Source organism: Burkholderia sp. MSMB1498, from assembly GCF_001526245.1.
GTDB lineage: Bacteria > Pseudomonadota > Gammaproteobacteria > Burkholderiales > Burkholderiaceae > Burkholderia > Burkholderia savannae.
On the sequence record NZ_LOYJ01000128.1, the window covers coordinates 1 to 111760 of the forward strand.

The 111760-nt window shown below is 66.6% G+C and carries 117 protein-coding genes and 3 pseudogenes (1 of these 120 cut by a window edge); 60 read left to right on the forward strand and 60 right to left on the reverse strand.

Annotated elements, in window-relative coordinates; all coding sequences use genetic code 11:
• Nucleotides 1-48 precede the first annotated feature (48 nt).
• The 4 genes and pseudogenes from lysB to WS91_RS30115 all read left to right on the forward strand — a co-directional run.
• A pseudogene (gene lysB, locus WS91_RS30100) lies at nt 49-405 on the forward strand (Rz-like lysis system protein LysB); the annotation flags it as partial.
• Entirely contained in the window at nt 326-601 is a 276-nt protein-coding gene (lysC, locus tag WS91_RS37685) for an Rz1-like lysis system protein LysC (RefSeq protein WP_231752113.1), read from the forward strand. The pseudogene lysB and the gene lysC, both read left to right, overlap by 80 nt.
• Nucleotides 594-1010, forward strand: a complete 417-nt coding sequence (locus WS91_RS30110; protein WP_059671579.1) for a phage tail protein — start codon at nt 594-596, stop codon at nt 1008-1010. Before lysC ends, WS91_RS30110 begins: the two co-directional genes overlap by 8 nt.
• A complete protein-coding gene (locus WS91_RS30115; protein ID WP_082758431.1) occupies nt 1007-1474 on the forward strand; it encodes a phage virion morphogenesis protein in 468 nt (155 codons plus the stop codon). Before WS91_RS30110 ends, WS91_RS30115 begins: the two co-directional genes overlap by 4 nt.
• A 103-nt stretch (nt 1475-1577) precedes the next feature.
• Here the strand turns inward: WS91_RS30115 and WS91_RS35080 are convergent, their stop codons facing one another.
• Together WS91_RS35080 and WS91_RS30120 are read right to left on the reverse strand one after the other, a co-directional pair.
• On the reverse strand, nt 1578-2300 hold the full coding sequence (locus WS91_RS35080; protein WP_231752114.1) for a hypothetical protein: 723 nt from the start codon (nt 2298-2300) through the stop codon (nt 1578-1580).
• Nucleotides 2301-2559: 259 nt separating this feature from the next.
• Nucleotides 2560-3351 carry a DNA-methyltransferase gene (locus WS91_RS30120; RefSeq protein WP_059671647.1) on the reverse strand — a complete coding sequence of 264 codons (792 nt, stop codon included), beginning with the start codon at nt 3349-3351 and terminating at the stop codon, nt 2560-2562.
• An 18-nt stretch (nt 3352-3369) separates the two neighbouring features.
• Between WS91_RS30120 and WS91_RS37690 the strand changes: the two are divergent.
• The 14 genes and pseudogenes from WS91_RS37690 to WS91_RS30180 form a co-directional block, all read left to right on the forward strand.
• Nucleotides 3370-3600: pseudogene (locus tag WS91_RS37690) on the forward strand (hypothetical protein); the annotation flags it as partial.
• A complete protein-coding gene (locus tag WS91_RS30125) occupies nt 3525-4205 on the forward strand; it encodes a phage baseplate assembly protein V (RefSeq protein WP_059671580.1) in 681 nt (226 codons plus the stop codon). The pseudogene WS91_RS37690 and the gene WS91_RS30125, both read left to right, overlap by 76 nt.
• A complete protein-coding gene (locus WS91_RS30130; RefSeq protein WP_059641264.1) occupies nt 4202-4564 on the forward strand; it encodes a GPW/gp25 family protein in 363 nt (120 codons plus the stop codon). The genes WS91_RS30125 and WS91_RS30130 overlap by 4 nt, the downstream gene beginning before the upstream one ends.
• Nucleotides 4561-5466, forward strand: a complete 906-nt coding sequence (locus WS91_RS30135) for a baseplate assembly protein (protein ID WP_059671581.1) — start codon at nt 4561-4563, stop codon at nt 5464-5466. The genes WS91_RS30130 and WS91_RS30135 overlap by 4 nt, the downstream gene beginning before the upstream one ends.
• Complete coding sequence (locus WS91_RS30140) at nt 5459-6013, forward strand: phage tail protein I (RefSeq protein WP_059641269.1); 555 nt, start codon at nt 5459-5461, stop codon at nt 6011-6013. The genes WS91_RS30135 and WS91_RS30140 overlap by 8 nt, the downstream gene beginning before the upstream one ends.
• Nucleotides 6014-6023: 10 nt before the next feature.
• A complete protein-coding gene (locus WS91_RS30145; RefSeq protein ID WP_059671582.1) occupies nt 6024-8357 on the forward strand; it encodes a phage tail protein in 2334 nt (777 codons plus the stop codon).
• 16 nt (nt 8358-8373) lie between these two features.
• Entirely contained in the window at nt 8374-9042 is a 669-nt protein-coding gene (locus WS91_RS30150; protein WP_059671583.1) for a tail fiber assembly protein, read from the forward strand.
• A 56-nt stretch (nt 9043-9098) separates the two neighbouring features.
• A complete protein-coding gene (locus WS91_RS30155; RefSeq protein WP_059671584.1) occupies nt 9099-10271 on the forward strand; it encodes a phage tail sheath protein in 1173 nt (390 codons plus the stop codon).
• Between the two features lie 15 nt (nt 10272-10286).
• Nucleotides 10287-10796, forward strand: coding sequence for a phage major tail tube protein (locus WS91_RS30160; protein WP_059671585.1), 510 nt, complete (start codon nt 10287-10289; stop codon nt 10794-10796).
• 60 nt (nt 10797-10856) lie between these two features.
• The gene (locus WS91_RS30165; protein ID WP_059671586.1) at nt 10857-11201 is read left to right on the forward strand and encodes a phage tail assembly protein; all 345 of its coding nucleotides are present in this window, start codon (nt 10857-10859) and stop codon (nt 11199-11201) included.
• Nucleotides 11202-11209: 8 nt separating this feature from the next.
• Entirely contained in the window at nt 11210-11323 is a 114-nt protein-coding gene (locus WS91_RS35090) for a GpE family phage tail protein (protein ID WP_044368053.1), read from the forward strand.
• Between the two features lie 2 nt (nt 11324-11325).
• Nucleotides 11326-14337 carry a phage tail tape measure protein gene (locus WS91_RS30170; protein WP_059671587.1) on the forward strand — a complete coding sequence of 1004 codons (3012 nt, stop codon included), beginning with the start codon at nt 11326-11328 and terminating at the stop codon, nt 14335-14337.
• Nucleotides 14338-14354: 17 nt separating this feature from the next.
• Nucleotides 14355-14780, forward strand: coding sequence for a phage tail protein (locus tag WS91_RS30175; RefSeq protein ID WP_059671588.1), 426 nt, complete (start codon nt 14355-14357; stop codon nt 14778-14780).
• On the forward strand, nt 14780-15880 hold the full coding sequence (locus tag WS91_RS30180) for a phage late control D family protein (RefSeq protein WP_059671589.1): 1101 nt from the start codon (nt 14780-14782) through the stop codon (nt 15878-15880). The genes WS91_RS30175 and WS91_RS30180 overlap by 1 nt, the downstream gene beginning before the upstream one ends.
• 13 nt (nt 15881-15893) lie before the next feature.
• On the opposite strand, the gene WS91_RS37695 is transcribed toward WS91_RS30180, so the two are convergent.
• From WS91_RS37695 to WS91_RS30195, 3 genes are all read right to left on the reverse strand, one after another.
• Nucleotides 15894-16691 carry a hypothetical protein gene (locus tag WS91_RS37695; RefSeq protein ID WP_231752115.1) on the reverse strand — a complete coding sequence of 266 codons (798 nt, stop codon included), beginning with the start codon at nt 16689-16691 and terminating at the stop codon, nt 15894-15896.
• Between the two features lie 68 nt (nt 16692-16759).
• Nucleotides 16760-17482: a hypothetical protein gene (locus tag WS91_RS30190; RefSeq protein WP_059671591.1), complete on the reverse strand. Its 723-nt coding sequence runs from the start codon at nt 17480-17482 to the stop codon at nt 16760-16762.
• A gap of 51 nt (nt 17483-17533) precedes the next feature.
• The gene (locus WS91_RS30195) at nt 17534-17992 is read right to left on the reverse strand and encodes a helix-turn-helix domain-containing protein (protein WP_059671592.1); all 459 of its coding nucleotides are present in this window, start codon (nt 17990-17992) and stop codon (nt 17534-17536) included.
• Between the two features lie 83 nt (nt 17993-18075).
• Between WS91_RS30195 and WS91_RS35095 the strand changes: the two genes are divergently transcribed.
• From WS91_RS35095 to WS91_RS37700, 13 genes are all read left to right on the forward strand, one after another.
• Nucleotides 18076-18312 carry a hypothetical protein gene (locus WS91_RS35095; protein ID WP_004524462.1) on the forward strand — a complete coding sequence of 79 codons (237 nt, stop codon included), beginning with the start codon at nt 18076-18078 and terminating at the stop codon, nt 18310-18312.
• Nucleotides 18313-18315: 3 nt separating this feature from the next.
• Nucleotides 18316-18612, forward strand: a complete 297-nt coding sequence (locus WS91_RS35100) for a phage DNA-binding protein (protein ID WP_004549900.1) — start codon at nt 18316-18318, stop codon at nt 18610-18612.
• Nucleotides 18600-18848, forward strand: coding sequence for an ogr/Delta-like zinc finger family protein (locus tag WS91_RS30200; RefSeq protein ID WP_059671593.1), 249 nt, complete (start codon nt 18600-18602; stop codon nt 18846-18848). Before WS91_RS35100 ends, WS91_RS30200 begins: the two co-directional genes overlap by 13 nt.
• Nucleotides 18849-18933: 85 nt before the next feature.
• Nucleotides 18934-19152: a hypothetical protein gene (locus WS91_RS30205; protein ID WP_059671594.1), complete on the forward strand. Its 219-nt coding sequence runs from the start codon at nt 18934-18936 to the stop codon at nt 19150-19152.
• A 5-nt stretch (nt 19153-19157) separates the two neighbouring features.
• Nucleotides 19158-19355 (forward strand): hypothetical protein, encoded by a 198-nt coding sequence (locus WS91_RS30210; RefSeq protein WP_059671595.1) that lies wholly within the window; start codon nt 19158-19160, stop codon nt 19353-19355.
• Between the two features lie 43 nt (nt 19356-19398).
• Nucleotides 19399-19593, forward strand: coding sequence for a hypothetical protein (locus WS91_RS30215; RefSeq protein WP_059671648.1), 195 nt, complete (start codon nt 19399-19401; stop codon nt 19591-19593).
• 3 nt (nt 19594-19596) lie between these two features.
• Nucleotides 19597-19836, forward strand: a complete 240-nt coding sequence (locus WS91_RS30220; RefSeq protein ID WP_059671596.1) for a hypothetical protein — start codon at nt 19597-19599, stop codon at nt 19834-19836.
• A gap of 168 nt (nt 19837-20004) precedes the next feature.
• The gene (locus WS91_RS30225; protein WP_059671597.1) at nt 20005-20211 is read left to right on the forward strand and encodes a hypothetical protein; all 207 of its coding nucleotides are present in this window, start codon (nt 20005-20007) and stop codon (nt 20209-20211) included.
• A 2-nt stretch (nt 20212-20213) separates the two neighbouring features.
• Nucleotides 20214-20573: a hypothetical protein gene (locus WS91_RS30230; protein WP_059671598.1), complete on the forward strand. Its 360-nt coding sequence runs from the start codon at nt 20214-20216 to the stop codon at nt 20571-20573.
• Complete coding sequence (locus WS91_RS30235; RefSeq protein ID WP_059671599.1) at nt 20570-20824, forward strand: hypothetical protein; 255 nt, start codon at nt 20570-20572, stop codon at nt 20822-20824. Before WS91_RS30230 ends, WS91_RS30235 begins: the two co-directional genes overlap by 4 nt.
• A gap of 11 nt (nt 20825-20835) precedes the next feature.
• Nucleotides 20836-23628, forward strand: a complete 2793-nt coding sequence (locus tag WS91_RS30240; RefSeq protein ID WP_059671600.1) for a toprim domain-containing protein — start codon at nt 20836-20838, stop codon at nt 23626-23628.
• A 619-nt stretch (nt 23629-24247) separates the two neighbouring features.
• A complete protein-coding gene (locus WS91_RS35110; RefSeq protein WP_082758438.1) occupies nt 24248-24559 on the forward strand; it encodes a DUF4224 domain-containing protein in 312 nt (103 codons plus the stop codon).
• Entirely contained in the window at nt 24556-25662 is a 1107-nt protein-coding gene (locus WS91_RS37700; protein ID WP_231752116.1) for a tyrosine-type recombinase/integrase, read from the forward strand. Before WS91_RS35110 ends, WS91_RS37700 begins: the two co-directional genes overlap by 4 nt.
• A 69-nt stretch (nt 25663-25731) precedes the next feature.
• On the opposite strand, the gene WS91_RS30250 is transcribed toward WS91_RS37700, so the two are convergent.
• Nucleotides 25732-27258, reverse strand: a complete 1527-nt coding sequence (locus WS91_RS30250; RefSeq protein WP_059581271.1) for an AMP nucleosidase — start codon at nt 27256-27258, stop codon at nt 25732-25734.
• A 156-nt stretch (nt 27259-27414) separates the two neighbouring features.
• On the opposite strand from WS91_RS30250, the gene WS91_RS30255 reads away from it, so the two are divergent.
• The 5 genes from WS91_RS30255 to WS91_RS30280 all read left to right on the forward strand — a co-directional run bounded on the left by WS91_RS30255 (nt 27415) and on the right by WS91_RS30280 (nt 31233).
• A complete protein-coding gene (locus WS91_RS30255) occupies nt 27415-27813 on the forward strand; it encodes a hypothetical protein (RefSeq protein WP_038755411.1) in 399 nt (132 codons plus the stop codon).
• Between the two features lie 96 nt (nt 27814-27909).
• Nucleotides 27910-28905: a homoserine kinase gene (locus WS91_RS30260; protein ID WP_038755394.1), complete on the forward strand. Its 996-nt coding sequence runs from the start codon at nt 27910-27912 to the stop codon at nt 28903-28905.
• Nucleotides 28896-29705 carry a BPSS1780 family membrane protein gene (locus WS91_RS30265; protein WP_038755397.1) on the forward strand — a complete coding sequence of 270 codons (810 nt, stop codon included), beginning with the start codon at nt 28896-28898 and terminating at the stop codon, nt 29703-29705. Before WS91_RS30260 ends, WS91_RS30265 begins: the two co-directional genes overlap by 10 nt.
• A gap of 497 nt (nt 29706-30202) precedes the next feature.
• Nucleotides 30203-30655 (forward strand): MarR family winged helix-turn-helix transcriptional regulator, encoded by a 453-nt coding sequence (locus WS91_RS30275; RefSeq protein ID WP_038755401.1) that lies wholly within the window; start codon nt 30203-30205, stop codon nt 30653-30655.
• A gap of 158 nt (nt 30656-30813) precedes the next feature.
• Nucleotides 30814-31233: an organic hydroperoxide resistance protein gene (locus tag WS91_RS30280; RefSeq protein ID WP_038755403.1), complete on the forward strand. Its 420-nt coding sequence runs from the start codon at nt 30814-30816 to the stop codon at nt 31231-31233.
• Nucleotides 31234-31349: 116 nt separating this feature from the next.
• Here WS91_RS30280 and WS91_RS35115 read toward each other — a convergent pair whose 3' ends face one another.
• A complete protein-coding gene (locus tag WS91_RS35115) occupies nt 31350-31508 on the reverse strand; it encodes a DUF3563 family protein (RefSeq protein ID WP_038755405.1) in 159 nt (52 codons plus the stop codon).
• Between the two features lie 97 nt (nt 31509-31605).
• Complete coding sequence (locus WS91_RS30285) at nt 31606-32754, reverse strand: extracellular catalytic domain type 1 short-chain-length polyhydroxyalkanoate depolymerase (RefSeq protein WP_059581265.1); 1149 nt, start codon at nt 32752-32754, stop codon at nt 31606-31608.
• A gap of 250 nt (nt 32755-33004) precedes the next feature.
• Here WS91_RS30285 and WS91_RS30290 point away from each other — a divergent pair, with 250 nt between their 5' ends.
• The 4 genes from WS91_RS30290 to WS91_RS30305 all read left to right on the forward strand — a co-directional run bounded on the left by WS91_RS30290 (nt 33005) and on the right by WS91_RS30305 (nt 36385).
• Nucleotides 33005-33703, forward strand: coding sequence for a phosphatase PAP2 family protein (locus WS91_RS30290; protein WP_059581261.1), 699 nt, complete (start codon nt 33005-33007; stop codon nt 33701-33703).
• 482 nt (nt 33704-34185) lie between these two features.
• Nucleotides 34186-34995 (forward strand): molybdate ABC transporter substrate-binding protein, encoded by an 810-nt coding sequence (gene modA / locus WS91_RS30295; RefSeq protein WP_059671601.1) that lies wholly within the window; start codon nt 34186-34188, stop codon nt 34993-34995.
• Nucleotides 34996-35007: 12 nt separating this feature from the next.
• Nucleotides 35008-35682, forward strand: coding sequence for a molybdate ABC transporter permease subunit (modB, locus tag WS91_RS30300; protein WP_038748128.1), 675 nt, complete (start codon nt 35008-35010; stop codon nt 35680-35682).
• A gap of 1 nt (nt 35683) precedes the next feature.
• Entirely contained in the window at nt 35684-36385 is a 702-nt protein-coding gene (locus WS91_RS30305; protein ID WP_038748126.1) for an ATP-binding cassette domain-containing protein, read from the forward strand.
• A 325-nt stretch (nt 36386-36710) separates the two neighbouring features.
• On the opposite strand, the gene WS91_RS30310 is transcribed toward WS91_RS30305, so the two are convergent.
• The 3 genes from WS91_RS30310 to WS91_RS30320 all read right to left on the reverse strand — a co-directional run bounded on the left by WS91_RS30310 (nt 36711) and on the right by WS91_RS30320 (nt 40086).
• Complete coding sequence (locus tag WS91_RS30310) at nt 36711-37559, reverse strand: TOBE domain-containing protein (protein ID WP_038748124.1); 849 nt, start codon at nt 37557-37559, stop codon at nt 36711-36713.
• Nucleotides 37560-37593: 34 nt separating this feature from the next.
• A complete protein-coding gene (locus tag WS91_RS30315; protein WP_059671602.1) occupies nt 37594-39489 on the reverse strand; it encodes a CHAD domain-containing protein in 1896 nt (631 codons plus the stop codon).
• Nucleotides 39490-39702: 213 nt separating this feature from the next.
• Nucleotides 39703-40086: a tautomerase family protein gene (locus WS91_RS30320; RefSeq protein WP_038748120.1), complete on the reverse strand. Its 384-nt coding sequence runs from the start codon at nt 40084-40086 to the stop codon at nt 39703-39705.
• A gap of 97 nt (nt 40087-40183) precedes the next feature.
• On the opposite strand from WS91_RS30320, the gene WS91_RS30325 reads away from it, so the two are divergent.
• The 5 genes from WS91_RS30325 (at nt 40184) to WS91_RS30345 (ending at nt 45000) form a co-directional block, all read left to right on the forward strand.
• Complete coding sequence (locus tag WS91_RS30325; RefSeq protein WP_059581247.1) at nt 40184-41059, forward strand: LysR family transcriptional regulator; 876 nt, start codon at nt 40184-40186, stop codon at nt 41057-41059.
• Between the two features lie 66 nt (nt 41060-41125).
• Nucleotides 41126-42049 carry a DMT family transporter gene (locus WS91_RS30330; RefSeq protein WP_038748116.1) on the forward strand — a complete coding sequence of 308 codons (924 nt, stop codon included), beginning with the start codon at nt 41126-41128 and terminating at the stop codon, nt 42047-42049.
• An 84-nt stretch (nt 42050-42133) separates the two neighbouring features.
• A complete protein-coding gene (locus tag WS91_RS30335) occupies nt 42134-42913 on the forward strand; it encodes a sensor histidine kinase (protein ID WP_059671603.1) in 780 nt (259 codons plus the stop codon).
• 93 nt (nt 42914-43006) lie between these two features.
• The gene (locus WS91_RS30340) at nt 43007-44347 is read left to right on the forward strand and encodes a hemolysin family protein (protein ID WP_038748112.1); all 1341 of its coding nucleotides are present in this window, start codon (nt 43007-43009) and stop codon (nt 44345-44347) included.
• Nucleotides 44348-44409: 62 nt separating this feature from the next.
• Nucleotides 44410-45000, forward strand: a complete 591-nt coding sequence (locus WS91_RS30345; protein WP_059581240.1) for a thiamine phosphate synthase — start codon at nt 44410-44412, stop codon at nt 44998-45000.
• A 152-nt stretch (nt 45001-45152) separates the two neighbouring features.
• On the opposite strand, the gene WS91_RS30350 is transcribed toward WS91_RS30345, so the two are convergent.
• Nucleotides 45153-46796 (reverse strand): DUF3459 domain-containing protein, encoded by a 1644-nt coding sequence (locus WS91_RS30350; protein WP_059581237.1) that lies wholly within the window; start codon nt 46794-46796, stop codon nt 45153-45155.
• A gap of 273 nt (nt 46797-47069) precedes the next feature.
• Here WS91_RS30350 and WS91_RS30355 point away from each other — a divergent pair, with 273 nt between their 5' ends.
• Both WS91_RS30355 and WS91_RS30360 read left to right on the forward strand, forming a co-directional pair.
• Nucleotides 47070-47783, forward strand: a complete 714-nt coding sequence (locus tag WS91_RS30355) for a class I SAM-dependent methyltransferase (protein WP_038748105.1) — start codon at nt 47070-47072, stop codon at nt 47781-47783.
• Between the two features lie 262 nt (nt 47784-48045).
• Nucleotides 48046-48501: a YbaK/EbsC family protein gene (locus tag WS91_RS30360; RefSeq protein ID WP_059671604.1), complete on the forward strand. Its 456-nt coding sequence runs from the start codon at nt 48046-48048 to the stop codon at nt 48499-48501.
• Nucleotides 48502-48563: 62 nt separating this feature from the next.
• Here the strand turns inward: WS91_RS30360 and WS91_RS30365 are convergent, their stop codons facing one another.
• The gene (locus tag WS91_RS30365; RefSeq protein ID WP_059671605.1) at nt 48564-49802 is read right to left on the reverse strand and encodes an alpha-hydroxy acid oxidase; all 1239 of its coding nucleotides are present in this window, start codon (nt 49800-49802) and stop codon (nt 48564-48566) included.
• Between the two features lie 251 nt (nt 49803-50053).
• Here WS91_RS30365 and WS91_RS30370 point away from each other — a divergent pair, with 251 nt between their 5' ends.
• Nucleotides 50054-50464, forward strand: a complete 411-nt coding sequence (locus tag WS91_RS30370) for a winged helix-turn-helix domain-containing protein (RefSeq protein WP_059671606.1) — start codon at nt 50054-50056, stop codon at nt 50462-50464.
• Between the two features lie 240 nt (nt 50465-50704).
• Here the strand turns inward: WS91_RS30370 and WS91_RS30375 are convergent, their stop codons facing one another.
• Nucleotides 50705-51298 carry a LysE family translocator gene (locus WS91_RS30375; RefSeq protein ID WP_197422297.1) on the reverse strand — a complete coding sequence of 198 codons (594 nt, stop codon included), beginning with the start codon at nt 51296-51298 and terminating at the stop codon, nt 50705-50707.
• Nucleotides 51299-51391: 93 nt separating this feature from the next.
• Between WS91_RS30375 and WS91_RS30380 the strand changes: the two genes are divergently transcribed.
• On the forward strand, nt 51392-52246 hold the full coding sequence (locus tag WS91_RS30380; RefSeq protein WP_038748103.1) for an AraC family transcriptional regulator: 855 nt from the start codon (nt 51392-51394) through the stop codon (nt 52244-52246).
• 752 nt (nt 52247-52998) lie between these two features.
• Complete coding sequence (locus tag WS91_RS30385; RefSeq protein ID WP_038748101.1) at nt 52999-54030, forward strand: helix-turn-helix transcriptional regulator; 1032 nt, start codon at nt 52999-53001, stop codon at nt 54028-54030.
• Between the two features lie 76 nt (nt 54031-54106).
• Here the strand turns inward: WS91_RS30385 and WS91_RS30390 are convergent, their stop codons facing one another.
• From WS91_RS30390 to WS91_RS30460, 15 genes and pseudogenes are all read right to left on the reverse strand, one after another.
• On the reverse strand, nt 54107-54709 hold the full coding sequence (locus tag WS91_RS30390) for a LysE family translocator (protein WP_059581226.1): 603 nt from the start codon (nt 54707-54709) through the stop codon (nt 54107-54109).
• 37 nt (nt 54710-54746) lie between these two features.
• Nucleotides 54747-55154 (reverse strand): cupin domain-containing protein, encoded by a 408-nt coding sequence (locus WS91_RS30395; RefSeq protein WP_059644618.1) that lies wholly within the window; start codon nt 55152-55154, stop codon nt 54747-54749.
• Nucleotides 55155-55202: 48 nt separating this feature from the next.
• Nucleotides 55203-56246, reverse strand: a complete 1044-nt coding sequence (gene dmpG / locus WS91_RS30400) for a 4-hydroxy-2-oxovalerate aldolase (RefSeq protein WP_059671609.1) — start codon at nt 56244-56246, stop codon at nt 55203-55205.
• Complete coding sequence (locus WS91_RS30405) at nt 56243-57136, reverse strand: acetaldehyde dehydrogenase (acetylating) (protein WP_038748095.1); 894 nt, start codon at nt 57134-57136, stop codon at nt 56243-56245. The genes dmpG and WS91_RS30405 overlap by 4 nt, the downstream gene beginning before the upstream one ends.
• Nucleotides 57133-57975, reverse strand: coding sequence for a thioesterase II family protein (locus WS91_RS30410; RefSeq protein ID WP_059671610.1), 843 nt, complete (start codon nt 57973-57975; stop codon nt 57133-57135). Before WS91_RS30410 ends, WS91_RS30405 begins: the two co-directional genes overlap by 4 nt.
• A complete protein-coding gene (locus WS91_RS30415) occupies nt 57972-58916 on the reverse strand; it encodes a branched-chain amino acid transaminase (RefSeq protein WP_038748091.1) in 945 nt (314 codons plus the stop codon). Before WS91_RS30415 ends, WS91_RS30410 begins: the two co-directional genes overlap by 4 nt.
• A gap of 14 nt (nt 58917-58930) precedes the next feature.
• Complete coding sequence (locus WS91_RS30420; RefSeq protein ID WP_059671611.1) at nt 58931-59614, reverse strand: RraA family protein; 684 nt, start codon at nt 59612-59614, stop codon at nt 58931-58933.
• 7 nt (nt 59615-59621) lie between these two features.
• Nucleotides 59622-60404: a thioesterase II family protein gene (locus tag WS91_RS30425; protein ID WP_059671612.1), complete on the reverse strand. Its 783-nt coding sequence runs from the start codon at nt 60402-60404 to the stop codon at nt 59622-59624.
• Between the two features lie 18 nt (nt 60405-60422).
• Nucleotides 60423-61328, reverse strand: coding sequence for a chlorinating enzyme (locus WS91_RS30430; protein WP_059581219.1), 906 nt, complete (start codon nt 61326-61328; stop codon nt 60423-60425).
• 94 nt (nt 61329-61422) lie between these two features.
• On the reverse strand, nt 61423-61683 hold the full coding sequence (locus tag WS91_RS30435) for an acyl carrier protein (RefSeq protein WP_038748080.1): 261 nt from the start codon (nt 61681-61683) through the stop codon (nt 61423-61425).
• Nucleotides 61680-63269 carry an amino acid adenylation domain-containing protein gene (locus tag WS91_RS30440; RefSeq protein ID WP_059581216.1) on the reverse strand — a complete coding sequence of 530 codons (1590 nt, stop codon included), beginning with the start codon at nt 63267-63269 and terminating at the stop codon, nt 61680-61682. The genes WS91_RS30435 and WS91_RS30440 overlap by 4 nt, the downstream gene beginning before the upstream one ends.
• 673 nt (nt 63270-63942) lie before the next feature.
• Nucleotides 63943-64114, reverse strand: a pseudogene (locus WS91_RS35130) (LysR family transcriptional regulator); the annotation flags it as partial.
• Between the two features lie 255 nt (nt 64115-64369).
• Nucleotides 64370-64735, reverse strand: a complete 366-nt coding sequence (locus WS91_RS30450) for an ArsR/SmtB family transcription factor (RefSeq protein WP_059581213.1) — start codon at nt 64733-64735, stop codon at nt 64370-64372.
• Nucleotides 64719-65180 carry an SRPBCC family protein gene (locus tag WS91_RS30455; protein ID WP_038748068.1) on the reverse strand — a complete coding sequence of 154 codons (462 nt, stop codon included), beginning with the start codon at nt 65178-65180 and terminating at the stop codon, nt 64719-64721. The genes WS91_RS30450 and WS91_RS30455 overlap by 17 nt, the downstream gene beginning before the upstream one ends.
• Before the next feature lie 143 nt (nt 65181-65323).
• Nucleotides 65324-65977 (reverse strand): DUF1345 domain-containing protein, encoded by a 654-nt coding sequence (locus WS91_RS30460; protein WP_038748065.1) that lies wholly within the window; start codon nt 65975-65977, stop codon nt 65324-65326.
• A gap of 121 nt (nt 65978-66098) precedes the next feature.
• Between WS91_RS30460 and WS91_RS30465 the strand changes: the two genes are divergently transcribed.
• Nucleotides 66099-66833: a metallophosphoesterase gene (locus tag WS91_RS30465; RefSeq protein WP_059581210.1), complete on the forward strand. Its 735-nt coding sequence runs from the start codon at nt 66099-66101 to the stop codon at nt 66831-66833.
• An 87-nt stretch (nt 66834-66920) separates the two neighbouring features.
• On the opposite strand, the gene WS91_RS30470 is transcribed toward WS91_RS30465, so the two are convergent.
• The 3 genes from WS91_RS30470 to WS91_RS30485 form a co-directional block, all read right to left on the reverse strand.
• Nucleotides 66921-67628 (reverse strand): RES family NAD+ phosphorylase, encoded by a 708-nt coding sequence (locus WS91_RS30470; protein ID WP_059671613.1) that lies wholly within the window; start codon nt 67626-67628, stop codon nt 66921-66923.
• Nucleotides 67619-68038 carry an MbcA/ParS/Xre antitoxin family protein gene (locus tag WS91_RS30475; protein WP_038748057.1) on the reverse strand — a complete coding sequence of 140 codons (420 nt, stop codon included), beginning with the start codon at nt 68036-68038 and terminating at the stop codon, nt 67619-67621. The genes WS91_RS30470 and WS91_RS30475 overlap by 10 nt, the downstream gene beginning before the upstream one ends.
• A 597-nt stretch (nt 68039-68635) precedes the next feature.
• Nucleotides 68636-69544 (reverse strand): metal-dependent hydrolase, encoded by a 909-nt coding sequence (locus tag WS91_RS30485; RefSeq protein WP_059671615.1) that lies wholly within the window; start codon nt 69542-69544, stop codon nt 68636-68638.
• Nucleotides 69545-70041: 497 nt separating this feature from the next.
• Between WS91_RS30485 and WS91_RS30495 the strand changes: the two genes are divergently transcribed.
• Both WS91_RS30495 and WS91_RS30500 read left to right on the forward strand, forming a co-directional pair.
• Nucleotides 70042-70383: an FKBP-type peptidyl-prolyl cis-trans isomerase gene (locus WS91_RS30495; RefSeq protein WP_059671617.1), complete on the forward strand. Its 342-nt coding sequence runs from the start codon at nt 70042-70044 to the stop codon at nt 70381-70383.
• 46 nt (nt 70384-70429) lie between these two features.
• Entirely contained in the window at nt 70430-71182 is a 753-nt protein-coding gene (locus tag WS91_RS30500; protein ID WP_038748047.1) for a helix-turn-helix domain-containing protein, read from the forward strand.
• Nucleotides 71183-71509: 327 nt separating this feature from the next.
• On the opposite strand, the gene WS91_RS30505 is transcribed toward WS91_RS30500, so the two are convergent.
• From WS91_RS30505 to WS91_RS37835, 11 genes are all read right to left on the reverse strand, one after another.
• Nucleotides 71510-72676 carry a glycosyltransferase family 4 protein gene (locus WS91_RS30505; RefSeq protein ID WP_038748044.1) on the reverse strand — a complete coding sequence of 389 codons (1167 nt, stop codon included), beginning with the start codon at nt 72674-72676 and terminating at the stop codon, nt 71510-71512.
• Entirely contained in the window at nt 72676-73860 is a 1185-nt protein-coding gene (locus WS91_RS30510) for a glycosyltransferase family 4 protein (protein WP_038748041.1), read from the reverse strand. Before WS91_RS30510 ends, WS91_RS30505 begins: the two co-directional genes overlap by 1 nt.
• Nucleotides 73857-75332: a glucose-6-phosphate isomerase gene (locus WS91_RS30515; protein WP_082758441.1), complete on the reverse strand. Its 1476-nt coding sequence runs from the start codon at nt 75330-75332 to the stop codon at nt 73857-73859. Before WS91_RS30515 ends, WS91_RS30510 begins: the two co-directional genes overlap by 4 nt.
• Before the next feature lie 11 nt (nt 75333-75343).
• Nucleotides 75344-76483: a glycosyltransferase gene (locus WS91_RS30520; protein ID WP_038748038.1), complete on the reverse strand. Its 1140-nt coding sequence runs from the start codon at nt 76481-76483 to the stop codon at nt 75344-75346.
• Between the two features lie 43 nt (nt 76484-76526).
• Entirely contained in the window at nt 76527-77474 is a 948-nt protein-coding gene (locus tag WS91_RS30525; protein ID WP_059671618.1) for a glycosyltransferase family 2 protein, read from the reverse strand.
• 31 nt (nt 77475-77505) lie between these two features.
• Nucleotides 77506-79725 (reverse strand): polysaccharide biosynthesis tyrosine autokinase, encoded by a 2220-nt coding sequence (locus WS91_RS30530; RefSeq protein ID WP_059644599.1) that lies wholly within the window; start codon nt 79723-79725, stop codon nt 77506-77508.
• 50 nt (nt 79726-79775) lie between these two features.
• On the reverse strand, nt 79776-80951 hold the full coding sequence (locus tag WS91_RS30535; RefSeq protein ID WP_059581197.1) for a polysaccharide biosynthesis/export family protein: 1176 nt from the start codon (nt 80949-80951) through the stop codon (nt 79776-79778).
• Nucleotides 80945-81379 (reverse strand): low molecular weight protein-tyrosine-phosphatase, encoded by a 435-nt coding sequence (locus tag WS91_RS30540; RefSeq protein WP_059671619.1) that lies wholly within the window; start codon nt 81377-81379, stop codon nt 80945-80947. Before WS91_RS30540 ends, WS91_RS30535 begins: the two co-directional genes overlap by 7 nt.
• A gap of 20 nt (nt 81380-81399) precedes the next feature.
• Nucleotides 81400-82821, reverse strand: coding sequence for a UDP-glucose dehydrogenase family protein (locus WS91_RS30545; RefSeq protein WP_059671620.1), 1422 nt, complete (start codon nt 82819-82821; stop codon nt 81400-81402).
• 45 nt (nt 82822-82866) lie between these two features.
• The gene (locus WS91_RS30550; RefSeq protein ID WP_059581189.1) at nt 82867-84249 is read right to left on the reverse strand and encodes an undecaprenyl-phosphate glucose phosphotransferase; all 1383 of its coding nucleotides are present in this window, start codon (nt 84247-84249) and stop codon (nt 82867-82869) included.
• A 160-nt stretch (nt 84250-84409) separates the two neighbouring features.
• Nucleotides 84410-84538 (reverse strand): hypothetical protein, encoded by a 129-nt coding sequence (locus WS91_RS37835; protein WP_257790889.1) that lies wholly within the window; start codon nt 84536-84538, stop codon nt 84410-84412.
• A 139-nt stretch (nt 84539-84677) separates the two neighbouring features.
• Between WS91_RS37835 and WS91_RS30555 the strand changes: the two genes are divergently transcribed.
• Nucleotides 84678-86192, forward strand: coding sequence for a mannose-1-phosphate guanylyltransferase/mannose-6-phosphate isomerase (locus tag WS91_RS30555; protein WP_059671621.1), 1515 nt, complete (start codon nt 84678-84680; stop codon nt 86190-86192).
• Nucleotides 86193-86270: 78 nt separating this feature from the next.
• Here the strand turns inward: WS91_RS30555 and WS91_RS30560 are convergent, their stop codons facing one another.
• On the reverse strand, nt 86271-87275 hold the full coding sequence (locus WS91_RS30560; RefSeq protein WP_059581180.1) for a transposase: 1005 nt from the start codon (nt 87273-87275) through the stop codon (nt 86271-86273).
• A gap of 196 nt (nt 87276-87471) precedes the next feature.
• Here WS91_RS30560 and WS91_RS36550 point away from each other — a divergent pair, with 196 nt between their 5' ends.
• Nucleotides 87472-87735 (forward strand): hypothetical protein, encoded by a 264-nt coding sequence (locus WS91_RS36550; protein ID WP_156432569.1) that lies wholly within the window; start codon nt 87472-87474, stop codon nt 87733-87735.
• 123 nt (nt 87736-87858) lie between these two features.
• Here the strand turns inward: WS91_RS36550 and WS91_RS30565 are convergent, their stop codons facing one another.
• From WS91_RS30565 to WS91_RS30600, 8 genes are all read right to left on the reverse strand, one after another.
• Nucleotides 87859-88440: a DUF3501 family protein gene (locus WS91_RS30565; RefSeq protein WP_038748016.1), complete on the reverse strand. Its 582-nt coding sequence runs from the start codon at nt 88438-88440 to the stop codon at nt 87859-87861.
• A gap of 28 nt (nt 88441-88468) precedes the next feature.
• On the reverse strand, nt 88469-89806 hold the full coding sequence (locus WS91_RS30570; protein ID WP_038748014.1) for a heterodisulfide reductase-related iron-sulfur binding cluster: 1338 nt from the start codon (nt 89804-89806) through the stop codon (nt 88469-88471).
• 127 nt (nt 89807-89933) lie between these two features.
• Nucleotides 89934-90356 carry a rubrerythrin family protein gene (locus WS91_RS30575; RefSeq protein WP_038748009.1) on the reverse strand — a complete coding sequence of 141 codons (423 nt, stop codon included), beginning with the start codon at nt 90354-90356 and terminating at the stop codon, nt 89934-89936.
• Between the two features lie 281 nt (nt 90357-90637).
• The gene (locus WS91_RS30580) at nt 90638-91684 is read right to left on the reverse strand and encodes an N-acetylmuramoyl-L-alanine amidase (RefSeq protein ID WP_038748006.1); all 1047 of its coding nucleotides are present in this window, start codon (nt 91682-91684) and stop codon (nt 90638-90640) included.
• A gap of 694 nt (nt 91685-92378) precedes the next feature.
• On the reverse strand, nt 92379-93647 hold the full coding sequence (locus WS91_RS30585; RefSeq protein ID WP_038748004.1) for an RNA polymerase sigma factor: 1269 nt from the start codon (nt 93645-93647) through the stop codon (nt 92379-92381).
• A complete protein-coding gene (locus WS91_RS30590; protein WP_038748001.1) occupies nt 93644-94183 on the reverse strand; it encodes an SRPBCC family protein in 540 nt (179 codons plus the stop codon). The genes WS91_RS30585 and WS91_RS30590 overlap by 4 nt, the downstream gene beginning before the upstream one ends.
• A 21-nt stretch (nt 94184-94204) precedes the next feature.
• A complete protein-coding gene (locus tag WS91_RS30595) occupies nt 94205-94618 on the reverse strand; it encodes a YciI family protein (RefSeq protein ID WP_038747998.1) in 414 nt (137 codons plus the stop codon).
• 162 nt (nt 94619-94780) lie between these two features.
• Nucleotides 94781-95134, reverse strand: coding sequence for a YciI family protein (locus tag WS91_RS30600; protein ID WP_038748132.1), 354 nt, complete (start codon nt 95132-95134; stop codon nt 94781-94783).
• Between the two features lie 352 nt (nt 95135-95486).
• Here WS91_RS30600 and WS91_RS30605 point away from each other — a divergent pair, with 352 nt between their 5' ends.
• The 4 genes from WS91_RS30605 (at nt 95487) to WS91_RS30625 (ending at nt 100434) form a co-directional block, all read left to right on the forward strand.
• Nucleotides 95487-97361: an ExeM/NucH family extracellular endonuclease gene (locus WS91_RS30605; RefSeq protein WP_059671622.1), complete on the forward strand. Its 1875-nt coding sequence runs from the start codon at nt 95487-95489 to the stop codon at nt 97359-97361.
• Nucleotides 97362-98146: 785 nt separating this feature from the next.
• Complete coding sequence (locus tag WS91_RS30615) at nt 98147-98527, forward strand: DUF883 family protein (protein WP_038747989.1); 381 nt, start codon at nt 98147-98149, stop codon at nt 98525-98527.
• A 48-nt stretch (nt 98528-98575) separates the two neighbouring features.
• Nucleotides 98576-99160, forward strand: a complete 585-nt coding sequence (locus WS91_RS30620; protein WP_038747986.1) for a BPSL1445 family SYLF domain-containing lipoprotein — start codon at nt 98576-98578, stop codon at nt 99158-99160.
• A 215-nt stretch (nt 99161-99375) separates the two neighbouring features.
• A complete protein-coding gene (locus WS91_RS30625) occupies nt 99376-100434 on the forward strand; it encodes an AI-2E family transporter (protein WP_038747983.1) in 1059 nt (352 codons plus the stop codon).
• 244 nt (nt 100435-100678) lie between these two features.
• Here the strand turns inward: WS91_RS30625 and WS91_RS30630 are convergent, their stop codons facing one another.
• Both WS91_RS30630 and WS91_RS30635 read right to left on the reverse strand, forming a co-directional pair.
• Entirely contained in the window at nt 100679-101107 is a 429-nt protein-coding gene (locus WS91_RS30630; protein WP_059581162.1) for a hypothetical protein, read from the reverse strand.
• A 455-nt stretch (nt 101108-101562) separates the two neighbouring features.
• Nucleotides 101563-103608 carry a TonB-dependent receptor gene (locus WS91_RS30635; protein WP_059671624.1) on the reverse strand — a complete coding sequence of 682 codons (2046 nt, stop codon included), beginning with the start codon at nt 103606-103608 and terminating at the stop codon, nt 101563-101565.
• An 874-nt stretch (nt 103609-104482) separates the two neighbouring features.
• Here WS91_RS30635 and WS91_RS30640 point away from each other — a divergent pair.
• Nucleotides 104483-105688, forward strand: a complete 1206-nt coding sequence (locus WS91_RS30640; protein WP_038747975.1) for an MFS transporter — start codon at nt 104483-104485, stop codon at nt 105686-105688.
• Nucleotides 105689-106856: 1168 nt separating this feature from the next.
• On the opposite strand, the gene WS91_RS30655 is transcribed toward WS91_RS30640, so the two are convergent.
• From WS91_RS30655 to WS91_RS30685, 6 genes are all read right to left on the reverse strand, one after another.
• On the reverse strand, nt 106857-108116 hold the full coding sequence (locus WS91_RS30655) for an MDR family NADP-dependent oxidoreductase (protein ID WP_156432570.1): 1260 nt from the start codon (nt 108114-108116) through the stop codon (nt 106857-106859).
• Nucleotides 108104-108895 carry an SDR family oxidoreductase gene (locus tag WS91_RS30665; RefSeq protein WP_059671627.1) on the reverse strand — a complete coding sequence of 264 codons (792 nt, stop codon included), beginning with the start codon at nt 108893-108895 and terminating at the stop codon, nt 108104-108106. Before WS91_RS30665 ends, WS91_RS30655 begins: the two co-directional genes overlap by 13 nt.
• A 189-nt stretch (nt 108896-109084) precedes the next feature.
• Nucleotides 109085-109855, reverse strand: coding sequence for an SDR family oxidoreductase (locus WS91_RS30670; protein WP_038744322.1), 771 nt, complete (start codon nt 109853-109855; stop codon nt 109085-109087).
• A gap of 34 nt (nt 109856-109889) precedes the next feature.
• Entirely contained in the window at nt 109890-110579 is a 690-nt protein-coding gene (locus WS91_RS30675; RefSeq protein ID WP_038744337.1) for a histidine phosphatase family protein, read from the reverse strand.
• The gene (locus WS91_RS30680) at nt 110576-111655 is read right to left on the reverse strand and encodes a phosphotransferase family protein (RefSeq protein ID WP_059671628.1); all 1080 of its coding nucleotides are present in this window, start codon (nt 111653-111655) and stop codon (nt 110576-110578) included. Before WS91_RS30680 ends, WS91_RS30675 begins: the two co-directional genes overlap by 4 nt.
• On the reverse strand, nt 111652-111760 hold the 3' portion of the coding sequence (locus WS91_RS30685) for an acyl-CoA dehydrogenase family protein (RefSeq protein WP_038744327.1). It continues 1124 nt past the right edge of the window; 109 of the gene's 1233 nt are visible here — the last part of the coding sequence; its start codon lies off the right edge, out of view; the stop codon is at nt 111652-111654. Before WS91_RS30685 ends, WS91_RS30680 begins: the two co-directional genes overlap by 4 nt.

The following is a 111760-nucleotide window of genomic DNA, read 5'->3' on the forward strand; positions in this document are numbered from 1 at the left end:
GCTCGACCGCGCGTACGTGAAGTACGCCGGCACCGGCAAGGCGGCCGCATGAATTTCTCGCGCCTGACACCGTGGCTAGCGCTGCTCGCGCTGATTGCGTTGGTCGCGAGCTGCCAGCACAGCCGCGCGCTGCGCGCGCAGCTCGAGCGGGCGACCGACGACGCGCGCCGTGCGAATCACGACGCGCAAGCGAGCGCCGCCGTCATCGAGCGCCTGTTGGCCGACGCCAAGGCGAAGGATGCACAACGCGAGCAGCTCGACCGCGCGCGCGCCGGCGTCGACGCGACGCTCGCGACCTATCGAACCGAACTGCGGAGACTGATCGATGAAAACGCCGCCGTGCGCACCTGGGCTGCTGGCGCTCTGCCTGACGACGTTGTGCGCCTGCACGCAAGCCCCGCCCTCAATGGCGCCGACGATTACGCTCAACGAGTGCGTGGCGGTGACGCCCTGCACGATGCCGGCGATGGCGCCACGAACCAACGGTGAACTGAGCGATGCGCTGACCGTCGCGCGCGCGGCGTGGGCGCACTGCGCGTCCGAAGTCGACATGATCGCGACGTGTCAGGCGCGCGTGCGGCGGGCGGGCGGCCATGAATAAGCCGAACAGCCTGCGTGCGGCGCTCGTCGCCGCGTTGCCGCAGCTCAGCACCTCGCCCGATCAACTGCTCGTGTTCGTCAACGAAGGCAGGATCGAGGCGACGGGCACGCGCACGGCGTCGTTTGACTATGAATACGAGTGCGAGATCATCATTCGCGATTTCGTCGGCAGCGCGGACGACGTGATGGTCGCCGTTGTTGAGTGGGCGCGCGCGAATCAGCCGGACCTTGTGACGAACCGCGACGAGCGCCGCGACGGCATCACGTTTGTCGCGGACATCCTGTCGAACAACGCCGTCGACCTCGGGCTGAAAGTAAAGTTGTCGGAAAGCATCGTGGTCGGAACGGACGAAGCCGGCAACCGGACGGTCGAGCACATCGACGACGCGGCCGACGAGTGGCTCGCATGACGGACGATCTTCAGGCGCTCGAACGGTGGGCCGGCGGGCTGCTCGCGAAGCTGTCGCCGGCCGCTCGCCGTCAACTGCTGCGCGAGCTCGGCCGCGATCTGAGACGCGCGCAGCAGTCGCGCGTCGCTGCGCAGAGGAACCCGGATGGTTCCGCGTATGCGCCGCGGAAAGTGAAGCGCGGCGGCAAGCGCTTACGCGAGAAGGCCGGCCGCGTGAAGCGTGAGGCGATGTTTCGGAAGCTGCGCACGGCGCGGTATCTGCGCGTCAACGTTGACAACGCGGGGCTTGCGATCGGCTTCGACGATCGGCTCTCGCGCATCGCGCGCGTCCACCAGGAAGGACAGCAAGCGCCCGTCGAGCCGGGCGGCCCGCTTGCGCAGTATCCGGTTCGCGTCGTGCTCGGTTTCGCTGACGCCGATCGCGAGCTCGTGCGCGATCGGCTACTACGTCACCTGAACCGCTGAACCGTTCACCGCGGCCTTGAACCGCGTCGATGCGATCGCGCAAGAGGCCACATTCGATCGGCATCGTATGCGGCCCTCGGTTGTATGTAATGGAACTGGACAATCATTCCAAGGCTGCGCGAAAGTCGCCAACCTCGCCAAGCATGCTCCCCCTGTAGGCTTTCAAGGCCGACTTCCATTCATATTGCTTAGGATGCGCTGCAAACCAACTGTTGACAAAATTTTCTAGGCGATAAGTGCCACTCCAACCTTGGTTATCGCTTATCCAAAAGTCGTAAAGGTTGTTCGGGACGTTATCCGGCGAAAGCGTCTCCGCAAGCCATGACCAGAGATGATCACAGGGGATCATTGCGACGACGCCATAGATCGGCTCCATGAATTCGGCTACATAGTGTTCATGGGCAACATAAGCTTTTACTGCATCGTTTGGATTAATCGCCAGGATGTCTTTGATGTGCCACGACTTCATGATGGAGTCGGTGTAAGACAGATAACCTTCATAGCGAGCCTGTGCAAAAGCTGCCAGCATGTCTTCATGATGTTTTTTCGCGCGCGCCTCAACCAGACGATAATCTTGCTCTGCTCGAACGCAGTATGCTGCGTCCTGCACTGTGTATTGCCCGTAATTGCAGGGAGGCAAGGTACCGTTAGCAATGCCTTGAATGTAAGGCGAGTTAAGGGCATCTTGTGCCAAGCCATAGCATGCTTCCCAGAGTTGAGAAGTAATCGAGTTGGCTGGCGGTGGCGATGTGGAAACGTCTAACTTCGCCAGCGATGGATGGTCTAGTTGGATACGCCGCGGCGTCCTCGTCACGAGTGGCTTCATCATCATGCTCCGTCTATTTTATGGGGACACGTTATTTTTAGCGAAATAATTAATTAAATTTCGCATCGAGACCGATTAAATCGAGCTCGATCCGCAGCTTAAAATTTATATTTTTAATTACCCCGCCAGCAATGACCCCCATCCCGCGCATTAACGACCCTCAGGCACCGACGTTATTATAGGAGATAGGAATTAGTACTTTGCCCCCCCTATTTAAATTGAAGTTGAATCACATCATTCAATAGTCCGCCGAATCGTTTCATTTAACTGCCGCGCTGCCTGCCCTCCCTGAGTCATCCGTCGTAGCGTCGAGCCGAGCCGATGCGACCGCGTGATACGCCTGGTTCGTCTCACATCCGATCCAGTGCAAGCCGGCGTCGCGCGCCGCAGCGAGGAACGTACCTGAGCCCGCGAACAGATCGCACACGACGCCGCCGGCCGGCACGAGCCGCACGACCTCGCGCGCCACGTCGAGCGGCTTCTCGGTGACGTGTTGCTTTGGCAACGGCAAGCGGCACGGGAACACGCCCGGCAGATACACATCGCACTCGCGCATCGCGCCGCGGCTCGCCCACACGATGAATTCGGCCTGTTGCGCGAAGCCGCCGCGCCTCGGCCGCGTGCGGCCGGGCGTCTTGTCCCATACCGCGACGCCGCGCAGGATCAAGCCTGCGGCCTGCACGACATCGGTGAGCGTCGGAAGCTGCCGCCAGTCGATGAAGCTCACGAGCAGCCCGCCCGGCTTCAACGCGCGGCGGCATTCGCTCAGCCACGCGTGACACCAGAACGCCCACGCGCGCTGGTCCATGTTGTCGCTGTCGAAATTCTCGTACTCGACCTTCACGCCGCTGTTGATGTACTTCTCGCTCGGCGGCCGCGTGCGCGCTGACGTGTGCAGCCCGCCGGACGAATACGGCGGATCGGTGAACACCATATCGATTGACGCGTCGGGCAGCGTGCGCGCCAGCGTAAGCGCGTCCGTAGCGTGAAGTCGGTCAAGTAGCGGAGCAAGATCGGCCGCGGGCGCGGCATCGGTAGGTTGAATCGTCATCGTGTTGCGAACGTAAAAATGCGCGCGCGGCGCTCGCCGCACGCGTCGTCGTGTGTATCGAGCGGCCATTGTCGACGCCCATTCCGCCGCGTGGATCACGAGCACGCTGTACCCAGCGGCACGACAAAGGCGAACGCTCGCGCCCCGCGCGGGCGACCGGCACCATTGGCGGTATGGATGCGAACGAAATTCAACGGCAAGCACGCAACGCCGTGCGCAAAGGCTCGATTCTCGATGTCGATCACGCGGCCGGCCTCTGCCGCGTGTCGGTCGGCGAATCGGACGACGACGGCCTGCAAACAAACTGGATTCCCTGGCTCACGCCCGCGGCCGGCAAGACGCGCGAATGGTTGCCGCCGACGAAGGGCGAGCAAGTCGTCGTGCTCGGCGCGATGGGCGACCTTGCGCAAGGCGTCGTGCTGCGCGGTGTGTTCTCCGACGCGTTCCCCGCCCCCGACAACCGGCCGAACACCCACACCCGAATCTATGCGGACGGCGCGCGCGTGAGCTACGACCACGACGCACACGCGCTCACGGCCGAGCTGCCCGCCGGCGCGACGGTGCGCGTCGTCGCGCCCGTGTCGGTCACGGTCGAGACGGAATCGGCGACCGTGAAAGCTGCGTCAGTCACGCTCGACGCCGAACAGACCACCTGCACGGGCGCATTGCTCGTGAAAGGGGCGCTCACGTTCGAGTCCGGCATGACGGGCTCGGGCAGCGCCGGCGGCGGCAACGTGATGCGCATCGACGGCGCGGCCGATTTCACGGGCGAAGTGCGCTCGATGGGCAAGAGCGTGCCGCACCACACGCACCAGGCGCGCGGCGAATCGGCCGAAGTGAGCCCGCCGCTATGAGGGGCATGAACGCAGAAACGGGCCGCGCGATGTCCGGGCTCGATCACCTCGCGCAGTCCATCGGCCGCATCGTCTCGACGCCGCTCGGCTCGTGCATCCAGCGCCGCACGTTCGGCTCGGCGCTGCCCGACCTGATCGACGCGCCGGCGAACGGCGCGACCCGGATTCGCCTGTACGCGGCGATCGCAACCGCGTTGATGCGATGGGAACCCCGCATGACGGTCACGCGCGTTCAGATTTCGGCGGCGGCCGGCGACGCGTTCGCCGGGCGACAGTTCATCGACATCGAAGGCTGGACCGACGAGCGCGACGAGCTCGTCTCGCTGCGCGCGCCGATGACGAACGGAGGAACACCGTGAGAAGTACGCCCATCGACCTCTCGCAGCTCCCGGCGCCGGATATCGTCGAGCCGCTCGACTTCGAGACGCTGTTCGCCGAACGCAAAGCGCGGCTCGTGTCGCTGTATCCCGTCCAATTCCAGGCGGAAATCGCCGCGACGCTCGAACTTGAATCGGAGCCCATGACGCGCGTCCTCCAGGAGAACGCGTATCGCGAAGTGCTGCTGCGCCAGCTCATCAACGACAAGTCGCGCGGCGTGCTGCTCGCGTATGCGCGCGGCACGACGCTCGAACACATCGCCGCGCTGTTCGATGTCGAGCGGCTCGTGATCACCGCGGCCGATCCGGAGAACGGTATCGATGCGGTCTATGAGGATGACGACAGTCTGCGCGAACGCGTGCAGCTCGCGCCGCGCGGCTTCTCCGTCGCCGGCCCCGAAGAGGCGTATGTGTTCCACGCGCGCGCGGCGGACGGCCGCGTGCTGTCCGCGTCCGCGCGCAGTCCGGAGCCGTGCGTGATGGTGGTCACGGTCCTGTCGCGCGAAGGCGACGGCACGGCGAGCGACGAGCTCGTCGGCGTCGTGGGCGCGGCGCTCGAAGGCGTGCGCCCGCAAACCGACCAGGTAATCGTGCAGAGCGCGAAAGTCGTGCTGTACGCGATCCGCGCGACGCTGCGCTTCTTCTCCGGTCCGGATCGCGGCGTCGCGCTCGCGGAAGCCCGCAAGCGCACCGAGAAGTTCGCGGCGGACATGCGGCGCATCGGCATGGAAATCACGGTCGACGGCCTGCACGCGGCGATGCGCGTCGCCGGCGTGCAAAAGGTGCTGCTCGACTCGCCCGCCGGCGGCGTCCCCGTGACGCCCGAGCAGGCGCCGTTCTGCACCGGAATCGAACTGATCGACGGCGGGGTCGCGGATGACTAAGTTGGCAACCTCGCTGCTGCCCCCGAACGCGACCGCGCTCGAGCGACGGCTCGCGGAGGCGAACGCGCGTATCAGCGACATCCCGGTCGACATCGGCACGCTGATGAACCCCGACACGATCCCGCTGCGGTTTTTGCCGTGGCTCGCGTGGCACCTCGGCGTCGAGACGTGGAAGGACTACTGGCCCGAGCAGGTGAAGCGCGCGCGCGTGAAAGCGGCGATCCGGATCGCGCGCAAGAAGGGCACGGCCGCGGCCGTGCGCGACGTGTGCGCGTCGTTCGGCGCGAACGTCGTGATGCGCGAGTGGTTCGAGAAGACGCCGAAGGGCCGGCCGGGCACGTTCGAAATCCTGTTGACGGTCGGCGCGCGCGACGGCATCCCGGCGACCGCCGAATACGTCGCCGACATCATCGCCGAAGTCGACCGGGCGAAGCGCGGCACGGCGCACTACACGTTCACGCAGGGTTTCAGCGCGACCGGCACGCAGCGCATCGGCGCGGGCGCGCGCGCGGCGGTGTATCGCCGCCTGTCCCTCACGGATATTTGACATGGCTGGAATGCACATCCACATCACCGACGCCGGCCGCGCGGCGCTGGTCGCCGACGGCCACACCGGCACGGCCGCGCACCGCGTCGTCGAAATCGGGCTCGGCGCCGCGCCGTTCGCGTTCGATCGCGGCATGAAGGCCTTGCCGGGCGAGCGCAAGCGCGTGACGACGTTCGGCGGCGACAACGTAGCGCCGGATACGGTCCACGTCGTGATTCAGGACGATTCGGACGATCAATACTCGCTGTACGCGTTCGGGCTGTACCTGGACAACGGCGTGCTGTTCGCCGTCTACGTGCAGGACACGCCGATTCTCGAAAAGTCCCCCGCGGCAATGATGCTGCTCGCGGCCGATACGGTGTTCGAGACGATCGACGCCACGAAGCTCGAGTTCGGGCCGGCGACGTTCCTGAATCCGCCGGCGACGACCGAGCGCAAGGGCGTGGTCGAGCTCGCCTCGCAGGCGGAAGTCGACGCCGGCGACGACGACACGCGCGCCGTCACGCCGAAGACGGCGAAGCGGCGTTACGCCGCGCTGTCGGGCGCGACGTTCGACGGCCGCGTGCGCGTCGTCGCCGATGTCGACGATCGCGCCGCGCAGCTCGACGTGTCGCCGAAGACAGCGGCCCCCGGCCAGGTGAGCAAGGTTCGCCTGTTCGGCACGTTCGGCGACGCATCGCTACCCGATCTGAGCCCGCGGCTTGCCGCATCGCTTCGCGCCGGCTTCAACGCGGGCGCATGGGGCACCGAATACGTCGACGTTTGCGTGAACGACGGCGCGAACAACGACACGGGCAGCGACGCGAAGCAGAAGCGCGTGGCGCGCTTCACGTCGGGCGGCCGCGTGCTGATCGGCGATCGCGCGGACGACGGCAAGGCCGCGTTGCAGGTTCGCGGCGGCATCGACGCGACGGAAGGCGTCACGGCGCGCGCGATCGACGCCGGCGGCGCCGGCGGGCAGCTCCGCGCAGTCTGCGACGGCTACGGCGCGTTCATCCGCAACGACGGATGGAGCGTGTATCTGCTATCGACGCCGAAGGGCGCCCCGGACGGCGGCTTCAACGACTATCGGCCGTTCTCGTGGTCGCTGACGACGGGGCAGGTGATCGTCGACGGCAGCGGAGCGGGCGCGGTCTTCGGTGGCGCCGTGAACATCGCCGACGATCTCCAAGTCGGACGGCAGGCAAACGAAGGGCATATCAAGCTCGGTCCGGTCGACGGCTATCTCTACGCGAACCAGGTCAGCACCGGCTGGTGGTCGCCGTCGGGATCGTCATATCAATACATCTTTGCCGACCACACGTTCCGCATCGACGGGCGGATCGCGTGGCACGAAGGCAACCTCGACCCGCTCGACAAGAGCAAGGGCGGCACGCTGGCCGGCGATGTGTCGTTCGCGCCGGGCAAGCGGCTCGTGCTCGCCGAAGGCAGCCCGTCCGTGCCGTCGCTCACGTTCGCCAACGACGGCGTGCCGGATACCGGTCTCTATCACGCGGCGGACGGCGAGTTTGGCGTGACGTGCAACACGAGCGTCGTCGTGCGCTTCTCGCCGACGCTTGCCGTGTTCGAGCAGCCCGTCACCGGCCCGACGCCGCCGGCCGCCGATCGTTCGACGCGTCTCGCGACGACCGAATGGGTTCGGTCCGTCCTGTCGACGACGACCATTGGTCAGATCGTGTTCGAGCCGCGGACGACCGTGCGGCCGGGCTTTCTCAAGGCAAACGGCGTGCTCGTGAACCGGGCCGACTACCCGGAGCTGTGGGCATATGCGCAGGCGAGCGGCGCGCTCGTGTCCGACGCCGAGTGGGCACAAGATCGGTGGGGCTGCTTCTCGACGGGCGACGGCGCGACGACGTTCCGCTTGCCCGAGCTGCGCGGCGAGTTCATTCGATGCTGGTCCGACGCGCGCGGCGGCGTCGACGCGAGCCGCCAGATTGGCGCGTTCCAGGGCGACCAGAACCACTTTCACGCGCACGGCGCGAGCGCAAGCGCGGTCGGCGACCACGCGCACAACGCATGGACCGATGGGCAAGGCGGGCACGATCACGGGGGCTCAACCACGTGGGGCGGCGACCACAGTCACGACCTTGGCAACGATTACGCAGGGTCGACCGTCGGTTCGACTTACCCGATGGCAATCAGCGATTTCGCTACTGGCCGCCGATATCACACGGCGGTAGCAGGCGGGCACAACCACCAAATCCCCGGCGTTGGCAATCACGGCCACAACGTCGGAGTGGGCGCCGCCGGGGGCCACTCGCACGCGATTGCGATCAACGGCGACGGCGGCGACGAATCCCGCCCGCGCAACGTCGCGCTGCTCGCGATGATTCGCGCCTACTAACCACGAGAGATACGACATGCTGATTCACCACTACAACCCGGCAACAGGCGAATACCTGAGCAGCAGCCAGCCGGACGCCGATCCGCGCAACGACGGCCGCTGGCTGATCCCGGCGTCCGCGACGCTCGACGCCCCGCCCGCGCGCACGCCGACCACGTGGCCGTTTTACCGCGACGGCGCGTGGTTCCTGCTGCCCGACTACCGCGGCCGCGTCTGCTATCGGACGGACACGGGCGAGCCGGTCGAAATCGCGATCGCGGGCAAGACGCCCGCCGACCTCGGCCTCGCGACCGAGCCGCGCCCGTCCGAGCGTCACGCGTGGCTCGACGGCGCGTGGACCGTGCCGCCCGAGCTGATCGCGCGCGAGACGCGCGACGCGGCGATGGCCGAATTCGAGCGGCGATTGGCGATCGCGCGCCGGGAGAACCTCGGCAAAGCCGACGCGTACGCGGCGGGCCAGCTCGACGACGAGCAGGCGTACTACTTCAAAGCGTGGTCGGCCTACCAGATGGCGCTTGTCGCCGCGATCCAGAAAGACACGTTCCCGGATGCGATCGCGTGGCCCGACACGCCCGCGCCGTACGTGCCGCCGGCGCCCGAGCCGATCGCGCCCGAAGGCATGCCGCCCGCCGACGACGCAACGCAACCGGCGGCGCAGTTGTACACCGAACGCACCCCGGCGTGACGCCGCATCGATCACCGGGAATCCTCCCGATTTTTACGTAACAGGAGCTGCACACCATGCCGCAGGATTACCACCACGGCGTTCGCGTCATCGAAATCAACGAAGGCGGCCGCCCGATTCGCTCGGTGTCGACGGCCGTGCTCGGCGTCGTCTGCACGGCGGCCGACGCCGACGCGAGCGCCTTTCCGCTCAATACGCCCGTGCTGCTGACGAACGTCGTCGCCGCGCTCGGCAAGGCCGGCAAGAAAGGCACGCTGCGCCGCACGCTCGACGCGATCGGCAAGCAGACGAAGCCGCTCACCGTCGTCGTGCGCGTCGCCGAAGGCAAGGACGCGGACGAGACGACCTCGAACGTCATCGGCACCGTGACGCCGGAAGGCAAGTACACGGGCATCAAGGCGCTGCTCGCCGCGCAGGGCGCCCTCGGCGTGAAGCCGCGCATTCTCGCGGCGCCGGGGCTCGATACGCAGCCGGTCGCGGCCGCGCTCGCGTCGACCGCGCAGTCGCTGCGCGCGATGGCCTACGTCTCGGCGTCCGGCTGCAAGACGAAGGAAGAAGCCGCCGCGTACCGCAAGCAGTTCGGCCAACGCGAAATCATGGTGATCTGGCCGGACTGGCTCGGCTGGGACGACACGACGAATGCGACGGTCGTCATCCCCGCGCCGGCGATCGCGGCCGGCTTGCGCGCGAAGATCGACAACGACGTCGGCTGGCACAAGACGCTGTCGAACGTCGTCGTGAACGGCGTGTCCGGCATCAGCGCCGACGTGTCGTGGGATTTGCAGGACCCGGCGACGGACGCCGGCTATCTGAACGAGCACGAAGTGACGACGCTCGTGAACCGCAACGGTTTCCGGTTCTGGGGCGAGCGTACGTGCTCGGACGATCCGAAATTCGCATTCGAGAACTACACGCGCACCGCGCAGGTGGCCGCCGACTCGATCGCCGAAGCGCAGATGCCCGTCGTCGACGGTCCGCTGAATCCGTCGCTTGCGCGCGACATCGTGGAAAGCATCAACGGCTGGTTCCGGCAGCAGGTCGCGAACGGCTATCTGATCGGCGGTAGCGCGTGGATCGATCCGGAGCCGAACACGGCCGACGTGCTCGCGTCCGGCAAGGCGTACATCGACTACGACTTCACGCCGGTTCCGCCTCTCGAAAACCTGGTGCTGCGCCAGCGCATCACCGACCGCTACCTCGCCGATTTCCCGGCGCGTGTCGCGACCTAACAGGAGTCAAACGCAATGGGTATGCCTCGAAAACTGAAGGGCTTCAACGTCTTCCACAACGGCGCGAACTTCGTGGGCGAAGTCGACGAGCTCAACCTTCCGAAGCTCAAGCGAAAGATGGAAGCGTGGCAAGGCAGCGGCATGACCGGCCCCGTGAAGATCGACTTCGGTAACGAAGAGCTTCAGCTCGAATGGACGTGCGGCGGCTTCATGGTCGAAGTGCTCGAACAGTACGGCGCCGTGCAGCACGACGGCGTGCTGCTGCGATTCTCCGGCGGCTATCGGCGTGAGGACAGCAAGAAGCACGACCAGATCGAAGTGGTCGTGAAGGGCCGCCACGAGGAAATCGACATGGGCACCGCGAAGACGAAGGAAGACACGAAGTTCAAGATCACGACCAACGCCAGCTACTACAAGCTGACCGTGAACGGGCGCGACCTCATCGAGCTCGACTTCGTGAACGCGGTCGAGAAGATCAACGGCATCGACCTTGCGGCGGACCTTCGCCACGCGATGGGTCTGTAACCACACGCCCGCGGCGACCGCGGGCCATCCGTTCAATTTCACATCCAACCAGGAAACACCATGACGACCATCGATACCGCCAACATCGAAACGACGGGCCACGCCACGCTCGACGAGAACACGCACACGCTCGACACGCCGATCGAGCGCGAAGGGCAAACCATTACGCAGGTCACGCTGCGCAAGCCGACGTCGGGCGCGCTGCGCGGCACGTCGCTCGCCGCGCTCGTGAACCTCGATGTCGACGCGCTGCGTAAGGTGCTGCCGCGCATCAGCGCGCCGACGCTCACCGAGTTCGACGTGGCCAGCATGGACCCTGCCGACCTCGTTGCATTGGGGGGTATCTTCGCGGGTTTTTTGATGCCGAAGGCGCTGAAAGCGAGCATGGAATTCCCGAACGCGTAGAGGATGCCATGGCCGATATCGCGACCGTGTTTGGCTGGACGCCGCGCGATATGGACGGCTTTGCTCTGGCCGAATTGATGGACTGGCGCGAGCGCGCCCGGATACGTAGCGGAAACGAGTGACGATGGACAACGCCCTGAAACTGCGCGTCATGTTCGACATGATCGACAACTTCACGAAGCCCCTGAAGAACGTGCTGAACAGCAACAAGGGGCTTGCGCAGTCGCTCAAGCAGACGCGCGGCGAGCTTGCCGAGCTCGGCAAGCAGCAGAAGGCCGTCGCCTCGTTCCGCGAGATGCGAACCGGGCTCGTCGGTACCGCATCGAAGCTGGACAGGGCGCAAGCGCGCGTGAAGCGCTTGGCGGATTCGCTGCGTGCGTTCGGCCCGCCGTCGCGCGACATGATCGACAAATTCGAGAAGGCGAAGCAGTCCGCGGCGCGGCTGTCGATCGAGCACGAGAAGCAGTCAGCCCGCGTACGTGAGCTACGCGCGCAGCTCGCGAGCACGGGCCTCAACACGCGCCAGCTCGCCGAACACGAACGCACGTTGCGCTCGAACATCGCGCAGACGACGGCGACGATGCAGGCGCAGACGCGCCAGCTCGAAATCATGACCGAGCGTGAGAAGAAGCTCGGCGCGGCGCGCGGCAAGATGCAGGCGCTACAGGGCGTAGCCGGCGGCATGGCGATCGGCGGTTACGCGGCCAAGTCCGCCGGCGCCGGCGTCCTCGGCGGCTTGGGCGGCACGTTGGACGAAGCCAAGAAAGCGCAGAACGAAATCGCGCGCATTCAGGCTCTCGGCCTGGGCGAGCAGGCGACGCGGGACGCGGAGAAGTTCGCCCGTGGCATGAAGGTGCATGGTTCGAGCTACACCGACAATCTGACCATGATGCGCGACTCGATGACGATCTTCGCCGACGAGCATCACGCGCAGATGGCCGCGCCGATCCTGTCGCAGATGAAGTTCGCGAACGAGGCCATGTACGGCGCCGAGCATGGGGAAGAGAACGAACGCAAGTTCATGAACATGCTCAAGGTGATCGAGCTGCGCAACGGCACGAAAGACGAGGCGACGTTTCGTGACGAGGCGAACCGAGTCCAAAAGGTGATTTCGGCGACCGGCGGTCGCGTCGGGGGCGACCAGTGGATGGAGTTCATCCAACGCGGCGGCGTTGCCGCCAAGTCGCTGTCGAAGGACGCGTTCTTCTATCAGATGGAGCCGATCGTCCAGGAGATGCAGGGCGGCACAGCAGGTAACGCGCTGATGTCGGGCTATCAGAACTTGATCGAGGGGCGAACGACGGTGCGCGCCACGCGCAAGTTGATGAAGCTCGGCCTGCTGGACGCGAAGAAAGTCGAATACGACAAGAACGGCCACGTGAAGGCGTTCGCGGATGGCGCGCTGCTCAATGCAGAGCAATACAAGTCGTCCCCTTATGAATGGTTGCAGAAGACGTTGCTGCCGGCACTGGCAAAAAAGGGCATCAAGGGAGACAAGGCAATTCTCAGCGCGATTGGTTCGATCTTCACGAACCGATCCGCATCGAACCTGTTCGCGACGATGTACTTGCAGCGCGACCAAATCGCGAAGAACGAGCGCCTGAACAAAGGCGCGGCCGGCATTACCGAACTGAATGACATTGCGAAACTGCAAACGTCCGGAAAGGAAATCGCGGCGCTCGCGAAGTTGAAAGATCTGAAAGAAGAGATCGGCGAGCGCGTCATGCCGATGTACAACGCCGCGCTCGACAAAACCCGCGAACTGGCCGACAGGCTGTTGAATGCGATTAAGGAGCATCCCGAAGCGACCAAAGCGATTGTCGTTGTCGCCGCCGCGCTCGGCGGGCTGCTCGCCGTGATGGGAACGTTCACGATCGTCCTCGCCGGCGTGCTCGGCCCGCTCGCCGTCGTGCGGTTCAGCATGGCGACGCTCGGTATCCAAGGCGGCATCCTGTCGCGCGCGCTCGGCATCGGCGCGGCCGCGTGGCGAATGTTCGGCGCGGCCGCGATGGGGGCCGGGCGCCTGTTGCTCATGACACCGATTGGCCTGTACGCCGCGGCCTTCGCGGCCGCCGCGCTGCTGATCTACCGCTATTGGGGGCCAATCAAGGCATTCGTCGGGGGCGCGCTCGCGGCGATCGGCGATGCACTGGCACCGCTCGGCCGCGCACTTGCTGCGATCGGCGATACGCTGGCACCGCTCGGCCGCGCACTTGCGGCGATCGGCGATGCGCTGGCACCGCTCGACCGCGCACTTGCGGTTGCGCAACCAATGTGGGACTGGCTGGGCGGTGTGCTCTCGACCGTAGCAGGCTGGCTCGGCGAGCTCTTCGCGCCGGCACGCGCGAGCGCCGATGGCCTGTCCGCAGCGGCAGAGGCCGGCCGTGGGTTCGGTGCGGTGCTCGGTGCGGTGCTGCGCGCCGCGCTTGCGCCGCTCACGTGGCTCGGCCGCGCGCTCGGTGGGCTCGCCGGCCTATTCGTCGAAGCGATGGGCGACGCGCGCGTGGCGATGCACGGCGGGCTCGCGGCGCTCGGCGCGCTGATCCTGAACTGGTCGCCGCTCGGCATGTTCTACCGCGCGTTCGCGGGCGTGCTGTCGCTGTTCGGCGTCGAGCTGCCCGCGAAGTTCACCGAGTTCGGCGGCCACCTCGTCGACGGGCTCGTTGGCGGCATCAGCAGCGGGCTCGGCAAGGTGAAGGACGCGATTTCGAATATGGCGGACAGCACCGTGGGCTGGTTCAAAGAGAAGCTCGGCATTCACAGCCCGAGCCGCGTATTCGCCGCGCTCGGTGGCTTCGTGGGTGAGGGTGCGGCGCTCGGCATACAGGGCGAGCAGCAGCGCGTCGCGAAAGCGGCACTCGGCCTCGCAACCGCGGCTGTTGCGTCATTCGGCACGCCGGCGCTCGCGATGCCGACGCCGCCGCTCGTGCAGCCGACCGTGCCTATCGATCGCCGCGCGCCGCTTGCGGCGGCAACCGCCGCATCTTCGGCGGCCACCCCGGCGTCGCCGATCGTCATCAACATCTACCCGCAGGCCGGGCAGGACCCGCACGCGATCGCGCGCGCCGTCGAGGCCGCACTCGATCGCCGCGAGCGCGCGAAGCAGTCGCGCATCGGCTCGCGCCTGTCGGACTGACGCACACGGAGTCACGCATGCTCATGTCCCTCGACCAATTCGTTTTCAGTCTCACGAGCGCGCCGTTCCGCGAATTGCAGCGCCGGCGCACGTGGAAGCACCCGACGAGCTCGCGCGTCGGCGCGCGCGACGGCCGCCAGTTCGCCGGCGTCGGCGATGACACGATCACGCTGAACGGCCTGGTCGCGCCCGAGACGTTCGGCTCGATCGCGTCGATTCGTGAGCTCGCCGCGATGGCGGACACGGGCGAGGCGTACGTGCTCGTCGACGGCGCCGGCAACGTCTACGGCGCGTACGTCATCGCCGAGCTGAACGAGACGCAGAGCTACCACACGGTGGACGGCACGCCGCGGCGCATCGAGTTCCAGCTCACAATCGAGCGCGTCGACGACGACGTGCTGCGCACGGCGCGCGAGAAGAACACGCGGAAGGACAAGCGCTGATGGCTACGTCGACGAACGAACGCACTACGCGGCCGGAATCGCAGGACGCGCCGCGCGTCGCACGCCTGCATCCGCAGCCGGACTACCGCATATCGGTGGGTGGCCGCGATCTGTCGCGCCTGTTCGCGCCGCGGCTGGTGTCGCTGTCGATTTCGGAGTCGCGCTCCGACGAGGCGGATACGATTGACATCGTGCTCGACGATTCCAAGAACGACCTCGACATCCCAAAGCGCGGCGCGACGATCAAGGCGTCGATCGGATGGGCGGGCGAGCCGCTCGTCGACAAGGGCAGCTTCGTCGTGAACGAAGTCGAGCACAGCGGCGCGCCGGACATCATTACCGTGCACGCGCGCTCGGCCGCGATGACGAGCGGCATGCAGGAGCGCCGCGAAAAGAGCTGGCATCGGCAGACGATCGGCTCGATCGTGCATGCGATCGCCGGGCGCTACTCGCTCGCGCCGACCGTCGGCGATGCGCTCGCGAAAATCCTGATCGCACACATCGACCAGACGCACGAATCGGACATGTCGTTCCTGACGCGCCTGGCGAAGCGCTACGACGCCGTGATGAACGTGAAAGACCTACGCCTGTTGTTCATGCCGATCGGCACCGGCCAGACGGCGAGCGGCAAGCGGCTCGACGTGCTCGAACTGACGCGCGCGAGCGGCGACAGCCATCGTTACCACGTGTCGGAACGCGAGAACTACGCGGCCGTGCGCGCGCACTACCATTCGAACGGACGCGCGAAACGCAAGTCGGTCATCGTCGGGGGCGAGAACAACAAGAACGTGAAGGTGCTACCGGAAGACTACGCGACGGAGGCGGAAGCGCGCGCGGCCGCGCAAGCCGAATTCAAGCGGATGCAGCGCAGCCAGGCGACGATGAGCTACATGCTCGCGCGCGGCCGCGCTGAGCTGTTCCCTGAAATGCCCGTCGTCGTATCAGGCTTCAAACCGGAAATCGACGAGACGCCGTGGCTCGTGAAGAAGGCGACGCACACGATAGGCGACGTCGGCTTCACGACCGCGCTCGAGCTCGAAATGCGAGACGATCCGACGACGGACCGGCATCGGTCGCATTTCAGGAAAGCTGGAAAATGAAATTCCTTCCGGATCAGGTCGGCGTTGCTCCGAACCAATGCCCGATCCCTTCGCCTCTCAGGTAGTAGAGTTTTACGCCGTTAAGAACGCGTTCCTGATTGTCTCCACCCTCCTTATACTTCGTCACCATATCCATGATTTTGGGCGTCACGGATTTGACGGATACGTCAGGAATAGCCGCAGTTAGAGCAGCAGCAGCCACCAGCACGATGTTGGCGGCGGTGTCGGGAGTTCCGTCGCTACCGCCGATGAACGTGACTTCGAGAAGCTTCCCGGATTCTTTGCTCACACGAGCAATCAACCCCATGCGCTCGTCAAAGTCTGCGCGAACCGTATCTGCAACGCTTCCACGGTGCTTGTTGGAGAAACGAGCCCGAAACGGCAAATCCATCGTTTTCACGATCGCATCGAAACGAGCCGCATATTGCTTGGGGGTCATGCCCAAATCGCGATCCTCATTCGCATTGCTTTCTTTTTCGTCTTTATTTTCGGAACTGGACGATGCTGACTCGACTGCGGTGGCTACGACCGGCCGCGACGCTCGTTGCTCTGCGGATGAGCTGCTTGCGGATACATCACGAGTTGCCAAAGAAGCAGCCGCTGACGAGCTGGACGTTGATGCAACGCTCGCTGGCTCCTCCTTTGGAGCAAGCGTTCCAAAGAAGATCATCGACACGACAAAACCAGCAATGCCGGCACCCAAATGAGATGCGAACCCACCGTGCCCCTTGCCTCTCCAGAATTTCGCAAGAGCTCTCCAAACGATGCCCCAAATTAGGATCGTCGCAACAAACAGAAGTAACACGTTCATAAGTTCCCCGGAATGAATAGCGCAGTCGTGTGCGCCTGTTAGAAATTATTTTGCAAAAGCGTGACGAATTAGCGCCGGGCTGTGTCCGCTTTCTGCCATGCGGCACTATCACCAGTGGTCGCACACTGTCGGCGCACACCTGCTTGCATGACCACGCTACCGAGCGAATAGCGATTGCCGCCGTATTCGCAATGTGGTGATGTGACGACCGCTTGGTTCTGCGCGGACTCGTCTGGTCGGTGCATCACAACGTACATCGTCGCCGCAACGGCTATCGTCACCGTTACGGCGATCGATACAGCAAACCAAGGCAATTGCTTTTTCTGTTGTTGTGCCGGAGTGGATTCCGGTTCAATTGGCACCGTGGCGTCGGCTTGTCGAACCGCGTGTTCGGCCTGTGACTCAGCGGGCGCGACTGACTGCGGTGCGGCGTGTTTCCGCTCGTTAAGCTCCGATTGAACAGAGGCACGCGCGGGCTGATCCGCTGACCCGTTGCGTATCCACCCGTCGAGGTACCGCATCACGCGTTCGAACAGATCACGCGGCATCTCGTCCATGCTCGGGAACTTGAACACCGTTCTCAAGCGGCGGTACACCATGAGCTTCTCGACACCGGTCTTTGCCTCAAGCTCAAAGACTTTCGCTCCGATTGCGCGCCGTTGGCGTTCGCTGATGTACTGCTTCGACTCTGCCCCGCTATGCAGGTGGATATTGACGTTAGCTTGCGCATTACTGGCCTTCACATCTCCGCCAGCAACCTGCCCGACCTCTCCGCTGAATTTCTGATTCATTAACTTCTTTTTCTCCTACGGCTGGCCTGCCGTATGTTTCTCTCAGTTGCGTTAACTTTCCCGCTTCTTCTTTCGTCCTGCGCCCCCCATGTTGATTGTGAAGGGCGCCGTCACGTCGCCAACCACGTGATTCCCGATCTTCGCCCCTTCGAAATTCTGATGAACCGTTGTGGTTTTGGCGGCTTTCGGCGCTGCGGGAACCTGCTGCGTCATCCCCCCGATCAGGCCGAGCACGCCAGCTCGCCCCTTCGCGTCAAGCGACCGATACCCCGCCAGCAAGACTTCCTCGTCTGCCGACAACTCGGATGCATTGCGCTGCCCTGTCAGCAGGTACGCCACATCCACGCCCAGCGCAGCAACCGCTTCCAAATATGAGGAGTCGGGACGCCGCAAACCACTTTCATAGTTTTGCTGCGCATCTCGCTTAACCCCTCCAGACGCGGCGAAGTCCGTCTGATTCAATCCAAGGCGCTGACGTTCTTCTCGTAGGCGCTCCGCAAATGAATTCATTTGAATTTAAAATTCGTTGACATGAGGCCAAACGACCGCATACCATGTGTTTGTGCAAGGTTAACGAAGGGAAGTATACCGCCATGCTTCGCAAGAAAGCTCCCGTTACGCGCTCGCCGCGCGGCGTGTTGTCCAACAAGCCCGTATACATGCGGCTCATGCCGGACGAACGCCGCACACTCGAAGAACTGTCCGCATCCCAAAATCGCTCGACGTCCAGCGTCGCGCGACTAATCTACCTCGAAGGGGTTGAGCGGTATCAGGCCAAAGTTACCGATGCGAGCGCGCAAGCGCACGCAAATCCCGTTGTGGGGCATTGAGTCATGCGAAACCCTGCCCTTATCGAACCGGCGCTTCGTCATGCTCTGCACGGCCCCAAGCGTCAGGACGTGCAACAAGCTCTTGGATGGGATGACTCCCAGGTCAGCCGTTTCCTCAGCGGCGGGCAGGGAGTCGTGATCGACAAAATCGACACGCTCGTCGCCGCAGTCGGCTTCGTTCTCGTCACCCGCAAATACCTCGATGCCGTTGCCACACTAGGCGAAGTCGGTGTGCATTGCGAATGCGCCCGCCGCGGCTACGGCGAATGCCGCCCAGGGAGTTCGTCATGCGAATCCTGAACCGCTGCCCTCACTGCCGCACGCGTGCCACCGCACGCAGCAGCCGCGAAATGTCGCTGACCTTCCGTGAAGTCACGTATCAGTGCAACAACCCGGAATGCGGTCACACCTATGTCGTCAACATGGAATTCGCACGCACGCTGTCGCCGTCCGCAACGCCGAATCTCTCGCTGAATCTGCCGCTCTCGCCACACGTGCGCGAATGCCTCGCGCAGCAGCTCGAGCTGCCGGTCTAGCCGCCTAACCCGCTTCCCCGTTTCCCCTCGCATCGTGCCGTTGAGGCGCGAGGGGCTTTTTTTTCCTGAAGAAAAGGAGTACTGAATGGCCACTCTTGCTTCTACCCCTCTCGTCCTACCGTTCAACACCGTCGATCTTCCGCTCGAGAAGCGCCGCGAATACCTGCGCACCCTCTGGAACGCCGACGTCGACGCAGTCGTGTTTCTCGGCGCCGCGCGCAAGCTCGGTTATGCACTCGGCGGACGCTGGGATGCTGACGCCGACATGCCCGCCCTCGTGCCGACCGTCAGGCTCCTGCACTGACCACGATGCGCGCGCCCCTCTCCGAGCTCGAGCTGCGCGTGGCCTGGTCCCGCCTGCGCATGGTCGGCGACTTCGACACGGCTCCGCCGGCAGTTCGCCTTGCCGTGGAATCCGCGACGCGCGCAATGCGGGACCGCGAACAAGCCCGCTTGCGGCGCACCTTCGACGCGAAGCGCTGCGCGGCAAACGACACCGACGACTGACCCACCCGCGCCAGCCGCCGGCGCACACATGAGGAACCACACGATGAAACCCTACGTTTTCGGCATCGGCGTACTGCTGATGCTATCGACCTCGCTCACGGGCATTCACTGCCTGACCGCCGACGTATTGCGCCTGTTCGACATTCGCCACGCGCGCACCATCGCGTTCGCGGTCGGCGTCGTCGCACTGGTCGCGTTGATGGCCGCCTTGGCATGGTCCGTTCCGCCGCGGAGGTAAGCCATGACGCTCACGGAATTCTTCGCCGAGATCGGCAACGACCACCTGCGCTTCCAGCTCCTCGAACAGTCCATGACGGACATCCGCGCCATGCGGCGGGGAACGCTCGTCTCATTCGCCACCGACGCGATCACGTTGGCCGAAGCAGCGCTCGGCGCGGGCCGCGTGGGCCTGATCGTATGGGCCGATCGCGCCGCATACGAACGCGCGGCGACCAGAGCCAATCAAGCCAAGCCCACATAGCGCAACGCCGACCGCCGTCGACGAGCTCGAGGCGATCCGATCACGCGCTGTCGCGCTGCATCGCTCGATAGCGCATCCACTTTCACGCCGCGCGCACTCCCCGATGCCTCGGGGCGCGGCGCTTTTCCGGGGCGGTCCGCACGACGCCCCGGCTTTTTCGAGGGTGACATGAACCAGTTTTCTGAACCACTACCGGCGGACGACACAGACGTAAAGATCCGTTATCGGCATGCCGTCCGCTACTTGATGCTCCAGCGCATCGCAGAATTCCAAGCGCTGAAACATCACGGGTACTTTCCGTGTGCGCGCTCTCTTTTGCTGATCGACATCAGCTCGCGCCTGGGCGAGCTCGGCGGACTTGTCGGGGAGTGGTAAGCATGGCGAACACATTCATCCGCTATGAGCTCATGACGACGGCCGGCCTTCGCACTGTGAGCGGCGATCACGTCGTGATTCCGAACGACGCCGGCGCTACCTTCGGCATTCACATGGAGCGTCACGCGCCAGACGGCTACCCCGAAAAGTGGGCCGTGACGCATCTCGCATCCGGCTTGGCGGCCGGCGTCGGCCCGACGCGCGACGCCGCGATCGCGCACGCGGCCGCGAACCTCGAGCGCAACAAACGCCGGCTGCGCGACATGCTCGACGAAGCCATGACGGCGCGCGCCAATCTGCAAATCGCCGTCCATCGAATCCAACAGAACGAACACGCCATCCTCGGGAGGATTCCCGCATGAAACACGATCCGAACCGCGCGCCGCACGACGTCGCGCTCGCCTCCGCGATCGCCGCGGCCGCCGGCACGCTGCGCTTCGACAACAAGCCGGGCAGCCTTCAGCGGCAATGCATGCTCGGCCTGTTCGTCGCCGCGCTCAGCGACCGCCTCGCCCTCGCCTTCCCCGACTCCGCCGCCGCACTGAACGCCGTCGTGTTCAGCCCGGCCACGACCGGCAACCCCACCGACCGCACACCGCAGCAGCCCAAGTAGCAAACACAGACATGGCCACGATCGACGAACTGAAACAACGAATCGACCTGCACGACCTCGCCGACCGCCTCGGCCTCAAACGCGGCCGCGGCGGCGACAAGGCGCTCTACCACTCGCCGCAGCACGCGGATAAGAGCCCGTCCCTGTCGATCTACGTGAACCACCCGAAGCACGGCACGGGCTGGCGCGATCACAGCGCCGACGCCGGCGGCTCATGCATCGACCTGGTGATTCATGCGCGCGGCGGCACCGTCGCCGACGCCGTGCGTTACCTGCACGACGCCTACGGCATCCCGCTCGAGCGGTCGGCACCGATCGAGCGCCGCGAGAAGTCGACCGTCGAATACATCGCCGACCGCTGTCTCGCCGAGCGCGACCGCGTGCGCGAATACCTCGGCGGCCGCGGCATTTCCGCCGCAGCGATCGACGCCGCGATCACTTCACGCTCGCTCGGCTTCAACACGTGGACGAGCACGAAGGTCGCCGCCGGCGACGTCGGCCACGGCGGACCGGCCGCAGCCTTCATCGTGCGGGCACTCGAAGACAGCCGCGTCGTCGCCGTCGACATGCGGTATGTCGATCCAGCGCTCAACGGCGACACCAAGACCTCATGCCAAGGTGATCGATCCGGCTACGGCTGGACCGCTGACGTTCGCAAGCTGATGAACGCGAAGCGCGTCGTCATCGTCGAGAGCCCGATCAATGCCCTCTCGATCGATACCTGCGCCGCCCCCGGAACAGCCGCACTCGCATTGCGCGGCGTCGCGAACGTGGACGCTATCGACTTCACGTTTCTGCGCGGCAAACAAGTCGTCGTCTGCATGGACAACGACGAGCCGTTCCCTGACGGCCACCCGCGCGCCGGCCGTCGACCAGGACCGGAAGCCGCGTGGGCGCTCTACGAGCGCCTCGCGAGTCTCAACATCAGCGCGGTGCTCATCGATCAGGCCGGTTGGCTCGCCGACCTGGCGGACGGCGAGACGAAACAGCAGCCGATCAACGACGTGAACGACTACCTGCAACTGCGCGGCCCGGCCGAGCTCGCGCGCGCGCTCGAGCAGCTCGAGCCATGGCTCATCGCCGGCCTCGCCGGCGACGCCACGCGCCGCGGCCGACCGCGCATCTTTCTGCCGTCGCACGACTTCGCGCAGTATTGGCGCTTCCGCGTGCGGCCCGATTTCACGAGCTACATCACGAAGATGGACCGCAACGAGGAATCCGGCGTCGAGACGCCCGTGATGACGGACCTGTGCGGCTTTCGCATCGCCGGCATCAGCCGCGTATCAGTCGCGAGCGCGACATCGACGATGACGGGCGACGCCGACCAGGCACCTACCGTCTACTTCGCTGTGTCCGTGCAGACGCCGCGGCACGGCGCGCAGCTCGTCCGCCGCGTGATGCTCGACGACCAGCTCCACAACGTCGACCAGTGGGGCAAGTTCGGCCCCATCTGGACGCCTGCGCCGTTCAAGCGCATGGTGAACATCCTCGAGCGCGGCGCCGACCTCGGCGCGCGCCAGGCTGCAAATTTCGTCGGGCTCGCGTGGCGCGACGGCCGCCTGATCGTCAACGAGGGGCCGGACTGCTACTTCACCGAAGCCGACAAGCAGTGCCCGTATCACAACCTGACGTTCCCGAGCGGCCCGGCCGGCGACGCGCGTCGCGTGATCACCGCCTATCAGACGACGTTCAAGCAGAACGCGGCGACCATCCCGCTCGTGTGGGCGCTCGGCGGGCACCTGAAAGCGCTGCTCGGCTTCTGGCCGCACATCACGATCCAGGCGAACAAGGGCGCCGGCAAGTCGACGCTCATCAAGCGCCTTGAGCGCTCGCTCGCGTTCACGATGTTCTCCGGGCAGTCGCTGCAAACCGAATTCCGGCTGCTGACGAGCATCAGCCACACGAGCCACCCGGTCGGATGGGAAGAGCTTTCCGCACGTCGACAGGACGTGATCGACAAGGCGGTCGGGCTGTTGCAGGAGAATTACCAGTACACCGTCACGCGCCGCGGCACCGACATGACGGAATACCTGTTGTGCGCGCCCGTGATGCTGGCCGGCGAGGATGTGCCCGTACGAAGCCTGCTCGGCAAGCTCGTGCGCACGACGCTGACCGGCAAGCGCGGCCCGCTGCTGCCCGACGATCTGCCGCGCTTCCCGGTTCGGCAGTGGCTCGAGTACCTCGCGGGCCTCGACAAGCGCGCCGTGCTCGAGCAGTACGCGACGTTGCGCGACAAGGCGCTCGCGAAGTGCATCGCGAGCGGCGCCGACGACGGCGCGACTCGCATGGCCGCCAACTATGCGGCGGTCGCGCTCGCCTGGCGCTATCTCTGCGAATTCGCCGGCATGGACCCGAGCGAAGGCGGCTTTCCGCACGACCTGCTCGCGGAAATGAACAGCCACGTCGCGGAGACGAGCGCCGATCGCGAGCCGTGGGTCTGGATCATGGAAACCGTGCTGTCGGAGATCGACGGCGGCAACTACAAACACCCCTACACCTTCGATACGGTCGACGGCGAGTTCTGCCTGTTGCTGCGCACAGGCCACGTGATGGACCACCTCGCGCACACGAGCGCGCTGCGCGACAAATGGAACGGCCTGCCCGTGAAGTCCGACCGCGTGTTCAAGGCGCAGCTCAAGCACGCCGGCGTCGTCGTCGGCGAGAAGGAAGTCGAGCGCCGCATCTACACCCGCCGCGTGCCCTACCTCACGCCGGTTTCGCTCGAGCGCCTGGCCGTGTTCGGCCTGCACGTGTCGATCCGCGAGGACCTGGCGACCGATGCACTCGAACGGGGCCACGCATGACGCCTTCTCAGCCGTCGCGGCCGCCGTGCGGCCGTGCCCCTTCCCTCGTTCATTCCGGCCGCGTAGCGGCCCTGAAATCGGGTTTCCGCTGCGTGCGCCGATGCGCGCAGCAGTCGGCGCACACCAACCCGCGGCCGCCGCTTGGTTCACTTCCCCCCGTTCCCCCCGCGAGTCGAAACAGCCGGGCAACAGCGCGAACCGAGAGGAAGCGGGGCCGCGCGGGCGGATTTTTCCACAGCGACCGAGCAGGCAGCGCACGCGAATCGTGGATTTCGATGGTGTCCGCTCGTAAGTCATTGATTCTTGAAGCGAGTGCCGCCGCGAGTCCCCCCCGATTTGCCACTAGTCGAGCCGCTTTTGCCATGAGTCCGGTTTTCGCTCGGGCCGCCGCCGCCCTTCTCTCTTCTCTCTCTATTTCATTGAAAAAGAAAGAGAAAGAAAGCAAGGAAGGGCAAGGCATAGGCCGAAACGGACTGCCACGAGTCACAGGCGTTTTGCCATCAGTTACGGACGCTGCCTATTTTTTAGGCCACGAGTTTTCGGGCAGTGCCATGCCTGAATGATGGCAATTGATGGCCAAAAAATTACTTATAAATCAATACACTAAATGCAAAAACCAATGCAAACCACGTGTCCACGAGTTGTTCTGCGCCCGCTTCCCTCGCATCGCGAGCGTGAGACTCAGGATTCGCACGTCGTGCCGACGAACGCGTTGACGCTGACCGCCCGCGAAATCTATGAGGCGACGGGATACCGCCAACCGGCTCGGCAACTTCGGGCCCTGACGAACGCGGGAATCCCTGCGGACCGCCGACCTGACGGCAGCATCAGGGTCTGGCGGCACCACCTGTCCGGATTCACATTAAGAGAACCCAAGATCAGCCGGAAACGCCCGAAGCTAACCTCTGACATGAAGGAAATTACGAAATGATCGGACGCCGCCAAAGCCCCTCTTTCTTGCCCGCACGCGTCTACGAGAAACACGGATCGTGGTGGTTCGTCGACAGGAACCGCAAATGGCACAAGCTCTGCCGCGTCAGCGACGGTATCGTCTGCCTGTACGAATCGCTGGCTGAGTACACGCGTGCGTCCGACGGGAAGGCCGCGCTCGAGAACACGATGCCTGCCCTGATCGATGACTGGATGCGGAAAAAGCTGCCGGCATACGCGCCGAAGACTCGCAGCAACTACGTCAAGATGATCGGGCTCATCCGGAAGGAATTCGGCCCGCAGTGGCCGATCGAAGACGTCAGGCCCGTGGACGTTGCCCGATTTCTGGATAAGCACTTCCACGACAAGCCGAGCAGCAGCAATAAACACAAGGCGTTGCTGTCTTTGATCTTCACGCACGCTGTTCGGCGCGGGCTTCGCGATCGCAATCCCGCACGCGAGGTTGGCGCGGCCAAGGAAAAGAAGCGTGACCGCTACATCACGGACGACGAGTTGGACGCAGTGCGAGCGGCCGTCTTTGCTGGTGCCGACTACAAGACTTCTTCCGCGCGGTCGATCCTCTGCCTGATCGACTTGGCGTACCAGACCGCTCAACGTATCGGCGACCTTCTCGCGCTCAACTGGCAGAACGTGTCCGATGAGGGAATTTCGTTCCATCCGAGCAAGACGGTCAATAGCAGTGGCGTGCGCCTGTTGATCGAGATGACGCCCGATCTGCGAGAAACGCTGGATCGGGCACGCGGCGGCAAGATCACGTCCATCGGGCCAGTGATCTGCACGCACACCGGCGGCCGCTTCACCTATATCGGCGCGTACTCTGGATGGAAACGCGCTTGCCAACGAGCACGATCAGCATATGAGAAGGACTGCAAAGAGAAGGGAGTCACGCCGAACCCGAAATACCTGATCGGCATGCATTTCCATGATCTGCGGGCAAAAGCGCTGACCGATCTGAAGCGACAGCAAGGGGCGGCGGCAGCTCAATCACTGGCCGGCCACACGACCGAGAGTATGACCGCGCACTACACGAAGTCGCGTGAAGTGGAACGCGTCCGGCCAGTCCCATTGAAGCGCGCAAGTTAGACACTGACGCTCATGTTAGACAATAAGACTCTCCGAAGCAGCCGGAGAGCCTTATTCAGCAAGGGCTGATTACTGAAACGCCACTTCCGCAAAGCTGCGCAGCTTGCGGCTATGCAACCGGTCGAGCCCGTTCGTGCGAAGAATCTCCATCGCCTTCACGCCGATCTGCAAATGCTGATCGACCTGCGCGCGATAGAACTGATCGGCCATCCCAGGCAGCTTCAGCTCGCCGTGCAGCGGTTTGTCCGACACGCACAAGAGCGTCCCGTACGGCACGCGGAAGCGGAAGCCGTTCGCGGCGATCGTCGCGCTTTCCATGTCGAGCGCGATCGCGCGGCTCTGCGACAGCCGCTGCACCGGCTCGCGATGATCGCGCAATTCCCAGTTGCGGTTGTCGACGCTCGCGACGGTGCCCGTGCGCATCACGCGCTTGAGCTCGACGCCTTCGAGCTGCGTGACCTGCGCGACCGCGCGCTCGAGCGCGACCTGCACCTCGGCGAGCGCCGGGATCGGCACCCACAGCGGCAGATCGGCGTCGAGCACGTGATCCTCGCGGACGTAACCGTGCGCGAGCACGTAATCGCCGAGGCGCTGCGTGTTGCGCAGCCCCGCGCAGTGGCCGAGCATCACCCATGCGTGCGGACGCAGCACCGCGATGTGATCGGTGATCGTCTTCGCGTTCGACGGCCCCACGCCGATGTTGATCATCGTGATCCCGCTGCCGTCCGCGCGCTTCAGGTGATATGCGGGCATCTGCGGCCCGCGCGGCGGCGGCGTGCCTTCGGTCGCCTCGTCGCCGAGGTTCGCGTTGTACGTGATCATGTCGCCCGGCTCGACGAACGCCGTGTATTCGCTGCGGTACGCACGCACTTGCGGATCGTCGCTCTCCGACATCATCGCGCGGCCGAGCTTCACGAATTCGTCGATGTAGAACTGGTAGTTCGTGTAGAGCACGTAGTTCTGGAAATGCGTCGGCAGCGTCGCCGTGTAGTGGCGCAGCCGATGCAGCGAGAAATCGACGCGCGCGGCCGTGAAGAGCGCGAGCGGGTGCGGCTCACCCGGCGCGGGCTCGTACGTGCCGTTGACGATCCGGTCGTCGAGGTAAGTGAGATCCGGCGTATCGAACACGTCGCGCATCGCGACGAGGCGGTCGCGGTCGAGCTCGCCTTCGAGATGGATTCCTTCGGAAAACGCGAAGTGAACCGGAATCGGCTGCGTCGACACGCCCACTTCGATCCGCACATGATGGTTCTTCGCGAGCAGGCGCAGTTGCTCGCGGTAGTAGCTCGCGAACAGATCCGGGCGCGTGACGGTCGTCTCGAACACGCCCGGGCCCGCGACGAAGCCGTACGAGCGGCGCGAATCGACGTGCGTGTTGACGTCGGTGCGGATGCGCACGAACGGATAGCATGCGCGCACGCGCTCGTCGAACGAGTCGTTGCGGCGGTAGCGCGCAAACGCGTCTCGCAGGAACGCGGTGTTCGTCTCGTAGATCTCGGAGAGCCGCGCGACGGCGGCGATCGGGTCATCGAACGCTTCGACGGACGGACTGCCCGGCATGTGCATCCGGGAACGGCGATTGGGATCGTTCTTCATGTAGCAATGCCTCTTCAAGATCGCTTCGACATTACCACGGAACCCGCGCGCGCGGCCGATGCCCTTCGCGGCCGCAAGGCCGGCCGCGCATCGACGAACGGCATCGGCACGACGCCGGTATTTGCTAAAATCCAATGGTTCACTGGGAGAAACACGATGAAGCCGCTCCTTTTCGCCGCCGCCCTGACGGCACTCGCTCTCGGCGGCCCCGCCTACGCCGCCGACGCCGCTCAAGCGGCCGCCGACGCAAAGGCCCAGGCCGCGGCCAACGAGGCGGCCGGGCTGCCCGATCTCGCGCAGATCAACCGCCCGGGCGCCGAAGTGACGTCGAAGGTCGATTTCAACGACGTGCGACGCACGCCGAGCTTTCACGAAAAAAGCAAGAACGGCACCGAAGTCACCGAATACCGCGATCGCGGCAAGCCGGTCGAGATCAACGTGAAATCGAATTTCGGCACCCGATATCAGATGAGCGCGTCGCCCGACACGTCTCCGCGTCCGCACGACGCGGGCGTGCCGATCACGCGCCTGCCGTCGGTCAACTTGCACTACTGACGCCACCGCCGGCGCCCCGCGGCGCCGGCTCCTCTTCCGCCCTTTTTGCGACACCGGCGCGCCGCCGGCACGCCAACCCGATCCGACGTCTCTTGCATGGCCGTTTTCACCGCAGTTTCCGACGCTGACCTCGCACTCTGGATGCGCCACTACGATCTCGGCGACGTTGTCGCGTTCCGCGGCATCCCGTCCGGCATCGAGAACAGCAACTTCTTCCTGACGACGACGCGCGGCGAATACGTGCTCACGATCTTCGAGAATCTGACGGCCGCGCAGTTGCCGTTCTACATCGACTTGATGAGCCATCTCGCGAAGCACGGCGTGCCCGTGCCCGCTCCCGTCGCGCGCGACGACGGCGCGCTGTTCGGCGAGCTGCACGGCAAGCCGGCCGCGATCGTCACCAAGCTCGAGGGCGCGGCGGAGCTCGCGCCGAGCGTCGAGCACTGCGTCGAAGTCGGCCAGATGCTCGCGCGCATGCACCTCGCCGGCCGCGACTATCCGCGGCATCAGCCGAACCTGCGCAGCCTGTCGTGGTGGCGCGAGACGGTGCCCGAGATCGCGCCGCTCATCACCGGCGAGCAGCGCGCGCTGCTGGAAAGCGAGCTCGCGCACCAGGCCGCGTTCTTCGCATCGGACGACTACGCGGCGCTGCCCGAAGGCCCCTGCCATTGCGACCTGTTCCGCGACAACGCGCTCTTCGCGCACGCGGATGCGGACACCGGCCACACGGTGCGGCTCGGCGGCTTCTTCGATTTCTACTTCGCCGGCTGCGACAAGTGGCTGTTCGACGTCGCCGTGACGGTCAACGACTGGTGCGTCGACCTCTCGAGCGGCGCGCTCGACGCCGCACGCGCCGACGCGCTGCTGCGCGCATACCAGACGGTGCGTCCGTTCACGGCCGGCGAGCGCCGCCACTGGGGCGACATGCTGCGCGCGGGCGCGTACCGCTTCTGGGTGTCGCGCCTGTATGATTTCCATCTTCCCCGCGCCGCGCAGATGCTCAAGCCGCACGACCCGGGCCATTTCGAACGCATCCTGCGCGAGCGCATCGCGCACGCGGGCACGCTCCCCGAGACCCACGCATGCAACTGATCGAAGTCTCCGCCAAGACCGGCTACGTGTGGTTCCGCCAGGGCATCTGGCTGTTCCGGCGCAATCCGCTCGCGTTCGTCACGCTGTTCTTCACGTACCTGCTCGCGATGATGCTGGTGTCGCTCGTGCCGGTGATCGGCGCGGCGCTGCCGCTCCTGTTCATTCCCGGCATCGCGGTCGGCTTCATGGCGGCGTGCCGCGATACGATCGCCGGCAAGCAGGTGCTGCCGACGATCCTGATCGACGGCTTCCGCTCATACGGCCCCGTCGTCACGCAGCGGCTCCTCGCGCTCGGCGGAATCTATATCGTGTCGATGGCGCTCGTGTTCGCTTGCTCGTCGCTCGGCGACGGCGGCACGCTGCTGAAGATCATGTTCGGCCTAGGCGCCGAGAACCTCGAATCGGAAGCGCTCGCGTCGCCGGGCGTCGCCGTCGCGGTGCTGATCGCGGCCACGCTGTACGTGCCGGTCGCGATGATGTTCTGGTTCGCCCCGGTGCTGACCGCATGGCACGACGTTCCGCCGATGAAGGCGCTGTTTTTCAGCATCGTGAGCTGCTGGCGCAACAAGGGGGCGTTCACCGTCTACGGGCTGCTGTGGTTCGCGGTCGCGCTCGGCGTGTCGTTCGGGCTCGCCGCGCTGATGCAGGCGCTCGGCGCCAGCGCGTACGCGCTCACGGTAATGATGCCGGCATCGATCGTCATCACGGCGATGCTCTATTGCTCGTTCTACGCAACCTATCGCGGCTGCTACGGCGTGCAGGAGCCGGGCGCGCCGACACTGCCGGATTCTTCCCGGTAATCGCCGCAAGCGGGAGCGGCGCGGCCGCGCCGATGCACGCGCGTTTCGCGTGTCGTCGCGCGGTTCGGAATCGCCGGCGCACACGCGGCGGATGCTTCGACGGAGAAAGCGGCGTTCACGCAGCGCACGAGTGAAGATCGCTGCCTGCCTGGCGTCGGGCATCCGGTGCCGCTTCGCCGCCGAAGCGAGACACATAGGCGCCGCTAGCCATAGAGCACGCTCTCCGATTCTTCTTTCGACCTTTCGCCGCTACCTGGCACCCCTCGCGCGCCCCGCCGATTCGGCCTCCGGCGCCGGTGTCGCCGCGGCGCCTTGCCGGGCCGGCCTTATGCCAACGAAGTCGCGGCCAAGTTCGCCGCCCTCTTCGTCGTCGACCATCGATTCATCCCCTTTTCGATTCATCCCCTTCTTGAGCGCTCGGCGCCTCTCGCCAATCGTCGCAGTTAGGCGCAAAATCATTTGCATACAAATCTTTTGTGCTTTACCAAAACTCCATCATGAACGATTCGCCAACCTTCCCGCTCACGCTCGACGACCAGCTCTGCTTCGCGCTCTATTCGACGTCGCTCGCGATGACGAAGGCTTACAAACCGCTTCTCGACAAGCTCGCGCTCACGTATCCGCAGTACCTCGCGATGCTCGTGCTGTGGGAATCCGACGACATGGCCGTCAAGGACATCGCCGCCCGGCTCAGCCTCGATCCCGCGACGGTCACGCCCCTCCTCAAGCGCCTGGAGGCGCTCGGCTACATCGAGCGGGTGCGCGACACGAACGATGAGCGGATCGTCCACGCGCGGCTCACCGCAGAAGGCGCCGCGCTGAAGCAAAAGGCCCGATCCGTGCCCGCCGAGCTGTTTTGCGCGATGCGCCAGACGCCCGATTTCCTGATCCGGCTGCGCGAAGATCTGACGCGGCTGCGGCAAGCGCTGACGGACGCCAGCGACGCCTGATCGACTGTCGCTCTGCCCGCGCTCTGCCCGCGCTCTGCCCGGTAAGTCACGCCCAAAAAAAATAATTTGCGCACTAATGATTAGCGAACTATATTTATGCCGTGGCCCGCGCTTCCCGATTCGCCGAGGCCCTTTCTCTCACGACACAGGAGTCCAGCATGAACATTCTGTACAAGACGGCAGCAACCAGCACCGGCGGCCGTGACGGCCGCGCGACGTCCCAAGACCAGAAGCTCGACGTGAAGCTTGCCGCGCCGCGAGAACTCGGCGGCACGGGCGCGGACGGCACGAATCCCGAGCAGCTGTTCGCCGCCGGCTATTCCGCATGCTTCCTGAGCGCAATGAAGTATGTGGCGGGCCAAAGCAAGCAGACGTTGCCCGCGGATACGACCGTCACCGCGGAAGTGGGCATCGGCCCGAACGAGGAAGGCGGATTTGCGCTGGACGTCGAGCTGCGCGTCGCGCTGCCCGGCCTTGATGTGGCGACCGCGAAGGCAATCGTCGATCGCGCGCACCAGGTGTGCCCGTATTCGAACGCGACGCGCAACAACGTCGCGGTACGCCTCGTCGTCGCTTGACGCCGCGGTGCGCACGCGCCGAAATGACAAAGAGGGCGCGCCGGCCATCGAGCCGGCGCGCCCTCTTCGACTTTACAACTTTATGCGTATAAATTTAGTACGCGCTTAACGCGAAATCACGAGCGTTCGAGTGCGGCTTCGCGATCAAGCTTGCGCATACGGAATTCGAGGTCATACAGATCGGATGCGCCGGCGAGATACGCATCGGCGCGCTCCTTCGCGCGTTGTTCGGGCGACTTCGTCAGAAACAGGAACAGGCGGCTCAACAAGTACATGATCGGTCACTCCAATCCAAGGGCTTTCACTTAGGTATTTACCCGCATTATAGGGAAAACCCCGAGCCGACTCCAGCCGTTCTCGAATCGTGCGTCGTTACGACGCGACAACCGCCCGCGTGCGCGACGCAAAAAAGGACCAAATCAACTCGCTCGCGTCCGGGCCGGCCGCCGAGTGAAACGGCACGCTGTCGTCGCCGCCCGCCCACGCGTGCGCAAGGCCGTGGACCCGGCAGAGGCGCACGACGGACTCGCCGTCGCGACGATAATCGATCGTGCGGGCGTCCGCCGCGCTCGTCTCGACGCGCTCGACGGCGGCCGGTTCGCCTTCGGCGTTCGCGAGGCCATTCAGCCGCAGGAACTGGACCGCGAGTTCGTCTGCATTCTTCGGCGCGACGACGCGATCGTCGTCGCCGTGCACGATGAGGGCCGGCATCCCCGGATGCGAGCCCGGCGCGACGAGCGCGTCAGTGACGACGGCGGGATGGCGATGCAGGCCGCGGCGCATCACGTCCATCGCGGTGATCCCGGAATGCGCGTCGCCGAACGCGGGCCCCGAATGGAGCGCCACGGCGGCAAAACGCTGCGGAAAGTGCAGCGAGAGCAGCGACACGAGTCCAGCCCCCGCCGACAGGCCGGCCGCGTACACGCGCGACGCGTCGAAGCCCCGCTCGGTAACGAGCGTGTCGACGAGCGCGACGACCGCTTGCGCCTCGCCGCGCCCGCCGCGCGCGGTGTCGTCGTACCAGTGCCAGCAGCCGTGCGCGTGCGCGTTGAGCGACTGCTCCGGATAGATCACGGCGAAGCCGTGCCGATCCGCGAGCAGGTTCATCCGCGTGCCTTGCGCGAACTGATCCATGTCCTGCTTGCAGCCGTGCAGCATCACGAGGAGCGGCAGGCCGTCCGTATCCGCGCCGGGCGGCACGTACAGCCCATATTCGAGATGCTTGACGAAGCGCCCGAACGCGGGCGGCAGCGGGTGGTCGGCACGGGTCCATTCACCGGCCGCCCATGCGGCGGCGCGCGGCCGAACGCGCGATTCGCGCGCGACGGGCGGGGCCGGCTCGACGGGCATCGCGACGGCAGCCGCAGTGGAAATCGAATCGTCGAACGGCCAGTCGGCCGCCATCTTTTGGGCCGCCATCAATACGGACTCGGGCGCGGCGGACTTCGGCGTGCGCGCGTTCGGCAAGTGCAGCATGCGTTTCACACCGCCCAGCCAGAATTTCGTCAGACTTTTGGTCATCGGTCGGGGCTCGCAGTCAGAAATTAGGGACGCCGCAGTGGGCGCGACCATTCAGGATTGTGCAATGCACAATAGCACTATTTCTGGGATTTATCCTGACACCCGATAGTTCCCTGCCGGCGTCCGAACGGAGCGCGGCCCGCGACGACCGGTATACTGGGCGCTCGCGCTTGTCTTCGTTGTAGTCGCTATTCACGGCTCATGCGTTAAGCAAGTATCCCGCATTCCCCGTATCCGCCCGCAGCTTCCGATGTTCGATTTGCCGCCCCGTCTGTGGATCTCGATCACCGCCCTAGGCGGTGCCGGCCTGACACTGCCCCTCGCCGTCACGATCGCCGTCTGGCTCGCGCTCGGCTATTCGCTTCGTCGCGCCGCCGCATGGCTCGCCGTGCTCGGCGTCGCGATTGGCGTCGTCGCGCTCACGAAGATCGCGTTCCTCGGCTGGGGCATCGGCGTGCGCGCGTGGGATTTCACGGGCTTTAGCGGCCACGCGATGCTGTCGACGTCAGTCTATCCGGTCGCGATGTTCCTCGCGCTCGCCCGCGCGAAACCCGTCGTGCGCATCGGCGGGATCATCGTCGGGCTCGCGGCGGGCGTCGCCGTCGGACTGTCGCGCGTCGCGCTCGATGCGCATTCGCCGTCCGAGGCGGTGACGGGCTGCGTCATCGGCGCGGTCGCCGCGATGTCGTTCATCGCCGGCTCATGGCGCGCGATGCCGCACCGCTGGTCCGCGCCCGCCGTCGCGACGAGCCTCGTGGCCGTCACGATCGCGCTGCACGGCGTTACCGTGCCGTCGCATCGGTGGGTGACCGCGGTCGCGCTGCATCTTTCTGGCCATGAACGCCCGTACGTGCGGGCGCGCTGGAAGGCGAATCCGAACTACCGGCCCGCGTCGCGGCCGGCCCAGCAGCAGACGCTCGGCTTGCCCGCGATCGTCGAGCACGTGTAACGCGAGCGCGGGTTGCGCCGTGCGGGGCTGCCGGGCTGCCGGCTCGGTTCTTCGGTTCTTCGGTTCTTCGGTTCTTCGGTTCTTCGGTTCTTCGGTTCTTCGGTTCTTCGGTTCTTCGGTTCTTCGGTTCTTCGGTTCGCCGGTTCGCCGGTTCGCCGGTTCGCCGGTTTGCCGGTTTGCCGGTTTGCCGGTTTGCCGGCTTGTCGATCTATTGATCTGGCGACGGTTAATCGGTTTATCAGTCAACCGATCTACCACTCAACAGCCGACCACTTCTCAGCTTCTCAGCTTCTCAGCTTTTCCGCATCTGCGCTGCACCACCGTTCCACCGCGGATCGCACCATCCCCGCCTTTTCCCGCCCCAGCCGCGCCGCCCGCCGCACTGCGGCGTCATGCAGCACCGGCACAGTTCGGAAATCCAATCCGTTATAACCTCGCGTATATTACGATTACGGTTTCCGCCCACGTCAGTGTTTCCCGCCATGTCCGCTCCCGCCCGCTCCGCCCGCCGTCTGTTCCTGCGTCTCGTCACGCTGTCCGCGCTCGCCGCCGGTTTCGCCGCGCCGGCCGCGCATGCCGCCGACGAACTCGTCGTGTCGGCCGCGGCAAGCCTCACCAACGCGTTCAAGGCGGTCGGCGACGCATACGAAAAGCAGCATCCGGGTACGAAGATCCTGTTCAACTTCGGCGCGTCCGACGTGCTGATGCAGCAGATCGCGAAGGGCGCGCCGGCCGACGTGTTCGCATCGGCCGACCAGAAAGCGATGGATCGCGCGATCGCCGAACACGTGATCGCCGACGGCACGCGCCGCGATTTCGCCGCGAACTCGCTCGTGCTGATCGTGCCCGCCGACAGCCGCGCGACGTTCGGCTCGCTGCGCGACCTGACGTCGCCCGCCGTGAAGCGCGTCGCGTTCGGCGATCCGGCGTCGGTGCCCGTCGGCCGCTACACCGAGGGCGCGCTGAAGGCGGCCGGCGTCTGGAGCGACGTCAGCGCGAAGGGCGTGCTCGCCGCGAACGTGCGCCAAAGCCTCGACTACGTCGCGCGCGGCGAAGTCGACGCGGGCTTCGTGTTCGGCACCGATGCGGCCGTGATGCCCGAGCGCGTGAAAGTCGCGTTGACCGTCCCGACGCAAACGCCGATCACCTATCCGATCGCCGTCGTCAAGGACAGCCGGCACGCGGGCGCCGCGCAGGGCTTCGTCGCGTTCGTGCTGTCGCCCGCGGGCCAGGCGGTGCTCGCGAAATACGGCTTCAAGCCGGCCGCGAACGCGACGAACGCCGCGAACTGATCGGGACGCGCGATGCACGACGCCTGGGTTCCGCTGCTGTTGTCGCTGAAGGTGGCCGGCTGGGCGACGGCGCTCGATCTCGTGCTCGGCGTCGCGACCGGCTACGCGCTCGCGCGCTGGCGCTCGGGCGCGCGCGACGTGATCGATTCGCTGCTGACGCTGCCGCTCGTGCTCCCGCCGACGGTGCTCGGCTATTACCTGCTCGTGCTGCTCGGCCGGCGCGGCATGTTCGGCGCGTGGCTCGACGAGCTCGGCATCCAGCTCGTGTTCACGTGGCAAGGCGCGGTAATCGCGTCGATGGTGGTCGCGTTTCCGTTGATCCTGAAGTCCGCGCGCGCCGCTTTCGAAGCGGTCGATCCGCAGCTCGAACGCGCGGCGCGCACGCTCGGCATCAGCGAAGCCGGGATTTTCTTTCGCGTGACGCTGCCGCTCGCCGCGCGCGGCATTCTCGCGGGTGCGCTGCTCGCGTTCGCGCGCGCGCTCGGCGAATTCGGCGCGACGCTGATGATCGCGGGCAACCTGCCCGGACGCACGCAGACGCTGTCGGTCGCCGTCTACGCGGCCGTTCAGGCGGGCGACGACGCCACCGCGAACTTCCTTGTGCTCGTCACGTCGGCGACCTGCGTGCTGATCCTTCTCGTCGCGGGGCGGCTCGTGCCGCAGCGCGCGCTCGTCGGAGCACGGTGAGATGAGCCTCGTCGTCGACATCCGCAAGACGCTCGTCACGCCGGAGCGGCGTTTCACGCTCGATGTGTCGTTCGCGTCGACCGCGCAGCGCATCGTGCTGTTCGGGCCGTCCGGCGCAGGTAAGAGCCTCACGCTGCAAGCGATCGCCGGTCTGCTCGCGCCCGACCAAGGCACGATCTCGATCGGCGGCGACACCTTGTTCGATGATGCGCGCGGCATCGACGTGCCGACGCAGGCGCGCCGCGTAGCGTACCTGTTCCAGGACTACGCGCTCTTCCCGCATCTGAACGTCCGGCAGAATCTCGCGTTCGGCCTGAAACGCGGCTGGCGCAATCCGCGCGCGAAGGAGCTGCCCGACGACGCCGCGTACTGGCTGCGCGCGTTCGAGCTCGAAGCGCTCGCCGGGCACTATCCGGCGCAGTTGTCGGGCGGGCAGAAGCAGCGCGTCGCGCTCGCGCGCGCGCTGATCGCGCAGCCGCGGATACTGTTGCTCGACGAGCCGTTCTCGGCGCTCGACGTCGCGATGCGCCAGCGGATGCGCCGCGAACTGACCGACTTGCAGATGAGGCTCGACATTCCGATGGTGCTGATCACGCACGATCCCGACGACGTCGCCGCGTTCGGCGATCAGGTCGTGCGGCTTCAGGAGGGCCGCGTGCTGCCCGACACGCCGATCGCCGAATGGGTGACGAGCGTTCGGTGACGGGATCGGCTCGCACCTTCCGCGCGGGCGCCGTTCACCGTTCCCCACTTGCCGCTCGCCGAGCCCGGACGCGATTGCTCATCACGCGGTCCGACAACCCGGCTCACGCCCATCGTCAGCCGCCGCGATCTTTCAGCAACGCCAGCCATCCAACAGAATTTAGCGACGTTCTTGACGCCTTCTCTCACGAAAACTCAGGATCGCGCATTCGCTCGCCGATCGAACCGGCGGGCGGACGGACGCAAAAAAAGCCGGCACCACGCCGGCTTGGCTTCGTACCGCCGCCCGCGCCGCCGAGTCCCGCTCGGCAGGCGCGGCCGCGACATCATCCGTTGACCGCCAGAATCACGCTCGACGCCTTGAACGCCGCCACCGCGTTCACGCCCTTCGCGAGCCCGAGCGCATCGACGCTGTCGTTCGTGACGATCGCGGCGAGCGTCATGCCGCCGTCGAGCGCAAGCGCCACTTCGCTATTTACAGCACCGCGCGTGACCGCCTCGACGACGCCGCGCAACTGGTTGCGCGCCGACAACTTGAGCGGCGCGCCGTCTTCGACCGCGAGCACGATCCACGACGCCTTCACGAGCGCGCACGCGTCGACGCCCGGCTCGAGCCCCAGTTCCTGCGTGCTCTCGTGCGTCACCACCGCCGCGATCGTGTGCTCGCCCGGCAGCGCGAGCACCACTTCGTCGTTCACCGCGCCATGCTTGACCGCCAGCACCTTGCCGAACAGTTGGTTGCGTGCGCTCGTCTTCATGCCGATTCTCCCGATAAGTTCCCAATTGACCTCGAAGCCTTCGACCGCCGCGCTCGCCGCGTCGATGAAGCGTCGATGCTCGCGCTCGATCGCGCGAAACGCCGCGATCAGCGCCGTTGCGCGCGGCGTGAGCGTCGTGCCGCCGCCGCCCTTGCCGCCTGTCGAGCGCAGCACGAGCGGCTCGCCCGCAAGGTTGTTCATCGTGTCGATCGCGTCCCACGCGCCCTTGTAGCTCAGGCCGACCGCCTTCGCCGCGCGCGTGATCGAGCCGGTTTCGCCGATCGCGGCGAGCAGCGCGATGCGCGCCGCGCCGCCGAGCGTCTCGGCGCCCGCACGCAGCCACAGCTCGCCGCGCAGCGCGAGCGGCTCGCGCGCGGCGCGCGCATCGAAACGGGAAGAGGACGAATCGGCGGTCATCGACGCAGCCAAACAGGACGAACGGCCATTATAGTCACGCCTTTCTGCCGCCGATCCTCGGCGGCCGCAATCCGCGCAGCATCTGCTCGGCCGCCTCCGCCGTGTAGCGCTGCGCCGCCGCGCCGTAGCCGCGCGCGAAACCGAGCTGATACGGCGGCGCGGAAAGTTGCTCGAGACAGCGCAGCGCGACGGCCGCGTCGTTCGCGTCGCCGAGCGCGTTCTGCACGCGCGCGAGCAGCCGCACCGTGTCCACGCGCGTGCGGCGCGACGCGAGCGACGAAAAGAATTCCAATGCGTAGCGCAGCCGCTTCGCGTCGATCCGCACGCGGTGGCGCGCGGCGGCGTCGAGCGTCGTCAGCCGCCCCGAGCCGTAAAGATGGCCGAACAGCCGGCTCACGCGCTTCGCCGCGTGCCGCTTGAGCGACGGGGCCTTGCCGTGCGCCGGATCGTCCCGCGTGAGCGGCAGCAGGCTCAGCCATTCGAGCCACGCGAACACGAGCCGCGCATAGCGCGCGGTGCCGAGCGCCTGCCGCAGCTCGACGTGCGCCGCGTCGCGCTGCGCGCGGGCCGCATCGAGCGTGCCCGCCCACGTCGCGTCCTCGCCGTGCGCTGCGGCGAGCGCGGGCAGCGTCGACGTCATGCAGACGTCCCAGTCGCGCACCGCGCCGAGCATCGCGGCGATCCAGCGAAGGTCGCCCGAGAACGCGTCCTTCCAGGCGGTGTCCGCGTAGCGCGGGAAGAGTCGCGCGAGCGTGCGCAGCCGGCGCAGCGCGACGCGCATCTGATGTACGTATTCCGGATCGGCTCCGCCGCGCACGCCGGCCTCGTTGCCGAGCCACTGCCCGGTCACGCTGCAGCCGAGCGTGAAAAACGCCGCGCGCTGCGTGCGCGTGTTCGACAAATCGGCCGATTGCGCCTTCATCGGCGCCCCGATTGCGTCCGGCGCCTCGCCCGCGCACGCGCGATCGAGGACGCTCGTCAGCGACAGCGACGCCGGCCACGCGCCGCTCAGCTCGCGGGCCGCGCGAAAAAGCGCGCGCAGCGCGGCGGCGCGCGCGTCGGGTTCGTCCGCATCGGCGGCGGCGAGACGCAATTCGCACACACGCAGCGGCGCGGCGCGGGTGGCGGCGGACGACGCGGCAGCCGACGAAGCGGCGGCGGCCGGCGCGAACGTGACGTCGTCGAGCGTCAGTTCGACTTCGATGCCGTCGGTGTCGAGCCATCGTCCGCGCCGGCGTTCGGCGACGAAACCATAGGCCGGCTGGCCGGCAGCCTGCGATTCGGGACCCGCCGCGCCGGCGGCGGCAGGAGCGGCAGGCGAGGCGGAATCGGCCGACGGAAGCGCGGAGCCGGTCGGCGCGGAGGCGGCGGATAGAACGCGTGCGCTCGCATCGGTTGCGACTGAGGAATCGGAAGAAGCGCGCGTGCTTGTCAAAGCTTGCGCCGCCGCCCGCGCGACAGCCGTCTTCGACGTCCGGCCGTGCGAACGCCGTGCGTCGCTCGCCGCGGCCATCGAATCGGGCAAATCGGGTAAATGGGGCGAATCGGATGCGGACGCAGCCGCCGTCGCCGGGCGCTCCGCCACGATCGCCATCGCGACGCGCACGCCGCCGCGATCGCCGTCGAAGCGCTCGCGCACCATCACGCCGGGCACGAACGGGTGACTGCGCGACGCGAGCGCGCGCCGCGCCTGCGCGGTCGTCTCGATCCAGGCCTGCCAGCGGCCGCCGTCGTCGGGCTCCGCTTCGGCGAATCGGCACGGCTCGATCGTCACGCGCTCGTGCCCGCGACGCATCTTCACCGGCGGACAGATCCGCCATGCCCGCGCGAGTTCCGCGCCGAGGTCGCGCGACGCGCGCGCCCGCGATCCGCGCCCGGCCTGCCAGCCCTGCAACGGAAAGTCCAACACGATTTCCAGAACGCGCGCCATGGAAGCTCCGGCGTAGGTCGGGCCGCCCGCTGCCGCCGCGCACGCGTCGACGGACCCGACGTTCTCCATAGTACACGGCCCTTTTTACGGCCAGTGAGGCGGAACGCCGCGCGCAAGCTCCGCGCATCGTGCGCGCGCCGGCGCACCGCGCCTCGGCTTGCGATGCCGGCCGCTCGGCCTTCAGCCGTCCGACCGGCGCGGCTGCGCCGAGTTTCAGCTCACGTACTGCGCAATGCCGTTGCCGAACGACCAATCCTCCTTCAGCACCTCGACGAGACTAATGAACACGTCTTCGCGGCGCAAGCCCGGACGTTCGGCGAGATGCTCGGCGATCAACCGGTACAGTTCGCGCTTCTGCTCGAGCGTGCGCGTGTTGTTCGCGGTGATCTGGATCATCACCAGATCGTCGCTGCGCGCGATCCCGAGATAGTCGCGGCCATAAAAGAAATTATCGGCGCTGTATTCGGTCACGGTCATGAAAATATCGTCGGCGGGCACGTCGAACGCGCGCTGCAACGCACGGTGAATGCCCTCCGACAGCGCCCGTCGGTATTCGGCGGGCTTGCCTTCGCGCAATGCGATACGGGTGAACGGCATCGTGTTTCTCCTCACGGGTTGGGACACGCATGCAGCTTAGGGCCCGCCATCTATAATGAACAGATATCGATGAATATTTTATCTATTTTCATTTGAAATGAAACCGCTCGATCTGGACGCCGTTCGCGCATTCGTCCTCGTCGCCGACTTGGCGAGCTTCACGCGCGCCGCCGACGCGCTCGGCACCACGCAATCGGCCGTCAGCCTGAAGCTCAAGCGGCTCGAGGCGCAGCTCGGCACGCCGCTTCTCGAACGCACGCCGCGGCGCGTGACGCTCGGCGCCGTCGGCGCCGCGTTCCTGCCCGCCGCGCGCGAGCTGCTCGACGCGCACGAGCGCGCGCTCGCATCGCTTGCGCCCGAGCGACGCAGGCTCTCGATCGGCGTCAGCGAGCACGTCGCGGTGCCGGATCTGCCGGCCGTCCTCACGGGCCTGAGCCGGCACGACCCCGGCCTCGTGCTCGAAATGCACGTCGGGATGTCGACCGGGCTGCTCGCGCAGTACGACGAGCGGCGTCTCGACGCGGCGTTCGTGCGCCACGAGCCGGGCGAAGATCCGCCGCGCGACGACGCGACGCCGCTCTTCACCGAGCCGCTCGCATGGCTCGCCGCGCCGGGCTGGACGCCGCGCGCGGGCGAGCCGCTGCCGCTCGCGGTGCTGGCGGGCCCGTGCGGCGTGCGCGCGGCCGCGCTGCGCGCGCTCGACCGTGCCGGCGTGCCGTGGCGCGAGCGCTTCACGGGCGGCGGCGTGGCGGCCGTGGCGGCGGCCGCCGCCGCGGGTCTCGCGGTATGTCCGCTTGCGCGCCGCGTCGCGCCGCACGCGCTCGTCGACGTCGGCGCGCGCTTCGGCCTGCCCGCGCTGCCCGACTCGCAAGTCGCGCTGTATTCGCGGGTGCGCGACGCCCGCTCGAAGGACACGCTGCGGCGCTTCGCCGACAGCCTGGCGGGGCCGACGCAATCGGCCGGACGCGAGTAGACTGTCGGATTTCGTCTGTCGATTTCTCGCCTTTCGCGCGACTTTCGCCCGCCCTTCCGCCGCCGCATGACCCACGACGCCCGCAAACACCTCCGCGCCAACCTGCTGATGCTCGCCGCCGCCGCGATCTGGGGATCGGCGTTCGTCGCGCAGCGGCTGAGCCTCGCCGTGATCGGCCCGTTCCTGTTCACCGGGCTGCGCTTCCTGCTCGGCGCGGCGGTGCTCGTGCCGCTGTTGCGCATCAACGGCGCGGCGCGCGCGCACTGCGCGGCGCTCACGCGCGATCGGACGCTATTGCTGCCGGGGCTCGTGCTGGGCGTGCTGCTCGCGGTGTCGATCTCGCTGCAGCAGATCGGGCTGCAATACACGAAGATCGCGAACGCGGGCTTCATCAGCTCGCTCTACGTCGTGCTCGTGCCGATCATCGGCGTGTTCTTTCGGCATCGCACCGGCATGGGCACTTGGCTCGGCGCGCTGCTCGCGGCGATCGGCCTGTACTTCCTGAGCGTCGACGAGCATTTCTCGATGCTGTACGGCGACTGGTTCCAGCTCGCGGGCGCGATCGTGATCGCGTTCCACGTGATCGCGGTCGGACACCTCGCGCGCCGGCACGATCCGCTCGTGCTGTCGTTCATGCAGTTCGCCGTCTGCGGCGCGCTGTGCGTCACCATCGGGCTCGCGATCGAGCCCGTCGACCGCGCGACGCTCGTGCGCGCGCTGCCGACGCTGCTGTACGGCGGGCTGCTGTCGGTCGGCGTCGGCTACACGCTGCAGGTCGTCGCGCAACGCGACGCCGCGCCCGCGCACGCGGCCGTGATCTTCAGCATGGAAGGCGTGTTCGCCGCGATCGCCGGCTGGGCCGCGCTCGGCGAGACGCTGTCGCTGCGCGCGCTGATGGGCTGCGCGCTGATGCTCGCCGGGCTCCTCGTCTGCCAGTTGCTGCCGGGCCACGCGCGGCGCGCCGACGACAACGACGCGCTCCCCGCGTGACGACGCGCGCCGGCCGCCGCGCGCGTGTCCGGTCCCTATAATGTCGATTCGCCCTTCATCACGATTTCACACAAGGGAAACACTGTGATTCCGTCCGCCGCCGATCCGGCCGTCGCGCTGCTGCGCGAACGCGCCGCACGCTACGCCGCCGAGGTGGCGCTGTTCGTCCGCGACCACGCGCTGTCGATCGCGTCGCACGATCTGCGCGGCCCGCTCAACGCGATGCACAGCTGGGCGTACGTGCTCGAGCGCCGGCTCGCGCCGAGCGACGACAGCGTGCGGCGCGCGCTCGACGGCATCCGGACCGGAATCGAACAGCAGACGAAATTGCTGGAAACGATCGTCGACGCGCCGCGCGCCGAGACGCGCGCGCTCTCGATCACACGCGCTGACGTCTCGCTCGACGCGCTCGTCGGCGAATGCGCGGCGCTCGCGCGCGCCGCGCTCGGCGATGCGCGCGGCGCGGCCGTGACGGTCGCGCCTCCCGCGCTGCCCGGCGGCTCGCTCGATTGCGATCGCGAGCGCGTCGCGCAAGCGTTGTGGTCGATGCTCACGTTCGCGATCGAAGCGAGCGCGCCGGGTGGCGAAATCGCGCTCGGCTGCGACGTCGCGGCCGACGCGACGCGTTTCGGCGTGACGTTCCGCGCGCAGCCGTCGGCGCTGACCGACGCCGCGCTGCCGCACGTGTTCGAGACATTCGCGCGGCGCGACGCGCTGGCCGAGCGCCACGGCGAGCGTCCGGCGGCGGTGTTCGCGCTCGCGCAGCGCGTCGCGCGCGCGCACGGCGGCACGTTCGCGCAGACGCCGCTCGAAGCCGGCGCGCCGGCCACGCTCGCGCTGACGATCGCCGCCGCCCGCGCGTAATGGGCGGCCGCGCATGTCGCACTGCGCGACAATAAATTACGTTTTCCTTTCCAACCTTATACTGTCGCTTCGTTCATTCCCGGAGTCCCTTCGTTGATACAGATCTTCGCGCTCGTCGGCGCGTTGTTCCTCGTGGCCCTCAACGGCTTCTTCGTCGCCGCCGAATTCGGTCTCGTCAAGCTGCGCGCGACGCGCGTCAAAACCCTCGCCCGCCAGCACGGTTTGCGCGGGCGCATCCTGCGCGTCGTCCATGCGCGGCTCGACGCGTATCTGTCCGCATGCCAGCTCGGCATCACGCTCGCGTCGCTCGGCCTCGGCTGGATCGGCGAGCCGGCGTTCGCCGCGCTGCTGTCGCCCGTTCTCGCGCTCGTCGGCGTCGAGTCCGAGAAGCTCGTGCACCTGATCTCGCTCGTGTTCGCGTTCTCGGTGATCTCGTTCCTGCACATCGTCGTCGGCGAGCTCGCGCCGAAATCGATGGCGATCCGGCAAGCCGAGAAGACGGGCCTGTGGGTCGCGATCCCGCTCTACGCGTTCTACTGGGCGATGTATCCGGCGATCTGGGTGCTCAACACGAGCGCGAACGCCGTGCTGCGGCTCGCTGGGCTGTCCGCCGAGCACGGCGGCGACGCGCACTACTCGACCGACGAGCTGAAGCTGATCCTGCGCAGCCGGCGCAACACGGCCAGCTCCGCGAAGACGTCGAAGGACGCGTACAGCACCGACGAATGGAACACGCTCGCGCATTCGCTCGATTTTTCGTCGATGACCGTATCCGACCTGATGCGGCCCGCGCACGAGATGGTCGGCCTGCGCCGCGACGTGCCGCTCGCGGACAACATGGAAGTCGTCGCGCGCCACCGCTTCAGCCGCTACCCGCTCTTCGACGACCACTCGCGCGAGCGCGTGAACGGCCTCATCCACCTGAAGGATCTGCTGCTCGCGCGGCACGCGGGCGCGGCGCTCGCCGATCTTTCCGACTACGTACGCCCGGTGCAGTACGTGAAGCCCGACACGCCCGCTCTCGACCTGTTCCGCCGTTTCCGCAAGGGCGCGCCGCACTTCGCGCTCGTCGGCAAGAAGGGCGAGAAGCCGATCGGCTTCCTGACGCTCGACAACCTGCTCGGCGCGCTCGTCGGCCAGATCCACGACGAATTCCGGCAGGGCGATTCCGATTGGAACCGCCTCGACGACGGCACGCTGATCGGCAAGGGCAGCCTGCCCGTCGTGTCGCTCGAGCAGGCGCTCGGGATCGACATCGACGAAGGCCGCGCGGAATCGGTCGGCGGCCTCGTGATCCAGGCGCTCAACGATCTGCCGACCGAAGGCCAGCGCGTGTCGTTCGAGCGCTTCGACGTCGTCGTGAAGAAGATGATCGGCCCGCGGATCGTGCTCGTGCGCGTGTATCCGAAGGCGTTCAAGGAGGCGGACGAATGAGCGGGAATACGGCGCTCGACGCGGCAAACGCGGCCGCGCGCGCAAGTGCGTAGGATGACGAAATGCCCGAAGATCTCGCGCTGCCGCCGTACTACCTGATCACGCCGGAACCGGACTCGGATTCCGACGCGGATCTCGCGGCGTTTCTCGATCGGCTGTCGGCCGCGCTCTCGACCGGGCTCGCGCTCGTTCAATTGCGCGTGAAGACGCTCGATGCCGCCGCGTATGCGGCGCTCGCCGCCGACGCGATCGCGCGCTGCCGCGCGCAACGCGCGCGCCTGATCGTCAACGGGCCGATCGATGCCGGAACCGCGCTCGCGCTCGGCGCGAGCGGCGTGCACCTCGGCAGCGCGGCGCTGCGCGTCGCGACCGCCCGCCCGCTCACGTCGGACTGCCTGCTGTCGGCCGCGTGCCACTCGCTCGACGAGCTGCTGCACGCGGAGCGCATCGGCGCGGATTTCGCGACGCTGTCGCCGGTCCTGCCGACACTCACGCATCCCGGCGCGCCGACGCTCGGCTGGACCCGCTTCGCCGACTACGCGGCGCAAGCGCGCATGCCCGTCTACGCGCTCGGCGGGATGACGCGCGAGCATCTGGCGACGGCGCGCGAGCATCGCGCGCACGGCATCGCCAGCATTCGGGGGCTCTGGTAGGAAGCGATCCGGCAACGGACGCCACGCGCCTGTCGCCTCGTCACGCGCACGCCGCCTTCGGCCCGCGTTCGTTCAGGCGTCCTGATCGGAAGAAACGGCGCAGGCGCCGCCGGCTCGGCCGGCGCGACGCCACGCCGGGCGCTTTCACCCGTTCAAACACCGCCCAACGGGCGCGGCGCGACATCCGCGTAGCGACGCGCATCGTGCGTCAGCGCGTACTGATTGACGTCGCCCGTCAGCCACGCTACGAGCGCGTACGGCGGCAGCTCGCCTTCGTCGACGCGATCCCGCGCGCGCGCCGGCGTCTCGAACACGATCATTCCGTCCGGCGCGCCATAGAACGGCAACGGCTGCGGCGACAGGTTCAGCGCGATGCTGAGCGTCTCGCCGTCGCCAAGCCGCCATGCGGCAACGAGCGCATCGGCTTCGACGCCGTCGTTGGTCCTCAGCATGTCGGCACTGCGCGGGCGCACGTCGAGCAGGCGCGGCGCGATCAGCTTCGCGCGCACCGCGAGCGCCGACTGCAGGAAATGCCGACGCGACGGATCGCCCGCGGCTTCGTCGAAGATCAGCGGAATCTGCGGCGTCAGCAACGACAGCGCGAGCGCCGCGAGATCCGCCTCGCGCGCATCGCGCACCACGCCGTCGGACAGCACGAGCGACGTCAGCGACAGCCCGACGTCGGCCATCCCGCCGTCGCCGATCGGTTGCGCGCGCTGGAACACCGCGCCGTCCGCGGTCAATGCGCGCGCGAGCGCGTGAATCGACTGATGGGTCGACACGCCGTCGCCGCGCGCGCGGTCGCGGCGGCCCGTGAGCCGGTACAGCGCGCGTTCGCCGCAGCCGTTCCATTGCGCGTCGAAATGCGTGTCGGCGAGATGCGACGGATGCCGCTCGCTGCCGAGCACGAGATGCACGATCCGATCGGTCGGCATCACCGCGTGCACGCGATCCGCGATCTCGCGCAACCACGTGCTGTCGATGCGGTCCGCCTCGCGAATCCGCAACCCGTCGCATCGGTACTCTTCGAGCCAGTACAGCGCGTTGTCGCAGAAGAACTCGCAGACCTGCGGATGATCGAGCGCGAGCGGCGGCGCTTGCAGCGGATCGTCGCGCGTGTGGAAGAACGGTTGCGCGTAGCGCCGCATCTCGTCCGTGCCGCAGCCGAAGCGCGCGTAGTCGAGATCGAGCAGCACCGCGAGGCCGAAGCCGTGCGCTTCGTCGATCAGTTGCTTCAGCGCGTCGGGGCCGCCGTAGTCGGCGAGCGGCACAAACGGCAGGCTGTCGTCGCGCGCATGCGGCGCCGCGAGCAATTCGAGCGCCGTAATGCCGAGCTGCGCAAGTTGCGGCAAGCGCCGGCGAATGCCGTCGTAGCCGCCCGCCGCGCCGGGCTGGATCGCGTAAAGCGCGATCTCCTCCCACGGCCGGCCCCGCCAGAACGTATGGCGCCAGGTGAACGCACGCGGGTCGACCACTTCGCTCGGCCCTTCGATGCCTTCCGGCTGCGAGCGCGATGCGGGATCGGGAATCGTCAGCGCATCGTCGAGCCGGTAGCGATAGCGTGTGTGCGCGCCGCAATCGGCAAAAGCCTCGAACCAGCCGTCGCCCGCGGGCGCCATCTGAAGTTCATGCGGGCCGCCCGCGGTTTCGAGCGCGAGCGTCGCGCTCGCATGCGCGGGCGCCCAGACGCGGAAGTGCGTGCGCGTGGTCGCGCCCGCGGCGCCGCACGGCTGTGCGCCGAAAGGCAGGCAGTGCGAATAGTGCCGCGCATATGGATCGTGAGGACATTCGGACATGATGCGATCCTCCTGCGTTCAGAGGCATGACGATGCGCCGCTTGCGGCGTGCATGCATGACACGCGTGGCCCGACGAAGAGGGGCAATCAGTATGCGCCGATTCGCGTTGCGATGCGAGCGTCGACGCGGGGTTTTAAACGTGAAGCGACCCCGAAAATGGCCGGTAGCCGCGATACCATGATCGCCGCTTGTCTTGTTGCGCACAGCGTCGGCGCCTACGCTGCGGTTTCGCGTACGATCCCGCGCGCGCGATTCTTCAGGAGTCCGACGTCATGTCCACGCCATCCGGCGCAGCCAAATTCGATCCGTCGCGCGCCGCCGAATACGCGGAGCAAAGCCGCATCGCGCTCGCGGGCTACGACGCGTGCCACGATCTCGCCGCATGCATGCTCGCATCGTCGGTCGCATCGGAAGCGGGCGCCGCGCAGATCCTCGTCGCGGGCGCGGGCGGCACCGCGCGCGAAATCGTCGCGCTCGCGGCCCTGGAGCCCGCCTGGCGCTTCACCGCTGTCGATCCGTCGCGGCCGATGCTCGAGCTCGCGAGCGCGAACCTCGCGGCGGCCGGCCTCGACGCGCGCGCGCGGCTACATCACGGCTACGTCGACGATCTGCCCGCCGACGCGCGCTTCGACGGCGCGACGCTGATCGGCGTGCTGCACCACGTGCCCGGCGACGACGCTAAGGCCGCGCTGCTCGGCTCGATCGCGCGGCGCCTGAAGCCCGGCGCGCCGCTCGTCGTCGCGGGCAACTACCGTCGCTATGCCGAGCATCCGCGCCTGCTGTGCGCGTGGGCGCAGCGCTGGCGGATGCATGGGGCATCGCCCGACGAAGTCACGCAAAAGCTCGCGACGATCCTGCGCGGCGCCGATCCGCCCGCGTCCGAGGACGCCGTGCATGCGCTGCTCGACGCTGCGGGGTTCCGCGAGCCGGTACGTTTTTTCGCGAGCCTGTTCTGGGGTGCGTGGGTCGCGACACGCGACGCGTGACGCATGAGCGCGAGCTTGCCGGCGGCGCGCTCCACAGCGCCAGTTGCGTTTTCGCGCGTCGTGCGATGCATGACCGCTCGGCCGGCTCGGCGAACGGCCGCAACGGTCACTGCACAATCGTTCAATACATTCTGCCCCACGGGCGATAGCTTATCCGTTCCGAGCGTTCACCAACAATGCGAGCGCAAAGGCTGCCGAGCCAGCCTTTTCTCCCGCCGATCATGCGAAGACAGACAAGTCGGCCGCAAGGAGTGCAAAGAATATGAGTGTTGAATCGGTTCGCCGGTTTCTGGCGGAAAAGGCGCCGGACATCGACGTCATTCCCTTGAACGAAAGCAGTTCCACGTTGACGTTGTCGGCAGCCTGGGACATCAAGCCCGCGCAGATCGCCAAGACGCTCGCGATGAAGGTCGGCGACACCCATTTGCTGCTCGTATCCTGCGGCGATTCCCGTCTCGACAACCAGAAAGTCAAAACCGCGCTGGGCGGCAAGGCGAAAATGCTCTCCGCGGACGAAACGGTCGCCGTCACCGGCCATCCGGTGGGCGGCGTATGTCCGTTCGGACTCTCGACGCCGTTGCCCGTTTATTGCGACGTGATGTTGAAATCGTACGATTTCGTCGTGCCGGCCGCCGGCTCGACGCACGCCGCGCTGCGCATCGATCCGGTCCGGCTGGCCGACCTCGTCGAAGCAGAGTGGGTCGACGTCTGCAAATAGCCGGCGCGCCGCGCGCCGTCGGTTACCGGTTGCGGCGGCGTGCGTCAATGACTGTCGGCGCCTTACAGCGCACGCTCCATCAGCTTGCGCGATGCTTCCTCCGGTTTTGCAACCGCCGTCACCGCACGATGGACCGCCCCCGCCATCCGCAACGCCGACTTGCCCGCCGCCCTGAGTTCCGCAATCGATTCGAAGCCCATCATGTTGAGCGCGGGCAGCATCTCGCTCTTCAACAGTTCGAGGCACCGCTCGACGCCCTTCCCGCCCGCCGCGCCGAGGCCGTAGACATACGCGCGCCCGATCGAGACCGCGCTCGCCCCGAGCGCCAGCGCCTTGATCACGTCCGCGCCGCGGCGCACGCCGCCGTCCATCAGAATCTCGGTCCGCTTGCCGACCGCGTCGGCGATCTCCGGCAGCACATCCATCGCCGAGGGCGCCGGATCGAGTTGCCGTCCGCCGTGATTCGAAATCAGAATGCCGTCGACGCCTTCGTCGACCGCGCGCCGCGCGTCGTCGGGATCGAGAATGCCCTTGATGACGATCTTGCCGGGCCAGCGCGCGCGCAACCACTTGACGTCGGCCCAAGACAAACGCGAGTCGATCATCCGGCCGACCGCCGCGGACTGCTCGAGCAACGATGCGCCGAGATCCGGATAGCGCAAGACGTTGCCGATTTTCGGCATTCCGTTGGACAGCGCGCCGACGCACCAGCCTGGGTGCTTGAGCATCGACCACACACCTCGCGCCGACAAACGCGTATCGGCGCGAAAACCGTTGCGCGCATCACGTTCGCGAATCGGGATGTAGCACGTGTCGACCGTCAGGAAGACAACGTCTACGTTCGTCTGCCGGCAACGCACGAGAATGTCCTCGGTCAGATCGCGATTGCGGAACATGTAGAGCTGGAAATACAGCGGACCGAACCGCGCCGCGGCGACATCTTCGAGCGAACAGATCGAAAACGTCGACAAGCACTGACCAATGCCCGCCTCGTCGGCCGCACGCCCCGCCGCGATTTCCCCTTGCGGCCAATACATGCCTGCGAATCCCACCGGCCCGAGCAGGATCGGAAGCCGATGTTCGGCGCCGAGGTACGTCGCGTTCAAACCCGCCGCACTGCTCTGCGCCCCGGTCAACACCTTCTGACGCAACCGCCAGCGTGCGAAATCGCTTTCATTCGCGCGCATCGTGGTTTCGCTGTTCGCACCGCCGTCCAGATAATCGAAGAAATACTTCGGCACCCGTTTTTGCGCCATTTTTCTCAAATCATCGATGTTCCATGCCTTTCCGACGTCGCTCATCTTGACCCTCTCCATTCGCCGCCGCAACGCGGGCGTTCGCCTCTTCCATGCACGGGCGCCGTAGCGGGCATGCATCTCACTCGCACCGAGGCATTACGGCCATGTTTTCATGGCAGCGGCTCGGATTCGGCAGGATTTTTTCCCTAGCTGTCTCATCGACATTCTAATGTTATTTTCATCGACCTTTCACTGATTTTTTAATTATTTAGCACTCCATTTCATCAACGATGACTTTTAAATGGTGAAAGCATATGGGCACGAAGCAAGATAGAGGATCGTCGATCGCCGAACGGCGCATGAAGGGTCTCAACTTGCTCGAGATGGGCATGTCTCAGGCCGACGTTGCGCGAACGCTGGTCGTGTCGCGGCAGTCGGTGTGCAGATGGGCGAGACGGCTTGCGCAACGCGAGTTGCATGTCGCAAAGCCGCTGGGACGGCCAAGGCGATTGACTTCCGCAAAATGCGCGGTACTTCGCGCCATGCTCGACGACGGCGCGCTCGCGGCGGGTTTCACGAGCCCGCAGTGGACGGTCGCGCGAGTATGCATGTTGATCGAGCGAGAATTCGGCGTCGCATATAGCAAAACCGGTGGATGGGAATTGTTGCGCACGCTAGGCATCTCGTTGCAACGAATGGAAAAACACCCGCGCGCCGCACGCTGATGCACGGCCGAAGACGCTCCGCACCGATGCCCAAGCCGACGGGCATCGGCATCGCATCGCGATAGCGCCCGCACCCTTCCGATGCCAACGGGCCGCCTGATCGAATGCGCGCGCCGACGGCGCAAATCTCATACCGCCGACGGCGAACAGCGGATCGGCTCCAACGCCGAATCGGCCGCTCCAACCGAGCCGAGACGAAAACGAAGAGCCGCAATCAATAACGCCCCCAAGGCAATTACTTCATTCGAATAGCGCAATCAGCGAAACAAGCACCAATATCGCCGCCAAGGAAACATTGATGATGCGGGACGCAACCGGATCGTGCAGGAAACGGGACAACGACACGCCTGCCAGCAGCCAGCCGAGATGGATAACGATGATCATCACGCTCAGCAGGGCAATTTTGGCGGCAGCATCCAGGCCATAGTTGCTGGCAACGAGCGTCGTCCCTGCAAACACCGCGCCGATCGCGATGTACGCCTTCGGATTGGCGACGGCCAAAAGGAAGCCGCCCTTGAACGCGGGAGACGAGACGTCTCCTTTGCGCGCGTCGAGCGGTGGCGCAGTCGCAATCTTGTACGCAAGATAGAGAATGTAGACAGCGGAAATGATGTTGAGCATCCTCGCGCCGTTCGGCATCGACATCACGAAAGCCGTCACGCCCGTCGACACGAGAAGCAGCACGGCGACCGTGCCGGAAATGAGGCCCCAAGCATATTTGAGCGACCTGCGCACCCCGTAGGACGCGCCCATCGCCGTCGCACTGACCGTCGACGGCCCGGGGCTGCCCATCACCACGGTCGCCGCAAGGAGCAGGGCCAGAAGTGAGCGCAACATATCCGAAACTAGATCGACTTGGTTTACCATCGTGGCTCCAATGCACCATTTTTTGAACAGGTAGCTTATGGAAGCGCCACGGAGGCTGTCTTGAACGATTGTGCACGCGACACCGCGCCCGACAGGAACCACATTCGGATCGGATCCGGCGCCACGGGCATCGAGCGCGCAGAGGCGCACTTCCTCGATCACGCGTTCACGCCCCATCGTCACGACACGTACGCGATCGGCATCACGCTCTCGGGCGTGCAGACCTTCCGCTATCTCGGCGAAACCCACCACTGCCTGCCGGGGCAGTGCCATATCCTTCACCCGGACGAACTGCACGACGGCCGCGCGGGAACCGACGAAGGCTTCGGCTACCGGATCGTCTACGTTGACCCCGCGCTCGTCCAGGAAGCCCTTGGCGGACGCATGCTTCCGTTCGTCCGCTCACCGATCGTTCAGGCGCCCGCCGTCGCCGAAGGACTCGCAGCCGGCGTCTGGAACCTGGACGAGGAAATCGACAACCTGTCCCGCTTCGACATCGCCGTCGCCGTCGCGAACCTGCTGACGGCCGCCGCCGCGAACAGCGGCGCGCCCAAGACCGGCACGCTCGCCGTGGCCGAATTGACGCGCATACGCGATATCATCGCGTCCCGCCCGCACACGGCGATCTCGATGGACGCGCTCGAACACGCCTCGGGGCTCGACCGCTGGACAATCGCCCGCCAGTTCCGCACGCTGTTCGGCACGAGCCCGAGCCGCTTTCGCACTCAACGGCAGCTCAATCTCGTGCGCAAACTGTTGATGGAAGGCGAATCGCTGTCGACCTCGTCCACCGACGCGGGCTTCTCCGATCAAAGCCATATGTCGCGGCACTTCAAGAGCACTTACGGCATCACGCCGGGTTCGTGGATTTCCGCGGTCCGCGGCCGGCGCTCGCAGCACCAGGCAGACCACTAAAGACATTCGACCACCCGGCGGCGGCCGAACACCCCTCGCCCCGCCTCTTCCGACCGCCGCATCCGCCCACCAGGTGGATGCGGACGTCCTCGTCCGAGCGCTTGCGCGCACGCGCGGCCCATCCGGCCGCGCTCGACATTCGGCGCGCCGTCGGCGGCATATCCGCCTGGCTTCGCATAAACCAACCAGCGAGACAAACGTTGCGAACCGCTCGTTACTCGACATCCATCGCGCTGGCGCATCTCGATGACGGCAGCCAACGCCGTTCGAGCTCACGCCATCGGAACGCATGGCCGGCGAAATCGCGTGCCGGCACATATGGGGATCGTGTCGCCAGAGAGACGATAGGGACTCGTCCGTCGATGATTGAGTGCACAACCATCCATTCACGTCGAGACGGGAACCGCACGCATCGCCGGAAGAATCGCCTCGTCGAATCTCGATGTGCATCTGCGGATCGAATGGTCATCTAGGAATTTTCCGATTCGATTTCCATCGATTTTATTGGCCACCAAAAAAACTAAATTTACAAATCTCAAATTACTCATTCAGAGCGATACAAGTAATTAAAAGTTTGTATTGCCAACCAATCTATAGTCGCAGTAAGTTAAAGGACATAATTCGGCATATGCCTCCGACCCCGCACACCGCGAGCAATTTCCCGTCGCGCCCGTCGCCATCAGCTCGGCGCTCCGGTAGGTCGCGGCGAATCGTCATGAAGTTCGGAATCCTCGAAGCACGGCCTGGCGCGTATGGCTCGAAATCGCACCGTATTTCCTATCGAACACGCGCGAATGGACGTCACCCAGGAACGCAACGGCGTTGTCGGCGACAAACAGATATCGCTCAGGATATGTGGCGACGCGGCCCAAGGATACTTGCTCGAGCGACATCACGCGGCGCCGCGCCAGCCATCGTTCGTGCAACGTCTGGATTTATTCGACGGCGCGACCGTTACGTCGTTCATCGAACACGATCCTTATTCGGTGGAGCTCGAAAGTCTATATCGAGCAGTCGTTGGCGTTCCCGAAAACACCGTGGAATCCACCGAATACAAGGCGATTCAACCCGAATTCGCGTCTGAATGCGTCAGCGAAAGCGGTTTACTGACTGTAATGCGCAACACAGCCGCCGAATGTGGCGCAACAAACTGTTTTTACCATTACTTCAGAATCGACGAGAAAACCGGAAACTTGAAGAACCATGAATTATTAATCGGCGGAACGCCCGTTTGGGCACACCGTTATGTGCATCGCCATTGGTATCTGAACGATCCCGCCATCGCGCATGCACGCAACGACACGCGCCCGCTGCGTGCGTCAACGCTCGCAACGCTGCCGTCCGATCATTGGCTGAATCAGCAGACGCAATTGCTCGGCCTGGCCAGCAACGTGTTCTTTCCTGCACACCGCCGCGACGACGACACGATCGGTTTGTTGCACGTCAGTTCGTCGCTGCCGCCCGCGCAAGGCGAAGAAATCATCTGGCGCAACCGGCGAACGCTGCGCGGACTAGCGACCGAGATGCTCGAATGGAAAGTCACGGCGCAGCGCCAGATGCTTGCCCGAGAAATGTCGCTGAGCCGTCGCGAACTCGTCGCGTTGCGGCTCGTCGGCCGGGGCGGCAACGCGCGCCACGTCGCCGAGGAACTACAGCTCGACGAACATGCGGTCTATCAGCTGTTCACGTCGATCAACAAGAAGATGAATAGCAGCCACATCAAGACGAGCGCGAACAAGGCGAAGCAGCTCGGTTTCCTGGCGGAGGGCTACATCTCCGAATGAACGGGGCGCGGCGCACGGCCCGCCCGTCTCTCCCATCGTCGATGGCCGCTCGCGGGCCGCCCGCCCGCGAGCGGATTCAGCGCCCCAACACCGAATACGCGAGCGATCCAGAAAACGTCGCGAGCACGAGCGACGCGCAGCGCATGAACGTCGACGTATGCGCGGCCCACGAGCGCTGCGACGTCAGCAGCCCGCCCAGGCTCGACCAGCCGACGCCGATCGGCGCGAGCACGATCAGGAACACGACGACCGCCCATCCGAAGTAGCTGAGCGACCGGAACGCTTCTAGCGGAAACATCGTGCTCGCGAACAGCAGTGCCTTCGGGTTCATCAGCGTCGCGACGAACAGGTCCGCGAAACTGATCGGCCCCGCGGTCAGCTCGTGCAGCGCGCGGCTCTTCGTCCACATCTTGACCGCGAGCCACAGGATGTACGCGGCGCTCAGCAGCTTGATCGCGCCGAAGAGCCAGGGCCGGCTCGCCGCCACCGACAGCAGGAAGAACCCCCATAGCGAGATCGCGACGACATAGCCCAGCGCCTCCGCGATCACGAGGTGCCAGGTGCCGCGCAGGCCGGCCTTCAGGCCCGACGACAGCAGCAGCGTGTTCGTCGGCCCCGGCACGATCAGCACGAGCGACACGTATAACGACATCTTGAGCAATGCATCCTGGATGAGCACGGCGCCTCCTCGGTTCGTCGGCTTCGATGGTGGTCGTTCATCGGCCGGCCGCCGGCGCGGACGAAGCCGCGGCCGGTGCGCCGGCGAAGTAGCGATTGCCGTCCGGCGCGAGCCAGTCGGCCCGCGGCGGCGTAAACACGTCGAGATCGACCGCGTCCTCGAGACACAACGCGTTGTGCGGCACGTTCGCCGGAAGATGCAGGATCTCGCCGGGCCCCACCTCGACCTCGTGCTCGAGGCGCTCGCCGTAACGGAACAGCAGGCGTCCTTCGAGGATGTAGGTGAACTGCTCGTTCGGATGCGAATGCGTTCCGACGAACGCGCCTTTCTTCAGGAACAGCTTCGCCAGCGTCAGCGCGTCGCCCGAGACGACCTGACGCTCGATCCGATCGGTCAGCACTTCGCGCTCGACTCGATCCCATGCACCGAAACCTCGTTCGTTCAAACCTGTCACGATTCCCTCCTCGTCCGATCGTGTGAAATGCGTCCGCGCTCACGCGGACAGCTCGCGAATCCGCACGCCGTCGCTCGCGCGCTGCACGTCCCGCTCGCGCGCGAGACGGCTCGCCTCCTCGACGATGATGTCTTCCTGGCCAGCGACGAGCTTGCGTTCCGCGAGCCGCTTGTACAGATCGAACTCGTTGACGCCGAACTCCTGCGCCGCCTTCTGGATGTGCGGCACATAGCCGGAAAAGAGGCCGTACAGGCCGCTCGCGATGTTCGCCGGCTGGATGTGCGGCGTCTTCGGATTCAGGAAAGCCTCGGTGCTGCGCGCGAGCGTCATCACGCGCTCGAACGTCGTTCGCGCGCCGTGCCCTTCGCGTTCCATCGCGGCGACGAGCGTCTCGAGCTGCGTGTTGCCCGCGCCCGCGCCGAAGCCTTTCACGCAGGCATCGACGATGCGCGCGCCTGCCTCGAGCGCGACGAGGCTGTTCGCGACCGCGAGCCCGAGATTGTTGTGCGCGTGAAAGCCGACGTCGATATCGAGGCCGTCGACGAGGCGCTCGACCTTCGCGCGCACGAGCGACGGCGTCGAGTAGCCGGCGCTGTCCATCAGCACGACCGCCTGCGCGCCGTAACGCTCCATCAGCCTCGCTTGCGCGAGCAGCACGTCGGGCGGCGCCATGTGCGACATCATCAGCACACCGAACGCTGTGCGGCCCGCGTGTCGCGTCTGCTCGATGAAGCGCGCGGACACGTTCGCTTCGGTGCAATGCGTCGCGACGCGCACGACGTCGACGCCGATCTCGAGCGCGAGCGCGATGTCCGCCGCCTTGCCGAGCCCGGGAATGAAATGCACGCCGAGCCGGCTCGTGCGCAGCGCGGCGCGCGCGGTCTCGAGCATCAGGCGATCGCCGATGGGCGTCTGTCCGAGCAGGCACGACGAACCGCCGAGACCGTTGCCGTGCCCGACTTCGACGACGTCGATGCCGGCCTCGTCGGCCGCGCGCGCATACGCATGAATCTGCGCAGCGCTCAGTTGATGGCGAATCGCGTGATTGCCGTCGCGCAAGGTCGCATCGCTGATCAGTATCATTGTGTGGCTCCTTGTCTGGCGGTTGCATGTCGATGCGAGGCGACCGCGAGCGCCGCGCAATTGATGATGTCCAGATTGCCCGCGTACTCGGGCAGGTAGTCGCCGCGCCCGCGCACCGTCAGGCCGATCGTGATCCTGCCCTGGCTTTCGAGCGGTTCGACGACAAGCCGATAGCCGGGCACGTATTCGCGAACCTTCTCGACCATGCCGGCGACGCACGCACGCACCCGATCGAAATCGCGATAGCGCGCGTACGCATAGAGCGTGGTCTGCATCCGCACGCCGGGCTCGGCGGGATTGATGTTGAGGATCGCCTTCGTCTTCTTCGCACCGCTGAATTTCGCGAGCGCGTATTCGGTCGTCGTCATGTATTCGTCGATGTTCTCGCGCGTCGCGATGCCGGCGCTGCGCGACGCGATCGCCGACACCACCTCCAGGTATTCGATCTCGTCGACCGCCTGCTTCAGTGCGTACGCAAGCGGCAGGCTCGCCTGCCCGCCGCAGGTGATGAGGTTCACGTTCTGCTCGGCGCCCATGTCGTCCAGATTGATGCACGGCACGCACAGGCGGCCGAGCTTCGCGGGCGTCAGGTCGATCACGAACTTGCCCGCGTCCGAGAAGAAGCGATTGTTGATTTTGTGCGCGGCGGCCGACGTCGCGTCGAACACGAGGTCGTACGCCCCCTCGTTCTCCTTCAGGAAGTCGAGACCGTCGCTCGACGTCTCGACGTTGCAGCTGCGCGCGAGCTTGAGTCCGTCGCTCTGCGCATTACGCCCGACGACGAACCTCAGATCGAATTGTTCGGATGCCTTCACTTTGAACATCAGATCGAGCCCGATGCTGCCCGACCCGAGGATCGCCACGCGCGTGCGAGATGATTTGTTCTTCATATGCCGCTCTCCTCCGTCAAATGACGCATGCGCGCCGCAGAACCGCGCATGCCGCTTTGCACACCCGCCGCTTCGCGTGCGAGCAAACGCTCCAGCTCGCGGCCGATTTCGCCGAGCACGCCCTCTTCTTCGCCGTGCATGAAGAAATGGCCGCCCGAAAAACCGACATAGCGCGCGGCTCCGCTCGTCTCGGCGAGCCAGCCCGACAGCCCGGCGTCGCTCACGAGGCCGTCGTTCGAGCCGTGCAGCACGAGCAGCGGGCAATCGAGCGGCGGCGCTTCGACGTATCGGTACGTCGCGGAGATCGTCAGATCCGCCCGCAGCCGGGGCAGCCACAGGTCGCGCAGCGCCGGATCGGCGATCAGCGCGTCGGGCGTGCCGTTGTAGTCGCGCACCGCGGCGATGAACGCATCGTCGGGCAGCGTCTGAATGCCCGCGTCCCGCCAGCGAAAACGCGGCGCGCTGCGGCCCGACGCGACGAACAGCGAAGGCTTGGCGAAGCCACGCGTGCGCAGCAGGCGTGCGAGGTCGAATGCGATCAGCGCGCCCATGCTGTGGCCGAAGAACGCGTACGGCAGATCGAGCAGCGGCGGCACGACCTCCGCGAGCGCCGCGACGATCGGCTCGGCGTCCTCGATCAGCGGCTCGCCCAGGCGATACTCGCGGCCGGGCAGTTGCACCGCGACCACTTCGACCCAGTCGGGCAAGCCGCGCGGCCAGGTCCGAAAGATCGACGCGGTCGCGCCCGCGTAGTGAAAGCAGAAGAGCCGTACGCGCGCATCCCGCGCCGCGTGGACGATCAGCCACGGCGAAGCGGCCGCCGATTCGCGCGCGCTCATGACCGCGCTCCGTCGCGCGCCGGCACCGGCACGGGCGTAAGCCAGTTCCATTTGTCCGCGTGCGTGCCACGCACGATGCCGAAGTACTGATCCTGGATCGCCTTCGTCACGGGGCCGCGCTTGCCACCGCCGACGAACATCCTGTCGACCGAGCGCACCGGACAGATCTCGACCGCGGTGCCGGTGAAGAAGATCTCGTCGGCGAGATAAAGCATCTCGCGCGGGATGCTCGTCTCGGTCACGGTGTAGCCGAGGTCGCGCGCGATCCGAATCACGCAATTGCGCGTGATGCCGCTCAGGATGCTGCTGCCGATCGACGGCGTGAAGATCTCGTTCTTGTAGACGAGGAACACGTTCTCGCCGCTGCCTTCGCTCACGAAACCGTTCGCGTCGAGCGCGATGCCCTCGCTCATCCCGTTCTCGTGCGCCTCCATCACGATCGCCTGGCCGTTGACGTACTGGCCGCCGATCTTCGCGAGCGTGCTCGCCGCGCCCGCGCCGTTGCGCCGCCAGCTGCTGACCTGCACGTCGACACCCTGCTCCAGCGCCTCGTCGCCGAGATACGCGCCCCACGGCATCGTCACGAGCAGCGCTTCGGCCGGGCATTGCCGCGCGTCGAGCCCGAGCGACTCGCCCGCGCCGCGATAGACGAGCGGCCGGATGTACGCGCTGCGCTGACCGTTCGCGCGCAGCGTCTCGACCGTCGCCTCCATCCACTGCCCGACGCTCATCGGCGATGGAATCCGCGCGACCTTGCAGCTGAACAGCAAGCGCTCGAAGTGCTCGCGGCCGCAGAGAATCGCCGCCTTCTCGCCGATCTCGTAGGCGCGCACGCCCTCGAACACGCTGGTTCCGTAATGCAGCGCATGGCTCATCACGTGCACCTGCGCACGCTCCCACGGCACCAGTTCGCCGTTCTTCCACACGTAGCTCGCTTTCATCGCTGTTGCGCTCCTCACATGACGTTGTATTGATTGAATGCGTCGACGACGCTGCGGCCTTCGACGATCGCGTCGCGAACCTTGCGTTCGAGCCGGTTCTTCGCGATCGCGCGGTTGATCACTTCCTGCTCCGCTTCGCGCGGAATCACGCAGACGCCGTCACCGTCGCCGAAGATCAGGTCGCCCGGCCGGATTCGCACGTGGCCAACGGTGATCGAACAGCGATAGTCGACGACGTTGTGGCGCCCCTGCAGCCCGTATGCGTACGTGCCGTGCGCGAACGCCGGCAGGTTCAGATCGGCAATCGCGTTCGCGTCGCGCACGTGCGCGTTCAACACGACACCCGCCGCACCGAGATTGCGCGCTCGCGTGACAAGCAGATCGCCGAGCCGCGCGACGGCCGTCGGGCCGCCGCTCGCGACGTAGACCTCGCCCTGACGCAACGCCTCGACCGATTCGAACAGCAGTCCAAACGGTTTCGCGTCATAACGCTTGAGACCGCCGTGCGGCACGGGCGGCTCGTCCTGCACGGGCATCGCGCGGCCGATCATCACCATGTCCCGCCGCAGCGGGCGGATCTCCGGCGGCAGCATCGGGTACGCGAACCCGAGCTGCTCCATCACGTCGCTGACGGGGCAGGTCGAGAGCTCGGCGCGCATCAGCGCGAACAGCTCGTCATCTGAATTCCACTGCGCCATTTGTCTGTCATCCGAGTAGAGTGGAGCTCGCATCGCTCAAGAGCGGCTCGAGCTCGCGGTTGATGTGGTCGAGTACCGACGCCTCTTCGTCGTGAATGAAGAAGTGGTCGCCGGCAAACCGGTAGCGTGCGAAGCTTTGCCGCGTCTCGCTCGCCCAGCGTGCGAGCCCGTCTTCGCGCACGAGGCCGTCGTGAACGCCGTGAAAGACGACGATCCGGCAATCGAGCGGCGCTTGTGGCTCGTAGCGGTACGTCTCGAACACGGCGCCGTCCGCGCGAATCCGCGGCAGCAGCAGCTCGAGCAGCGCCGGGTCCTGCAGAATCGCGTCGGGCGTGCCGTTGCAGCCGCGTAGCACTTCGACGAACTCGGCATCCGACAACCGATGCCGAATCACTTCCGGCTTCACGTCGGGCGCGTTCTGCGCGGACGCGATCAGAAGCCTCGGCTGCGGATATCCGCGAGCGCGCAGCACCCGCGCGACCTCGAAGCCGATCAGCGCACCCGTGCTGTGCCCGAAGAACGCAAACGGCCGGTCGAGCAGCGGAGCGAGCGCGTCGACGAGCGGAGACGCGACTTCGTCCATCGAGTGCAACAGCGGCTCGTTCAGCCGGTTCTCGCGGCCGGGCATCTGCACCGCGACAAGCTCGACGCCGTCCGGCAGCGACTCGACCCAGTTCCTGAAGATCGAGCCGCCGCTGCCCGCGTAGTGAAAGCAGAACAGCCGGATTCGTACATCGGGTTTCCGTTCGTCGGCGCCGAACAGGAACCAGCGGGCCTCGCATGCATTCATGTCGGCGCCTTCCTTCGCTTACGCGATCGCCGCAACTGCGGCGAGCGGCTTCGTCACGCGGTTATGGCCATAGCGGTCCTCGCCCGCCACCAGCACCGTCGAGTAGCGGTCGAGCGGCAGCACTTCGCCGAAGTGGTGGAACGACTCCTGGCCCGAATACACCTTCACGTGCGTCGGCACGAAGCGCGTCGCCCAGCCGAAACGCACCGAATCCTTGCTCGTGTTCGGATTCGAGCCATGCATGCAGCGCGACGTGAAGATGAAGAACTGGCCCGGCTTCACTTCCATGTGCACCGCGCGCGACTCGTCCGGCTTCCAGCTCGGATCGAGCTTCAGCTTCTCGTAGTCGTAGCCGTAGAAGCCTGATTTCTGGCCGTCGTCGAGCACGCGCTTGTTGAAGTTCTCCGGCTCGAACGGGATGTTGCGCTTCTCGTCGAAGAACCAGGTGCGGTGGCTGCCCGGCATCAGCTTCAGGCAGCCGTTCTCCTTCGTCGCCTCGCTCATCGCGATCCACGCGGTCAGCTCCCACGGCCGCCCTTCTTCCGCCGCCGTCGGCTCGAGCTTCTCGGTGCCTTCGAACTCCACGAAGCTCTCGGCCTGGTGCCAGTCGGTACCTTCGTCGCCCGGGTATTTCGGAAACCACTCGGTTCGCCAGCTCAGCACGTCCGGGCCGAGGATGCTCGAGATCCGATCGACGATCTTCGGATGACTAATGATCTGGTTCAGATCGGGCATGTCGAGATGACGGTCATAGTTGAGCCGGCTGTTCGGGAACGCCGCCTTCGTCGCATCGAGCAGGTCCATCCGCACTTCGTTCCAGACGCGGGTCATCTCCTCCGGTTCGTACAGCGTGAACGGGCCGGCGAAGCCGTTCTCGTAAAAAGATTTCTTTTCGGCTTCCGACATGTGAAAACGCTTTTGCATCTCAGTTCTCCTAAATATGGCGTAAAGAGCCATGTCTTGAAAAATCCGCTTGTCGCGGCCGCCGCTTTCGCGGCTCGTGAAACGCCCTCCGGAATCAGCCCGCGACCGGGGCCTCGGCGCCGCTGAGCTCGCGCAGTGCGTCGATTTCGCCGCTCAACGCCGCCACCGTCGAGCGCGTCTTGTCGAAAAACAGCCTCGGCGACGGCGCGACGCCCGTTTTCGCCTTGATCTGCTTCAGCACTTCGACGAGATTGAGCGAATTGCCGCCGATATCCAGAAAACGGGTATCGCCCGTCACCTTCTTGACGCCGATCACGCTCTCCAGAATCTGAATCAACATCGTTTCGGTCTTCATGGATTCACTTCCTCCTGGTTACTTTCATTGACGCGGTGTTGCAATATCGACAGAAGCGCTTTGCGATCCGTCTTTCCCGATGACAACTGCGGAAACTGCTCGAGAACCATGACGTGGCGAGGCACCATGTAGGCGGGAAGCTCCGCCGCGAGGCGCCGCCTGATTTCGTCGACCTTCGAATCGGCGTCGAGCGACGCGCCGCGCTCGAGCAGCACGCCCGCGGCAAGCAGCGTCTCGCCGTAGCGCGATTCGAGCAGCACGACCTCCGATCCATGCACGTGCGGCACGCCGTTGACGACCCGCTGGATTTCGCTCAGATGAATCCGGTAACCGCCGATCTTCACTTCGTTATCCTTGCGGCCCATGTAATACAGGCTGCCGTCGGCGAGATACGTGCAGACGTCGCCCGTTCGATAAAACGGCACGCCGTTCATGCGAACGAGCCGCGCCGCCGTCTCCTCGGGCAAGTTCCAATAGCCCTGCATGACCTGCGTGCCGCCGATCATCAGCTCGCCCGGCACACCCGGCGCCGTGATCCGCTCGCCGCGCTCGTCGGCGAGCAACGCCCTCACGTGCTCGAGCGGCTTGCCGATCGGATAGAGCGCGCGCCGCTCGGGCTCGACCTCTCGGATCACGTGCGCGACCGCCGCGCATGTGGCCTCGGTCGGACCGTACGCGTTGATCACCTGCACGCCCGCGTTTTTCTTCAGCCAGCGCTGGATCGTCTTCACGTCGGGCACGTCGGTGCCTGTAAGGATCGTCTTCAGGTGCGGCAGCGGCGCGGCTTCGAACGCGTCCGCCTGCGCGATCAGGCCGAGCATCATGCCCCACGCGGAGAAATGCGTGACGTCGTGCGCGCGGATCGCGTCGAACAGCAAGTCAGGCGCGTTCACGTCGTCGTGCACGTACAGCGACGCGCCCTGCGCGAGCGGAAACATCATGTCCATCAGATACACGTCGAAATGCAGCGGCGAAAAGCTCGCGCATCTCGATTGCGACGTGACGTCGTAGACGGCGCGCGTACCTTCGAAGAAATCCGCGATGCTGCGGTGGTTGATCAGCACGCCCTTCGGGCGGCCTGTCGAGCCGGAGGTGTAGATGCAATATGCGATCGCGGTTTCGTCGAACGGCGGCAGCGGCAACGGCTGCACGAGCGCGTCGAGCCGCGCCGAATCTGCGTCGGCGAGGAGCCGCTCGAGCTCGCTCAGCGGCAGGATCGGCGCGGCCGACGGCAACGCGTGCTCGAGCGCTTCGGTCAGATCTTCGTCGGCGATCACGAGCGCCGGCGCGACGTCGTGCAGGATGTATCGCAGGCGGTCCGTCGGCATGCGCGGATCGAGCGGCACGTGCACGCAGCCGGCCTTGAACACGCCGACGATCGCCGCGACGAGCAACGCGCGGCGGCTCGCGAGCATCACGACGCGATCTCCCGGGCGGCAGCCCAGATCCTGCAGGCGCATCGCGAAACGGGTGCTGAAGCTGTCGAGATCGGCGTAGCCGAGATCGCCGCGAGAATCGGACAACGCGCATTTATACGGCGTGGCGAACGCATGAGACTGGATTGCTTGAACGATGTGTCTGGCCATCTGAATGAATCCTCTTTGCGATGTCTCTTTACGGGCACCTTCGAGATTCAGGCGGCATTGCGCACCGGCTAACGGGCGAACGACCCTGCATGCGCGCTTGCGATGCACGTTCGTTCGCCGTCGACTACCGGCCCCTCGTCATTTGACTGCGTGCTGCTTTCTCTCAGACTGCTGGCTGCTTGTTCGAATCGTTCTGCCGCTGCACCGCCGATCCGCCGATGAAGCGGACGCGCCCGCACCCGGATGCAATGCTGGCGAGCGCACGTCGAACAGGCGGAATGCGCGTTGCTCGACGTCGGCTCGAATGCGTGTCGTTCGTCGCCGCATTCGTTGATTGATAGGCTAGATGAAATTCCCTGCGGAAATACTTAGATCACTTCCAGAATATGTCCGCACGATTTCAGCGCGATTCAAGAATAAGCTCCGAACCTGATATTTAAGCGTTTGTTGATGTATTTTTGGCTGCCTAAATAAATGGATGATTCAAAGCATGCCGCTGCGCGCGCGGTTGAATTCTTTAGCAAGAGCGGAAAAGCGCGGTTTCGCGTTGAATGCGATCGTAAAAGAGGAGGCAAGCGCGTGTCGCTGCAGGCCCGACGCATTCGCCGATTAGGCGCCCGGCACTTCCGCGCCGAGCGCGTTGCGATCCGATGCGTTTCATCTCGTCAGATGTCAGACAATCGACGAACGATGCGATGCGCGACGAGATCGCCGTATTGCGGCGATAGACTGCGTGAACCGGCTGCAGCACGTCGTGCGTCTGGCGCGTGAGCAGTTGCACGAGCCGCCCTTCATCGATCGCGATTCCGTGCGGTCATGAAATCGGACAGGCAAGCGATGCCCGCGCGTCTCGCCACTCGATTCGGCGTCTGCCGCCGAGCGCGCCGGATGAGCGCGGCGAGCGGGACTGTCTCCATGCGCCAGGCGGAGCGCGCACGACGGCAAGTAGCCGCGTGGCGAGATATTTCGCGAGACGTTCGCGACCGCTTCGAAACGGCACTCGCATCGGCCGTGCGCGAAACGGTTCGTCCATCGACGATCGTTCGTTTAACTGACCGTTCCCGCCGCGAAAGCGAAGCGGCGCGCCGCAAGCGCAGCCATCATGCCTGAACTGCGTGCTCGAGCCGCAGCAACGCCTGATCCCACCGCCGGCCGATCGCGTCGAGCGCCGCCCGCGCGATATCGATCTGCGCGGGCTCGAAGCTCCACAGCCGCTCGCGCCCGAGCTTCGCGTCACGCACGAGCCCCGCGTCCGCCAGCACCTGCAGATGCTGCGTGACCGACTGGCGCGTGATGTCGGTGCCCGCGGTGATCCGCGCGATCGACAGCGCCGTGCCCGCGCACAGCGCGGCGACGATGCGCAAGCGGGTCTCGTCGCCGAGCGCGGCGAACACCGTCGCGCAATCGCGCAACTGCGCGCGCTTGAGCGGCGCGCGCGGCGGCCGGCCGTCAGCGCGCGTCGACATGTACGGCGATGTTCTTCATCTGCTCGTCCCAGCCGCCGCCGTTCATCCGGAACGCATCCGCGCGGCGCTCGATGGGCAGCTTGTCGAAGCCCGATTCGATGATGGTGAGCAACGTGCCGGCTTCGACGTCGGCGAGCTCGAACGCGACGAGCGTCGGCGTCTCTTGCGAGTAGTCGAGCGCGGGATCGACCGCGGCCGGATGCCAGCGGTACGAGAAATGATGCTCCGGCTCGATCCGCTCGATCCGCATCTGCAACACTACATGCTCGTAACCGGGATACGTGATGCGGCCTTCGACGTGGCGTCCCGCCTCGAAGGTCTGCCCTGCGAGATCGACGCGAAACCACGCGCCGAACTCGTCGGCGTTCGTCAGCGCGCGCCACACGCGCGAGCGCGGCGCGCTCAGCACGATCCGCCTTTCGATACGATCGGTCGATGTGTTCATATGCAGCCTCCTGGCTGCACATTAGGCCGCGCACTCGTGAAATGCAAGGAAACGGCTGCCTGTCCGGAAATCGCATGCGCCGCCTCGCCGCGCCGGCGCGAATGCGCCGGCTGACGCGGCATGCGACGTCGGCGCAATCGAATTCAGCTCAGGAGCCCCGCCGCGACGTTGACCGACAGCCCGAGCACCGCCATGTTGAAATAGAACGACAGAATCGACTGCGCGAGCGCCGCGCGCCGGATCGATCGCCCGCGCAGCGATACGTCGGACGTCTGCGACGCGACCGCGATCGTGAACGAGAAATACAGGAAATCCCAATAATCGGGCTCGAGATCGCGATCGGGAAACGACAGCGCGCGCGCGTCCTTCGGCGACAGATAGTAGAGCCGCGCGTAGTGCAGCGTGAAGATCGTCGGAATCAGGAACCATGCGCCGAACATCGTCGCGCCCGTCACCGCGTAATGACCGAGGCCGTAGCGGAATCCGACGCTCTTCGCGCTGACGAGCTCGAGCACGATCGCGGCGATGCTCGCGACCGTTGCGAAACAGATGATGGTCAGCACGATCGTCGCGTTCTCGTCCTCGCGCATCGCGATCTCGCGCACCCTGTGATGTTGCGCGCGCACCATCCGCACCCACATCAGCACGAGATACAGCCAGATCGTGCAATCCCAGCCGATCAGCACACGCGCGAACGGCCGCAGCGGATACGGGAACAGCAGGCCGAACGCGACGCCGGCGGCGGCCGCGATCATCATGCGCGGACGATTGCGCAGCACTTGCGGATAAAGCGTCATGATTCCTCGTCGAGACGATCGAAAGTCGAGTGAAAGACCGCGCCGCTGCTGCGGCGCGTCGCAGCGATTATCGTCATGTTGTCCCGCTGCGCCAAGGGCGGCTGTGTCCTAAGATGGGCGAATGGACACCGCTCCCCTGATCCGTCGCCATACCGCGAACCATGCCGGCCGCGATTTCGTCGTCGGCGATCTGCACGGCTGCGTCGAACCGCTGCGCGTGCTGCTGCACACCGTGCGCTTCGATCCGGCGCGCGACCGGCTGTTCTCCGTCGGCGATCTCGTCGACCGCGGCGCGCAGTCGGAAGCGGCGCTCGCGCTGCTCGAGCGCCCGTGGTTCCACTGTGTGCTCGGCAATCACGAGGACGTGCTGTGCTCGGTCGCGGACGGCAGGCTGCCGATGAGCGTCTGGAAGCGCATCGGCGGCGACTGGGCGTCCGACCTGCCCGTCGCGACGCTCGAATGCTATGCGCGACGGCTGCGCGAACTGCCGCTCGTGCGCGTCGTCGGCGAAGGCGACGAGCGCTTCAACGTGCTGCACGCGGAATTCTTCGGCAGCGACGCCGACCTCGATCGCGGCGACTACGCACCCGACGTGATCACACGCCTGCTGTGGGGCCGCGAGCTCGCGTACGGTCGCACCGACCCGGCCGCACGCCAGATCGGCATGTCGACCACGTATTGCGGCCACACGCCGATGCACGACGTCGTGAGAATCGGCGCGCAGACGTTCATCGACACCGGCGCGTTCGATCCGTCGGGCCGGCTCACGCTGCTCGACACGCGCAGCGGCGAAAGCTGGTCGCTGTCGGTCGCGGCCGCGCGCCAACAGGGCGCGGCGGACGTGCCGCTGCCTTGATGCGCGGGCCGCGGCGCCACCGTGGAGCCGCGACGGCGCAACGATGCTGCCTTGCGCCGGGCGTCCCGCCGCGCGCCGCCCGCATCGTCAGCCGATCTGACTCAGCTCGAACACCGCGTCGATCGCCGCGCCGTTCCAGTTGTATTCGAGATACGCGGCGTGGTGACAATCGCGCAGCAGCAGCGTCCTGAACGCCGCGAGACATTCGCCTCCCGGGTCCCGCACCGACGGATACGCGACGCCCGCGCCGCCCGCCTCGCGCACCGCACGGCCGAACGCCTGCCCGGCTGCATAGTCGGCGGGATCGAGAAGCGCCGGATCGCGCTCGCGCCACGCGCGCAGGTCGGCGACCTCGCCGTGCGCGGCCACCGTGTAGAGACGCATCTGCTGACGCATCGGCGGCTCCTTCGTCGCCGCGAGGAACAGCGACGCGTGATAGCGCGTCTCCGCAATCGCCGTGTTGCGCGTGTGCGCGCAATAAAACACGCCGTAGCTGCCGTCGGAGAAACGGCTGCCGTTCGGATTCAGGTGCGTGAACGCGGCCATGATCGGCCCGTAGCCCGGCCCGAAGCGCCGCTCGTCGGGCGGCACGAGACCGAGCACGCCCACCTCGGTACGCACGCGATCGTTGGTCAACGCCTCGAGCGCGTACAGCGCGTCGAAATCCTCGGCCGACGCGACGCGGTCGAACAGATTGATCGCGGGAAAGCGCGTGGGGATCACGCGGTAGGCGGGTGCCCAGTCGAGCGCCGCGACGGGCCAGTTCGTCTGCCGTTCGGGAAAGATCACGCCCATCCGCCTCGCGTCGCGTCGAGATATTGGCGCACCGCGACGAGATCGCTGACGTTCCCCGCGAGCATCCGGTCGAGCGCGCGCCTGCCGTTGAACGGCGCGGCGTCGTTCGGCCGCTTGACCCACGCGTCCGCCGCGGCGGGCTGCGGCAGCAGGATCTGCAGCGCCTTGTAGATGCCGAGCACGAGCGACAGGCGCTCGAGCGTATCGTGCGTGAGGCGCGCGGTTTGCGGCGACGCCTTCCATTTGAAGAACGTCGAGCGGCCGGGCGAGCCCAGCAGGACGATCTGCTCGTCGGTCGACAGCTCCCAGTCGCGCGCGATGTTGAAGAACGCGCGCAGGCCGGCCGCCGACATTTGCGCGACCGTCGCCTCCGGCGGATTCGGCAGCGGCTTCAAAGCAGGACGGGACATGGCAGTTAGTCTCAAAATGAATCTACTAACAAGATTAGTCCATTTTGGGATCTTTACAAGGAAAATAATGGCTGATCCCAATAAGCTGCGGATTGGGTGAATTAGTGGGGTCGGAATTCATATGCGGCCTTCCGCGCCGCCGCCCTCGCCGGCTTGCGCGCCCGTGCGCGCGGCACTCGCAGCGAATCGCGCGTGCCGCCCATTCGACGCCGGCACGCGAGACGGCAACGCGCCTGGCGTTCAAGCGTCGGCCTCCGCTCGGGCGACGAAAAATGCGGATCTCACGCGCGCGAAATGTCCGGATGCGTTCGCGCGTGCGCGGGATGAGCTGAAGCTGCCGGAAGAGCAGCCGGCGAGAAACGGAATCGGGATGAACAGAGGCCGATGCAGCGCGCTCGCGGATATGTTTCCCGGCGCGCCGTGGAGCGCTTGGAGCGCTTGGAGCACGTGGAGCACGTGGAGCGCGCGTGGAGCGTAAAAAATAGGCCGGAGCGCGCGCGAGTGCGAACGAAAAGCGCATGAAGAACGCACGCCGCGCGCCGCGATGCCGCACCGGACAAGCCGCCAGTGCGACGGCCCGCCCGCGAGCTCACCGGCTCACGCCGGCTCCGCGCTGTCGAACTCGATCGGCGGCAGCGTTAGCGCCGCGCGCGCCTGCGTCGCCGCGACGATGCCGTCGACGCGCGCGAGATGATGACGGTTGTCGTAGTCCCATGGATGGAAGCCCGGCCGGAGGAAACTCAGCCACTCGCGCGCGATCTTCGGAAACAGTCCACGACGCGGCCCGTACAGCAGGCCGACCACGCGCCAAAGGCCGCGCACGCTCTTGTCCGACGTGCGGTCCCAACGGATCAACTGCGAATGGATCAGGAACACGTTCGGCCAGAACGTCATCGTCGTCAGCAAATACACGCCGATGCGGATCAGGTATCGCTTCGGCCCTGGCTTCATCACCGCATTCCAGACGTCGAACGACACCGCCTTGTGCTCGGTCTCCTCGAGCGCGTGCCACTGCCACATCTGCTTGTAGCCTTCATGCGAGCCGGCCAGCGCGGACGGCTCGGTCAGCAGCCAGTTGGCCAGCATCGCCGTGTAGTGCTCGGCCGCGACCGTGTGCGCGAGCTGCACCGAATGCGGCAGCACCTTCTTCATCCAGCCCGTCACTTTCCACACGCGCCTGTCGATCGTGCGTGCCGGCAACCGGTGCGCCTGCATCAGATCGTTGTACTCGACGTGCTCGCGCGTATGCATCGCCTCCTGGCCGATGAAGCCGAGCACCTGTTTCTTCAGCACCGGATCGTCGATTCGGTCGCGGTAGTTGCGCACCGAATCCATGAAGAAACGCTCGCCCGCCGGAAACAGCAGCGACAGCGCATTGAAGAAGTGCGAGACTTGCGAGCCCTGCCCATGCCAATCCGTCGCGCGCTCGACCGGCAGATTGAAGCGCAGGTCGCGGCGCACGGGCATGACGAACACGGGGTCCGTCGACTTCGCGGGTTGATTCATCGATGTCTCCTGTCTGGGCGGCCGAGGACGGCGTCGATGCGAGCCATGCCCGGCATCCGGCCGGCGTCGCGCTCGTCGCGTTCGTCGGCGAACGCTCGCGCGGCCGACGGATCGACGTCGATCGCGCGCTTCCGGCTCCGCACGCCGGGGCCGCCGCATCGAGCGGCCCGGCCTCGCGCGCCCGCCGTGCGGCCGCCGACCTTTACATTAATAACTGAAACAATATGGCGAGGAGCCGCGGATAGGCAAGGCGCGAGTTAGTGGCGGCCTTCCAAACGCCGGCCGCGCGAGAAGCGCCGTGCGGCCGGCCCGTGAGCCCCGTGCGGCGGGGGTTTCGGCGCGACGGCGCGGGCCGCCGCCCGGGCTTGCAAACGCGATCGCCGGGCGCATTTTTGCCGCATCGCGCGAAGCGGCGAACGCGGCGCGCCGCGAAATCCGGCCGAGTTCGCGCGGCTCCCCTACAATAGCGGTCATTTCGTTTCAATCAGGAGCATTTCATGACAGCCGTCACTACCGAATCCGGCCTCAAATACGAAGACTTGACCGAAGGCACGGGCGCACAAGCGCAAGCGGGCCAGACTGTGAGCGTCCATTACACCGGCTGGCTCACCGACGGCCAGAAGTTCGATTCGAGCAAGGACCGCAACGACCCGTTCGCGTTCGTGCTCGGCGGCGGCATGGTCATCAAGGGCTGGGACGAAGGCGTGCAGGGGATGAAGGTGGGCGGCGTGCGCCGCCTCACGATCCCGCCGCAGCTCGGCTACGGCGCGCGCGGCGCGGGCGGCGTGATTCCGCCGAACGCGACGCTCGTGTTCGAAGTCGAACTGCTCGACATCTGACGCAGGCGCCGCCCGTCGCCCCCGTTTCGCCGACCGTCGCCGCATCATGGCCCGCTTCGCTTCGCCGACTCTCTCGCTGCGCCGCTACGGCGCCGTGCAGGAATCGGACGTGCACGACTTCCATCAGATCGTGCTCGGCGTCGACGGCGCGATGACGATGATGGTCGACGGCGTCGACGAGCGGATCGACCGCCGCTCCGCATGGCTGATTCCGGCCGGCTCGCGGCACGAATACGCGGGGCTCGCCGACAACAGCCAACTGGTGCTCGACCTGCCGCTCGGCTCGCTCGCCGTGCCCGAGCGGCTGTTCGAGCGCGCGAAGACGATCGCGATCGATCCGGGCCTCACGGCGCTCGTCGGCGAACTCGCGGCGCGCGTCGACGCGCTGTCGGCCCGGCGCCTCCATTGGCAGGCGGCCGCACGGCTATGCGGCGCGCTCGTCGGCGAATTGGGCGGCGCTTCGTCGATGCAGCCCGCCGCCGGGCTCGACTTCGCGCGGATCGATCGCTGGCTGCGCGCGCATCTCGCCGAGCCGCTGCGCATCGCCGATCTCGCCGCACACTGCGGCTTCGGCATGCGCCGCTTCCATCAGCTCTTCTGCGACGCGTTCGGCGAGACGCCGCATCGCTATCTGCAGCGGTTGCGGCTCGACGCCGCCGTCGTATTGCTCGGTGATCCGAAGCGTTCGCTCGCCGACATCGCCGGCGAAATCGGATTCGCCGATCAGAGCGCGTTCACGCACGCATTCACGAAACGGTTCGGGCTCGCGCCCGGCCGGTGGCGCGGCGGCCGGCACTGAGCCTTCCGGCGCGAGCGTTCTTGCTCGTGCCGCGTGCCGAGCGGCGAGCGCGCGCGATGAGCAGGCTCCTGCTCGCGTCCAAGCGCTCGCCCATTTCGTCGTCGATCATTCGAGCGGCCAGCGGAGCGGCATTGCACCGCGAGGCACACCGCGCCTCCATCCGGCGTTCTCATCCGGCGATTGCGGAGCACCGCGACAAAGCCGCGCGGCCCGTTCGCCCGCGACGCGCATCGACCCCGGATGCGCGAACGCTCGGGCGCCACTCAAGGAACCCGGATGCGCGAACGCGCCCAGGCACCACTTCCGCGCCCTGCTACCGCGCACCGATCAGTCACCCGCTCGAATCGCCTCCTCGTAGACCTGCGCAACGCGCCGCGCGATCACCGCGTTGTCGAAATGCTCGCGCGCGTATCGCCGGCAAGCGTCCGCATCCGGCAGCACGAGCGAGCCCGACAGCGCGGCCGTCAGCCCGTCCGCGATCGCGTGCGCGCCGATTTCGGGCAGCACGAGCGCATCCGACAAGCCGGCAACCGCCTCCGGCAGCCCGCCGACGGGCGTCACGAGCACCGGCGTGCCGGACGCGAGCGATTCGACGGTGATGAGCCCGAATCCTTCGAGCGCGACGGTCGGCACGACACTCACCGTCGCCGCGCGATACAGCGCGGCCAGATGGTTGTCGGGCACGAAGCCGAGCAGCTTCACGTTGTCGCCGAGTTCGGCGTCGTCGATCCGCTTCTGCAATTCGCTTTCGAGCCGCCCCTTGCCCGCGATCAGCAGCAGCACGTCCGGATGCCGACGGCGCACGATCTTCACCGCGTCGATCAGATCCTCGAGCCCCATGCGCCGCACGAGCCGCCGCACCGCGAGCACGATCGGCCGGTCCTGCGGCAGTTGCAGCTTGCGGCGCGCGTCGGCGGGCATCATCGGCAGATCGAACTGCGCGGTGTCGACGCAGCCCGGCACGACGCGCACGCGGGCCGGATCGATGTTGTAGCGCGACGTGAGAATCTGCCCGAACGCGCGCGACAGCACGATGAACCGCGACGAGCGCGAGTAGACCGCCTGCTCGAGCCGGTGCTTGACCTTCTGCCCGAGCGAATCCGCGCCCTCGACGTGGCTCTCGTCCGCCCACGGCCCCTGAAAATGCGACACCTGCGGAATGCCGCGCGTCACGTCGAGCCCGGGAAACGTGTACAGCGCGAAGTGCGACGACACCACGTCGGGCCGCTCGGCGCGGATCACGTCGCGCAGCGCGTGGCGCGCGGCGATCATCCGGCGCGGCAGCGACGACGTCGCCGGCCCGAAGCCGCGAATCGCGCCGCCCGTGTCGGCCGCGACGCGCTCGGAGCCCGCGACCACGCCGCGCACCGCGACGCCCGCGCCCGGCAGCGCGCCGACGAGTGCGTAATACATGCGATCGAGCCCGCCCGCCCGCTCGGGAAACCAGTGCATGCCGATTTGCAGCGACTTGATCGACGTTCCTGTGTGATTCATTACGATGGCTCCTGCGTCACGGCATGCTCGGCGCCGACGAGCGACGGCGACTGCGACGACTGGCGCAGCCGGCGATACAGCGCAATGTATTGCGCGCCCATGCGCGCCCAACCGAATCCGTCCATCAGCTTGCGTGCCGCATCGCCCATCGCGCGACACGCGTCGCGCGAGCGCGCGAGACGGCCGATCGCCTGCGCGAGCGCGGCCGGATCGTCGGGGTCCTCGAGCACGATCCCGCAATCCGGCGTGATGATCTCCGCCCCGCCCGCGGTGCGCGCGGTCACGACGGGCAGCCCCGCCGCCATCGCCTCGAGCAGCGACAGGCTCATCGCTTCGTAGCGCGAAGGAAACACATACGCGTCGACCGACGACATCAGCGTCGGCATGTTCTTCACGAGCCCGAGAAAGTGCACGCGCGAATCGATCTTCAGCGCACGCGCCTCGTCCGGATACGGACTGCCCGGCAAAGATCCCGCGACCGCCAAGTGCACGTCGGGCGGCAACTGCGTCAGCGCCTTCAGCACGGTGCCGAGGTTCTTGCGCGGCGTGCGCAGATCGCCGACGAACAGCAGCATGAACGGTTCGGACGGCAAACCGAATGCGCGGCGATCGGGCGTCGCGCTCGCAAACGCCTGCGCGTCGACGCCGTTGTAGATCACGCCGATCCGGTCGCCGTCGATGCCGATCCGGCGGATCTCGTCGGCCACCTTCTGCGACACGGCCGTGATCGCGCGCGAGCGGCGATACGCCCAGCGTTCGAGCAGCGTGTTGGTTCGCGTATAGACGTACTGATACGCGGACCACACTCCCTTCGTGAGGCCGAACGGGTAATAACGGCTCGCGAACCAGCCGCCGTGGACGAAATGCGCGGTGTTCACGTCGGCGCGCACCCAAGCGATGAAGCCGTTGACGTGAAGCACGTCGTACGCATCGCGATGGCGGCGCAGCCACCATGCGCTCTTGATCGCGAACACCTGCTGCTTGACGAGGGTCGACGGCCAGAAGCGGCCGGATTTCACCGGAATCCAGCGCACGCGCGCATCGGCGAGCAGCTCCGGCGCGACGTGCGACGCGACGAGCGTCACTTGATAGTTCTCCGCGAGCGCGGCTCGCGCGATCTCGTAATTGACGCGTCCCTGGCCGTCGTTATGCCGCACGACGTGCGTGACGATAGCGATTCTCATTGTTCGGCTCCCGGAAAACGCGCGGCGCTCGCGCGCTGTAGCTTTTGCCAGTGCGCCGCGGACAAGATCGAAAATATGCTCATGAACAGCAACAGCCCTCCTGTGCCGATGAACGAATTGGTAAAGACGAGCATCGCGAAGACAGACAAACTGAGACTCAGGCACGCGGCGACGAACTTGTCGCTGCGCAGCCTGAACGACACGCGCAGCGCACGGGCGAGCAGCCAAACGAGCCCGAGCAGGTAGAGCAGCGTGCCGGGCCAGCCGAGCACGAACGGCACGTTCATCACGCCGCTGTCGAAGCTGCCGTACTTGCCGAGGTTGCCGCTGTCGCTCGACAGTTTCGTCGACGCGCCGGTCGCGCCGAGCCCTTCGCCCGCGACGTCGGTAAACGCGGTCTGCGCGAACGTCGCGTAGAACTTGTTGCGATCGTCGTAGCTGCGATCGTCCTTCAGGTTCGTGATCGTCTGCAGACGCTGGCCGAGGCGGTCCGCGACGGGGCCGACGGTCAAAAGCGGCACGCACAGCGCGGCCAGCACGATCGCGCTGCCGATGATCCGCACGCGCACGCGATTGCTCGATTTCGCGAGCTGGATAGCGAGCGCGATCACCCAGCCGCCCCACGTCGAACGCACGAGGCACAGGCAGAACGAGATGACGCCCGCCGCCCCCGCGAGCCAGCGCACGCGCTCGGTCGCGGCGATCATGAACACGAGCGCGCCCATCATCGCGAACGCGAACGGGCCCGACGAATTCATCGTGCTGAACACGCGCACGCCGTACGGCACCGGATCGCCCTGCGAATTCATCTGCGAGCCGATCATCCACAGCGCATCCCATTTCGGCATCGCGAAGAACTGCACGATCCCGTAGATGCCCATCACGAACATCCCCCAGACGAACGTCGACAGGATCACCTTGCGGTACTCGGGGTAATCGCGCGAATGCACGACGATGTGAAAGCCGATCACCACCGGGTAGAGCCAGTTCGCGAGGTCGTAGGTCGCGGCGAGCGGGCCGCTCGACACGACGCCGACGAGGAACGCGTACATCAGGCCGAACAGGATCAGCAGCACCGGCAGTCCGCGCCGTTCCGCGAGCACCCGGTAGTGGCGCAGCAGGCCGAGCCCCGCGATCATCGTGACCGCGAGCGGCGCGATCTGGATCAGGCTCGTGGGCGTGTACGCGCCCTTCGACCAGTCGGCGAGACGCCGCACTTCCGGACTCAGGAACCACATCCACCATATGAAGCCGACGTAGCGCGCCGGGTTCACGAAATACAGCCACAAGCCGGTTGCCACCGCGAGGCACGGAAAACCGTACGTCAGAAGCGTGCCCTGATGCGCGGCGATCAGCAGCCCCGTGACGGTCCACAATCCCGCCTGCGCGACCCAATGCTTCGGATCGCCAAGCAGCTTTCGCCGGCTCGCGCCGCCGCCGGATGCGGGAACGGGCAGGGTCGTCACGCTCACCGTCGCGGCCCTCACCCGTTCGAGCGCGAACGCGAATCCGCGAACGACAGCGCCGCCGCGGCCGTCGCGTGCGCGCGCCGGCGCTTGAGCAGATCGCGCGTGATCCGAACGTGCTGCTCGGCGAACTGCTGCGTCGTCAGATCGCGCGCCTTCAGCCGGCGCGCGGCCGCCCGCGCGCGCGCGAGCGCCTGCTCGGGCCGCGCGGCGAGCGCATCGGCCGCGCGCCGCAACGCGCCAGCGTCGAACGGCTGCACGTATGTCGCCGTACCGTGCGGGAAATAGTCGCGTAGCCCGCCGACGTCGCTCACGATCATCGGTTTCCCGACGGCCGCCGCCTCGAGCATCACCGTAATGCCCGACGCATGATGATTGGGCCGCAGCGGCACGACGATCAGATCCGCCCAGTCATATAGTTCGCGCTGCTTGACGATGCCCGAAGCAGGCGCGATCTCGACGTTCGGCGCGTGCAGCGCGCGCGAAATCCGGCGGCGCGTGGCGAGCCGCACGTCATAGCGCGAATCGCCGCCGAACGCGGTGACGAACGTCTTCCAGTCGCGATCGCGATCATTGCCGATCGCGGCGATCCGCAACGGCCGATGCGGCGACCATGCGTCCGGCACGCGCACCGGAAAATCCTGCGTGTTCAGCCCGTAGTACACGTGCAGTGCATCGCGCCGCAGGTAGCGGCGGCACAGCTCGGCGTTGTTGCGCGCGAGCGTCGTCAGCACGTCCGCGCGGCCGATCAGCATCCGATACGCCCAACGGCGCACGCCGCCGTAGTCGGGCCATTTGTCGAACAGCCACACGCTTTGCGCGAGCAGCAGCGGCTTCGCGCCGCGCGCGCCGGACAGCTTCAGCACGAGCGCCACCGCAAGATGCTCCTGTTCGGTGTGCGTCCAGATCACGTCGGAACCCAGCAGCTCGGCGCGGTTGCGCCACGCATGCATCAGATCGAAGCCGAGCACGTACTTCAGCGCACGACGGCCGACGCTGATGAGCCTGTTCTCGCGCGCATCGCGCGAATACGTCAGTGCGAACTCTTCGGACTCCGCATGGTGATAGCCGTACAGGCAGCCGATGTCGTCGCCCTTGCGATAGGTGCGCGGATCGGCGCCGTAAAAGAGATGAACGTGAACCTTCGTGGCGATCATGCGGTAACTCCAGCCCGAAACAAGTGAATCCGAAACGTGTCGCTCATCGCGCGACGCCGGCGTGCGGCGCGGGCGTCACGCGCCGCGCGTCGTGCGCACCTCGCCGCACGGCACGCCATCGCGCGCGCATGCTCGCGCCGTTCTTCGCCGCGACGGTCAGCGCGACGTGCGCGAGCCCCGGATACACGCGGGTGCCGACGAACGTCCACCACCACCACGCGATCATGCGCCGCGCGGGCGGCAAATGCTCGCGCAAGGTCAGATGCAGGTTGTATGCAGCGTTCGACAGCGCGGCCATCGATGCGGCGTCGCGGCGGTCGTCATCGAAGCGCTCGGCCGGATAGTGATCGACCGCGACAGCCGGGTCGTAGACGAGCTTCCACCCCGCGCGCTTCACGCACATGCTGAACGACGTGTCGTTGTGCGTCTGCGCGCCCGCGCCGCGAAGGCGCGTGTCGAAACGCAGGCCCTCGATCGCCGCGCGGCGATAGCTCATGTTCGCGCCTTTCAGCGTATCGACTTCGCGCGCGCCGCCTACGCCGAGATGATGATTGCCGATGATCTTGCCCGACACGGTGAGCCGGCCGACGAGCGGACGTTCGCCGTCGAGCAGGCAGCCTTTTTCGTACACCCAGTCGCGGCCGCCTACCGCGCCGACGCGCGGATCGGCGGCGAATATCGCGCCGATCCGTTCGAGCCAGTCGGCGCGCGGCGCGGCGTCGTCGTCGGTGATCGCGATCACGTCGCCGCGCGCCGCGTCGAGCCCACGATTGAGCGCCGCCACCTGCCCCGGCACGTCGACCGCGACCACGCGCAGCGCAAGCGCGCCGCGCACGCCCGGATCGGCGAGCCGCTCGTGGGTCGCGTCGTCGTCGGCGCGCGCGACGACGATCACCTCGTCGGGCGCGACGCGCTGCCGCTGCAACGCGATCAGGCAGCGCGCGAGATCCGCCGGACGCCGGTAGGTCGGCACGAGTACGGAAATTTTCATCGTCACCTCGTCGATCGGAGAATGGCCCGCGTCACGCGCTCAGGTATTCGTGCACGGCGGCATAGCCTCGGCCGTAGCCGCGCGTGCGCGCCGGCACGCCGTTGAAGATCCCGCCTTGCAGCTGCACGCCCGCGGTACGCAGCCGCTTGATCGCGTCGCCGATCTCGCCCTCGGTGTGCATGCCGGAGCGCAGCACGAGGAACGTCGATCCGGCGAGCTCGCCGAAGATCGTCGCGTCGGTGACGGCGAGAATCGGCGGCGAATCGACGATCACCATGTCGTAGCGCTTCGCGAGGCCGTCGAGGTATTGCGACAGACGCGGCGACATCAGCAGCTCCGACGGGTTCGGCGGACGCGAGCCGGACGGGATGAACGACAGCCCCGGCACCGACGTTTCGCGAATCGACTCTTCGAGCGCGACCTGATCGCTCAGCAACTCCGACAAGCCGTTCTTCTCGCCCATGCCGAAGTAGCGGTCGAGCGTGCCGCGCCGCATGTCCGCATCGATCAGCAGCACGCGCTTGCCCGAATGCGCGACGAGCGCGGCGAGATTCACGGCGAGGAAGCTCTTGCCGATGCCGGGCGTCGGGCCCGTCAGCACGATCACGCGGTTCTTCGCGTCCATCAGCGCGAACTGCATCGCGGTGCGCAGGCTGCGCAGGCTTTCGACGCTCATGTCCTTCGGGCGCGCGCACGCGAGAATCGGCCGCACGCGGCTGCCCTTGTCGGCGGCGTCGAAGCGCGCCTGCTCGGCGCTCATCGGCACGAGGCCGTACAGCGGAAGATTGAACGCGCGCTCGACGCGATCCGGGTCCTCGATGCCATGGAACAGGTTGCGGCGCAGGAACACGACGCTCGTGCCGAGAATCAGGCCGAGCAGCGCCGCCGCCGACAGGATCAGCACCTTCTTCGGCTTGACCGGCACGCCCGGGCGCAGCGCCGCGTCGACGAGCCGGATGTTGCCGCCCGTGCCGGCCTTCTGCACCGACAGCTCCTGCACGCGGTTGAGCAGCAGCACGTAGATGTCTTCCGCAACCTTCGCGTTGCGCTGCAATGCAACCGCCTTCACCTCGGTCGCCGGCAGCCCGCGGAACTTGCCGTCGTACTTCGCACGCTCCCCTTCGAGCTGCGCGAGCTGCTGCTTTGCCGCGACGACGAGCGGATGCTCGTCCGTGTAGCGCTGCGCGAGCGCCGCGAGTTGCAGCCGCTGCGCGGCGATCTGCTGCTCGTACTGGACGCTGCCTTCAAGGTAGACCTTCGCTTCGTCGCTCGCGTTGATCGAGCCGGACGTGCGCTGATATTGGGTGAGCTCCGCCTCCGCACGCTCGAGGTCCGATTTCAGACGCGGCTCTTCGTTCTTCAGGAACTCGAGCATCTTCGTCGCTTCCGCCTGCTTGCTCGTCACGTGCTGATGCAGGTACGACTGCGCGAGCGCGTTCGCGATCTGCGCGGTTTGTTCGGGGTCCTTGCCTTCGAGCGAGATCTGGATCACGCCCGTCTGCTTGCCCTGCTCGGCCACCTGAATCGCCGACTGGAACGCGGTGATCGCATCGAGATCGTTCTGCCGGACCACCGTGAAGCGGGTGCCGGGACGCGCGACGAGCTTCGATACGTTGATGGTCACGCCGCCGCCCTGCTCGCTCTCGCCGACCTTGCCGCGCACGAGCAGATTGCCGTCCGGATCGGCCAGCGTGTAGCCGCCGTCCGCGCCGGCCGTCAGCGTCAGCTTCTTGCCCTCGAGCGCGGGCGACACGTCGATCGAATCGACGTTCGCGTCCTCGCCGCCCCACGCGTACGACGACAACCCGAGCCACGGCTTCGCCGGATGGTCTGGTGCCGCGAGCCGCGCGGCGATCGCGCCGAGAATCGGGAACGTGTCCGGCGTGACCGACGCGTTCAGCTTGAACTGCTCGACGACGGGCGCGACGACGCCGCGACTCTTGATGATCTCGATCTCCGCATCGGTCGGCGGCGTGGGCGGCCCGCTGTTGATCATCGCGCCTGTCTGCGTTTGCGTGAGGGCCTGAGACGTGTTGTCGCCCACCTCGACGCGCACCTGCGCATCGGCCGAATAAACCGGCTTCGCGACGTAGCAGTAGAGCCCGGCGAGCGCGATCACGACAAACGCGATGCCGAGAAGCAGCCAGATATCGTCGAGAATCACCTGGATCATCTGTCCCAGGACGACGTCTTCCTCGTCGGTCTTCACCGCGAGGTCGGCATAAGGATGTTTCGCTTGCGTATTCACCATGCATTCCCGCTTGAGGTTGAGGCGGGCCGCGCGCGACGGCCCGGGACCGATCAGCGCGTGATCTGCTTCATGTAGTAAATCGACTGGATCGTCGGGAAAATCTGCTGCAGCAGGCGGTTGAAGCGCACCGATCCCGACGTGCCGACGTACACGACGTCGAGCGGCTTCAGCTGGAAGCGGCTCGACAGCATCAGCGCGTCGGGCTGCGTCATGTCGAGACGGAAGATGTCGGGCGTGTTCGGCTTGTCCTGCAAATCGCGCAGCACGTACACCTGGCGCGGATTCGCGTCGGTGTCGAGGATGCCGCCGCCCGCCGTCAGCGCGTCGGCAATGGTCAGGCGTCCCTTGAGCATCTGCACTGTCGCGGGCGTTTTCACTTCGCCCATCACGAACACGCGGCTGTCGCTGCGGTCCGGCACGTTGACGATGTCACCCGGCTGCAGCATCACGTTCTGCGTGACGTCGCCGCGATCGAGCATCCCGTTTGCGTCGAGCTGATAGAACTTGCCCTCGCGCGTGAGGCGCACGCGCTGCAGGTCCGCCTCGTTCGTCGAGCCGCCCGAGCGCGTGATCGCGTCGACGAGCGTGAGCGGCACGTCGGTGATCGCGAGCGGGCCGGGCGTCTTCACTTCGCCCGTCACCTGCACCTTCTGGCTGCGGTACGACAGCACGCGCACGTCGACCTGCGGATTCTTCACGTAGCGCGCGAGCCGCGCGGCGAGCTCGTCACGCACCTGGCCCACCGTCTTGCCCGCCGCGTGCAGGCGGCCGACGAACGGAAAGTAGATCGTGCCGTCGGACATCACCGTCTGCCCGTACGGATCGGCCTGGCCGGGCAGCGCATTCGCATACGGCTGCTGCAGCGCGCCCGCGACCGTCTGCGTCGTGTTGCCGCCGCTCGAGAACGATTGGCCTTGCGGCGTCGTCAGCTCCGGGTGATCCCAGACGGTGACGCCGAGAATGTCCTGCGGCGCGACCCGGTACACGTACTGCATCGGATCGACGAAGCGCGACGGCGGCAGCGGCCGCTCCTTATGCTGCGCGTCGGCCTGCGACACGATCATCTGCGCGGTGATGAGCTGCACGTTGTAGTGCTCGGTCGGCTGCGCATCCTTGTCGTCGAGACGCGACGTGTCGAGGTAGTTGCCGGGCGCCATCGCGCACGCCTGCAACAGCACGGCGGCGGCTACGGCAAGCGCCAGAGGTCTAAGCGAACGATTCAGCATATCTTTTGCAGCCATCCTTGAACCAGACGTTCGATCAATGTGTAGCTATCCCGATAATCGGCTTCGGGACCGCCGTGGGGATCGGCGATCTCCGCGCCCTCCCATTTGCCGAGCAGATGCACCTTGCCGCGCGCGATCGGATCGATCGCCTCGACTTCGGAAATCTGCCCGCGCTCGGTGACGAGGACGAGATCCGCGGCGCGCACGAGCACGCGGCTCAGTCGCCGCGAACGATGCGGCGCCGCGTCGACACCGCGCGCCGCGAGCAGGCGCGACATCGTCGGATCGATGCCGTCGCCGTCGTTCGCGTCGATGCCCGCCGAATGGAACGAGAGCGACGCGCGCGGCGCCATCGACTTGAACAGCAGCTCCGCGGCCGGGCTCCGGCACACGTTCGCGCGGCATACGATCAGAATATTGCGGAACATGGTCGAACTCGCGTCGTTGCTCACGCGCCGGCGCGCGCCGCGCGCGCGCGGCGCCCGTCGCTCTTCGCCGCGTGCGGCGCGGCGCCCGGCCGCCCGATCGGGTAATACTCGATGCCGAGCTCGCGCATCGCGATCGGCTCGTACAGATTGCGTCCGTCGAAAATCACGGGCGTCTTCCAGCGCTTGCCGAGCGCCTCGAAATCCGGGCTCTTGAACGCCTTCCATTCGGTGACGATCACGAGCGCGTCCGCGTCCTGCGCGACTTGTGCTTCGTCGTCGGCGAACGCGAGCCGCGCGAGCGCATCCGGTCGATCGTGCAAGTCGAGCGCGAGCACGCGTTGCGCTTCGGCCTGCGCGACCGGGTCGTACGCCGTGACGTGCGCGCCGCGCGACAGCAGCTCCGCGATCAGCGCGCGGCTCGGCGCCTCGCGCATGTCGTCGGTGTTCGGCTTGAACGCGAGCCCCCACACGCCGAAGCGGCGGCCCGTGAGGTCCTCTCCGAAACGCGAAACGACCTTCCGCGCGAGCACATGCTTCTGCTCGTCGTTGACGGCCGACACCGCCTGCAGCACACGCAGCGCCTGCCCGTGCTCGGACGCAGTGCGAATCAATGCTTCGACGTCCTTCGGAAAGCACGAGCCGCCGAAGCCGCAGCCCGCGTACAGAAAGTGATAGCCGATGCGGGGATCGGAGCCGATCCCGCGGCGCACAGCCTCGATGTCGGCACCGAATCGGTCCGCGAGATTCGCCAGCTCGTTCATGAACGAAATGCGCGTAGCGAGCATCGCGTTCGCCGCGTATTTCGTGAACTCGGCCGAGCGCACGTCCATGTAGAGCGTGCGCTCGTGATTGCGATTGAACGGCGCATAGAGCTTCTTCATCAGCTCGCGCGCGCGTTCGCCGGGCACGTCGTCGTCGCAGCCGATCACGATCCGGTCCGGCCGCGTGAAGTCCTCGACCGCCGCGCCTTCCTTCAGGAACTCCGGATTCGACACGACCGAGAACATCGAATCGTCGCCGCGCGCTTCCAGTTCCTCGGCGACCACCGCGCGCACGCGCTCGGCCGTGCCGACGGGCACCGTCGACTTGTCGACGATCACCTTGAAGCCCTTCATGTGCCGGCCGATGTTGCGCGCGGCCGCGAGCACGTACTGGAGATCCGCGGAGCCGTCCTCGTCGGGCGGCGTGCCGACCGCGATGAACTGCACGTCGCCGTGCGCGGCGGCCGCCTCGACGTCGGTCGAGAATTGCAGGCGGCCCGCCGAACGGTTGCGTGCGATGATCTCCTTGAGGCCCGGCTCGTGAATCGGCACGCCGCCGCCGTTCAGGATGTCGATTTTCTTCCGGTCGACGTCGAGACAAAACACGTCGTGGCCGATGTCGGCGAGACAGGCGCCCGTGACGAGCCCCACGTAACCGCTGCCGATGATAGTCAGATTCATCTGTCGAACCTCTTACCCAGTGAGTCGAAAAACGCGTTGCCGCGCTCAGTACGCGTTGCTGCCCGTGAAGCCTTTCCACAGCGTCAGCGCGACGATCTTGATGTCGAGCCAGAACGACCAGTTCTGCATGTAGTACAGATCGAGCTTCACGCGGCCCATCATCTTCTCGACGCGATCGGTCTCGCCGCGAAAGCCGTTGATCTGCGCCCAGCCGGTGATGCCCGGCTTGATCCGGTAACGGAACATGTAGCCCTTGACGAGATCCTTGTAGATGTCGTCGTGCTCGAGCGCATGCGGACGCGGGCCGACCACCGACATCTCGCCCTTCAGCACGTTGATGAACTGCGGCAGCTCGTCGAGGCTCGTGCGGCGCAGGAAGCGGCCGACGGGCGTCACGCGCGCGTCGTTCTTCTTCGCCTGCGTGATCCTCCCCGCCGCCTCGTGATGCACCTTCATCGAGCGGAACTTGTAGATCTCGAACTCGTTGCCGTCGATGCCCTTGCGCTTTTGCCGGAAGAACACGGGGCCGGGCGACGTCAGCTTCACGAGCGCAGCGATCGCGAGCATCGCGGGCGACAGCATCATGAGCGCGGCGAGCGCGAACAGCCGGTCGAACACGAACTTCGGCAGGATGCGCACGTCGGTGATCGGCGACGCGGCGAGATTGATCGCGGGCACGCCGAGCAGTTCGATGACTTCCTGATTGAAGAACGACAGGCTGCGCACGTCCGGCACGAAGCGAATGTTGACGAAATCGTTTCGGAACTCGGTCACGATCCGGTGAATCTGCGGCTCCTCGGACAGCGGCAGCACGAGCCACAGCTCGCGGATCTCGCGGCCGCGCACGAGGCGCACGAGATCGCCGAAGCGGCGCTCGATCGCGACGCCTTCGATCTCGGCGAGCGCCGCGTCGTCGTGCTCGTCGTAGATGCATACCGGATTGAAGCCCGCATCCGGACGTGCCCGCATGTGGGCGACGAGGCGCTTCGTCGCGGCTGCATCCGCGCTGCCGACGATCGCGACCGACTTGTGATTGAAGCCGCCGCGCCGCAGTTGCCGCAGCACCGCGTAGACGCCGGCCTTCGAGGCGACCAGCAGCGTGATCGTCGCCATCGCCCAGTAGCCGAGCCACAGGCGCGACAGCTCGCCCGCGTGATGAACGCTGAAGCTCATCAGGATGCCCGCGCCCTCGACGACGAGCCACGCGACCGACACGCGCCACATGAGCCCGAACAACGGCTTGCCGCGCCACGACTGATAGATGCCGAACGCCGGAAAGAACACGACGACAAGCATGCAGTCGAACACGACGACCGTGCGCTGAAGGTCGTCGAGCCACACGAAGCCGCCACGATGGATCATCGCGGCGAACAACGCGCCCGCCACGGCCATCGCGATATCGATCATCCTAGCCAGCACGCTCAACATGACTCTTCCTCGTGAGACGGAAACCGGCCGCACACATCTCGTCGACGTGCATCCGATTTAAACATTGCATGGCGTTATTGAACCGGGAAGAAAATTCCTCCCGCAAGCGCACAAGTATTTCTAAAAATAATCGGAAATTTTTTCGGTCGCGCGATGCTTTTCAGGCAGCATGTTTTTCCGAATCAATCACTTCGATAGAGAACCATAAGATCTGAAGATCGAGATGAAACCCTTGTCCAGCAAGGGCACCAAGGACCCGCACCCAATATTTTTTTAATTTTTTATTCATTACTTATCGCGCATTCGATGCAACTTGTTTGCACCGCACGATAACAAGCCGCCAATCGGGTGCATCCGTGCGATTCTTTTATTGTCGATTTACGTCGTGCTACAACCTCGGGACTGTCTTGTATTCGAGGAGCGCCATCATGAACGCCACGCCCGCCGCCGCCGCCGGCCCCGCCACCGCCGCCGTCGGCGCGCGCCTTTCCGTGCAACCCGTCGTTCTGGCCGGGGGGTCGGGCACGCGGCTCTGGCCGATGTCGCGCGAGCGTCATCCGAAGCAACTGATCAACCTGCTCGGCAACGAATCGCTGCTGCAATCGACCGCGCGCCGTCTCGACGGCCTGTCGGCCGATCATCCGGTATCCGAACGAATGATCGTCGTGTGCGGCGAAGAGCACCGCTTCACGACCGCCGAGCAATTGCGGCTCGCGGGCAAGGACGCGACGCTCGTGCTCGAGCCGCTCGGCCGCGACACCGCGCCAGCGCTGACGATCGCCGCGCTGCATGCGGCCGCGGGCGGCGGCGACGCCGTGCTCGCCGTGATGCCGGCCGACCACGCGGTGGCCGACGTCGCGCGCTTCCAGCAAGCGGTCGCGGCCGGCGTGCGCCATGCCGAGCAAGGGATGATCGCGACGCTCGGCATCGTGCCGACGCGCGCCGAGACGGGCTACGGCTACATCCGCGTCGGCGCCGCGAGTGCGGGCGACGCCGGGCTCGGCGTCGCGGTCAGGAAGCTCGAGCGCTTCGTCGAAAAGCCGCATCTCGAGCTCGCTCAGCAATACGTCGCATCGGGCGAGTACTGGTGGAACAGCGGCATCTTCATCGTCCGCGCGTCGGTGTGGCTGAAGGCGATCCGCCACTTCCAGCCGGCGATCCACGAAGCCTGCGCGCGTGCGGTCGCGCTCGGCAGAGACGACGGTCCGTTCTTTCGCGTCGACCGGGACAGCTTCGCCGCATCGCCGTCGAACTCGATCGACTACGCGGTGATGGAACCGTTGTCGAACCTGCCCGCCGTTTGCGAGAGCGTGGTCGTGCCACTCGACGCCGGCTGGTCAGACGTCGGCTCGTGGGACGCGCTCTGGCAGATCAGCGACAAGGACGCCGACGGCAACGTCGCGCGCGGCCGCGTGTGCTTCGAGCAGGCGTCGTCGACGTTCGCGCATTCGGAAGGACGCCTGATCGCCTGCGTCGGCACGCAGGATCTCGTCGTCGTCGAAACGCCGGATGCGATCCTCGTCGCCGATCGCGCGCACGTGCAGGACGTGAAAAAAATCGTCGGACGCCTGAAGGCGGAATCCGGCGCGGAAACGTCCGATCACCGCAAGGTGCATCGCCCGTGGGGGCATTACGATTCGGTCGACAGCGGCGAGCGCTTCCAGGTGAAGCGGATCGTCGTCAAGCCGGGCGCGCGCCTGTCGCTCCAGATGCATCACCACCGCGCCGAGCACTGGATCGTCGTGCGCGGCACCGCACGAATCACGCGCGGCGACGAAACATTCCTGCTGTCGGAGAACGAGTCGACCTACATTCCGCTAGGCGTATCGCATCGGCTCGAAAATCCCGGCAAGATGCCGCTCGAACTGATCGAAGTGCAATCGGGCTCGTATCTCGGGGAGGACGACATCGTCCGCTTCGAAGACAACTATGGAAGACACTGACGGTAACGGGACGGCCGCCCCGCAGCGGCCGCGCGGTCCGCGACCAAGCGGGCCGCGCGGCAACGGGCGCTACGGCATTCAACCGACGCGATATGCGTATTCGTGCCGGTCGACCTGCACTTGCGGCGCATCGCCGCGTCCCTCTGCCAGCGCGCGACGGCGCTCGGCCGCGAAATGCTTGATGTTGGTTTCGGCCATCGCGAGCGCGGACAGCCCGGCGATCGTCGGCACCGACTTGCCCGCCGCCCCGTCCGCGGGCGCAGACGCTTCACGCTTGCTCTGCGCGCTCCCGGATTGGCGATCGATCCATTGACGCGCCCAATCGAGCGCGTACTGCTCCGCCGATTCGGCGTCGGTGAAGCGCGGGCCGATGAGTCCCGAGCGCTCGACGCGCCGATCGTCCTGCACGATCTCCGCCCATGCCCGATACATCAGGTTCTGCACGGGCTGCGCGATGCCGTACACGGTGTAGCCGCGATAGGTCTCGGTTTGCGGCGCGTGTGTCGCGAAGCTGAACGAGGCGGGATGCGCGCGGCCATGTCCATGGTCGCGCACGGCCGCGCCGGGCACGGCGAAGCCGTCGCGATGCGATTTCTCGACGTCGCTCGGCTCGTCTTCCTCGTCGTCGCTCGCGAAGCGCCGGACGTTCACGCCCGCGCCCGAGCGGCAGGCGTTCGCTTGCGCGACGGGCAGTTGCCACGACTCCGGGTTTTGCCAGAACACGCCGCGCAGCCGATCGCAATCGGCTGCGGGCTCCGCGCGCCGCACGGGCGTGACGGACTCGGGCGGCGGCGGCACGTACGCGAACGCGCGGCCGCTTTCTTCCGACAGCACTCTCACCATCTCGCCGAGCGTGCCGCTCGCGAGCCATTCTTCGAAACGGCGCCGGCACGTCGGACCGGACGGATAGCGACCGGGCAGCTTCGACCACGGTTCGCCCGTGGTGAGTATCCACAGCACCGCGTTCGCAACGACCCGATTCTCCGCGCGCGGACGACCTCGTCGGTTCAGTCGGATGGGTTCATCGGCGATCAACGTCGACAGACGGGCCCACTCTTCATCGTTTAGCTCATCGAAGAACATAGATCTCTCCACGCAGCCAGGCCGGGCTGCGATTGGCGGCACGGCCACGAGCGTGTCGCTCTCGTGACCGCGGCCAGGTTGCACATGGACCGCTATTCGGTTGTGCACGCCGGCGCGCTAGGCACAAACAAGGTGCCGCGACTCCCGACGATGAGGCACGAACCACTGTCTCACTCGTATGCGATATTTTTTGTGCATGAAGCATACCATCATCAGGGTTTATCTCAATATGACACCGGCGTCATGTTACGCACTGAAACAAGAAAGTGGTCAAGCAGGGTCAGCTTTTCCTTCATATTTTTATGAATTTCTTATCTCGAGTGGCCACAAAGCCCCGTCCAGCAAGGCTGAAGGGAATATGAAAAGTATATTTCAAGCGGTTCCGGCGCAAGCTCCCAGCATGAGTGGAAGCATTTTCCGACGTCGTTGCAACATCGGTAAATTAAGGGAAAATACGTGACAAATTGTTTATTGTTCGGTAATTAAATCCTTTTCCAATCGTTATACTTTTCATTACACGCAATCTCATAATTGATTAAATGCGATCGATGCCAGCTCGTTCGGCCGCGTGCCGCGCGCTCGCTCAATCCAGATCGCCGGCGAGCGACGCGGCGACGTCCGGATCGATCCGCATCGTTTGCACCGGGTAGTTGGGATGGTCGCAGCCAATCGACAGCGGCGCGCCCGCCTTGAGCCTCGCCTTCATCGCACCGCTCAACTCGAAGCGCAGGAAGTGCACGGCGGACGTCTTCTGCGCCGTTTCGCGTTCGAGATCCTCGTCCGCGATCGCATAGACAGGCGTCTCATCGCCGACGACGAGAAAAACGCGATCCTCGATGCCGATGAGGCGCGTGAGCGCCGCGCGCCGCTGCGTTTCGTTTTCGTATTCGATCTGCATCGTCGCTTTGAGATTGCTGCCGTCCGGCACGAGCGGAAGATACGCGTCGAGCTCGGCCGAGATGCCGTCCTCGTCGAAGATTTTTTCGACGTGCAGCATCTCGTGGATCTGATAGCGGATCGTCGTCTCGTCCTCGAACAGCAGGCGCAGATGATTGCCGACCGGCACCGCGCGGCGCTTCTTGTGCTCGATCACGCGAGCTCGTTCCTGGCGGCGCACCTTCGCGTACGCTTCGAGCGTCAGCAGCGAGTCGCGGGTGAGCGTCATGTCGTGGTCCTCGTTCGGTGGGCCGCGCTCAGATGCCGTATGCCTTGCGCAGCAGCGTGAGCGGATGCGCGAAGGGCGGCGGCTCGACGCCTTTCGCGCCGATGCCCTCTTCGATATGGTGTCCGGCGAGCGCGCAATCGGACGACATGTAGTCGGGCGCCTGCTCCGCGATCGACTTGAACACCGGCGCGCCGATCCTCAGTGCCTGCGCATGGAATTCCCTCTTCACGCCGAACGTGCCCGCGTGGCCCGAGCAGCGCTCGACGACGTTTACCTTCGTGCCCGGCACGAGCGACAGCGCGTCGGCCGTCTTGCGCCCGATGTTCTGCACGCGCGCATGGCACGGCACGTGATACGACACGGTGCCGAGCTCGTGCTTGAAATCGGTCTTCAGCAGTCCGTCGCGATGGCGCGCGATCACGTATTCGAACGGGTCCCAGAACGCGTCGGCGACCGCACGCACGTCGGGATCGTCGGGGAACATCGACGGCAGCTCGCTCTTGAACATCAACACGCAGCTCGGAATCGCGCCGATCAGCGCATAGCCTTCGCGCGCGTAGCGGGCGAGCACCGGAATGTTCGCGTCCTTCTTCCGTGCGACGCCTTCGAGATTGCCCTGTTCGAGCAGCGGCATCCCGCAGCATGCTTCGCTCGAGACGAGTTCGTACGGAATGCCGTTGTGCGCGAGCACCGCGAGCAGATCGTGGCCGATGCCCGGTTCGTTGTAGTTCACGTAGCAAGTCGCGTAGATCGCGACGCGCCCCGGCGTGCGCTCGCCGTCACGCGGCGTCGGGCCGGGCGAGCGCTGCGCGGCGCGGCGGAACTTGCGCGGCGCGAACGGCGGCAGCCATGCGTGCCGGTCGACGCCGAGCGTCGCCTCGAGCGCGCCGCGCAAGGGCTGCGTGCGATTCGCGGCATTGACGGCCTGCGTGACGATCGGGATGCCGGCGAAATAGCCGAGCATGTCGGTGTTCGACAGCAGCTTGTCGCGCAGCTTCACGTCGTTGCGCTTGTAGCGCGCGGCCCTCGCGCGCAGCATCAGATGCGGGAAGTCGACGTTCCATGGATGCGGCGGCACGTACGGGCATTTCGTCATGTAGCAGAGGTCGCACAGATAGCACTGGTCGACGACCTTGCCGAACGATTTCGGATCGACCGCATGCGCTTCGCCCGTGTCGGTCTCGTCGACGAGATCGAATAGCGTCGGAAATGCGCCGCACAGCGACACGCAGCGCCGGCAGCCGGCGCAGATCTCGAATACGCGGGTGAGCTCGGCGTCGATCGCGGCTTGATCGTAGAACGCATCCGATCGCCAATCGAGCGGATGCCGGGTGGGAGCCTCCAGACTGCCTTCTCGATGGGACATGGGGCAGCTCCATCATGTTGCGCGCGGACGCGCGCGTGGCGCCCGCCCCGCGGCGACGCGCTCGCGCGCGGCCGCGTCCGGCCGGCGATGCGGCGGGCGAACGCTCGCGGGCCGGCGAGCGGCGCGCTCAGTCGACGAGCCCGTCGAGCGCTTTCGTATACCGATTCGCGTGGCTGCGCTCCGCTTTCGCGAGCGTCTCGAACCAGTTCGCGATTTCCTCGAAGCCTTCTTCGCGCGCGGTCTTCGCCATGCCCGGGTACATGTCGGTGTACTCGTGCGTCTCGCCCGCGATCGCCGATTGCAGATTCTGGCGGGACGTGCCGAACGGCAAGCCGGTCGCCGGATCGCCGACCGCTTCCAGATATTCGAGGTGGCCGTGCGCGTGGCCGGTCTCGCCTTCGGCGGTCGAGCGGAACAATGCGGCGATGTCGTTCTGTCCCTCGACGTCCGCCTTCGATGCGAAATACAGGTAGCGGCGATTCGCTTGCGACTCGCCCGCGAATGCGTACTTCAGGTTCTCTTCGGTCTTGCTGCCCTTGAGCTGTGCCATCTGCGCCTCCGTGTCCGATGCCGGCGCGCGGCGCCGGACCGGATGAACGATTGTGGGGAACGATGCGCAACTCGGCTGCCGCCGCTGGGGCACCGTGCATTTCAATCTAGGCGCTTCCGTGCGCATCCCCCAATAGGCTTTTTCAATGCCGTCGATAGTCGTGGCGATGACCTTCGAAGGCCGCGGCTCGGCGGACGGCGGTCTCACCGCACGGCGCGGCGCCGCACCGCACCGTGGCGTACCGCGCCGCGTCTCGGCACGGTACGCGCGCGTCTGCGACGTCAGCGCGGCGACGCCGGCGCAAGCGGCCATACGTCGCTGCCCTTCTCTCCCGCCGGCGCGGTCGCGCCCGGCAGCACCTGCTTGCTGATCGCGCGGCTGCGGTTGAAGTACTTCTCGAGCAGCGCGTCGAGGATCGCGACGGTTTCGACGTCCGGCGCGCCGTCATAGCGCGACGGCCTGAAGTGCATCTGGAACGCCGACACGACGTTGACCGTCTGTGCGTCGAGCGTGCCCGTCTGCGGCGTGTCGTAGCCGTATGCGAGCAACTTCGACTGCAGGCTCGCGACATCGCCCGAAAAAGGCCGGTTGGTCCGGTAGTAGTCGACCGCCTCGGCCTCCGGCCACGCGCCGATCTTGTATTGATCGTAGAGCTTCTTCCACGGGAACAGCGGCCCCGGATCGGTCTTGCGGCCGGGCGCGACGTCCGAATGCCCGACCACCTTGTGCGGCAGCACCTGGTGCCGCGCGACGACGTCGGCGGCGAGCGCGCCGAACACCGCGACCTGCGCGTCCGGATACGAATACCAGCGCCGGTTCATCAGCGGCAGGTTCTCGTCTTCCGGCGGAAAGCCGAGATTGACGATCTCGATGCCCACCGAGCCCGCGTTGAGCATCCGGTCGCCCTGCCAGTAGCTGACGCCCGCATGCCACGCGCGGCGCGCCTCCGGCACGAGCTCGAATACCTTGAAGCGCTGGCCGTCGTCGGCCGCGTCGGGCACGAGATAGTGCGAGCTGACCTGCCGCTGCGGACTGGTGAGCGATGCCAACGAATCCGCGAGCGTCTGCGCGGTGTAGTGCAGCACGAGCGTGCGCACGCGCGAATCCTGATTCGGCGACTGGATCGAGCGATCGATCGTGTAGCCCGCGCCGCCCGTCGAGCCCGACGATTGCGACGCATCCTGCGCGTGCGCGGACGACACGACGCCGTCGCCATCGCCGCAGCCGGCGAGCGGCAGCATGAGCATCCCCACCGGCCATGCCGACGAACGCGCGAGAAAACCGCGCCTGCCCTCGTTGATGATTTTCGCTTGTTGTTCTTCAGCCATACCCTTTTCCGTTCGAGTCGTAACTTGCGATTGAGAATCGGCGCGGCGCGCCGAGCGAGTAGGTTGCGCGATGAAGCGATGCGCGACCGTGGGAGTCGTCGACGCGGCGCAAGTTCCTGTTCGGACTGCGATGCATTATCGGAAAACGGGAAAGCTTCGAAATGAAATCGACGATGGGGAGGGCTTGAAAATGCTTCGCTTGTCGATTCTTTGCCGGGCGGTTGACGGTTGACGGTTGACGGTTGACGTTGACGGTTGGCGGTTGACGGTTGGCGGTTGGCGGTTGGCGGTTGGCGGCTTTCGGCTTTCGGCTTTCGGCTTTCGGCTTTCGGCTTTCGGCTTTCGGCTTTCGGCTTTCGGCTTTCGGCTTTCGGAAGACTACGTGAAGCGGTTCACCGGATGTCCGAATGAAGCGGCGCTGTTCCGACACATACCAACGCAGCGCAACGACTCACATGTGCATCGTCGCCCCGATCGACATCGACATGTGCGTCGCGCGACGTCGTGGCACACGCCCGCGCGCCGCGCGCGTCGAAAGCCCGTCAAGCCGCGTGCTCGCACATCGAGCGTCGGACATCCCGCATCCGCAGCGCGCGCCCGCTCGACGACACGCCGCGCATCACGCATCGAAAATCGAAAATCGAAAATCGAAAATCGAAAATCGAAAATCGAAAATCGAAAATCGAAAGCACCATCATCGCTCCATCGCCCGCGCGAGCAGCATCTCGCGCTCGCGCGCATTGAGCGTCATGCCGGCCGCGCGTCGAAACTCCGCCCGCGCTTCGTCGCGCCGCCCGAGCTTCGCGAGCAGATCGCCGCGCACGCTCGGCAGCCAGTGATAGCGCGCGAGCGCCGGATCGGCCGCGAGCCCGTCGACGATCTCGAGCCCCGCCGCCGGCCCGAACGCCATGCCGACCGCGACCGCGCGATTCAGCTCGACGACGGGCGACGGCGCGACTTGCGCGAGCGCGTCGTAGAGCGCGACGATCTGCTCCCAGTCGGTGTCGGCGGCGCTGCGCGCACGCGCGTGGCACGCGGCGAGCGCCGCCTGCAGCGCATACGGGCCGCTCGCGCCGCCGAGCGCTTCCGAGCGCGCGAGCGCGGCGAGCCCGCGCCGGATCAGAAGCGGGTCCCAGCGGCTGCGGTCCTGATCGAGCAGCAACACGGGGCGCCCCCGCGCATCGACGCGCGCATGCATCCGCGACGCCTGGATCTCCATCAACGCAACGAGCCCGTGCACCTCGCTCTCGCTTGGCGCGAGCTCGGCGAGCACGCGCCCGAGCCGCAGCGCCTCGTCGGTCAGCGCGGGACGCATCCAGTCGTCGCCCGCCGTCGCCGAATAGCCTTCGTTGAAAACCAGATAGATGACTTCGAGCACCGAAGCGAGGCGCGACGCGCGCTCGGGCGCGCGCGGCACTTCGAACGGCACCTTCGCGGCAGACAGCGTGCGCTTCGCGCGCACGATCCGCTGCGCGATCGTCGGCTCGGGCGTGAGAAACGCGCGCGCGATCTCGCCCGTCGTCAGCCCGCCCAGCAGGCGCAGCGTGAGCGCGACGCGCGCGTCGGTCGACAGCACCGGATGACACGCGGTGAACACGAGCCGCAGCAGATCGTCGCCGATGTCGTCGTCGCGCGCCGCCTCGAGCACGTCGGCGACGTCCGGCGAAACGTGCGCGCCGAGCGCGTCGAGATCGAGGCCGATCTGCTCGTGCTTGCGCGCATGCAGCGCGTTCTGTCGCAGATGATCGAGCGCGCGGCGCTTCGCGGCCGTCATCAGCCATGCGCCGGGATTATCCGGCACGCCGCCGCGCGGCCAGTGCTCGAGCGCGGCAACGAGCGCATCCTGCGCGAGCTCTTCGGCCACGCCGACATCGCGCACGAGCCGCGCGACATGCGCGATGATTCTCGCGGCCTCGATCCGCCAGACGGCGTCTATCGCGCGATGAACGGCGTTCCCCGTCATGCGCGTCCTTCGGCGAGCGCCTTCAGGTTCGCGAGCCCCGCGGAAAAATCCGCGCCGACCATCTTGTCGATGCTGAAGAACACTTGCATCAGCTTCGACAGGAACGGCGACGGCCCGCGCATCGCCCACGTGACGACCGTCGCGTCGCCCTCCGGCCGCAGCGTGAATTCCGCGACGTTGTGTGCCTCGAACGGCTTCTCGAAATCGAGCCGCATCGTCACGTGCGAAGGCTCGTCGAGTTCGGTGATCTCGAAACGGCCGATGCCCACTTTCTCGCTCGTCCACGCATAGCTCGCGCCGACGCCCGAGGTCACCGCGCCGTATTCGCCGCGCAGCGTCGGGTCCTTGCGCTCGTACGGATTCCACGTGTTGAAGCGGCGCAAGTCCGCCACGTATGGAAAGATGCGCGCGGCGTTCGCGTCGATCCGCGCGCTGCGCTCGACGCTAAACGTGCCCGGCCGCGACGCCGCATACAGCATCAACAGCAGCGCGAGCGCAATCACCACCGCGCCGGCGATCACCACGATCTGGACCATTGCCGTCTCCTGTCGCCGGCGTCAGCCGAGCTTGCTCTCGAGCTCGCGGAATCGCTCGACCGCGCCGCTCGGCTCGAAATCGTCGAGCTCGAACAGTTGCCGCACTTCGATCTCGCCGTCCTCGCGCTCGCCGAACGGCGCGGGAAAACGGCGGGCCCATTCGAGCGCCTCGTCGCGCGAGCGCACCTGAATCAGCGTGTAGCCGGCGATCAGCTCCTTCGTTTCGGTGAACGGACCATCGACGACGGTGCGCCTGCCGCCCGAATAGCGCACGCGCCAGCCTTTGGACGAAGGCTGCAGGCCGGACGCGTCGAGCAGTACGCCCGCCTTCGCCAGTTCTTCGTGATACGTCGCCATCGCGGCGATCAGCGACTCGTCGGGCATCGCGCCGGACTCGCTCGTCGCGTTGGCCTTCACCATGATCATGAAACGCATCGCGCTCTCCTTCGGCAGATGACAGGACGCCTGACCTGGCGTCCTGCCCCTACGACGGACGACGCGATCCCCGCTCGACATCAAGGATATCGAATCAGGGAAAACCCCAGATTCATGCGGCGCACGGCTTCCGGCGAGCGTTGCGCGCGCGCTCGCATCCGGTCACGAGAAGCACGGGCCGATCTCGCGCACTTCGACCGAGCACCACTCGGCTGCGGGACAATCCTTGGCGATCGCGAGCGCCTCGCCTTCCGTCGCGACGTCGAGCAGGAAGAAGCCGCCGACCATTTCCTTCGCTTCGGCGAACGGCCCGTCCACGAGCCGCACTTCGCCGTTGCGCACCTGCACGCGCGTCGATTTGTCGTCGGACACGAGCGATTCGGCGCCGATCAGTATGCCGCGCGACTGCAACTCGCTGGCGTAGTGGCGCATCCGCTCGTACAGGATCTCGCCTTCGGCTCGCGCGCGTGCCGCGCGTTGGCCCCGCGGTTCGACGATCAACAACATATAGCTCATTTGCGTCACCTCCTATGACGTGGCCCTCCGGAATCGCGCGATGCGGCCACATCGCGCCGCCGATCACGGACGGCTGCGCTTCTATTTTGAGCGGCCAACGAGCGGCGGTCCATCGGAATCGATGGCTGCCCACGCGCGGCGAAGCCGTGCGGCCATTCGCTCGCCCGGCCCGGCTCCAGCGGCCCGGACGATGGAAACGGTTCGCTCGCGCGCCGCCGCGCCCGCGCCGCCGATGCGCTGGGCCATTGCTCGAAAAAACCTGGCCCGATTACATATCCATATCTATTCTTTACGCAAAACTGTCAACATGCACCATTAAGCTTTCAGGATTCCCACACAACGGACTGTCCCCATGCGCACTCCGACGCCCTTGCTCACCGCCCTGTCGCTCCTGTCCACCATCGCGACCGCGCCCGCCCTCGCGGCCACGGCCGCGCCCGTCAGCACGAACTGCGGCGGCAGCACGACGCCGATCGCCGAGATTCAAGGCGCCGGCGCGCCGTCGCCGCTCGCCGGCCGGAACGTATCAATCGAAGCCGTCGTCACGGCCGACTTCGGCGGCACCGACGGCTTCGGCGGCTTCTTCGTCCAGCAAGCCGATCCGCAGCGCCGCAATCAGCCCGGCGTCTCCGAGGGGCTGTTCGTCTACGCGCCGAAAGCGCGCGCACAGGCGGGCGACCTCGTGCATCTGACGGGCAAGGTCGAAGAGAAATACGGGCAGACGCAGCTCACGCTGTCGGGCGGCATCGCGGTCTGCGCGGGCGGCCAGTCGGTCACGCCCGCTACGCTCACGCTGCCCGTCGACAGCCCGGGCACGTTCGCCGCCTATGAGGGCATGCTCGTGCGGCTGCCGCAGACGCTGACCGTCACCGAGGTCTACGAGCTCGGCCGCTACGGCAGCGTGCTGCTCAGCAACGGGCGTCTGCGCACGCCGACGAGCGTCGTGCCGCCCGCGCAGGCGAACACGGTGGCCGACGCGAACGCACGCAACCGGCTGATCCTCGACGACGGCTCGAACAAGCAGAATCCCGCGACCGTTCCCTACCCGGCGCCGGCGCTCTCCGCCGCGAACACGCTGCGCGCGGGCTACACGGCGGCGAACGTCGAAGGCGTGCTCGAAATGCGCTACGGCACGTGGCGCCTGCAGCCGGTGCCGGGCTCGCGCACGCCGGCGTTCGCCGCGAATGCGAACCCGCGCACGTCCGCGCCCGCGCGCGATCCGCGCGCGAACCTGCGGGTCGCTTCGTTCAACGTACTGAATTACTTCAACGGCGACGGCACGGGCAAGGGCTTCGACGATCCGAACAACCGCGGAGCGAAGAGCTATGAAGAATTCGTCCGGCAGGACGCGAAGATCGTCAGCGCGCTGAAGGCGCTCGACGCCGACGTGATCGGCCTGATGGAAATCGAGAACGACGGCTACGGCGAGTTGAGCGCCGTGCGCCAGCTCGCGGCGAAGCTCGGCGACGGCTGGCGCGTCGTCAATCCGGGCGTCGCGCGGCTCGGCGGGGACGCGATCGCGGTCGCGCTGATCTACGACAGCCGCAAGGTCAAGCCGGTCGGCGAGCCGGCGACGCTCGCGATCGACGACAAGAACCGCCAGCCGCTCGCGCAGACGTTCCGCCCGGTCCGCGGCTCGCGCGCGGTGACGGTCGCCGTGAATCACCTGAAATCGAAGAACTGCCCGAACGCGGCGGGCGACGACCTCGACCAGGGCGACGGTCAGGGCTGCTGGAACGCGACGCGCACGCGCGCGGCGGCGAAAGTCGCCGACTGGCTCGCCCGCAATCCGACCGGCGCGCACAGCGAAGGCGTGCTGCTGATCGGCGACCTGAACAGCTACACGTATGAAGACCCGGTTCGCGCGCTCGAGTCGCGCGGCTACCTGAATCTCGTGTCGAGCAAGATCGGCTCGGGCGCATACAGCTATATGTACAACGGCGAGGCCGGCTATCTCGATCACGCGCTCGCGACGGGCGCGCTCGCGTCGCGCGTGAAGGCCGTGCACGACTGGCACATCAACGCGGACGAGCCGGTCGCACTGCAATACACGCTCGCGTACAAGAGCGCGGAGCAGCAGCGCACGTACTACGCTCCCGACGCGTATCGCTCGTCCGATCACGATCCGGTGCTGATCGACGTCGCGCTCGCCGACGAATACGCGGCGGCGGCCTCGCGCCGGGGCGCGGAAATGGCGGGGGCGCATAGCCGCCGCGCTTCGCGGTAACGCTTTCGATGTCGCGCTGCTCGCCGCTCGCCGTTCGCTGCGCGCGGCGGACGGCGGACGGCGGACGGCGGATGGCGTGCGATGCGCAACGCGCCGCTATCGGCGTTCACGCGAGCGACGCCGCAAACCGGGCTGGCAACGTGCCGGCCGTCGGCGGTTGTGTTCTCGATGGCGAGAAGTGGCGGGCGCGCATGCCGCTTTTCATCGCGTCATGCCGCGGCCCGAACGCGGATCTCGAACACGTTCGACAGCCGCATCGGCGCCTCCGGGCACCGTCGAATCGGCGCATAGGCGCATAGGCGCATAGGCGCATCAGCGCGTCGGTGAATCGTTGAATCGGTGAATCACCGATTCAGCGCATCGACGACTCAACCGATGCTGCCGACATCGAATCATCGATGCACATGCGCGCATGCGTATCCAAAAACGACGGAATCCTCACGATCTCGGCGCGAGCGCCCGTCTGGCGACGCGCATCGCAACGATGCGCAAAACGCGCGAACAAGAAGAAAGCCCCCCCTTCTCCCGCACGCGACGCCAGTCACATTTACCGAAATCCGGCACACCGATCCGCAAAAACTTCCACCATCGATTCGAACGCGCAGCGGCGCTGCGCCCGATTGCCACACAAACTGTTGCATTTTCCGCCGAGCCCCGCCCCGCAAAGGCTTCGGCCCCACCGCGCCGGCGCGCCGCCGCCGCCGCGCGAAACTCGGGGCCGGATAGCGGATCACATAGGGGCAACGTCCGCACCTTTCCCTCAAACCCTCAGGAGAACGATCATCATGGCTCTTTCCGACTCCGTCGAATACAAGCTCGACCGCGGCCTCTCCGAAGCACGACGCGCCGGCCGCCGGTTCGCGCACGATGCGCGTTCCGCGGCGCGCGACCTGAACGGCGACGTGAAGGACAACATGCGCTCGCTCGTCGACGAGCTCGACGCGCTGCTCAAGGAAGACGTCGACATCGAGGCGCTCCGCAAGCGCCTGCACGGGCGGCTCGAAGCCGCGCGCGACACGCTCGACGACGCATCGTGGCACGCGTCGCGCCGGCTGCGGCAGTCCGCGCAACGCGTGTCCCGGGTTGTCCACGACAATCCGTGGCAGACGGCCGGCATCGTCGCCGGCCTCGCATTCGCGGCAGGCATCCTCCTTGCGCGTCGATAAGCGCGGCGCTGTCGCCCGACGTTCAACCTTCAAGATGGAGGAAGCATCATGCGCAAGACTCTCGTTATGAAAGCCGCGATCGCGGCCATGCTCGGCAGCCTGGCGCTCGCGGGCTGCACCACCACGCCCGACACGCCGTCGACCGCGGCGTCCAATGCGTCGACCCGAGAAGCGATCGACGCGCGCGTGAACGCGACGCTGTCGCGCCTCTACTCGACGGTGCCGGGCTCGCACGAACTCGTCGCGAAATCGCGCGGCGTGCTCGTATTCCCGAACGTGCTGCAGGCGGGCTTCATCTTCGGCGGCCAGAGCGGCAACGGCGCGCTGCGCGTCGGCGGCGCGACGCTCGGCTACTACAACACGTCGTCGCTGTCGGTCGGCCTGCAGGCGGGCGCGCAATCGAAGGCGCTCATCTTCCTGTTCATGACGCAGGACGCGCTCGACAAATTCCGCGGCTCGCAAGGCTGGGCCGCCGGCGCCGACGCGTCGGTCGCGCTCGTCAAGATGGGCGCGAACGGCGCGGTCGACACGTCGACCGCGACAGGCCCGGTCGACGTGATCGTGCTGACCAACGCCGGCCTGATGGGCGATCTGTCGATCAACGGAACGAAGGTCACGCGCCTGAAGCTCTGACGAAAGCGGCGCGGCGCACCGCGCATTCGCGCCGCGTCCCCGCCCGCGCCGCGGCGTTGCGCCGCGGCGCTTTCGATCGCAGCCCGAACGATGTGCGCTCAGGGCGCGGCAGCGCACGCTCGCCGTGCGGCACGCGTCAGGCATAATCCACGCATCAAGGCGGGCCGCCGCGACGCGGCTTGCCCGGCCGATCAACCATCCTCCCCGAGCACACCATGGATAGCGGGCACGATCACCAGAAATTCTTCCACCTGCTGCTTTTAGTCGTCACCGTCGGCCTTTGCTGGATATTGACGCCGTTCTTCGGCGCAATCTTCTGGGGGACCATTCTCGCGATCCTGTTTCAGCCGGTGCAGCGCTGGCTCGCCGCGCGCTTCGGCAAGCGCCGCAATCTCGCCGCGCTCGTCACGCTGTCGCTCATCATCCTGATCGTGATCCTGCCGCTCGCGTTCGTCGCCGGAACGCTCGTGCAGGAAATCGCGTACGCATATCAGCAGATCAAGGCGATGCAGCCGAACATGACGCAGTACTTCCAGGAGTTCATGCACGCGCTGCCGACGTCCGTGCACCGGGTGCTGCGCAACTACGGGCTCACCGACATCGCCGGCATCCAGAAGAAGCTCACCGACGGGGCCGCCGCGATCAGCCAGTTCGTCGCCGCGCAGGCGCTCAGCATCGGACAGAACACGTTCCAGTTCGTCGTGAGCTTCGGCGTGATGCTGTATCTCGTGTTCTTCCTGCTGCGCGACGGCGGCGAAATCGGCCGCCGCGTGCGGCGCGCGCTGCCGCTCGACGACGAGCACAAGCAGCATCTGCTCACGAAGTTCACGACCGTCGTGCGCGCGACCGTGAAGGGAAACATCGCGGTCGCGGCCGTGCAGGGCGCGCTCGGCGCCCTGATCTTCTGGATTCTCGGCATCGAGGGCGTGATCCTCTGGGGCGCGCTGATGGCGTTCCTGTCGCTGTTGCCCGCGATCGGCGCGGGGCTCGTCTGGGTGCCCGCCGCCGGCTACTTCGCGATCACGGGGCAAATCTGGAAATGCGTGATCCTCGTCGCGTTCTGCGTCGGCGTGATCGGGCTCGTCGACAATCTGCTGCGGCCGATCCTCGTCGGCAAGGACACCAAGATGCCCGACTGGGTCGTGCTGATCTCGACGCTCGGCGGGATGGCGCTCTTCGGAATCAACGGCTTCGTGATCGGCCCGCTCGTCGCCGCGCTGTTCATGGCGAGCTGGGACATCTTCGCGCGCACGGAGCAGGCAGACCTGGAATGATGCGTGGCGCGGGCAGCGGCAGCTTGGCGCGCCGCCCAACAGGCAATCCGATGCGCGACCCGATGCTCGTCGGCATTCCAAACGAAAAAACCCGGCCTCGGCCGGGTTTTTCTTTGGCGACGCCGAAGCCCGCTGCGGTCGCCCCCCAACGCGTGCCGGCGAGCCGATCGAGCCTGAGCGGCAGCGGCATCCGCATGTGCGACGCACGACGCATCGCCGCGGGCGCCGCCGCGCACCGCCCCCGTTACTCGAAGCTGAAGCGCAGATCCTTGACGACGGGCTCCTTGCCCCAGTTGAACGAGCACACGCGCCCGGTCTCGAGGCTCACCGCGTCCGCGCCCTTGCCCTGCGTCTCGCTGATCGGCTCGCAGCCGCCCGCAATCGTCACGGTCGGCGTGCCCTGCTTCGACAGAGGGAACTCGATCGCGCCGTCCTCCGGCACCGTGTGCGTCAGCGCGACCTTCTCGACGTAGTCGTCGGGCAGCATGAAGATCGGCGAATCGTCGACCCATAGCGTGTAGTAGTCGTGCTTGAACGGCGTCTGCTCGACGCACATCTTCGACGTGTGCGCGCCGAGCTTCTGCGTCTGGCACAGCGGCGCGGCGGCGCAGACCGAACCCGCGACGAGCAGCGGCACGAGCGCCGCCCAGCTTTTCTGGATTGTTCTTTTCATGCTCGACTCGAAAAGGAATGGCGGAAGAAAGTCATGCCGTTTCGCACGACGCTGCGCGCGCCCTCAGCACCGCGCGCGGCGACCGCTATCTTACAAACGAACGGCCGGGAACAGAAGAGGGGTTGCGGGGACGTCGGATTTTGTGCGTTTTGTGGGTTCCGTGGGTTTTCCGAGCCTTGGGCGTCTGGTGTCTGGCGTTTGCCGTTTGCCGTTTGCCGTTTGCCGTTTGCCGTTTGCCGTTTGCCGTTTGCCGTTGGGCGTTGGGCGTTGGGCGTTCGCCCTTCGACATTCGACATTCGACATTCGACATTCGGCGTTCGGCGTTCGGCGTTCGGCGTTCGGCGTTCGGCGTTCGGCATGAGGCACCAAGCGGCAAGACTAGCCAATCATCAAGTGCGCCCCCGCGCTCAGCCTGGCCGCCCCTCGCCGCCGGTTCCCCGCCCGCACACGCGCGCTCAAAACGTCGTGCGCATCCCGACCGTCACGCTGCGTCCGCCCTGCGGCGCGATGTTTCGCACAACCGAACTCGCGTAGCGGATATCCTGGTTCGTCAGGTTGTCGCCGCGCAGGTATGCGAGCCAGTTCGTCGCGCCCACGCGGAACTTGTACGTCAGCACGACGCCGAGCGACGTGTAGCCGTCCGTCGCGAGATCGTTGTCGGGCACGCGGTGCTGCGCCCATGCGTGCGTGACCTGCGCACGCGCGCCGAACGGCCCGTAGCCGTAATCGGCCGCGAGCGTCGCGCGCAGCGGCGCGATCCGCGGCAGCGGCTCGCCCGTGTCCGCGTTGCGCGCGTGCGTGTAGTCGGCCGTCAGCTCGAGATCCACGCGATGCCCGCGCTTCTCGAACGCGCGCCACTTGCCTTCGAGCTCGACGCCGTAGAACTCCGCGTGCACGCCGCGATAAACGGCCTCGCGCAGCGCGTCGGCGGCGCCGGCCGCGACGAGCGCGCCCTCGTCGTCGACGAGCCGCCCGGTGTCGTATTCGGCGAGATAGTTCCGAAAGCGGCTGTAGAACACGCCGACGCTGCCGCGGTTCGGCCCGCTCGCATAGCGCAGCGCGAGATCGGTCGACACCGCCTTCTCCTTCTGCGCATCCGGCAGGCCGATCAGGTATTGCCCCGTCGCGCCGTGCGGCCCGTTCGCATACAGCTCGTAGAAGGTCGGCGCGCGCTCCGTGTACGACACGTTGCCCGCGAGCGCCCACGCAGGCGCGAGCTGGTACAGCGCGCCCGCCGACACGCTGCCCGCATTGAAGTCGCGCGAGCGCGCGAAGCCGAACTTGTCGTCGCCGTTCGCGCTCGGGTCGAGCCGCACGTGCTCGATGCGCGCGCCGGCGGACAGCTTCAGCGCGTCGCTCGCCTGCCATTCCTCGAGGCCGAACAGCGCGACGCTCGTCGTGCGCGTCGTCGGCGCGAGCGCCTCGCCGCCGAGCGCGGAGAACGTGTTCTGGCCGACCTGCACGCCGAGCGCGCCCTCGAACGGGCCTAGCTTGCGGTGACGCGCCTCGACGCGCGCCTCGTAGCCGTGGTTGCGGAACGTCGTGCCCGTCACGCCGTCCTCGATTTCCTTGTGCAGATAATTCGTGTAGCCGAAGTCGAACTTCAGTTGCGAGAACGGCCCGCGCAGATTGCGCACTTCCGACGCGACCGCGGCGCGTTCCTGCCGCATCTGCAGCCGCGCGTCGGTCTCGGCGACCGAGCCGTAATTCGATTCGTAGCCGCTGTACGACGCGCCGACGTAGCCGTCGGCCCACGTGTACGAGCCGCCCGCCGCGCCGCCGTAGCGGCGTCCGTCGCTGTTCGGCAGCTTGCCGTACGGCTCGCTCGCGTCCTCGCCGTCGAGCGCGCGCTGGCGCGCCGAGTGCGCATAGCCGGGGATTCTCAGCTCGTCGGTCTCGCGGCCGAACGCGTCGAGATGGAAGGCGAAGCGGCCGTTGCCGCCCTCGACGAGCGCCGCGCCCGCGCGCGCGTTGTTCGCGCCGCCGTAGCTCGCGTCGACCGCGCCCGAAACGCCGTTGACCGCCTCGCGCGGAATCCGGTTGTCGATGGTGTTGACGACGCCGCCGACCGCGTTGCCCCCGTACAGCAGCGCGGCCGGCCCGCGCACGATCTCGACGCGCTCGACGGTGAGCGGCTCCTGCGGCACCGCGTGGTCGTACGACAGCGACGATGCGTCGTACGCGGCGACGCCGTTCTGCAGCAGCCGGATGCGGTCGCCGTCCATGCCGCGGATGATCGGGCGGCCGACGAGCGGGCCGTAGGTCGTCGTCGACACGCCGGGCAGGCCGTTGAGCGTATCGCCGAGCGAATCGGCGCGGCGCAGCGTCAGCGCATCGCCGGACAGCGACGCGGTTGGCGACGTGAGCGCCGATGCGCCGAGCGGATTGGCGGTCACGAAGATCGGCGAGAGCGTCGTCGCCGGCGGCTCGTTCGACGGGCGATCGGCGGGCGGCGCGAGCGTCTCGCCGTGTGCGAGACTCGCGGCGAGCAGCAGCGACATGGGATGCAGCCTGCGAACGAAAGGCGGCGCGGGGCGTCGGTGGTCATCCATTGCGGTAATCGGTGTGGTGTTGTCGGAGTGGACGGGATCACGGACCGAATCGCGCAGCGCCATCGAAACGATATAACGTATCAAATCCTGCGCGCACGTAGGCCGTGGCGAAACACATCGACAGCCGATCCGGCTGGCTGCGACGGTGCAGTCGCGGCTCGCGGCGGCTTACGATGGGATGGATATGTTATATCATTTCAATTTAAGCAACAAATGCCTTACGGTGCGTTTGGGCGCGGTCAGGGCGGTGGTGGTGACATCGGCGGCGGCTGCATCGGTGGTCCCTGCATCGGTGGTCCCTGCATCGGTGATGGTGGCATCGGCAAGGCCGTGCCTGCATCCTCGGCGACGACAGCCGCCGCCGCAAGTCGCGCCGGCACGCAAAACCGACGATGCGCGGAATCAGTCCAGCGTGATTGCCGCATTCATCCACCGAGCATGCGCTGCGCCGGGCCGTCATTGCGCGATTGACACGCCGTTCATGCCGGGCCGCTCGCCGCGCGCCTCGCCATGCCGTTCAAGCGCCCTCGACATCGTCACGACGCATGGCGCGCGCGAGCGCGCTCCGCACCCCGCGCTCCAGGTTTCGGCCGGCTTTCCTCTTGCCGCACATACATACACAAGCGCCGCTGCATTGCTGTGCGCATAGTTGATGCGTGGAACGCGCGCCGCCCCGCGCCGTAGACTCGCGGAGTCGAACTCGGAACGTCGACCGCCAAGCGCTTGCGCCCTCGTCGTCGCGAACGTGCGCCGCGCGGGCCGCGCGCGTCGACGTGGTATCGTCGGGCGCTCGCAAACCGACAAAGTCCTTTCAGTTTCACGCATGCATCCTCTTCGATCGATTTTCCCGCTGGCCCTGTTGACGGCCGTCGGGCTCCTTGCAACCGACCTGTATCTCCCCGCCGTGCCGTCCCTGCCGCAGCAGCTCGGCGGCTCGATCGAAAGCGCGCAGGCGACGCTCGCCGTGTTCTCGGCCGCGCTCGCCGTCTCGCAGCTCGTCTGGGGCGCCGCCGCCGACCGCCTCGGCCACCGCCGCACGCTCGCATTCGCGGTGCTGCTGCAACTCGCCGCGGGCGCCGCGTGCGCGCTTGCGCCGTCGATGGGCGTGCTGATCGGCGCGCGGGCCGTGCAAGGCTTCGGCGTCGGCGCGGCGACGGTCATCGTCCCCGCGCTCGCCAGGCAATCGTTCGGCGACGGCGGCGCGGTCCGCGCGCTCGCGTGGCTCGGCATCATCGAAAGCGCGGTGCCGGGGCTCGCGCCGGTCGTCGGCGCGGCGCTGCTCGTCGTCGCGGACTGGCGAATGAGCTTCTGGATCATCGTCGCGCTGTCCGTCGTCGTGGCGCCGCTCGTGTTCCGCGTGGTGCCCGCCGCTTCGCCGGCGCCCGCCCCCGCGAACGCGAACGGACGCGCGGGCGGCTATCGACGGCTGCTGCGCTCGCCCGTCTATCTCGGCTATGCGCTCGGCCACGCGCTGTGCTTCGCCGCGCTGCTCACGTTCGTCGCGAGCGCACCGCAGGTCGTCGAGATCTGGCTCGGCGCGGGGCCGTCGACGTTCAGCCTGTTGCAGGCATGCGGCGTCGCGGCGTTCATGCTGACCGCGGCGCGCAGCGGCAAATGGACCGACGCGCTCGGCCTCGACCGGATCATCTCGCTCGGCGCGCTGCTGCAGTTCGCGGCCGCCGCCGCGTTCCTGCTGCTCGCGCATCTCGAGCTGCGCTCGACCGCGCTCGTCGTCGCGTCGTGGATGCTGTTCTGCGGCTCACTCGGCTTGCGCGGACCGGCGTCGATGGCGCGCGCGCTCGCGGCCGAGCCGTCGATCGCCGGACGCGCGGCCGGACTGCTGATGTTCTTCGGCCTCGGCGGCGCGGCGCTCGCGACGCAGGCCGTCGCGCCGTTCCTGCATCTCGGGCTCGCGCCCGTCGCGTGGATGTGCACGGGCTTCACGCTCGCGAGCGGCGTGGTGATCCTGTGGGGAATCGCGATGCGCGGCAAGCACGAAGACGTTGCGGCGGGGCCGGCGGCGTCCTGAGCGCCGCATGAGCGGCGCGCTGCGGCATTTTCTTGAATCGGAGGATGCGGTGAATTCGAGCGGCGGCGAAACCGTCGCGCGCGCCGCGGCCGGCCGCGGCTCGACGGCCGGCGCCGTGGCCGCGCGTGCGGCCGCGCGGCTTCTTTCGGTGTTTCGGTGTGTCGACATTCGCGGCGCGCGCATCGATTGAAGTAATCGATGCATTCGCGAGGCTCGAAGTCGACGCATTGAAACCGCAAAGGCTGGCGAAGCATCCGAAAACTTCGAGGCGACTGCGAACGGCATGCGGTTGAAGTTGTCGATGCGGTCGATGCGGTCGATGCGGTCGATGCGGTCGATGCGGTCGATGCGGTCGATGCGGTCGATGCGGTCGACGCCTTCGACGCCTTCGACGCCTTCGACGCCTTCGACGCCTTCGACGCCTTCGACGCCTTCGACGCCTTCGACGCTGTCGGCAGCATAACGATCGCCCGCCGGTAACGCACGGTAAATTGCGCTAATTTGCCGAAATTGACTTGGTTCGCCCGATTCCCAACAATGGGAACTGCTTAGGATGCCGTGTCGTTTCCGGACGCACGGCGCACCAGAGCGGCTAGACCCAGTCAACCCTCCCCCCCTGACTGGAATTCCCACGCCACGGCAAGCCGCCGTGGCGTCTTTTTGTCTCGACGTACGCGTGCGGTCGAGCCGCCCTTCGTGATATCGACGAATAGACGTGTTCGGCGCGCGCCGTCGCCGAGCACGGCGCGACATGCGCATCGACATCGTTGCGCCGGACGAACCGGCACGTCCGACACGCATCGCGCCCCACATGCATCGACCGTCGCACGGCAACGTATGCGGCATACGCGGCGCACGCACGCGCCCGCGCGCCTGTCACGCGTGCGCATGCCCGCCAGCGGCATCGCGCGCGCTCAGCAACCGCCGCGCTCACGCGATGTCAGCCGCATCGGCCGCAAAAGGCATCCGCACGAAGCGCGAGACACAGGTTGCGCCAGCAAACGCGCTGTCGATCCGCAGCGCCGCGATACCGCCTGCCCCCTCGCGCAGCGCGACCCGAAAAAAGCGCACGGCGCGCGAGCGCCGCCCGATCAACCGAGCGCCCGTCGGCACGACGCAACGCAGCGCAACGCAGCGCGACGCGACGCGACGCGACGCGACGACGCTATCAAGCCTGCGGATCGACCCGCAACACGAGCTTGCCGCGATGGCTGCCGTCGAACAGCCGATTCAGCACGTCGGGCGCGTTGCTCAGTCCGTCGACGACGGTCTCCTCCGCTTTCAGCCTGCCGTCGCGCAGCCAGCCGGCGAGCGTCGCGACCGCCTCGCGGCTCTTGCGGTAATCGAGAATCAGGAAGCCGCGCATCGTCAGCCTCTTCGCGATCAGCACGCTGACGTCGTCGGACGTGCGGCCGCTGTTGTAGTTCGCGATCACGCCGCACAGCGCGACGCGCCCGCCGATCGCCATCCGCGACAGCACCGCGCGCATGATCTCGCCGCCGACGTTCTCGAAGTTCACGTGCACGCCGTCGGGCGTCGCATCCTTCAGTGCGCGCTTCCAGCCGTCGGCCTTGTAGTCGACGGCCGCGTCGAAGCCGAGCTCCTCGGTCAGATAGCGGCACTTGTCCGCGCCGCCCGCGATGCCGACGACGCGCGCGCCGTGAATCTTGCCGATCTGCCCGGCGACGGAGCCGACCGAGCCCGCCGCGGCCGACACGACGAGCGTCTCGCCCGGCTGCACCGGCGCGATCTCGGTCATCCCGTAGTACGCGGTGAGCCCGCTCATCCCGCACGCGCCGAGCAGGCGCGGCAGCGGCAGGCCGAGCGCGGCGGGCAGCTTCGTGTACTGCGCGGCTTCGTCGGCGCGCACGTGCGCGTAGTCCTGCCAGCCGACGAGCCCCTGCACCAGATCGCCCTCGGCGAACCCCGGCGCATTCGACGCGACGACGCGCCCGATGCCGAGCGCGCGCATCACGTCGCCGATCGCGACGGGCGGCAGGTATTGCGGGATGTCGCTCATCCACACGCGATTGGTCGGGTCCATCGACAGATACAGCACGCGCACGAGCATCTCACCCGGCCCGAGCTCGGGCAACGGCGCTTCGACGAGCGTGAAGTGCTCCTGGCCGACGCGTCCGTCGGGGCGCGACTTCAGGCGCAGTTGGCGATTGACGGGGTTGGACATGGGCGTCACCTTCAGGATGAGTGGAAAGATGCGGCGTACGCCGCGTTGGCGAACTCGGCGCGCATACCGCTGTCGCATGCGCGCGATCCGCGATCCGCGATCCGCGATCCGCGATCCGCGATCCGCGATCCGCGATCCGCGATCCGCAACGATGCAATCACGTCGCCGCGCATGATTCGAACGCGCCGGCGGCCGCGCATAAAGACCATCGCCGGCATGCGCATGCCACGTCAAACCGCGCACATCCCGCCGTCGATCACGAGCTCCGCGCCCGTCACGTAGCGGCTCTCGTCGGACGCGAGATAGACGGCCGCATGCGCGACGTCGTCCGGCTCGCCGAGCCGGCGCATCGGCACGCCGCGCGCGAGCTTGCGCGCCGCCTCCTTCTCGCCGACTTGCTGGACGATCGGCGCGACGATGCCCGTCATGATGAACGACGGATGGATCGAGTTGCAGCGCACCTCGGTCTGCCGGCGCGCGCAATCCACCGCGATGGATTTCGTCAGCGAAGCGACCGCCGCCTTCGACGCGTTGTACGCTGTGTAGTCAGGCTCGTGCTTGAACGCGGCGACCGACGAGATGTTGACGATCGACGCGGGCGCGCCCGCCTCCAGATACGGCAGCGCACGCTTCGTGCCGAGCACGATGCTCTCGACGTTGATCGCCATCACGCGCCGCCATTCGTCGAGCCGAATCTGCCCGACCGCGCCGAACGAGCCGACGCCCGCGTTGTGCACCAGCACCGACAATCCGCCCATCGCGTCGTTCGCCTGCGAAAGCCGCGACGCCCACTGCACTTCGTCGGCGACGTCCTGCACGGCCGCCCACGCGACGCGCTCGCCCGCCGCTTCGTTCAGCTGCGCCGCGAATGCGTCGAGCACCGCCGCGTCGACGATGTCGGTCAGGAACACTTTCGCGCCCTGCTCGGCCATTCGCCGCGCGATCGCGCGCCCAAGGCCGCCCGCCGCGCCGGTGATGAACGCCCGCTTGCCGGCAAGACGCGGCGCCAAGTTCTTCGTCATGAACACTCCCAGTCGTTTCGCTATTCGCTATTCGCTCTTCGCATGCGCGATCGCGCGCATGCGGAATGCGTGATACATGATGCGTCGCGCACCCCACGCGTCGCCGTGAACGCGGCTGCAATCGCAATCGGCGCCGCCGTCAGCAGCGTACGGCATCCGGTGCGGCATGCGTACGCCGAGCGCCAACCGTCAGACGGACAAATACCCGCCGTCGACGTTGAGCACCGCGCCCGTCGTGTAGCTCGACGCCGCCGACGCAAGATACAACACCGCGCCCGCCATCTCCGACGGCTGCGCGGCGCGCCGCATCGGCACGTGCGCGAGCACCTGCTTCAGCACGTCGGGCGCCTGCGTCAGCGCCGACGCGAATTTCGTGTCGGTGAGGCCCGGCAGCAGCGCGTTGCACCGCACGCCGCTCGCCGCGCATTCGATCGCGAACGCCTTCGTCATCGAGATCACCGCCGCCTTCGTGATCGAGTAGATGCCCTGCCAGTAGCCGGGAACCACGCCGTTCACCGACGCGACGTTGACGATCGATCCGCCGCCGCCCTTGCCCATCAGCTTCGCGCCGCGGCTCGACATGAAGAAGTAGCCGCGGATGTTCACGTCGACGGTCTTCTGGAACGCGCCGGGGTCGGTGTCGACGATCGGCCCGTAGTACGGATTCGCCGCCGCGTTGTTGACGAGCACGTCGAGCCGCCCGTGCTTGTCTTCGAGCGCGGCGAACAGCGCGTCGATCTGGTCGAGCTCGCCGATGTGGCACGCGGCCGCCTCGGCCGAGCCGCCGGCCTCGACGATCTCGTTCGCGATCGTGCGGCAATCGTCGATGCGCCGGCTCGTGACGACGACGTGCGCGCCGAACGCGCCGAGCAGCCTCGCGGCGTCCGCGCCGATGCCGCGGCTCGCGCCCGTGACGACGGCGATCTTGCCGGACAGATCGAACAGGTTGGATGCGGTCATGGAGAATATCCTGAGTCGATGAAGGGGGAGGAAATCAGCGATGCGTGACGAGCCGCTCGTCGTCCGCGCCGTCGAGGTGCGGCCAGCCGTTGTACGTCGTCACGCGCGCGCCGCCGCGGCCGATCCTGATTCGGCTCACGCTCGTGTTGACGAGCGGCCACGCGAGCTCGAAGCTGCGCTCGACGGGCACGCCGAGAAGCGTCGCGACGATCACGCCGATCGGCCCGCCCGACGTGAACGCCCAGATCTCGCGCGCCGGCTGCCGCGCGAGCGCGTCCCACGCCGCGAGCGTGCGCGCGCGGAATTCGGGCCACGGGCAGACGTAGTCGCCGTCGTGCGCGCCGCCCGTCCAGCGCGCGACGGCCGCCGCGAACAGCGCCTGGAACGCGCGGCGCGGATCGGCTTGCGCCCCCATCGCGCGCAGCAGCGCGTCGCGCGAAGCAAGCTCGGGCCGATGACGCGCGATCAACTCGTCCGAGTCGAGCTCGTCGAGGCCCGCGAGCGCGAGTCGCGGCGCGTCGACGCCCGCCGCGCGCGCGCAGCCGTCGGCCGTCTGCGCGTGGCGGCGCAGCGTGCCCGTCGCGATCAGCCCGGGCCGCCGCGCGCCGCGCGCCATCCACGCGCCGAGCCGCGCCGACTGCTCGTCGCCGAGCGGCGACAGGCAATCGTAATCGGCCGCATCGAAGCTCGCCTGCGCGTGGCGGATCAGGAACAGCTCGCTCATCGCGCACTCCCGGCCGCCGCCGCGATCACGCGCCGGCACCGCTCGCCGAGATAGCGCACGGCCGCGCCGAAGCCCGCGAACTGCTCGTTCGTCGTATGGCCGAGCACGAAGCGCCGGTAGATCTGCTGCGCGATCACCATCAGCCGGAACAGGCCGAACACTTCGTAGAACTCGAAGCCGCCGACGTCGATGCCCGTGCGTGCGCCGTAATAGTCGACCACCTCGCGGCGCGTCATCATCCCTTGCGCGTGCGTCGGCTGGCGGCGCATCGCGACGAACGCGGGATCGTCGTCGGCCTGCACCCAGTACGCGAGCGAGCCGCCGAGATCCATCAGCGGATCGCCTAGCGTCGCCATCTCCCAGTCGAGCACGCCGACGATCGACAACGGGTCGGCCGGATCGAGCACGACGTTGTCGAAGCGATAGTCGTTGTGAATCACGCAGATGCGGCGCTCGCTCGCCGGGCGGTTGCGCTCGAGCCACGCGAGCACGTCGTCGCACGGGTTCGCGCCGTCGGTGAGCGCCTTGCGCCAGCGCTCGCCCCAGCCGCTCAACTGCCGCGCGAGGTAGCCCTCGCCCTTGCCGAGCGCCGCGATTTCGGCGCGCGACGCGTCGATCGCGTGCAGCTCGATCAGCCGATCGACGAAGCTCTCGCACAGTTTGCGCACGCCGTCGCGATCGAGGTTCAGCCCGGCGGGCAGTTCGCGCCGCAGGATCACGCCGGCGATGCGCTCCATCACGTAGAACTCGCTGCCGATCACCGCGGTGTCGTCGCAGCGCGCAAGGATCGCGGGCACGTAGCGGTAGTCCGGCTTGAGCGCCGCCATCACCGCCGCCTCGCGCAGCATGTCGTGCGCGGTGCCCGCCTTCGCGCCCGCGGGCGGCCGCCGCAGCACCAGCTCGCGATCGCCATAGCCGATCAGGTAGGTCAGGTTCGACGCGCCGCCGTGGAACTGCCGGATGCTCGGCTCGCCCGTCAAGCCGTCGATCCGCGACTTCAGGTACGCGTCGAGCTTCGCCGCGTCGAGCCGGTCTTCGTCGCGCACGTCGCGCGCATCGTCGAGGCGCACGCTCATGCCGCCTCCGCCGCGGCGAGCTGCCGCTTCACCTCGAGCTTCGCGACGACCGCGCGATGCACCTCGTCCGGCCCGTCCGCGATCCGCAGCACGCGCGCGTACGCA

Bases quoted from the DNA above. Each gene is read 5' to 3' on its own strand.
- WS91_RS35115 (WP_038755405.1), bottom strand. From the start codon at position 31,508: ATGTACTTGTTGAGCCGCCTGTTCCTGTTTCTGACGAAGTCGCCCGAA.
- WS91_RS30125 (WP_059671580.1), top strand. From the start codon at position 3,525: ATGGATGCGAACGAAATTCAACGGCAAGCACGCAACGCCGTGCGCAAA.
- WS91_RS30680 (WP_059671628.1), bottom strand. From the start codon at position 111,655: ATGAGCGTGCGCCTCGACGATGCGCGCGACGTGCGCGACGAAGACCGG.
- WS91_RS30435 (WP_038748080.1), bottom strand. From the start codon at position 61,683: ATGAAGACCGAAACGATGTTGATTCAGATTCTGGAGAGCGTGATCGGC.
- lysC (WP_231752113.1), top strand. From the start codon at position 326: ATGAAAACGCCGCCGTGCGCACCTGGGCTGCTGGCGCTCTGCCTGACG.
- WS91_RS30550 (WP_059581189.1), bottom strand. From the start codon at position 84,249: ATGTTGAGCGTGCTGGCTAGGATGATCGATATCGCGATGGCCGTGGCG.
- WS91_RS30225 (WP_059671597.1), top strand. From the start codon at position 20,005: ATGAACCAGTTTTCTGAACCACTACCGGCGGACGACACAGACGTAAAG.
- WS91_RS30570 (WP_038748014.1), bottom strand. From the start codon at position 89,806: ATGTCCCATCGAGAAGGCAGTCTGGAGGCTCCCACCCGGCATCCGCTC.
- WS91_RS30505 (WP_038748044.1), bottom strand. From the start codon at position 72,676: ATGAATCACACAGGAACGTCGATCAAGTCGCTGCAAATCGGCATGCAC.
- WS91_RS30485 (WP_059671615.1), bottom strand. From the start codon at position 69,544: ATGAATCAACCCGCGAAGTCGACGGACCCCGTGTTCGTCATGCCCGTG.
- WS91_RS30575 (WP_038748009.1), bottom strand. From the start codon at position 90,356: ATGGCACAGCTCAAGGGCAGCAAGACCGAAGAGAACCTGAAGTACGCA.
- WS91_RS30545 (WP_059671620.1), bottom strand. From the start codon at position 82,821: ATGAATCTGACTATCATCGGCAGCGGTTACGTGGGGCTCGTCACGGGC.
- WS91_RS30275 (WP_038755401.1), top strand. From the start codon at position 30,203: ATGAACGATTCGCCAACCTTCCCGCTCACGCTCGACGACCAGCTCTGC.
- WS91_RS30525 (WP_059671618.1), bottom strand. From the start codon at position 77,474: ATGAAAATTTCCGTACTCGTGCCGACCTACCGGCGTCCGGCGGATCTC.
- modA (WP_059671601.1), top strand. From the start codon at position 34,186: ATGTCCGCTCCCGCCCGCTCCGCCCGCCGTCTGTTCCTGCGTCTCGTC.
- WS91_RS30315 (WP_059671602.1), bottom strand. From the start codon at position 39,489: ATGGCGCGCGTTCTGGAAATCGTGTTGGACTTTCCGTTGCAGGGCTGG.
- WS91_RS30250 (WP_059581271.1), bottom strand. From the start codon at position 27,258: ATGAAGAACGATCCCAATCGCCGTTCCCGGATGCACATGCCGGGCAGT.
- WS91_RS30670 (WP_038744322.1), bottom strand. From the start codon at position 109,855: ATGACCGCATCCAACCTGTTCGATCTGTCCGGCAAGATCGCCGTCGTC.
- WS91_RS30415 (WP_038748091.1), bottom strand. From the start codon at position 58,916: ATGAAAGCGAGCTACGTGTGGAAGAACGGCGAACTGGTGCCGTGGGAG.
- WS91_RS35110 (WP_082758438.1), top strand. From the start codon at position 24,248: ATGCAAACCACGTGTCCACGAGTTGTTCTGCGCCCGCTTCCCTCGCAT.
- WS91_RS30325 (WP_059581247.1), top strand. From the start codon at position 40,184: ATGAAACCGCTCGATCTGGACGCCGTTCGCGCATTCGTCCTCGTCGCC.
- WS91_RS30215 (WP_059671648.1), top strand. From the start codon at position 19,399: ATGAAACCCTACGTTTTCGGCATCGGCGTACTGCTGATGCTATCGACC.
- WS91_RS30110 (WP_059671579.1), top strand. From the start codon at position 594: ATGAATAAGCCGAACAGCCTGCGTGCGGCGCTCGTCGCCGCGTTGCCG.
- WS91_RS35100 (WP_004549900.1), top strand. From the start codon at position 18,316: ATGCGAAACCCTGCCCTTATCGAACCGGCGCTTCGTCATGCTCTGCAC.
- WS91_RS35095 (WP_004524462.1), top strand. From the start codon at position 18,076: ATGCTTCGCAAGAAAGCTCCCGTTACGCGCTCGCCGCGCGGCGTGTTG.
- WS91_RS30350 (WP_059581237.1), bottom strand. From the start codon at position 46,796: ATGTCCGAATGTCCTCACGATCCATATGCGCGGCACTATTCGCACTGC.
- WS91_RS30560 (WP_059581180.1), bottom strand. From the start codon at position 87,275: ATGTTCTTCGATGAGCTAAACGATGAAGAGTGGGCCCGTCTGTCGACG.
- WS91_RS30385 (WP_038748101.1), top strand. From the start codon at position 52,999: ATGGCTCGAAATCGCACCGTATTTCCTATCGAACACGCGCGAATGGAC.
- WS91_RS30265 (WP_038755397.1), top strand. From the start codon at position 28,896: ATGCAACTGATCGAAGTCTCCGCCAAGACCGGCTACGTGTGGTTCCGC.
- WS91_RS37700 (WP_231752116.1), top strand. From the start codon at position 24,556: ATGATCGGACGCCGCCAAAGCCCCTCTTTCTTGCCCGCACGCGTCTAC.
- dmpG (WP_059671609.1), bottom strand. From the start codon at position 56,246: ATGATACTGATCAGCGATGCGACCTTGCGCGACGGCAATCACGCGATT.
- WS91_RS30430 (WP_059581219.1), bottom strand. From the start codon at position 61,328: ATGCAAAAGCGTTTTCACATGTCGGAAGCCGAAAAGAAATCTTTTTAC.
- WS91_RS30165 (WP_059671586.1), top strand. From the start codon at position 10,857: ATGACGACCATCGATACCGCCAACATCGAAACGACGGGCCACGCCACG.
- WS91_RS30605 (WP_059671622.1), top strand. From the start codon at position 95,487: ATGCGCACTCCGACGCCCTTGCTCACCGCCCTGTCGCTCCTGTCCACC.
- WS91_RS30255 (WP_038755411.1), top strand. From the start codon at position 27,415: ATGAAGCCGCTCCTTTTCGCCGCCGCCCTGACGGCACTCGCTCTCGGC.
- WS91_RS37835 (WP_257790889.1), bottom strand. From the start codon at position 84,538: ATGAATAAAAAATTAAAAAAATATTGGGTGCGGGTCCTTGGTGCCCTT.
- WS91_RS30510 (WP_038748041.1), bottom strand. From the start codon at position 73,860: ATGAGAATCGCTATCGTCACGCACGTCGTGCGGCATAACGACGGCCAG.
- WS91_RS30440 (WP_059581216.1), bottom strand. From the start codon at position 63,269: ATGGCCAGACACATCGTTCAAGCAATCCAGTCTCATGCGTTCGCCACG.
- WS91_RS30205 (WP_059671594.1), top strand. From the start codon at position 18,934: ATGGCCACTCTTGCTTCTACCCCTCTCGTCCTACCGTTCAACACCGTC.
- WS91_RS30615 (WP_038747989.1), top strand. From the start codon at position 98,147: ATGGCTCTTTCCGACTCCGTCGAATACAAGCTCGACCGCGGCCTCTCC.
- WS91_RS30595 (WP_038747998.1), bottom strand. From the start codon at position 94,618: ATGCGTTTCATGATCATGGTGAAGGCCAACGCGACGAGCGAGTCCGGC.
- WS91_RS30155 (WP_059671584.1), top strand. From the start codon at position 9,099: ATGCCGCAGGATTACCACCACGGCGTTCGCGTCATCGAAATCAACGAA.
- WS91_RS30230 (WP_059671598.1), top strand. From the start codon at position 20,214: ATGGCGAACACATTCATCCGCTATGAGCTCATGACGACGGCCGGCCTT.
- WS91_RS30580 (WP_038748006.1), bottom strand. From the start codon at position 91,684: ATGGCTGAAGAACAACAAGCGAAAATCATCAACGAGGGCAGGCGCGGT.
- WS91_RS30675 (WP_038744337.1), bottom strand. From the start codon at position 110,579: ATGAGCGAGCTGTTCCTGATCCGCCACGCGCAGGCGAGCTTCGATGCG.
- WS91_RS30330 (WP_038748116.1), top strand. From the start codon at position 41,126: ATGACCCACGACGCCCGCAAACACCTCCGCGCCAACCTGCTGATGCTC.
- WS91_RS30540 (WP_059671619.1), bottom strand. From the start codon at position 81,379: ATGTTCCGCAATATTCTGATCGTATGCCGCGCGAACGTGTGCCGGAGC.
- WS91_RS30410 (WP_059671610.1), bottom strand. From the start codon at position 57,975: ATGAGCGCGCGCGAATCGGCGGCCGCTTCGCCGTGGCTGATCGTCCAC.
- WS91_RS30620 (WP_038747986.1), top strand. From the start codon at position 98,576: ATGCGCAAGACTCTCGTTATGAAAGCCGCGATCGCGGCCATGCTCGGC.
- WS91_RS30450 (WP_059581213.1), bottom strand. From the start codon at position 64,735: ATGTCGACGCGCGCTGACGGCCGGCCGCCGCGCGCGCCGCTCAAGCGC.
- WS91_RS30635 (WP_059671624.1), bottom strand. From the start codon at position 103,608: ATGTCGCTGCTGCTCGCCGCGAGTCTCGCACACGGCGAGACGCTCGCG.
- WS91_RS30455 (WP_038748068.1), bottom strand. From the start codon at position 65,180: ATGAACACATCGACCGATCGTATCGAAAGGCGGATCGTGCTGAGCGCG.
- WS91_RS30345 (WP_059581240.1), top strand. From the start codon at position 44,410: ATGCCCGAAGATCTCGCGCTGCCGCCGTACTACCTGATCACGCCGGAA.
- WS91_RS30210 (WP_059671595.1), top strand. From the start codon at position 19,158: ATGCGCGCGCCCCTCTCCGAGCTCGAGCTGCGCGTGGCCTGGTCCCGC.
- WS91_RS30420 (WP_059671611.1), bottom strand. From the start codon at position 59,614: ATGGCGCAGTGGAATTCAGATGACGAGCTGTTCGCGCTGATGCGCGCC.
- WS91_RS30425 (WP_059671612.1), bottom strand. From the start codon at position 60,404: ATGAATGCATGCGAGGCCCGCTGGTTCCTGTTCGGCGCCGACGAACGG.
- WS91_RS30145 (WP_059671582.1), top strand. From the start codon at position 6,024: ATGCACATCCACATCACCGACGCCGGCCGCGCGGCGCTGGTCGCCGAC.
- WS91_RS30585 (WP_038748004.1), bottom strand. From the start codon at position 93,647: ATGACGGGGAACGCCGTTCATCGCGCGATAGACGCCGTCTGGCGGATC.
- WS91_RS30600 (WP_038748132.1), bottom strand. From the start codon at position 95,134: ATGAGCTATATGTTGTTGATCGTCGAACCGCGGGGCCAACGCGCGGCA.
- WS91_RS35090 (WP_044368053.1), top strand. From the start codon at position 11,210: ATGGCCGATATCGCGACCGTGTTTGGCTGGACGCCGCGCGATATGGAC.
- WS91_RS30535 (WP_059581197.1), bottom strand. From the start codon at position 80,951: ATGCTGAATCGTTCGCTTAGACCTCTGGCGCTTGCCGTAGCCGCCGCC.
- WS91_RS30130 (WP_059641264.1), top strand. From the start codon at position 4,202: ATGAGGGGCATGAACGCAGAAACGGGCCGCGCGATGTCCGGGCTCGAT.
- WS91_RS30220 (WP_059671596.1), top strand. From the start codon at position 19,597: ATGACGCTCACGGAATTCTTCGCCGAGATCGGCAACGACCACCTGCGC.
- WS91_RS30200 (WP_059671593.1), top strand. From the start codon at position 18,600: ATGCGAATCCTGAACCGCTGCCCTCACTGCCGCACGCGTGCCACCGCA.
- WS91_RS30625 (WP_038747983.1), top strand. From the start codon at position 99,376: ATGGATAGCGGGCACGATCACCAGAAATTCTTCCACCTGCTGCTTTTA.
- WS91_RS30360 (WP_059671604.1), top strand. From the start codon at position 48,046: ATGAGTGTTGAATCGGTTCGCCGGTTTCTGGCGGAAAAGGCGCCGGAC.
- WS91_RS30565 (WP_038748016.1), bottom strand. From the start codon at position 88,440: ATGACGCTCACCCGCGACTCGCTGCTGACGCTCGAAGCGTACGCGAAG.
- WS91_RS30665 (WP_059671627.1), bottom strand. From the start codon at position 108,895: ATGACGAAGAACTTGGCGCCGCGTCTTGCCGGCAAGCGGGCGTTCATC.
- WS91_RS30160 (WP_059671585.1), top strand. From the start codon at position 10,287: ATGGGTATGCCTCGAAAACTGAAGGGCTTCAACGTCTTCCACAACGGC.
- WS91_RS30285 (WP_059581265.1), bottom strand. From the start codon at position 32,754: ATGACCAAAAGTCTGACGAAATTCTGGCTGGGCGGTGTGAAACGCATG.
- WS91_RS30630 (WP_059581162.1), bottom strand. From the start codon at position 101,107: ATGAAAAGAACAATCCAGAAAAGCTGGGCGGCGCTCGTGCCGCTGCTC.
- WS91_RS30355 (WP_038748105.1), top strand. From the start codon at position 47,070: ATGTCCACGCCATCCGGCGCAGCCAAATTCGATCCGTCGCGCGCCGCC.
- WS91_RS30590 (WP_038748001.1), bottom strand. From the start codon at position 94,183: ATGGTCCAGATCGTGGTGATCGCCGGCGCGGTGGTGATTGCGCTCGCG.
- WS91_RS30120 (WP_059671647.1), bottom strand. From the start codon at position 3,351: ATGACGATTCAACCTACCGATGCCGCGCCCGCGGCCGATCTTGCTCCG.
- WS91_RS30180 (WP_059671589.1), top strand. From the start codon at position 14,780: ATGGCTACGTCGACGAACGAACGCACTACGCGGCCGGAATCGCAGGAC.
- WS91_RS30150 (WP_059671583.1), top strand. From the start codon at position 8,374: ATGCTGATTCACCACTACAACCCGGCAACAGGCGAATACCTGAGCAGC.
- WS91_RS30405 (WP_038748095.1), bottom strand. From the start codon at position 57,136: ATGAAGAACAAATCATCTCGCACGCGCGTGGCGATCCTCGGGTCGGGC.
- WS91_RS30500 (WP_038748047.1), top strand. From the start codon at position 70,430: ATGGCCCGCTTCGCTTCGCCGACTCTCTCGCTGCGCCGCTACGGCGCC.
- WS91_RS30175 (WP_059671588.1), top strand. From the start codon at position 14,355: ATGCTCATGTCCCTCGACCAATTCGTTTTCAGTCTCACGAGCGCGCCG.
- WS91_RS30475 (WP_038748057.1), bottom strand. From the start codon at position 68,038: ATGTCCCGTCCTGCTTTGAAGCCGCTGCCGAATCCGCCGGAGGCGACG.
- WS91_RS37695 (WP_231752115.1), bottom strand. From the start codon at position 16,691: ATGAACGTGTTACTTCTGTTTGTTGCGACGATCCTAATTTGGGGCATC.
- WS91_RS30190 (WP_059671591.1), bottom strand. From the start codon at position 17,482: ATGAATCAGAAATTCAGCGGAGAGGTCGGGCAGGTTGCTGGCGGAGAT.
- WS91_RS30520 (WP_038748038.1), bottom strand. From the start codon at position 76,483: ATGATCGCCACGAAGGTTCACGTTCATCTCTTTTACGGCGCCGATCCG.
- WS91_RS30290 (WP_059581261.1), top strand. From the start codon at position 33,005: ATGTTCGATTTGCCGCCCCGTCTGTGGATCTCGATCACCGCCCTAGGC.
- WS91_RS30320 (WP_038748120.1), bottom strand. From the start codon at position 40,086: ATGCCGTTCACCCGTATCGCATTGCGCGAAGGCAAGCCCGCCGAATAC.
- WS91_RS30365 (WP_059671605.1), bottom strand. From the start codon at position 49,802: ATGAGCGACGTCGGAAAGGCATGGAACATCGATGATTTGAGAAAAATG.
- WS91_RS30170 (WP_059671587.1), top strand. From the start codon at position 11,326: ATGGACAACGCCCTGAAACTGCGCGTCATGTTCGACATGATCGACAAC.
- WS91_RS30555 (WP_059671621.1), top strand. From the start codon at position 84,678: ATGAACGCCACGCCCGCCGCCGCCGCCGGCCCCGCCACCGCCGCCGTC.
- WS91_RS30640 (WP_038747975.1), top strand. From the start codon at position 104,483: ATGCATCCTCTTCGATCGATTTTCCCGCTGGCCCTGTTGACGGCCGTC.
- WS91_RS30370 (WP_059671606.1), top strand. From the start codon at position 50,054: ATGGGCACGAAGCAAGATAGAGGATCGTCGATCGCCGAACGGCGCATG.
- WS91_RS30310 (WP_038748124.1), bottom strand. From the start codon at position 37,559: ATGACCGCCGATTCGTCCTCTTCCCGTTTCGATGCGCGCGCCGCGCGC.
- WS91_RS30235 (WP_059671599.1), top strand. From the start codon at position 20,570: ATGAAACACGATCCGAACCGCGCGCCGCACGACGTCGCGCTCGCCTCC.
- WS91_RS30305 (WP_038748126.1), top strand. From the start codon at position 35,684: ATGAGCCTCGTCGTCGACATCCGCAAGACGCTCGTCACGCCGGAGCGG.
- WS91_RS36550 (WP_156432569.1), top strand. From the start codon at position 87,472: ATGAAGCATACCATCATCAGGGTTTATCTCAATATGACACCGGCGTCA.
- WS91_RS30465 (WP_059581210.1), top strand. From the start codon at position 66,099: ATGGACACCGCTCCCCTGATCCGTCGCCATACCGCGAACCATGCCGGC.
- WS91_RS30240 (WP_059671600.1), top strand. From the start codon at position 20,836: ATGGCCACGATCGACGAACTGAAACAACGAATCGACCTGCACGACCTC.
- WS91_RS30460 (WP_038748065.1), bottom strand. From the start codon at position 65,977: ATGACGCTTTATCCGCAAGTGCTGCGCAATCGTCCGCGCATGATGATC.
- WS91_RS30495 (WP_059671617.1), top strand. From the start codon at position 70,042: ATGACAGCCGTCACTACCGAATCCGGCCTCAAATACGAAGACTTGACC.
- WS91_RS30530 (WP_059644599.1), bottom strand. From the start codon at position 79,725: ATGGTGAATACGCAAGCGAAACATCCTTATGCCGACCTCGCGGTGAAG.
- WS91_RS30280 (WP_038755403.1), top strand. From the start codon at position 30,814: ATGAACATTCTGTACAAGACGGCAGCAACCAGCACCGGCGGCCGTGAC.
- WS91_RS35080 (WP_231752114.1), bottom strand. From the start codon at position 2,300: ATGAAGCCACTCGTGACGAGGACGCCGCGGCGTATCCAACTAGACCAT.
- modB (WP_038748128.1), top strand. From the start codon at position 35,008: ATGCACGACGCCTGGGTTCCGCTGCTGTTGTCGCTGAAGGTGGCCGGC.
- WS91_RS30260 (WP_038755394.1), top strand. From the start codon at position 27,910: ATGGCCGTTTTCACCGCAGTTTCCGACGCTGACCTCGCACTCTGGATG.
- WS91_RS30195 (WP_059671592.1), bottom strand. From the start codon at position 17,992: ATGAATTCATTTGCGGAGCGCCTACGAGAAGAACGTCAGCGCCTTGGA.
- WS91_RS30140 (WP_059641269.1), top strand. From the start codon at position 5,459: ATGACTAAGTTGGCAACCTCGCTGCTGCCCCCGAACGCGACCGCGCTC.
- WS91_RS30115 (WP_082758431.1), top strand. From the start codon at position 1,007: ATGACGGACGATCTTCAGGCGCTCGAACGGTGGGCCGGCGGGCTGCTC.
- WS91_RS30470 (WP_059671613.1), bottom strand. From the start codon at position 67,628: ATGGGCGTGATCTTTCCCGAACGGCAGACGAACTGGCCCGTCGCGGCG.